At 61.5% G+C, this 111,170-nt stretch carries 114 protein-coding genes and 3 pseudogenes (2 of these 117 cut by a window edge); 78 read left to right on the forward strand and 39 right to left on the reverse strand.

From position 1 onward, the window contains the following. Positions 1–1,303: the 5' portion of a C4-dicarboxylate transporter DctA gene (gene dctA / locus P6U23_RS08380; protein ID WP_407179072.1), read on the reverse strand. 17 nt of this gene lie to the left of the window's left edge; 1,303 of the gene's 1,320 nt are visible here — the first part of the coding sequence; its start codon is at positions 1,301–1,303; its stop codon lies off the left edge, out of view. 305 nt (positions 1,304–1,608) lie between these two features. Between dctA and P6U23_RS08385 the strand changes: the two genes are divergently transcribed. After that, on the forward strand, positions 1,609–2,772 hold the full coding sequence (locus P6U23_RS08385) for a mechanosensitive ion channel family protein (protein ID WP_407179073.1): 1,164 nt from the start codon (positions 1,609–1,611) through the stop codon (positions 2,770–2,772). 8 nt (positions 2,773–2,780) lie between these two features. Here P6U23_RS08385 and P6U23_RS08390 read toward each other — a convergent pair whose 3' ends face one another. From P6U23_RS08390 to P6U23_RS08400, 3 genes are read right to left on the reverse strand one after another with little or no spacing between them, the layout of a single operon-like run. Beyond that, positions 2,781–3,482 (reverse strand): DUF1045 domain-containing protein, encoded by a 702-nt coding sequence (locus P6U23_RS08390; RefSeq protein ID WP_407179074.1) that lies wholly within the window; start codon positions 3,480–3,482, stop codon positions 2,781–2,783. A gap of 21 nt (positions 3,483–3,503) precedes the next feature. After that, positions 3,504–4,697, reverse strand: a complete 1,194-nt coding sequence (locus P6U23_RS08395) for an alpha-D-ribose 1-methylphosphonate 5-triphosphate diphosphatase (RefSeq protein ID WP_407179075.1) — start codon at positions 4,695–4,697, stop codon at positions 3,504–3,506. Further along, the gene (locus P6U23_RS08400; protein ID WP_407179076.1) at positions 4,694–5,359 is read right to left on the reverse strand and encodes a chloramphenicol acetyltransferase; all 666 of its coding nucleotides are present in this window, start codon (positions 5,357–5,359) and stop codon (positions 4,694–4,696) included. The genes P6U23_RS08395 and P6U23_RS08400 overlap by 4 nt, the downstream gene beginning before the upstream one ends. Before the next feature lie 216 nt (positions 5,360–5,575). Here P6U23_RS08400 and phnC point away from each other — a divergent pair, with 216 nt between their 5' ends. The 4 genes from phnC (at position 5,576) to phnE (P6U23_RS08420) (ending at position 9,189) form a co-directional block, all read left to right on the forward strand. Beyond that, a complete protein-coding gene (phnC, locus tag P6U23_RS08405) occupies positions 5,576–6,388 on the forward strand; it encodes a phosphonate ABC transporter ATP-binding protein (RefSeq protein ID WP_407179077.1) in 813 nt (270 codons plus the stop codon). A gap of 66 nt (positions 6,389–6,454) precedes the next feature. Next, positions 6,455–7,384, forward strand: a complete 930-nt coding sequence (gene phnD, locus P6U23_RS08410) for a phosphonate ABC transporter substrate-binding protein (protein WP_407179078.1) — start codon at positions 6,455–6,457, stop codon at positions 7,382–7,384. A 75-nt stretch (positions 7,385–7,459) separates the two neighbouring features. Then, positions 7,460–8,344, forward strand: a complete 885-nt coding sequence (gene phnE, locus P6U23_RS08415) for a phosphonate ABC transporter, permease protein PhnE (RefSeq protein ID WP_407179079.1) — start codon at positions 7,460–7,462, stop codon at positions 8,342–8,344. Next, positions 8,341–9,189 carry a phosphonate ABC transporter, permease protein PhnE gene (gene phnE / locus P6U23_RS08420; protein ID WP_407179080.1) on the forward strand — a complete coding sequence of 283 codons (849 nt, stop codon included), beginning with the start codon at positions 8,341–8,343 and terminating at the stop codon, positions 9,187–9,189. The genes phnE (P6U23_RS08415) and phnE (P6U23_RS08420) overlap by 4 nt, the downstream gene beginning before the upstream one ends. 9 nt (positions 9,190–9,198) lie before the next feature. Here phnE (P6U23_RS08420) and phnF read toward each other — a convergent pair whose 3' ends face one another. Next, a complete protein-coding gene (phnF, locus tag P6U23_RS08425; protein ID WP_407179081.1) occupies positions 9,199–9,927 on the reverse strand; it encodes a phosphonate metabolism transcriptional regulator PhnF in 729 nt (242 codons plus the stop codon). A 181-nt stretch (positions 9,928–10,108) separates the two neighbouring features. On the opposite strand from phnF, the gene phnG reads away from it, so the two are divergent. Genes phnG through P6U23_RS08470 form a run of 9 tightly spaced genes read left to right on the forward strand, consistent with a single transcriptional unit; the run spans position 10,109 to position 17,034 of the window. Continuing rightward, entirely contained in the window at positions 10,109–10,546 is a 438-nt protein-coding gene (gene phnG, locus P6U23_RS08430; protein ID WP_407179082.1) for a phosphonate C-P lyase system protein PhnG, read from the forward strand. A gap of 3 nt (positions 10,547–10,549) precedes the next feature. Beyond that, complete coding sequence (phnH, locus tag P6U23_RS08435) at positions 10,550–11,158, forward strand: phosphonate C-P lyase system protein PhnH (RefSeq protein ID WP_407179083.1); 609 nt, start codon at positions 10,550–10,552, stop codon at positions 11,156–11,158. Positions 11,159–11,161: 3 nt separating this feature from the next. Then, positions 11,162–12,265, forward strand: coding sequence for a carbon-phosphorus lyase complex subunit PhnI (locus P6U23_RS08440; RefSeq protein ID WP_407179084.1), 1,104 nt, complete (start codon positions 11,162–11,164; stop codon positions 12,263–12,265). Continuing rightward, on the forward strand, positions 12,262–13,146 hold the full coding sequence (locus P6U23_RS08445) for an alpha-D-ribose 1-methylphosphonate 5-phosphate C-P-lyase PhnJ (RefSeq protein WP_407179085.1): 885 nt from the start codon (positions 12,262–12,264) through the stop codon (positions 13,144–13,146). Before P6U23_RS08440 ends, P6U23_RS08445 begins: the two co-directional genes overlap by 4 nt. Then, positions 13,139–13,939 (forward strand): phosphonate C-P lyase system protein PhnK, encoded by an 801-nt coding sequence (gene phnK, locus P6U23_RS08450; RefSeq protein WP_407179086.1) that lies wholly within the window; start codon positions 13,139–13,141, stop codon positions 13,937–13,939. Before P6U23_RS08445 ends, phnK begins: the two co-directional genes overlap by 8 nt. Before the next feature lie 8 nt (positions 13,940–13,947). Next, entirely contained in the window at positions 13,948–14,646 is a 699-nt protein-coding gene (phnL, locus tag P6U23_RS08455) for a phosphonate C-P lyase system protein PhnL (RefSeq protein ID WP_407179087.1), read from the forward strand. Between the two features lie 8 nt (positions 14,647–14,654). After that, complete coding sequence (locus tag P6U23_RS08460; RefSeq protein WP_407179088.1) at positions 14,655–15,809, forward strand: alpha-D-ribose 1-methylphosphonate 5-triphosphate diphosphatase; 1,155 nt, start codon at positions 14,655–14,657, stop codon at positions 15,807–15,809. Continuing rightward, the gene (gene phnN / locus P6U23_RS08465) at positions 15,806–16,399 is read left to right on the forward strand and encodes a phosphonate metabolism protein/1,5-bisphosphokinase (PRPP-forming) PhnN (protein WP_407179089.1); all 594 of its coding nucleotides are present in this window, start codon (positions 15,806–15,808) and stop codon (positions 16,397–16,399) included. Before P6U23_RS08460 ends, phnN begins: the two co-directional genes overlap by 4 nt. Before the next feature lie 23 nt (positions 16,400–16,422). Next, positions 16,423–17,034, forward strand: a complete 612-nt coding sequence (locus P6U23_RS08470) for a pyridoxamine 5'-phosphate oxidase family protein (RefSeq protein WP_407179090.1) — start codon at positions 16,423–16,425, stop codon at positions 17,032–17,034. Positions 17,035–17,125: 91 nt separating this feature from the next. On the opposite strand, the gene P6U23_RS08475 is transcribed toward P6U23_RS08470, so the two are convergent. Together P6U23_RS08475 and P6U23_RS08480 are read right to left on the reverse strand one after the other, a co-directional pair. After that, positions 17,126–17,347, reverse strand: a complete 222-nt coding sequence (locus P6U23_RS08475) for a hypothetical protein (RefSeq protein ID WP_407179091.1) — start codon at positions 17,345–17,347, stop codon at positions 17,126–17,128. Positions 17,348–18,576: 1,229 nt separating this feature from the next. After that, positions 18,577–18,900, reverse strand: coding sequence for a DMT family transporter (locus tag P6U23_RS08480; protein WP_407179092.1), 324 nt, complete (start codon positions 18,898–18,900; stop codon positions 18,577–18,579). A 206-nt stretch (positions 18,901–19,106) separates the two neighbouring features. On the opposite strand from P6U23_RS08480, the gene P6U23_RS08485 reads away from it, so the two are divergent. Both P6U23_RS08485 and P6U23_RS08490 read left to right on the forward strand, forming a co-directional pair. Beyond that, entirely contained in the window at positions 19,107–20,312 is a 1,206-nt protein-coding gene (locus P6U23_RS08485) for a DUF3419 family protein (RefSeq protein ID WP_407179093.1), read from the forward strand. A 172-nt stretch (positions 20,313–20,484) separates the two neighbouring features. Beyond that, on the forward strand, positions 20,485–20,673 hold the full coding sequence (locus P6U23_RS08490; protein WP_407179094.1) for a hypothetical protein: 189 nt from the start codon (positions 20,485–20,487) through the stop codon (positions 20,671–20,673). Positions 20,674–20,788: 115 nt separating this feature from the next. Here P6U23_RS08490 and P6U23_RS08495 read toward each other — a convergent pair whose 3' ends face one another. The 3 genes from P6U23_RS08495 to P6U23_RS08505 all read right to left on the reverse strand — a co-directional run bounded on the left by P6U23_RS08495 (position 20,789) and on the right by P6U23_RS08505 (position 21,715). Continuing rightward, positions 20,789–20,983: a hypothetical protein gene (locus P6U23_RS08495; protein WP_407179095.1), complete on the reverse strand. Its 195-nt coding sequence runs from the start codon at positions 20,981–20,983 to the stop codon at positions 20,789–20,791. A gap of 267 nt (positions 20,984–21,250) precedes the next feature. Further along, positions 21,251–21,502, reverse strand: coding sequence for a hypothetical protein (locus P6U23_RS08500; protein WP_407179096.1), 252 nt, complete (start codon positions 21,500–21,502; stop codon positions 21,251–21,253). A gap of 39 nt (positions 21,503–21,541) precedes the next feature. After that, positions 21,542–21,715: a peptide ABC transporter permease gene (locus tag P6U23_RS08505; protein WP_407179097.1), complete on the reverse strand. Its 174-nt coding sequence runs from the start codon at positions 21,713–21,715 to the stop codon at positions 21,542–21,544. Between the two features lie 174 nt (positions 21,716–21,889). Between P6U23_RS08505 and P6U23_RS08510 the strand changes: the two genes are divergently transcribed. From P6U23_RS08510 to P6U23_RS08525, 4 genes are all read left to right on the forward strand, one after another. Further along, the gene (locus P6U23_RS08510; protein ID WP_407179098.1) at positions 21,890–23,245 is read left to right on the forward strand and encodes a c-type cytochrome; all 1,356 of its coding nucleotides are present in this window, start codon (positions 21,890–21,892) and stop codon (positions 23,243–23,245) included. Further along, positions 23,242–23,739, forward strand: a complete 498-nt coding sequence (locus tag P6U23_RS08515; protein ID WP_407179099.1) for a (2Fe-2S)-binding protein — start codon at positions 23,242–23,244, stop codon at positions 23,737–23,739. The genes P6U23_RS08510 and P6U23_RS08515 overlap by 4 nt, the downstream gene beginning before the upstream one ends. Continuing rightward, a complete protein-coding gene (locus P6U23_RS08520) occupies positions 23,736–25,970 on the forward strand; it encodes a molybdopterin cofactor-binding domain-containing protein (protein WP_407179100.1) in 2,235 nt (744 codons plus the stop codon). Before P6U23_RS08515 ends, P6U23_RS08520 begins: the two co-directional genes overlap by 4 nt. Before the next feature lie 65 nt (positions 25,971–26,035). Next, positions 26,036–27,010, forward strand: coding sequence for a quinone oxidoreductase family protein (locus P6U23_RS08525; RefSeq protein ID WP_407179101.1), 975 nt, complete (start codon positions 26,036–26,038; stop codon positions 27,008–27,010). Between the two features lie 5 nt (positions 27,011–27,015). Here the strand turns inward: P6U23_RS08525 and P6U23_RS08530 are convergent, their stop codons facing one another. From P6U23_RS08530 to P6U23_RS08540, 3 genes are all read right to left on the reverse strand, one after another. Next, positions 27,016–28,353, reverse strand: coding sequence for an MFS transporter (locus P6U23_RS08530; protein ID WP_407179102.1), 1,338 nt, complete (start codon positions 28,351–28,353; stop codon positions 27,016–27,018). A gap of 131 nt (positions 28,354–28,484) precedes the next feature. Further along, complete coding sequence (locus P6U23_RS08535; protein WP_407179103.1) at positions 28,485–28,760, reverse strand: hypothetical protein; 276 nt, start codon at positions 28,758–28,760, stop codon at positions 28,485–28,487. A gap of 164 nt (positions 28,761–28,924) precedes the next feature. Further along, positions 28,925–29,563 carry a S24 family peptidase gene (locus P6U23_RS08540; RefSeq protein ID WP_407179104.1) on the reverse strand — a complete coding sequence of 213 codons (639 nt, stop codon included), beginning with the start codon at positions 29,561–29,563 and terminating at the stop codon, positions 28,925–28,927. 145 nt (positions 29,564–29,708) lie between these two features. Between P6U23_RS08540 and P6U23_RS08545 the strand changes: the two genes are divergently transcribed. Beyond that, positions 29,709–30,239, forward strand: a complete 531-nt coding sequence (locus P6U23_RS08545; protein ID WP_407179105.1) for a GcrA family cell cycle regulator — start codon at positions 29,709–29,711, stop codon at positions 30,237–30,239. A 50-nt stretch (positions 30,240–30,289) separates the two neighbouring features. After that, on the forward strand, positions 30,290–30,895 hold the full coding sequence (locus P6U23_RS08550; RefSeq protein ID WP_407179106.1) for a hypothetical protein: 606 nt from the start codon (positions 30,290–30,292) through the stop codon (positions 30,893–30,895). A gap of 63 nt (positions 30,896–30,958) precedes the next feature. Here P6U23_RS08550 and P6U23_RS08555 read toward each other — a convergent pair whose 3' ends face one another. Together P6U23_RS08555 and bamA are read right to left on the reverse strand one after the other, a co-directional pair. Beyond that, the gene (locus P6U23_RS08555; protein WP_407179107.1) at positions 30,959–31,339 is read right to left on the reverse strand and encodes an SPW repeat protein; all 381 of its coding nucleotides are present in this window, start codon (positions 31,337–31,339) and stop codon (positions 30,959–30,961) included. A gap of 117 nt (positions 31,340–31,456) precedes the next feature. Then, positions 31,457–33,766, reverse strand: coding sequence for an outer membrane protein assembly factor BamA (gene bamA, locus P6U23_RS08560; RefSeq protein WP_407179108.1), 2,310 nt, complete (start codon positions 33,764–33,766; stop codon positions 31,457–31,459). 295 nt (positions 33,767–34,061) lie between these two features. On the opposite strand from bamA, the gene P6U23_RS08565 reads away from it, so the two are divergent. The 4 genes from P6U23_RS08565 to P6U23_RS08580 all read left to right on the forward strand — a co-directional run bounded on the left by P6U23_RS08565 (position 34,062) and on the right by P6U23_RS08580 (position 36,927). Further along, positions 34,062–35,114 carry a hypothetical protein gene (locus P6U23_RS08565; RefSeq protein ID WP_407179109.1) on the forward strand — a complete coding sequence of 351 codons (1,053 nt, stop codon included), beginning with the start codon at positions 34,062–34,064 and terminating at the stop codon, positions 35,112–35,114. A gap of 56 nt (positions 35,115–35,170) precedes the next feature. After that, positions 35,171–35,848, forward strand: coding sequence for a methyltransferase family protein (locus P6U23_RS08570; protein ID WP_407179110.1), 678 nt, complete (start codon positions 35,171–35,173; stop codon positions 35,846–35,848). A 220-nt stretch (positions 35,849–36,068) separates the two neighbouring features. Further along, complete coding sequence (locus tag P6U23_RS08575) at positions 36,069–36,494, forward strand: hypothetical protein (protein ID WP_407179111.1); 426 nt, start codon at positions 36,069–36,071, stop codon at positions 36,492–36,494. 91 nt (positions 36,495–36,585) lie between these two features. Continuing rightward, positions 36,586–36,927, forward strand: coding sequence for a phasin (locus tag P6U23_RS08580; protein ID WP_407181385.1), 342 nt, complete (start codon positions 36,586–36,588; stop codon positions 36,925–36,927). A 157-nt stretch (positions 36,928–37,084) separates the two neighbouring features. On the opposite strand, the gene P6U23_RS08585 is transcribed toward P6U23_RS08580, so the two are convergent. Beyond that, entirely contained in the window at positions 37,085–37,234 is a 150-nt protein-coding gene (locus tag P6U23_RS08585; RefSeq protein ID WP_407179112.1) for a hypothetical protein, read from the reverse strand. A 158-nt stretch (positions 37,235–37,392) separates the two neighbouring features. Continuing rightward, on the reverse strand, positions 37,393–38,223 hold the full coding sequence (locus tag P6U23_RS08590; RefSeq protein ID WP_407179113.1) for an alpha/beta hydrolase: 831 nt from the start codon (positions 38,221–38,223) through the stop codon (positions 37,393–37,395). A 203-nt stretch (positions 38,224–38,426) separates the two neighbouring features. Between P6U23_RS08590 and P6U23_RS08595 the strand changes: the two genes are divergently transcribed. Continuing rightward, positions 38,427–38,534, forward strand: a complete 108-nt coding sequence (locus P6U23_RS08595) for a hypothetical protein (protein WP_407179114.1) — start codon at positions 38,427–38,429, stop codon at positions 38,532–38,534. 65 nt (positions 38,535–38,599) lie between these two features. Here P6U23_RS08595 and P6U23_RS08600 read toward each other — a convergent pair whose 3' ends face one another. Beyond that, positions 38,600–39,184: a hypothetical protein gene (locus P6U23_RS08600; RefSeq protein ID WP_407179115.1), complete on the reverse strand. Its 585-nt coding sequence runs from the start codon at positions 39,182–39,184 to the stop codon at positions 38,600–38,602. Between P6U23_RS08600 and rocF the strand changes: the two genes are divergently transcribed. Further along, a complete protein-coding gene (rocF, locus tag P6U23_RS08605) occupies positions 39,183–40,097 on the forward strand; it encodes an arginase (protein ID WP_407179116.1) in 915 nt (304 codons plus the stop codon). The genes P6U23_RS08600 and rocF overlap by 2 nt on opposite strands. A gap of 4 nt (positions 40,098–40,101) precedes the next feature. Here the strand turns inward: rocF and P6U23_RS08610 are convergent, their stop codons facing one another. Continuing rightward, positions 40,102–41,646: an FAD-dependent monooxygenase gene (locus tag P6U23_RS08610; protein WP_407179117.1), complete on the reverse strand. Its 1,545-nt coding sequence runs from the start codon at positions 41,644–41,646 to the stop codon at positions 40,102–40,104. 10 nt (positions 41,647–41,656) lie between these two features. On the opposite strand from P6U23_RS08610, the gene P6U23_RS08615 reads away from it, so the two are divergent. The 3 genes from P6U23_RS08615 to P6U23_RS08625 all read left to right on the forward strand — a co-directional run bounded on the left by P6U23_RS08615 (position 41,657) and on the right by P6U23_RS08625 (position 43,832). After that, positions 41,657–41,917 (forward strand): hypothetical protein, encoded by a 261-nt coding sequence (locus tag P6U23_RS08615; RefSeq protein ID WP_407179118.1) that lies wholly within the window; start codon positions 41,657–41,659, stop codon positions 41,915–41,917. 72 nt (positions 41,918–41,989) lie between these two features. Continuing rightward, positions 41,990–43,276 (forward strand): sulfite dehydrogenase, encoded by a 1,287-nt coding sequence (gene soxC, locus P6U23_RS08620; RefSeq protein ID WP_407179119.1) that lies wholly within the window; start codon positions 41,990–41,992, stop codon positions 43,274–43,276. A gap of 28 nt (positions 43,277–43,304) precedes the next feature. Beyond that, positions 43,305–43,832: a c-type cytochrome gene (locus P6U23_RS08625; protein WP_407181386.1), complete on the forward strand. Its 528-nt coding sequence runs from the start codon at positions 43,305–43,307 to the stop codon at positions 43,830–43,832. An 840-nt stretch (positions 43,833–44,672) separates the two neighbouring features. On the opposite strand, the gene P6U23_RS08630 is transcribed toward P6U23_RS08625, so the two are convergent. Next, complete coding sequence (locus P6U23_RS08630) at positions 44,673–45,887, reverse strand: mandelate racemase/muconate lactonizing enzyme family protein (protein WP_407179120.1); 1,215 nt, start codon at positions 45,885–45,887, stop codon at positions 44,673–44,675. A gap of 262 nt (positions 45,888–46,149) precedes the next feature. Between P6U23_RS08630 and P6U23_RS08635 the strand changes: the two genes are divergently transcribed. The 4 genes from P6U23_RS08635 to P6U23_RS08650 all read left to right on the forward strand — a co-directional run bounded on the left by P6U23_RS08635 (position 46,150) and on the right by P6U23_RS08650 (position 52,488). Then, positions 46,150–47,703 (forward strand): DUF1800 domain-containing protein, encoded by a 1,554-nt coding sequence (locus P6U23_RS08635; RefSeq protein WP_407179121.1) that lies wholly within the window; start codon positions 46,150–46,152, stop codon positions 47,701–47,703. A 20-nt stretch (positions 47,704–47,723) separates the two neighbouring features. Further along, positions 47,724–48,917: a DUF1501 domain-containing protein gene (locus P6U23_RS08640; RefSeq protein WP_407179122.1), complete on the forward strand. Its 1,194-nt coding sequence runs from the start codon at positions 47,724–47,726 to the stop codon at positions 48,915–48,917. Between the two features lie 66 nt (positions 48,918–48,983). Continuing rightward, a complete protein-coding gene (locus P6U23_RS08645) occupies positions 48,984–50,882 on the forward strand; it encodes a potassium transporter Kup (RefSeq protein WP_407179123.1) in 1,899 nt (632 codons plus the stop codon). A 133-nt stretch (positions 50,883–51,015) separates the two neighbouring features. Further along, positions 51,016–52,488 (forward strand): MmgE/PrpD family protein, encoded by a 1,473-nt coding sequence (locus P6U23_RS08650; protein ID WP_407179124.1) that lies wholly within the window; start codon positions 51,016–51,018, stop codon positions 52,486–52,488. A gap of 22 nt (positions 52,489–52,510) precedes the next feature. On the opposite strand, the gene P6U23_RS08655 is transcribed toward P6U23_RS08650, so the two are convergent. The 5 genes from P6U23_RS08655 to P6U23_RS08675 all read right to left on the reverse strand — a co-directional run bounded on the left by P6U23_RS08655 (position 52,511) and on the right by P6U23_RS08675 (position 58,847). Further along, positions 52,511–54,127: an NAD-dependent malic enzyme gene (locus tag P6U23_RS08655; RefSeq protein ID WP_407179125.1), complete on the reverse strand. Its 1,617-nt coding sequence runs from the start codon at positions 54,125–54,127 to the stop codon at positions 52,511–52,513. A gap of 227 nt (positions 54,128–54,354) precedes the next feature. Beyond that, the gene (locus P6U23_RS08660) at positions 54,355–55,641 is read right to left on the reverse strand and encodes an NRAMP family divalent metal transporter (RefSeq protein ID WP_407179126.1); all 1,287 of its coding nucleotides are present in this window, start codon (positions 55,639–55,641) and stop codon (positions 54,355–54,357) included. 128 nt (positions 55,642–55,769) lie between these two features. Next, positions 55,770–57,746 (reverse strand): KUP/HAK/KT family potassium transporter, encoded by a 1,977-nt coding sequence (locus P6U23_RS08665; RefSeq protein ID WP_407179127.1) that lies wholly within the window; start codon positions 57,744–57,746, stop codon positions 55,770–55,772. A 225-nt stretch (positions 57,747–57,971) separates the two neighbouring features. Then, on the reverse strand, positions 57,972–58,157 hold the full coding sequence (locus P6U23_RS08670) for a hypothetical protein (protein ID WP_407179128.1): 186 nt from the start codon (positions 58,155–58,157) through the stop codon (positions 57,972–57,974). 339 nt (positions 58,158–58,496) lie between these two features. Further along, positions 58,497–58,847 (reverse strand): DUF3551 domain-containing protein, encoded by a 351-nt coding sequence (locus P6U23_RS08675; protein ID WP_407179129.1) that lies wholly within the window; start codon positions 58,845–58,847, stop codon positions 58,497–58,499. 231 nt (positions 58,848–59,078) lie between these two features. Between P6U23_RS08675 and P6U23_RS08680 the strand changes: the two genes are divergently transcribed. The 3 genes from P6U23_RS08680 (at position 59,079) to P6U23_RS08690 (ending at position 61,562) form a co-directional block, all read left to right on the forward strand. Further along, entirely contained in the window at positions 59,079–59,669 is a 591-nt protein-coding gene (locus P6U23_RS08680) for a hypothetical protein (RefSeq protein WP_407179130.1), read from the forward strand. A gap of 222 nt (positions 59,670–59,891) precedes the next feature. Continuing rightward, positions 59,892–61,166, forward strand: a complete 1,275-nt coding sequence (locus tag P6U23_RS08685) for a CaiB/BaiF CoA transferase family protein (protein ID WP_407179131.1) — start codon at positions 59,892–59,894, stop codon at positions 61,164–61,166. Positions 61,167–61,169: 3 nt separating this feature from the next. Beyond that, the gene (locus P6U23_RS08690) at positions 61,170–61,562 is read left to right on the forward strand and encodes a hypothetical protein (protein ID WP_407179132.1); all 393 of its coding nucleotides are present in this window, start codon (positions 61,170–61,172) and stop codon (positions 61,560–61,562) included. 339 nt (positions 61,563–61,901) lie between these two features. Here the strand turns inward: P6U23_RS08690 and P6U23_RS08695 are convergent, their stop codons facing one another. After that, positions 61,902–63,005 (reverse strand): LacI family DNA-binding transcriptional regulator, encoded by a 1,104-nt coding sequence (locus P6U23_RS08695; protein ID WP_407179133.1) that lies wholly within the window; start codon positions 63,003–63,005, stop codon positions 61,902–61,904. A gap of 276 nt (positions 63,006–63,281) precedes the next feature. On the opposite strand from P6U23_RS08695, the gene P6U23_RS08700 reads away from it, so the two are divergent. The 10 genes and pseudogenes from P6U23_RS08700 (at position 63,282) to P6U23_RS08745 (ending at position 73,886) form a co-directional block, all read left to right on the forward strand. Beyond that, entirely contained in the window at positions 63,282–64,355 is a 1,074-nt protein-coding gene (locus tag P6U23_RS08700; protein WP_407179134.1) for a maleylacetate reductase, read from the forward strand. A gap of 10 nt (positions 64,356–64,365) precedes the next feature. After that, on the forward strand, positions 64,366–65,727 hold the full coding sequence (locus tag P6U23_RS08705; RefSeq protein ID WP_407181387.1) for an amidohydrolase family protein: 1,362 nt from the start codon (positions 64,366–64,368) through the stop codon (positions 65,725–65,727). Beyond that, a complete protein-coding gene (locus P6U23_RS08710; protein ID WP_407179135.1) occupies positions 65,724–66,632 on the forward strand; it encodes an NAD(P)-dependent oxidoreductase in 909 nt (302 codons plus the stop codon). Before P6U23_RS08705 ends, P6U23_RS08710 begins: the two co-directional genes overlap by 4 nt. A 15-nt stretch (positions 66,633–66,647) precedes the next feature. After that, positions 66,648–67,520 carry an intradiol ring-cleavage dioxygenase gene (locus tag P6U23_RS08715; protein WP_407179136.1) on the forward strand — a complete coding sequence of 291 codons (873 nt, stop codon included), beginning with the start codon at positions 66,648–66,650 and terminating at the stop codon, positions 67,518–67,520. 74 nt (positions 67,521–67,594) lie between these two features. Further along, a complete protein-coding gene (locus P6U23_RS08720) occupies positions 67,595–68,986 on the forward strand; it encodes an FAD-linked oxidase C-terminal domain-containing protein (protein WP_407179137.1) in 1,392 nt (463 codons plus the stop codon). Then, the gene (locus P6U23_RS08725) at positions 68,983–70,521 is read left to right on the forward strand and encodes a sugar ABC transporter ATP-binding protein (RefSeq protein WP_407179138.1); all 1,539 of its coding nucleotides are present in this window, start codon (positions 68,983–68,985) and stop codon (positions 70,519–70,521) included. Before P6U23_RS08720 ends, P6U23_RS08725 begins: the two co-directional genes overlap by 4 nt. Then, a pseudogene (locus P6U23_RS08730) lies at positions 70,514–71,464 on the forward strand (ABC transporter permease). The gene P6U23_RS08725 and the pseudogene P6U23_RS08730 overlap by 8 nt, the downstream one beginning before the upstream one ends. Next, positions 71,461–72,438 carry an ABC transporter permease gene (locus P6U23_RS08735; protein ID WP_407179139.1) on the forward strand — a complete coding sequence of 326 codons (978 nt, stop codon included), beginning with the start codon at positions 71,461–71,463 and terminating at the stop codon, positions 72,436–72,438. The pseudogene P6U23_RS08730 and the gene P6U23_RS08735 overlap by 4 nt, the downstream one beginning before the upstream one ends. A gap of 37 nt (positions 72,439–72,475) precedes the next feature. Continuing rightward, the gene (locus P6U23_RS08740; protein ID WP_407179140.1) at positions 72,476–73,453 is read left to right on the forward strand and encodes a sugar ABC transporter substrate-binding protein; all 978 of its coding nucleotides are present in this window, start codon (positions 72,476–72,478) and stop codon (positions 73,451–73,453) included. A 145-nt stretch (positions 73,454–73,598) separates the two neighbouring features. Next, positions 73,599–73,886, forward strand: a complete 288-nt coding sequence (locus tag P6U23_RS08745; protein ID WP_407179141.1) for a YciI family protein — start codon at positions 73,599–73,601, stop codon at positions 73,884–73,886. A 187-nt stretch (positions 73,887–74,073) separates the two neighbouring features. Here P6U23_RS08745 and P6U23_RS08750 read toward each other — a convergent pair. Beyond that, positions 74,074–74,160 (reverse strand): annotated as a pseudogene (locus P6U23_RS08750) (hypothetical protein); the annotation flags it as partial. Between the two features lie 272 nt (positions 74,161–74,432). Here P6U23_RS08750 and P6U23_RS08755 point away from each other — a divergent pair. Together P6U23_RS08755 and P6U23_RS08760 are read left to right on the forward strand one after the other, a co-directional pair. Next, positions 74,433–74,621: a hypothetical protein gene (locus P6U23_RS08755; protein ID WP_407181792.1), complete on the forward strand. Its 189-nt coding sequence runs from the start codon at positions 74,433–74,435 to the stop codon at positions 74,619–74,621. Next, a complete protein-coding gene (locus P6U23_RS08760; protein WP_407179142.1) occupies positions 74,618–75,049 on the forward strand; it encodes a PIN domain-containing protein in 432 nt (143 codons plus the stop codon). The genes P6U23_RS08755 and P6U23_RS08760 overlap by 4 nt, the downstream gene beginning before the upstream one ends. A gap of 586 nt (positions 75,050–75,635) precedes the next feature. Here P6U23_RS08760 and P6U23_RS08765 read toward each other — a convergent pair. Then, the gene (locus P6U23_RS08765; protein WP_407179143.1) at positions 75,636–75,992 is read right to left on the reverse strand and encodes a helix-turn-helix domain-containing protein; all 357 of its coding nucleotides are present in this window, start codon (positions 75,990–75,992) and stop codon (positions 75,636–75,638) included. Positions 75,993–76,490: 498 nt separating this feature from the next. On the opposite strand from P6U23_RS08765, the gene P6U23_RS08770 reads away from it, so the two are divergent. Then, complete coding sequence (locus P6U23_RS08770; RefSeq protein WP_407179144.1) at positions 76,491–77,723, forward strand: acyl-CoA dehydrogenase family protein; 1,233 nt, start codon at positions 76,491–76,493, stop codon at positions 77,721–77,723. Positions 77,724–77,731: 8 nt separating this feature from the next. Next, positions 77,732–78,301: a flavin reductase family protein gene (locus tag P6U23_RS08775; protein WP_407179145.1), complete on the forward strand. Its 570-nt coding sequence runs from the start codon at positions 77,732–77,734 to the stop codon at positions 78,299–78,301. A gap of 93 nt (positions 78,302–78,394) precedes the next feature. Here P6U23_RS08775 and P6U23_RS08780 read toward each other — a convergent pair whose 3' ends face one another. After that, entirely contained in the window at positions 78,395–79,288 is an 894-nt protein-coding gene (locus tag P6U23_RS08780) for a polysaccharide deacetylase family protein (RefSeq protein ID WP_407179146.1), read from the reverse strand. A 27-nt stretch (positions 79,289–79,315) separates the two neighbouring features. Continuing rightward, entirely contained in the window at positions 79,316–80,422 is a 1,107-nt protein-coding gene (locus tag P6U23_RS08785; protein ID WP_407179147.1) for an LLM class flavin-dependent oxidoreductase, read from the reverse strand. A 182-nt stretch (positions 80,423–80,604) separates the two neighbouring features. On the opposite strand from P6U23_RS08785, the gene P6U23_RS08790 reads away from it, so the two are divergent. Genes P6U23_RS08790 through P6U23_RS08825 form a run of 8 tightly spaced genes read left to right on the forward strand, consistent with a single transcriptional unit; the run spans position 80,605 to position 89,061 of the window. Then, positions 80,605–81,483, forward strand: coding sequence for an FAD binding domain-containing protein (locus P6U23_RS08790; protein ID WP_407179148.1), 879 nt, complete (start codon positions 80,605–80,607; stop codon positions 81,481–81,483). Then, complete coding sequence (locus P6U23_RS08795) at positions 81,480–81,965, forward strand: (2Fe-2S)-binding protein (RefSeq protein ID WP_407179149.1); 486 nt, start codon at positions 81,480–81,482, stop codon at positions 81,963–81,965. The genes P6U23_RS08790 and P6U23_RS08795 overlap by 4 nt, the downstream gene beginning before the upstream one ends. Beyond that, the gene (locus tag P6U23_RS08800) at positions 81,962–84,355 is read left to right on the forward strand and encodes a xanthine dehydrogenase family protein molybdopterin-binding subunit (RefSeq protein ID WP_407179150.1); all 2,394 of its coding nucleotides are present in this window, start codon (positions 81,962–81,964) and stop codon (positions 84,353–84,355) included. The genes P6U23_RS08795 and P6U23_RS08800 overlap by 4 nt, the downstream gene beginning before the upstream one ends. A 46-nt stretch (positions 84,356–84,401) precedes the next feature. After that, complete coding sequence (locus tag P6U23_RS08805) at positions 84,402–85,655, forward strand: ABC transporter substrate-binding protein (protein WP_407179151.1); 1,254 nt, start codon at positions 84,402–84,404, stop codon at positions 85,653–85,655. A 47-nt stretch (positions 85,656–85,702) separates the two neighbouring features. After that, the gene (locus P6U23_RS08810) at positions 85,703–86,587 is read left to right on the forward strand and encodes a branched-chain amino acid ABC transporter permease (protein ID WP_407179153.1); all 885 of its coding nucleotides are present in this window, start codon (positions 85,703–85,705) and stop codon (positions 86,585–86,587) included. 15 nt (positions 86,588–86,602) lie between these two features. Then, positions 86,603–87,589 carry a branched-chain amino acid ABC transporter permease gene (locus tag P6U23_RS08815; protein WP_407179154.1) on the forward strand — a complete coding sequence of 329 codons (987 nt, stop codon included), beginning with the start codon at positions 86,603–86,605 and terminating at the stop codon, positions 87,587–87,589. Beyond that, a complete protein-coding gene (locus tag P6U23_RS08820) occupies positions 87,586–88,350 on the forward strand; it encodes an ABC transporter ATP-binding protein (protein ID WP_407181388.1) in 765 nt (254 codons plus the stop codon). Before P6U23_RS08815 ends, P6U23_RS08820 begins: the two co-directional genes overlap by 4 nt. A gap of 6 nt (positions 88,351–88,356) precedes the next feature. Continuing rightward, positions 88,357–89,061 (forward strand): ABC transporter ATP-binding protein, encoded by a 705-nt coding sequence (locus tag P6U23_RS08825; protein WP_407181389.1) that lies wholly within the window; start codon positions 88,357–88,359, stop codon positions 89,059–89,061. Positions 89,062–89,064: 3 nt separating this feature from the next. Here the strand turns inward: P6U23_RS08825 and P6U23_RS08830 are convergent, their stop codons facing one another. Next, a complete protein-coding gene (locus tag P6U23_RS08830) occupies positions 89,065–90,303 on the reverse strand; it encodes a zinc-binding dehydrogenase (RefSeq protein WP_407179155.1) in 1,239 nt (412 codons plus the stop codon). Then, on the reverse strand, positions 90,257–91,087 hold the full coding sequence (locus P6U23_RS08835) for an NAD(P)-dependent oxidoreductase (RefSeq protein ID WP_407179156.1): 831 nt from the start codon (positions 91,085–91,087) through the stop codon (positions 90,257–90,259). The genes P6U23_RS08830 and P6U23_RS08835 overlap by 47 nt, the downstream gene beginning before the upstream one ends. A gap of 230 nt (positions 91,088–91,317) precedes the next feature. On the opposite strand from P6U23_RS08835, the gene P6U23_RS08840 reads away from it, so the two are divergent. The 7 genes from P6U23_RS08840 to P6U23_RS08870 are packed head-to-tail and all read left to right on the forward strand — an operon-like array spanning position 91,318 to position 97,602. After that, positions 91,318–92,301 (forward strand): ABC transporter substrate-binding protein, encoded by a 984-nt coding sequence (locus tag P6U23_RS08840; protein ID WP_407179158.1) that lies wholly within the window; start codon positions 91,318–91,320, stop codon positions 92,299–92,301. Between the two features lie 50 nt (positions 92,302–92,351). Beyond that, positions 92,352–94,046, forward strand: coding sequence for a dihydroxy-acid dehydratase (ilvD, locus tag P6U23_RS08845; protein ID WP_407179160.1), 1,695 nt, complete (start codon positions 92,352–92,354; stop codon positions 94,044–94,046). Further along, a complete protein-coding gene (locus P6U23_RS08850) occupies positions 94,028–94,219 on the forward strand; it encodes a hypothetical protein (RefSeq protein WP_407181793.1) in 192 nt (63 codons plus the stop codon). The genes ilvD and P6U23_RS08850 overlap by 19 nt, the downstream gene beginning before the upstream one ends. Then, complete coding sequence (locus tag P6U23_RS08855) at positions 94,137–94,982, forward strand: ABC transporter ATP-binding protein (RefSeq protein ID WP_407179162.1); 846 nt, start codon at positions 94,137–94,139, stop codon at positions 94,980–94,982. The genes P6U23_RS08850 and P6U23_RS08855 overlap by 83 nt, the downstream gene beginning before the upstream one ends. Further along, positions 94,979–95,761 carry an ABC transporter permease gene (locus P6U23_RS08860; protein ID WP_407179163.1) on the forward strand — a complete coding sequence of 261 codons (783 nt, stop codon included), beginning with the start codon at positions 94,979–94,981 and terminating at the stop codon, positions 95,759–95,761. The genes P6U23_RS08855 and P6U23_RS08860 overlap by 4 nt, the downstream gene beginning before the upstream one ends. Next, positions 95,758–96,525 (forward strand): ABC transporter permease, encoded by a 768-nt coding sequence (locus tag P6U23_RS08865; protein ID WP_407179165.1) that lies wholly within the window; start codon positions 95,758–95,760, stop codon positions 96,523–96,525. The genes P6U23_RS08860 and P6U23_RS08865 overlap by 4 nt, the downstream gene beginning before the upstream one ends. Before the next feature lie 30 nt (positions 96,526–96,555). After that, complete coding sequence (locus P6U23_RS08870; protein ID WP_407179166.1) at positions 96,556–97,602, forward strand: peptidase M29; 1,047 nt, start codon at positions 96,556–96,558, stop codon at positions 97,600–97,602. A 393-nt stretch (positions 97,603–97,995) separates the two neighbouring features. Here P6U23_RS08870 and P6U23_RS08875 read toward each other — a convergent pair whose 3' ends face one another. The 5 genes from P6U23_RS08875 to P6U23_RS08895 all read right to left on the reverse strand — a co-directional run bounded on the left by P6U23_RS08875 (position 97,996) and on the right by P6U23_RS08895 (position 101,007). Continuing rightward, positions 97,996–98,610, reverse strand: coding sequence for a YncE family protein (locus P6U23_RS08875; protein ID WP_407179167.1), 615 nt, complete (start codon positions 98,608–98,610; stop codon positions 97,996–97,998). 206 nt (positions 98,611–98,816) lie between these two features. Next, a complete protein-coding gene (locus P6U23_RS08880; protein ID WP_407179169.1) occupies positions 98,817–99,011 on the reverse strand; it encodes a hypothetical protein in 195 nt (64 codons plus the stop codon). Then, positions 99,012–99,431 (reverse strand): glutathione S-transferase family protein, encoded by a 420-nt coding sequence (locus P6U23_RS08885; RefSeq protein WP_407179171.1) that lies wholly within the window; start codon positions 99,429–99,431, stop codon positions 99,012–99,014. 123 nt (positions 99,432–99,554) lie between these two features. Continuing rightward, on the reverse strand, positions 99,555–99,761 hold the full coding sequence (locus tag P6U23_RS08890; protein ID WP_407179172.1) for a hypothetical protein: 207 nt from the start codon (positions 99,759–99,761) through the stop codon (positions 99,555–99,557). Positions 99,762–99,966: 205 nt separating this feature from the next. Beyond that, a complete protein-coding gene (locus P6U23_RS08895) occupies positions 99,967–101,007 on the reverse strand; it encodes an IS110 family transposase (RefSeq protein ID WP_407179173.1) in 1,041 nt (346 codons plus the stop codon). Positions 101,008–101,163: 156 nt separating this feature from the next. Here P6U23_RS08895 and P6U23_RS08900 point away from each other — a divergent pair. The 3 genes and pseudogenes from P6U23_RS08900 to P6U23_RS08910 all read left to right on the forward strand — a co-directional run. Continuing rightward, a pseudogene (locus tag P6U23_RS08900) lies at positions 101,164–102,509 on the forward strand (IS1182 family transposase); the annotation flags it as partial. Positions 102,510–102,604: 95 nt separating this feature from the next. Next, the gene (locus tag P6U23_RS08905; protein ID WP_407179175.1) at positions 102,605–103,192 is read left to right on the forward strand and encodes a LysR family transcriptional regulator; all 588 of its coding nucleotides are present in this window, start codon (positions 102,605–102,607) and stop codon (positions 103,190–103,192) included. Beyond that, a complete protein-coding gene (locus P6U23_RS08910) occupies positions 103,077–103,565 on the forward strand; it encodes a LysR substrate-binding domain-containing protein (RefSeq protein WP_407179176.1) in 489 nt (162 codons plus the stop codon). Before P6U23_RS08905 ends, P6U23_RS08910 begins: the two co-directional genes overlap by 116 nt. Positions 103,566–103,661: 96 nt before the next feature. Here the strand turns inward: P6U23_RS08910 and P6U23_RS08915 are convergent, their stop codons facing one another. Beyond that, on the reverse strand, positions 103,662–104,015 hold the full coding sequence (locus P6U23_RS08915) for a DUF3147 family protein (RefSeq protein ID WP_407179178.1): 354 nt from the start codon (positions 104,013–104,015) through the stop codon (positions 103,662–103,664). Between the two features lie 136 nt (positions 104,016–104,151). Between P6U23_RS08915 and P6U23_RS08920 the strand changes: the two genes are divergently transcribed. Further along, a complete protein-coding gene (locus P6U23_RS08920) occupies positions 104,152–105,093 on the forward strand; it encodes a hypothetical protein (protein ID WP_407179179.1) in 942 nt (313 codons plus the stop codon). 373 nt (positions 105,094–105,466) lie between these two features. Further along, positions 105,467–105,808, forward strand: a complete 342-nt coding sequence (locus P6U23_RS08925) for a TSUP family transporter (RefSeq protein ID WP_407181390.1) — start codon at positions 105,467–105,469, stop codon at positions 105,806–105,808. A gap of 362 nt (positions 105,809–106,170) precedes the next feature. On the opposite strand, the gene P6U23_RS08930 is transcribed toward P6U23_RS08925, so the two are convergent. Then, the gene (locus P6U23_RS08930) at positions 106,171–106,593 is read right to left on the reverse strand and encodes a hypothetical protein (protein WP_407179180.1); all 423 of its coding nucleotides are present in this window, start codon (positions 106,591–106,593) and stop codon (positions 106,171–106,173) included. A gap of 363 nt (positions 106,594–106,956) precedes the next feature. On the opposite strand from P6U23_RS08930, the gene P6U23_RS08935 reads away from it, so the two are divergent. The 6 genes from P6U23_RS08935 to chrA all read left to right on the forward strand — a co-directional run. Further along, positions 106,957–107,547, forward strand: a complete 591-nt coding sequence (locus tag P6U23_RS08935) for a superoxide dismutase (protein ID WP_407179182.1) — start codon at positions 106,957–106,959, stop codon at positions 107,545–107,547. 81 nt (positions 107,548–107,628) lie between these two features. Next, entirely contained in the window at positions 107,629–108,570 is a 942-nt protein-coding gene (locus tag P6U23_RS08940) for a DUF1259 domain-containing protein (protein ID WP_407179183.1), read from the forward strand. Between the two features lie 67 nt (positions 108,571–108,637). Beyond that, a complete protein-coding gene (locus P6U23_RS08945) occupies positions 108,638–108,814 on the forward strand; it encodes a hypothetical protein (RefSeq protein WP_407179185.1) in 177 nt (58 codons plus the stop codon). After that, positions 108,790–109,215 (forward strand): hypothetical protein, encoded by a 426-nt coding sequence (locus P6U23_RS08950; RefSeq protein ID WP_407179186.1) that lies wholly within the window; start codon positions 108,790–108,792, stop codon positions 109,213–109,215. The genes P6U23_RS08945 and P6U23_RS08950 overlap by 25 nt, the downstream gene beginning before the upstream one ends. 8 nt (positions 109,216–109,223) lie before the next feature. After that, on the forward strand, positions 109,224–110,483 hold the full coding sequence (locus tag P6U23_RS08955) for a cytochrome bc complex cytochrome b subunit (protein ID WP_407179188.1): 1,260 nt from the start codon (positions 109,224–109,226) through the stop codon (positions 110,481–110,483). A gap of 11 nt (positions 110,484–110,494) precedes the next feature. After that, on the forward strand, positions 110,495–111,170 hold the 5' portion of the coding sequence (gene chrA / locus P6U23_RS08960) for a chromate efflux transporter (protein ID WP_407179190.1). 506 nt of this gene lie beyond the right edge of the window; the window shows 676 of its 1,182 coding nt (coding positions 1–676); the start codon lies at positions 110,495–110,497; its stop codon lies beyond the right edge, outside the window.

A 111,170-nucleotide genomic window follows, 5' to 3' on the forward strand; every position in this document is an offset into this window, starting at 1 on the left:
CGACCAGCTCCGCACCGTCGAGCACTTGCGCGGCCTTGCTGCTGTCGAGATCGCCTTCCCACGCCGCGACCACGACGGTGGCGACGCAATTGCCGATGAGATTACCGAGCGCGCGGGCCATGCCGATGAACCAGTCGACCGAGAGCACCAGCACGAGGCCAATTGCAGGAATGCTCGGTACTGCGTTCAAGGTCGCGGCCAGGATCACGATGGCGGAGCCGGGCACGCCGTGCGCGCCCTTCGAGGTGATCAGGGAGACGCCGAGGACCAGCAGCAGGTCCCCCAGCGACAGCGGCGTGTTGGTCGCCTGCGCGATAAATACGACCGCCAGCGTCAGATAGATCGAGAACGCGTCGAGATTGAAGGAATAGCCCGTCGGGATCACGAGACCGACCACGGAATCCTTCACCCCCATGCGCTCGAGCTTGCGCATGACCTGCGGCAGCACGGCATCAGAGGACGCGGTCGCCAGGACGATCATCAATTCCTCGCGCAAATAGGCGAGGAACTTGAGAATATTCAATCCAGCCAGCGCCATCACGGAGCCGAGCACGCCCAGCACGAAGATCGCGACCGAGACGTAGAACAGCACGACCAGCGAGACCAATTGCTTGAGCGAGCCGACACCATATTTGCCGACAGTATAGGCCACCGCGCCGAGCACGCCGAGCGGCGCTACGCGGACAATCAGGCCCATCGCCCGGAACAGCACCGTCGAGACGGCCTCGATCATTGAGGAGACCTTCTCGCCTTTCTCGCCGCCGACCAGCGACAGGCTGACGCCGAACAGGATGGCGAAAAACAGCACTTGCAGCACGTCGTTGCGGGCCAGCGCGTCGAATGAGGTGCTGGGGATGATGTTCAACAGGAACGCGCCGATGCCCTCGCCCTTCAGCTTCTGCGCATTGCCGGCATAGGTCGAGAGCGCCTTGGCATCGAGCGTCGACGGATCGACGTTCATGCCGTGGCCGGGGCCAAACAGGAAGGCGAGCAGGATGCCAACCACTAGTGCGATCGTCGTCATCACCTCAAAATAGATCAACGCCTTGACGCCGACCCTGCCGACCTTCTTGAGATCGCCGGCACCGGCGATGCCGTGGACCACCACGCAGAACACGATCGGCGCCACGATCATCGAGATCAGCTTGAGGAAGGCGTCGCTGAGAATTTTCATGCTGACGGCAAACTCGGGAGCGGCGACGCCGAGCGCGATGCCCAAGAGAAGTGCCGCAAGCACCTGAACGAATAGGGAGGTGTAGAGCGGCTTTCGCGCAGCCGGCGCGGTGGCGGTAATGGTCGACATGGCGTTGCCCCTCGGTTGGCGCGTATTTCCCACCTTGACGAGGCAACTAGCGTGCCAGCTTATGGCCGTTTACACCACCATAAGGAAGCGGACCATTCGGCCTTTGCCGTCCTCCGGAATATCGCGCGTCGAAGCAGAAAGACCATCCGCGCCCTTGATCTGGCCCACCAGGGCGGGGGCTACGGCATCCGAGGGGGTATTGCATCTGAGAAACATCTGCACTGCGTCCTCCGCTGAATAAGCGAGCCCGAACAAGCCGGACGCTTCGACGTTATAGGCCGAGTCGGCTGAAGCGGGAACGGAGCATGGGCAAGGCGGAAGCGCTGTTACAGCAAACGCTCGGATATGTGCCGCCGTGGTTTCCACAGTGGTTCGTCGGATTGGCGCTGGTCGTCCTTGCGATCGTCTGCGCACTGTTCATGCACAGGATTGCCCTGACGTTGGCCAAGCGGGCCATAGGCGCCCGGCGCTCGGTCGCCATCTTGATTCTCGACGCCACGGCGGGGCCGACGCGGCTCGCGCTCTGCCTTGCCGCGGTGGCCTTCGTGATGCCGCTCGCTCCGCTGAGTGGCGAGCTGCGCGATGCACTGGTTCACGTGTTCGCGATCGCGACGATCGCTCTGATCGGCTGGATCTCGATCCGCGCGGTCGATTTGGGAGCAACCCGGTATTTGCAGCGCTTTCGCGTCCAGATCGAGGAGAACTTTCTTGCCCGCAAACACGTGACGCAGGTCCGGGTGTTCAAGCGCGTCATCGACACGCTCATCATCGTCGTCGCGGTCTCGACGGCCTTGATGACGTTCAACTCGGTGAGGCAATACGGGGTGAGCCTGTTCGCATCGGCCGGCGCGGCCGGCGTTATCGTCGGCCTTGCGGCGCGGCCGCTGCTGAGCAACCTCGTCGCAGGTGTGCAGATCGCGGTGACGCAACCGATCCGTATCGAGGATGCCGTCATCATCGAGAATGAATGGGGATGGATCGAGGATATCGGCTCCACCTATGTGGTGATTCGCCTATGGGATTGGCGCCGCATGGTCGTGCCGCTGTCGTACTTCATCGAGCGCCCTTTTCAGAATTGGACGCGTGATGCCGCCTCGCTGATCGGCTCGGTCATATTTTATGTCGACTATGCGGCCGACGTGGCGCGGATTCGCGAGCGCCTCGAGGAGGTGGTGCGCGGATCCGAGCTTTGGGATCGCGCGGTGGTCAATTTGCAGGTGGTGGATACCGATGCGAGGACCATGCAGCTCAGGGCGCTGGTCAGTGCGAGAAATGCGTCCCAGACCTGGGACCTTCGCTGCGAGGTCAGGGAAAAGCTGATCGCATTTTTGCGCGAGGAGATGCCCGAAGCCTTGCCGCGACAACGGGCCGAGATTTCGCCGCCGCTCGCCCCCGGCGATGAGCGGCCACGCTCTGGCTCTGCGAGGTTCGCTGGGGGCCATTGGGCCCCAGCGCCCAGCGGGCACTGATCGGTTTGTCAGGCCGCGGCGAGTTGCCACGCCTGCATGATGCGGAACCGGGAATTCGGCTCATCTTGTCGGAACAGCGCAATCCGATCGATCGCGAGCGCCTCGATCCGCAGAGTTGAAAAACAGTTGCGCAGCATGTCCAACACGGCATCGCGGCGTGGCGCTTCCAGCCGCCCTGTCAACGTCATGTGGAAGCGAAACTCGTCCATCACGTAAGGATAGCCCCAACGATCGAGATAGTCGCACTGCCGGGGTGTCAACGTCTCCGGATTGCGTCGCGCGCGATCTTGCGCTGTCAGGGGCGCGCGGAAGCCGTCAAAGGCGGTGACGCAATCCTGGGCCAGTCGCTGCAGTTCGCTCGCGTGCCCCGCCGGAATGACGGCGATGAAGCCGCTGATGGAATCGACCACCGGGCGGATCGTCGGGACCGGCCGCGGCGTTTCGGCAAATGCGGCACAAGCTGAGACAAGTTCGTTCTCGGTCTTTCCCTCTGCCAGCGCGAACGGCGCCTTCAACGTGGCGTGAAAACCATATTTGCGGGGATCTGTCGTGAGTTCGCGCCAATCCGGCGTGATCTGCGTGACGTGCTCCGGAAAGCGCAGGTCTGCGCCGGTAAAGGCATCGTAACCCAGCAGCTGGGCGCCGAAACGCTCGAGCGGGCTTTTCTGCTCGGGCGCATAGTAGATCGCGTAGCGGGAAAATGGACTCATTGCGGGAACAATAGAGTGGTCTTATTCGGCCGCAACCGCCTCGCGCGCCGCGACTGGCGATGTGCTGAGGCGGGCGGCGTCGGCCAGGTAAGCCAGGCGGCCGCCGGCGATCACGGCAACGATCTGTGGACGGAGCGGTTGCGCGTTGTCTACAAGCAGAATATCGGCGCGATGTTGTTCTGCGATCACGCCGCGATCGGTGAGACCTGCGGCGCGAGCGGGGCCGGCGGAAATCAAGTCCCAAGCGCGCGGCAGCGGCAGCACGCGATCGGCTGCAAGACGGAAGGCTGCGAGCAGCGGCGCCGGATAATAATAGTCGGAGGCTAGTACCGAGCACAGGCTCTTCTCGATCATATCAGAAGCCTTGGTCCATCCGGTGTGGCTGCCGCCGCGCACAACGTTGGGCGCACCGAACACGATGGCGTCGCCGCCGGCGGCGGCCTCGCGGGCCGTCTCCTCATTGACCGGGAACTCGGCGATCCTGACGCCTTGGGCCCGAAACGCTCTTCGCATTGCCGGACTGTCGTCGTCATGGGAAAGCATCCGGACGGCGCTGTTTTCCGCGATTTCGGCAAGCCGTGCGATCGAGCCGGGCACGGCGTCGGCGCGGGAGAGCACACGCTCGACCAAGCGATCGAAGGCCTCACTCGACAGGCCAGTGCGTTCGACCATGCGGTTGCGCTTTCGCGGGTTCTCGAGGCTTGCGACCGTGAAGGCCATGTGGTCGTTGAACGCGAACAGATCGATGCGCCCGGCGGCCAGCCAGCGGCCGATTTCGTCCTCGGCGTCGAGATTGTAGGTCTCATGACGCAGATGGAAGCGGGTATCCGCCTTCAGTTGCGGCCGCAAGCTTTCGATGGCTTCGAGCAGTAGGCGCGCGTTATCACCGCTGCGCAGGCCCGGCTCCCAGGACCAGGTGATGGCGTGAAACACGGTGGTGATGCCGTTGCTGACGGCCTGCCGGTCGCTGTCGAGCAGCGCCACGTCGATCGGGAAATCGACGCCCGGGCGCGGCATCATCTGTCGCTCGAAGGCATCGCCATGCAGATCGACAATGCCGGGCAGCACCAGCAGGCCGCGGCCATCAACGTTCAACGCCGCGCGTCCATGGCCCGCGTCTACATCGCGGATTTTGCCGTCGGCGATTCGGAGCGAGGTCTCGATGATTGCATCGCCGAGCAGGGCACGGCCACCTTGGATGAGGATGTCAGTCACGATGCGGCACTTCGTCGCGAGAGGGGTGAGCCGGTCGCAGACTGCCCCTCGTATTTATCGAGGAAGTCTTCGACCGAGAGTTTTCTGAAATCGGGCAGCGCTGCGCGCAAGGCATCGTGATCCCAGTCCCACCACGACAGTCGCGCGAGCCGGTCGGCGATACTTTCCGAGAAACGTCGCCGTATCGGCCGCGCCGGATTGCCGGCGACGATCGTATAGGCCGGGACGTCCTTGGTGACGATCGCGCCTGCCGCGACGACTGCGCCGGTGCCGATACTGCGGCCCGGCAGCACGACTGCGCCATGGCCGATCCAGACGTCATGGCCGATCTGCACGCGATGACTCTTCCGCCAGTCGAAGAACTCGGCTTCATCGGCTTCGCCGGGAAAATAGGCGCTGGCGCGGTAGGTGAAGTGGGCCTGAGTCGCCCGGTGCATGGGGTGATTGCCTGGATTGATCCGCGTCATTGCCGCGATCGAGCAGAATTTTCCGATCGTGGTGTAGGTCATTTGGGCATCGTTGACGACATAGGAGTAGTCACCCATCACCACGTCGAGCAGGATCGTGCGCGCCCCGACCTCGCAATAGGCCCCAAGCCTGGTCTCCTGCACCTTTGCCGTGGGATCGATGGTAGGTTCAATTGAGAGCGCTTTGCCGGCCATTCGAAGTTCCACGAGCAACAAGTCGAGGGCCCGTCTTTAACATGCTTCGTGACAAGGCGATGACATTTAAGTGACGCATGTAAGCGATGCATGTGGATGCATGAGTAAAGTGATGCATGAGCAGCTGTGCACGATTGCCGCAGCGCGGCGCGCTTGTCACATAACTGTAGAATCCCGGCGCTAGCGATGGCCCTGAGCTAGCCGCTGGAGCCTTGAATGCTGGTTGTGGAAGGGTTGACGTGCCGTTTCGGCAAAAAAGCGGCGGTCGACAACGCCTCCTTCGCTGTCGCTCCTGGCGCATTCGTCGGCGTGATCGGCCGCTCCGGCGCCGGCAAGTCGACGCTGCTGCGGACCATTAACCGCCTCGCGCCGGCGACCGAGGGCCGCGTCCTCTTTAAAGGCGTCGACGTCACCGCCCTTCGCGGCAAGCAACTGCGGCAGTGGCGCGCCCGCTCGGCGATGATCTTCCAGCAGTTCAATCTGGTTGGCCGTCTCGATGTCTTGACCAACGTGCTGATGGGCCGGCTTTCCGAGATCTCATCGTGGCGCTCGCTTGCCCAGCTTTGGCCAGAGCAGGACGTGGCGGTCGCAATGTCGGCCCTCGAGCAGTTCGATATGGCTTCACTGGCGGCCCAACGTGCCGACCAGCTTTCAGGCGGTCAGCAGCAGCGCGTGGCGATCGCGCGTGCGCTGGTGCAGGAGCCGGAGATCATTCTGGCCGACGAGCCGATCGCATCGCTCGATCCCCGCAACACCAAGATCGTGATGGACGCGCTGCTGCGCATCAATAAGCATTTCGGCATCACGGTCCTTTGCAATTTGCATTCCCTCGATCTGGCGCGCAGCTATTGCGACCGCCTCATCGGCATGGCCTCGGGTAGGGTCGTCTTCGACGGGGTACCCGCTGCATTGACCGAGACGATCGCGCGCGCGCTCTACGATCTCGAGGCGAACGAAGTCATGGGCGTCGCCTCCGTCGACGTGCCGGCTTCAACCGTTCCGGCCGTCGGCGAAGCCGCCGCGGCTTGATCATCCTGCGTCGCTGCAAGGCGCGCGTCTTTACGAAGTTAGGACCACCAACAACGAAGGTGCATCATGATCAACCGTAGACTGGTTCTGGCCGGCGTCGCCGCGTTTGCATTTGCAACGTCTGCCTCCGCCGAGGACTGGAAGCAGAAATATCCCGAGATCACGTTCGCCGTGATCCCGGCTGAGAACGGCTCCGGCGTTGTCGAGCGCTTCACGCCTTTCGTGAACTATCTTTCCAAAGAACTCGGCATCAAGGTGAATCTGCGCGTCGCCAACGACTACGCCGCCGTCATCGAAGGCCAGCGCGCGGGCAACATCCACATCGGCTATTACGGTCCGGCTTCGTTCGCCCGCGCCCGTCTGACCGGTGTGAAGACCGACGCCTTCGTGATCGACGTCAACTCCGATGGTTCCAAGGGCTATTATTCGGTGTTCTATGTGCTCGCCAAGAGCCCGTACCAGAAGCTCGATGACCTGAAGGGCAAGAATCTGGGTCTGGTCGATCCGAACTCGACCTCCGGCAACAACATGCCGCGCTTCAAGATGAACCAGATGGGCATCGATCCCGACCATTTCTTCTCCCAGGTCATCTTCACGGGCAGCCACGAAAATGCCGTGCTGGCCCTGGCGCAGGGCACCGTGGATGTCGCCGCCAATTGGTGGAACGCCGAGGACGATTCCAATCTGACCCGCATGCTCGCCAAGAACATGCTGAAGAATGCCGACGGCACGCCGATGAAGAAGGAGGACTTCCGTGTCATCGTGAAGTCGGACCTGATCATCAACTCGCCTTACGCCTATCTCAGCGACCTGCCGGACGATATGAAGGCCGCGATCAAGCAAGCCTTCCTCGCTGCGCCGGAGAAGGATCCCGAAGCCTTCAAGAAGCTCTCGGACGGTAAGAACCGTCCGTGGCAAACGATCACCAATGAGGACTACAACAAGACGATCGATCTGATCAAATTCGTCGACGGCCTGCGCAAGAAGGCGTCCTGATCGTCGCCGATCAATGAGGCCGGGTCCTGCGCGACCCGGCCTTTTTTCGTCTTGCTCCCGCACCGACAGTCCGCGATGACGACAGCGGTTTCCACTCTCCCGACCCAGCAACTCGCCGAGCTCAATCGCGCCTATCGCAGTGCGGTGGCCCGCAGGCGCCTGCGTCTTGCGTTCGCGGCGGCGCTGTTCCTTGCGGCGCTCGTCATTGCCGCGATCGGCGCGGAAGTGAACTTGAGGACGCTCTTCACCTATTTTGGCAATTTCGTCAGCTATTTCGATCGGATCCTGAAGCTCGACAGCGGCGCCAGGGTATGGACTGATTTCGGCGAATGGTTCTGGGGCTGGCGCAAATGGCTGCGCCTGCTCGGTGAAACCTTGCTGATCAGCTATGTCGGAACGCTGATCGGGGCGGTGTTCGCTTTTGTGCTCAACTTCCTTGCCGCCGAAAACACCTCGCCGAACCCGTGGCTGCGCTTTGCGATTCGGCGGCTCCTGGAATTTGCCCGTACCGTTCCGGCCATCGTGTTCGCGCTGATCTTCGTCATCGCCTTCGGCCTCGGACCAATGGCGGGCGTGCTGGCGATCGCCATCCATTCGAGCGGCGCGTTGGCCAAACTGTTTTCTGAAATCGTCGAGAATGCCGACATGAAGCCGGTCGAAGGCATCCGTTCGACCGGCGCGAGCTGGATCTCCTGCATGCGCTTTGCGGTGCTGCCGCAGGTGATCGGCGGTTATGCGAGCTATGCTCTGCTGCGCTTCGAGATCAATGTCCGCGAGGCGTCCGTGATGGGATTCGTCGGCGCGGGCGGCATCGGACAGGAACTCGTCGTTGCCATCAGAAAATTCTATTATTCCGACGTCAGCGCGATCCTGGTGATGATCATCCTGACGGTTTTCGTGATCGATATCGCAACCGGCTGGCTGCGGGTGCGCTTGTTCGGCAAGGAGGCGCGGACATGACCCCGACGGGCGCACCGGATCCGGAACAATTGCGGGCGCGCTATCCCGGCATCTTCCGTCGTCCGGCCTCGGCGCGCCTAGCGACCCCGGCGATGCTGCTGCTGGCCATCGCGGTCCTTGCGTTCGGGCTGGTGGACCTCGATTTTTCGCCGACACGGCTCCTCGGCGGGCTGCATCAGCTTGGCTGGATCACCCTGATGATGTTGCCGCCTGATCCCGGCTCGTCGCTGCCGCTCTATCTGAAGGCGCTAGGCGAGACGTTGTCGATCGCGCTGCTCGGCACGTCGTTGGCGGCGGTGATCGCCTTGCCCGTCAGCCTGCTTGCCGCGCGCAACGTCGTGCCGTCGAACATCGTGCGCTTTCCGGTGCGCCGCTTCCTGGATTCCATCCGCGGCATCGATACCCTGATCTGGGCGCTGGTCTGGATCAATGTCGTCGGCCTTGGCCCGTTTGCGGGCGTGCTCGCCATCGCCATCTCGGATTTTGGCGCGCTGGGTAAGTTATTTTCGGAAGCGATCGAGGCAGCCGACCGCAAGCAGGTCGAGGGCATCCGCGCTTCCGGCGGCAGCAGCTTACACGAAATCCGCTTTGGCCTGTTGCCGCAGGTGATACCCGTAATCGCGGGCCAGGTGCTCTATTTCATCGAGTCCAACACCCGTTCGGCCACCATCATCGGCATCGTGGGCGCGGGCGGCATCGGCCTACAATTGGCGGAGCAGATCAGGGTGCTGGAATGGCAGCACGTGTCGTTCCTGATCCTGATGATCCTGGTGGCGGTGGCCGCGATCGACTGGATCTCGGGCAAACTGCGCTTTGCGATTATTGGGCGCCGCGCGGTGGCGTGAACTAGGCGATCAACCGCCTTCCACGACGAATTCCACCCGCTCGGCAGCAAAACGCGATCGCTTGGTCACCAGCGGCTTGCCCTCCGCATCGACGTCGGTGCTGTCGACGACAAGCACGGGTCGGCCAAGCGCGAGATCAAGCCGCGCGGCATCGGTAGCCTCGGCAATCGCCGCAGTGATCCGGCTCGATCCGCGGCGATAGTCGCGCACGCCATAGTGGGCGAGCAACGCAGTCATCGAGCGCACGGTCGCGAACACCGTGCCCGCATCGGGAAAGCGCGCGGCTGAAAGCCAGGTCGTGCTGACGCAGATCGGTGCACGGTCGGCCGATCGCAACGCCTCGATCCGGACCAGCGGAGCGCCGGTCTTCAAGCCCAGCAGCCGGGCCAATTCACGTGTGGCCGGCTCCTCGCTCGCCGCGATCAACTGTCCGCGCGGCTCGCGGCCTTCTCCGCCGACGATTTCGGAAAACCGCGTCCGTGAGCGCAAGGGGTAAGCAAGGCGTGGGGCTTCCACATAGGTGCCGCTGCCGCGTTCGGCGCGCACCAGGCCGCGCTCGGCGAGCACGGCCAGCGCGCGCCGCACGGTATGGCGATTGACGCGATAGATCTCGGCAATCTCGGTCTCGCTGGGCAGGCGCTCGCCCCGGGCATAGCGGCCCTCGGCGATGCCGCGCTCGATGCCGTCGGCGACCTGCCGCCACAGCGCAACGCCCGAGGCGAGATCCTGCATGCTCATTCTGTGACACCCTGAAGCCGACTGGCGAAAATCACCTGTCTGTCATGAAACGGTCATGGCGTTTCATTATCAAGTTGTCTAGTATCATAGACAACTTAATAGCGGCAAGACGAGAGTGGGACCGAGCATGGACGCCCGGGACAAAACCAAAGAAGGCGGGGCCCAAAGGGCTGCCAGCGAAATGATCGTGAGGCGAAAGGCGGCGATGGCCGTGCTTGCGCATGCCAAGACTGCGGAGATCTCGGCGCATCTCGAGGCGGTCGCCTTGCCTCCTTACGAACAGCTTCGTGAGGCGGAAAACGGGCTTGTCATGTTGCGCGGCCGCATCGGCGGTGACGGCGCGCCGTTCAATCTCGGTGAAGCGACGGTGTCGCGTGCGGCGGTGCGGCTTGGCAGCGGCGAGATCGGTTTCGGTTATACGCTCGGCCGCGACCGGGAAAAGGCGCGGATGATCGCATTGTGCGATGCGCTGGTGCAGTCGGATGAATTTGCAGGGAGCGTCGAGATGAAGGTGATCGCGCCGTTGCGCGCCGGCTTGCTTGCACGCCGCCAGCAAAGGGCCGCGGAGATGGCGGCCACCAAAGTCGATTTCTATACCATGGTCCGCGGTGAGGGGTGAGTGATGACGACGATCGCCGAACTGCCGGCAGGTTTCTCGGACAAAGTGCTGTCGGCGCAGATGACTTTCCGCTCGGTGATGGACGCGATGGCGCGGCCCGGCACCGTGCAGCGCGTCACCGCATCCGTCGGCACGCCGCGGCATCTCATGCCCGGCACGGCCGCCATTGCACTCACATTGTTCGATCATGACACGCCGATCTGGCTCGATCCGCTGCTGTCGGAAACCGCCGAGGTCAAGAATTGGCTGAAATTCCACAGCGGGGCGCCGGTGACTATCGATCCGCAGGTCGCGAGCTTTGCGTTCGTCAGCGAGCCGGGCGCGCTTCCAGCCCTCGATCGCTTCTGCTTCGGCAGCAATGAATATCCCGACCGTTCGACGACGCTGATCTTGCAGGTCGAGAGCCTGGCGCGCGGCGTGCAGTACGAATTGCGCGGGCCCGGTATCGACGGCGGCACGATCCTGCACGCCAATATCAGGCCTGTGAATCTGTTCGAACGGCTCGCCATCAATGCCGCGTTGTTTCCACGCGGCATCGATGTCGTGCTGGTCGCGGACGACGCAGTCGTCGCGATCCCGCGCACGACACGCTGTGTCGGTTACGGAGGTTAGAGAATGTATGTCGCCGTCAAAGGAGGCGAACGCGCGATCGAAAACGCTCATCGTCTGCTGGCGCGTGAGCGGCGGGGCGAAGCCGATGTGCCGGAAGTCACGCTGGCGCAGATCTCCGGGCAACTCGCGCTTGCGGTGGATCGGGTGATGAGCGAGGGCTCGCTCTATGACCGCGAGCTTGCGGCGCTCGCGATCAAGCAGGCGCGCGGTGATATGATCGAGGCGATCTTCCTGGTGCGCGCGTTCCGCGCCACGCTGCCGCGTTTCGGCGCGACCGAGCCCGTCGATACCGGTAAGATGCAGGTGCGGCGGCGGATTTCGGCCACCTTCAAGGATATCCCCGGCGGCCAGATCCTCGGGCCGACCTTCGACTACACCCATCGTCTGTTGGACCCGCAGCTTACCGAAGGATTTGTTCCGGACGAGCCGGCGGTGGCGGAAGCCAGCAGCGCTCCGACCCCGCGCGTCACCGACATTCTTGGCCGTGATGGGCTAATCGAGTCGTCTCCGGCCGCGGGTGCAGACCAGGCGGTCGGCGATCTGACGCGCGAGCCGCTCAGCTTTCCGGCCGATCGCGATCTGCGCCTGCAAAATCTCGCACGCGGCGATGAAGGGTTTTTGCTCGCGCTCGGTTATTCCTCACAGCGCGGCTATGGCCGCAACCATCCGTTCGCGGGCGAGATCCGCTTCGGCGAGGTCGAGGTCGAATTCTCAGCCGAAGAGGTCGGTTTTGCCGTGCCTTTGGGCTCGATCGAGCTGACGGAGTGCCAGATGATCAATCAGTTCAAGGGCTCGGCGACCGAAGCGCCGTGCTTCACCCGCGGATATGGCCTCGCATTCGGCCAGAGCGAACGAAAGACCATGTCGATGGCACTGGTCGACCGCGCGCTTCGGGCCCGCGAGTTAGGTGAAGAGGTGCTCGCGCCGGCGCAGGACGAAGAGTTCGTGATGTCGCATTCCGACAATGTGCAGGCGACCGGCTTTGTCGAGCATTTGAAGCTGCCGCATTATGTGGATTTCCAGTCCGAGCTGGGGTTGCTGCGCAAGTTGCGGGACGAGTTCTTCCAGTTCGGGGCGCGGCCGGAGTTGAAGGAGGCTGCGGAATGAATGCGCCTACCTACAACTTCGCCTATCTCGACGAGCAGACCAAGCGGATGATCCGTCGCGCCATCCTGAAGGCGATTGCCATTCCAGGCTATCAGGTGCCGTTTGCCAGCCGCGAGATGCCGATGCCCTATGGCTGGGGCACCGGCGGCGTGCAGGTGACCGCGGCCATCCTCGGGCCCGACGATGTGCTGAAGGTGATCGATCAAGGTTCTGATGACACCACCAACGCCATCTCGATCCGAAAATTCTTCGCCAAGACCGCCGGCGTGAAAACCACGACGTCGACAGCGGAAGCCACCGTCATCCAGACCCGCCACCGGATTCCGGAAATGCCGCTGCGTGCCGGGCAGGTCCTGGTCTATCAGGTGCCGATCCCGGAGCCGCTGCGCTTCCTCGAGCCGCGCGAAACCGAAACGCGCCGCATGCATGCGCTCGCCGAATACGGGCTGATGCACGTGAAGCTCTACGAGGACATCGCCCGCTTCGGGCACATCGCGACGTCCTATGCCTATCCGGTGAGGGTGAACGCGCGCTATGTCATGGATCCCTCGCCAACGCCGAAATTCGACAATCCGAAGATGGACAATTGCGCCGCGCTGCAGCTCTTCGGGGCAGGGCGCGAGAAACGGATCTACGCGGTGCCACCGCATACGTCGGTGGTCTCGCTCGATTTCGAGGACCATCCGTTCAGCCGCTACCGCTTCGATGCACCCTGCGCGTTGTGCGGAGCGGAGGATACCTATCTCGACGAAATCGTAACCGACGATCAGGGCGGGCGAATGTTCGTCTGCTCCGACACCGATTATTGCGAGGATCGTCAAAAGAAGGGGCATCGCGGCACCCAAAGCGCCGCTCCGCACAAGGAGGCGACGCATGGTTGATGCAAACGGGGCGCGGGTGGATGATCAGCCTCTCCTGGTCGCCGACAGCCTCTGCAAGAATTACGGGCGGCTCGCTGCCTGCCGCGATATCTCCTTTACGCTGTATCCCGGGGAGGTGCTGGCGATCGTCGGCGAGTCCGGCTCCGGCAAATCGACGCTGCTGCAGCTCCTCTCGGCCCAGATGGCGCCGACGTCGGGGCGGGTGTGCTACCGTATGCGGGACGGAGTGACGCGCGATCTGGCCTCGCTCGGCGAAGCGGAGCGGCGCTTCCTGTTTCGCACCGACTGGGGCTTTGTGCACCAGGACCCGGCGCAGGGTCTGCGCATGGCGGTTTCGGCCGGCGCCAATGTCGGCGAGCGGCTGATGGCGGTCGGCTGGAACCACTATGGCCGCATCCGCCAGACCGCAACGTCCTGGCTGGAGCGCGTCGAGATCGATACCGCGCGCATCGACGACACGCCGCGGACGTATTCAGGGGGCATGCGTCAGCGCCTGCAGATCGCACGCAACCTGGTCACCGAGCCGCGCCTGGTGTTCATGGACGAGCCGACCGGCGGGCTCGACGTCTCCGTGCAGGCGCGCCTGCTTGATCTCCTGCGCACGCTGGTCACCGAGCTTGGACTGGCCGTGATCGTGGTGACCCATGATCTTGCCGTGGCACGGCTGCTTTCGCATCGGGTGATGGTGATGAAGGCTGGGCGCGTCATCGAGACCGGGCTCACCGATCAAGTGCTCGATGATCCGCGCGAGCCCTATACGCAACTGCTTGTTTCCTCGATTCTGCCTCCATGAGCATGCCGATGACTGCGATGATCGAGATCACGAACGCGGAAAAGACCTTCATCATGCATCTGCAGGGTGGGGTGAGGTTGCCCGTGGTGCGTGGCGTGTCCTTTGACGTCAATGCAGGCGAATGCGTCGTGCTGGCGGGACCCTCAGGCGCGGGCAAGTCCTCGATCCTGAAAATGATCTTTGGCAACTACCGCTGCGACGACGGACGGATCGGAATCCGGCATGAAGGTGCGTGGCTCGATCTCGCCAAGGCGGAGCCGCGCGAAGTCCTGAGTGTACGCCGCTCGACCATCGGCTATGTCAGCCAGTTCCTGCGTGCGGTGCCGCGAGTGCCAACCATCGACGTCGTTGCCGAGCCGCTGATCGCGACCGGCCTGCAGCGCGAAGAGGCGCACGCGCAGGCCGCGCGGCTCCTGCGCCGCCTGAACATCTCCGAACGGCTTTGGTCGTTGCCGCCGTCGACTTTCTCCGGGGGCGAGCAGCAGCGCGTCAATATTGCGCGAGGCTTCATCTCGGACCACCCGATCCTGCTGCTCGATGAGCCCACGGCATCGCTCGACGCGGCCAATCGGCAGATCGTCGTCAACCTGATCGACGAGAAAAAGCGGGCTGGTGTCGCGATAGTCGCGATCGTGCACGACGATGAGGTGCGTGGTGCCATTGCCGATCGTATCGTTGACGTCACCAGCTTCGCCGCCGCCGCATGAGGAAGGGAATGATGGCGAGTTCCGATACCGTCATTGGCAATGCCAGGATTGTCCTGGCGGAAGATGTGATCGAGCAGGGCTGGATCGCCGTCGCGGACGGCCGCATCGCCGAAGTCGGTGAAGGCCGGGCTCCCGACGGCGGCCAGGACGCCGGCGGCGATCTGATCATGCCCGGCTTGATCGAGCTGCACACCGATCATCTTGAAGCGCACTACGTACCGAGGCCGAAAGTGTTTTGGGATCCGACGGCGGCCGTGGTGTCCTATGACGGTCAGTTGGCGACGTCGGGCATCACGACGGTGCTGGATTCCTTGCGGGTGTGGCGCGAGGAAGGGGCTGAGGAGGTCGATGGCCGCGCCGGCGTTCTCGCGGAAGCGATCGCCGCGGCGCGCGATGCCAATCTGCTGCGCGCAGATCACTTCCTGCATCTGCGCTGCGAGATTCCGATGCCGAGCGTGGTGGAGGAGGCCAAGGAACTGGTTGGCCGTCCTGACGTCCGCTTGATGTCGCTGATGGACCATACGCCGGGCCAGCGGCAGTTTCGCGACGAAGGCAAGCTGCGCGACTATTATCGCGGCAAGGGCGGCGGCAGGACCGATGCCGAGCTCAATGTGCTGTTCGAGAAGCGCTTCGCCTATCAGAAGGCCTATGCGGCGGACAACCTGCGAGCGATCGTGGCGTTGGCGCAGCAATATGGGGTTCCGCTCGCCAGCCACGACGACACCACGGAAGAGAACGTCGCAGACGCCGTGCACCACCGGGTGTCTGTCGCGGAGTTTCCGACCACCATGGAGGCCGCGCGCGGCCTGCACCAGGTCGGCATCGCCATTCTGATGGGGGCACCGAACGTGGTGCGTGGTGGCTCGCATTCCGGCAATATCGCCGCGGTTGATCTCGCGCGAGAGGGGTTACTGAACATTCTCTCGTCCGACTACATTCCTTCCAGCCTGCTGATGGGAGCTTTGCAATTGCCGCAGCATGTGCCGGCGATCGATCTCCCATCCGCCGTCCGCACGGTGACCAAGGCCCCGGCGGAAGCGGTCGGTTTATCCGATCGCGGCGAGATCGCGGTCGGGAAACGGGCCGATCTCATTCGCGTCCACATGGCGCGCGATCTTCCGGTGGTGCGCAGCGTTTGGCGCGAGGGGCAGCGGGTCGCATGAGCGAGGCTCCGACGATATCGGCCGCCGCTGCCGGAGCAATCGGCCCGGGCCGGCTCGTTCTGGTCGTCGGTCCGAGCGGGGCAGGCAAGGATACTTTGCTGGGTCTTGCCCGCATGGCGTGCGCAGACGAGCCCGGCATCGTGTTTGCGCGCCGCGTGGTGACGCGAGAGGCCTCGGCATTCGAGGATAACGAGCAGTTGTCCGCCGACGCGTTCCGAGAGGCCTTGGCGCGCGGCGAGTTTGCGATGCATTGGGAGGCGCACGGTCACAATTATGGCCTGCCGCGTGCCATTGACGACGATATCCGCGCCGGCCGCACCGTGGTGGCCAACGTGTCCCGCACCGTGATCGAGCCGATGCGACGCGCCTATTCCAATGTCGTTGTTGTTGCGATTACCGCGCCTTCGGACGTTCTCGCCGAGCGCCTGGCGATGCGGGCGCGAACGAGCGACGGTGTGCTCGAGCACCGCCTTCACCGCGCGCTGGCTCAGAGTGCCGAACCGGACAAAACCATCGTGAATATCGGCAGCGCGGAATTCCACGCGCGTCAGTTGGTGCAGATCATCAGAGGAGCGCGGCTTGACGAATAGCCGCAGCGCAGAAGGGAATGGCAATGGCGGTGATTACGTCGGTCGAGCAGCTCGAGGTGATCTATGGTCATCCCGGCGAAACCTCGACCGTGAAGGTCGCCGATCGGGTGACGCCGTCCTATCGCGTGCTGATCGAGACATCGCCATTCGCCGCGCTCGCGACCTCAGGACCCGAGGGGTTGGACTGTTCGCCACGCGGCGATGTGCCCGGCTTCGTGCGGGTACATGATGAGAAGACCCTGATGATGCCGGATCGCCGCGGCAACAACCGCATCGATTCGCTGCGCAATATCGTCCGCGATCCCAGGGTCGCGCTGCTGTTCCTGATCCCGGGCTGCGGCAACACGCTACGCGTCAATGGACGTGCATATGTGTCCGACGATCCGGAACTGCTGACGTCCTTCAGGATGGAGGGCAAGGCGCCGCGCACAGTCATCGTGCTCACGGTTGAAGAGATCTACTTTCAGTGCGCCCGCGCGATCGTTCGTTCCGATCTCTGGAACCCCGACAGGCGAGTGGATCCCAAGAGTCTGCCCACGCCAGGACAGATCCTCGCCGAAATGAGCGAGAACCGGATCGGCGGCGAAGAGTACGACCGCGCCTGGCCGGAACGGGCGCGGCAGTCGATGTGGTGAATACGATCGGAGGAGTCGATGCCGGCTCTCTGAAGGTGATGCTTAACGATTGGTTAAGCATCGTCGCAATCGAAGAGGATCCTGCTCCGGTTCAGGCTGCAAGGTCCAGCAACTTCGATGACCCTCTGACCAGCACCTTGCGCCCTCTCGGGGTGATCACGGGCGATTCGCCTTGCAGCGTCGCGAGATCCAGCGCCGCTAGCTGCGCCAAAATGGAGCGGGTGATGACACGCCGCTCATGTGGTGGCAACCGCAGTGCCTTCAGCGTTTCCCACTGATCCGGGGTAAGATCATAGTCGAATTCTGCGTCCATGCCTGCCTCGGGGCGTCGTTGGTCTCGCGCGCCTCTTACAAACCCTGCGTGAAAAGCATGCGACTACAATGCGTCCTGATTCCGACCCCTGAACAAGCTTTGTTGAAAATCGTAAACGGCACGAAATGATGGGACAGGTTACGCGACTGTCACATCGGCGTGGCAAATGGGCTTATTGATCATTTCGAATCGGCGGCCGCGTCAATTTGACGCTCTGCTCACATGGACGCACCGCCCTGAATCCCGATTGGCTGCAAAAGAGGTTCACGCGTGCTCGCAGGTTTAAGCGCCTGGGCGGCACGATCCTCAGCATTGCGATCGGCGGCCTCGCGGTGTTTGCGCTGACCCATGCGCTTCGAAACATTCGATACGAAGAAGTATTCGCCATCATTCGCGGTACTGACGTCAGTGTGATTGCCCTCTCATTGATTTTGGTAACGGCTTCCTACGGCAGCATCACGCTTTACGACTTGTTGGCGCTGCACACGATGGGACGCAAGGACGTGCCTTACCGTATCGCGGCACTGGCCAGCTTCACCAGCTATCCGATCGCCCACGGGCTTGGAGCCGTGGCGCTGATCTCTCCGGTGATTCGCTATCGGATCTATTCCGCCAAGGGCCTTTCCGCCTTTGGGGTCGCCAATATCTGCTTTCTCACCGGGCTCACATTCTGGCTTGGCAATATGACGGCGCTGGGGTTCAGCCTGCTGTACGAGCCTGTGGCAATTGGCGTCATCGATCATCTTTCGCCGACGGCCAATCGCGTGCTGGCGCTGCTGTTGTTGGGCGCCGTGGGCGGCTTTGTGATCTGGAGCTGGCTGAATCCGCGCCATCTCGGAAAGAGCCGCTGGCTAGTGCGGCTTCCCTCCGGCCCGCTGGTGTTGCTGCAGATCGTGGTCGGATTGCTGGATCTCACGACGGCAGCCGTGGCGATGTATGTGCTGATACCCGAGGGCCTCGATATCAGGCTGTTTCGGCTGCTCGCGGTGTTCATTGCGGCAACCTTGCTCGGCTTCGTCAGCCATGCGCCTGCCGGATTGGGCGTGTTCGACGCGACCATCCTGATCGGACTTGGCGGTGAAAGTCGCGAGCCCTTGCTCGCTGCGCTTTTGATGTTCCGCTTTCTTTATCACTTTATACCGCTCGTGATCGCGGTGGTGCTATTCGGCGGCGCCGAGACATGGCGAAGCCTCCGCACGAAGAGGAAAGCTGTGGAACAGCAGTGGATATCAGACGGGCGAATTGAGCTTGAGCCCGACCATGCCGGCGACGATCAGCGTCAGGCAGATGAGACGAACCGGATCGGTCGGCTCGCTGTAGAGGATCATGCCAACGAGAATGCTGCCGACCGCACCGATCCCGGTCCACACCGCATACGCCGTGCCGAACGGTAGGGAACGGAGCGCCAGGGCCATCAAGGCGAAGCTGAGCACGATCGCAACCGCTGTTGCAGCGGTCGGCCAGAACCTGGTCAAGCCATCGGAATATTTGAGACCCAGCGCCCAAGCGATCTCGAGGAGCCCAGCGCCAAGCAGGGCGAGCCATGCGCTCATGGCGTTCTCCGCCCGGCGGAAAGTGTGAACACGGCATCCTTCATGGGCAGCATGGTCTCGATCGGAAGGCGTCCATCTCCTCATTGCGTGGTTCGCGCAACAGGGATGTGACAGCGCCGTTCACAACGGCGCCTTGCCCCTCTGCCTTGTCGCAAAACTGCAGCGCAGACGCTGTAGCGTGAGCGAATCGCTGACTTGAGGTTCGGATGAACACGCGGCTGATCGCGGACGCAGCGCGGAACAGCAGCGCGCATGACGGAACGACCGTTTGGGACAGAGCTTTTGCGTTCTGGCTCCGCCGTCTGGTGTACACTCAGAGTTGGGAGGATCCCGAGGCCGACCTCGCAGCCCTGCAGTTGCCGTTGGGATCGACCATTGTCACCATCTCATCAGGTGGCTGCAACGCGCTGTCCTATCTGACCGCGCAGCCGGCCCAGGTTTACGCCGTCGACCTCAACGAAGCCCATCTCGCGCTGCTCAAGCTCAAGCTTGCGGGCATCCGCGCCTTCTCCAGCTATTCGGAATTCTGGCAGTTCTTTGGTGAAGCGGCATCGCCGGCTAACGCGCAACTCTATCGGAAGCGCCTGCGGCCGGTGCTCGATGATGCGGCGCGCGCCTATTGGGACAAGCGCAACGTCATCGGCCGGCCGCGTTATGCCTATTTCACGAATGGATTTTACCGGCACGGCATGCTCGGCCGCTTCATCGGGCTCGCCCATTTTGTGGCGAAGCTCGCGCGGATCGATCTCGAGGCCTTGTTGACTAAAGACATCAATTCATCGGAGCGGATCGAGGCGCTCGCGCGGCTCGATCGTCTTTTCCATTCCCAAGCAGCGCGCCTGTTGACGAGAACGCCGGCGCTTTTGTTCGGCCTCGGCATTCCGCCGCAGCAGCGGGCCTGGCTCGGAGGCGGCGCGCCGCTCAACGAGGTGCTGTATCATCGGCTGTTGCGCCTGATTACCGGGCAGCCCAGCGATGACAATTATTTTGCCTGGCAGGCGCTGCGTCGCCGCTATCCGGGCCCCGGCGATCGTTGCCTGCCACCTTACCTGCAGAGGCGGCAGTTTGCGCGGATGCGCAATGGTGCAGGTGTCATCATTCCGGTGCATGCCGGTCTTCGGCAGTTCCTGGAAAGTCTTCCCGCGCGGGAAGTCGATGCGGTGGTGCTGCTCGATTCGCAAGATTGGATGAGCGCGGACGAGATCCGAGCCCTGTGGGACACTATCGATCGCGCCGGCAGTGACGACGTCCGCGTTATCTTCCGCACGGCAAGCACGAAGTCGCCGCTCGAAGGCGAAACCTTCGCGTCCTTGCGCGAACTCTGGCGACGTAACGAAGAGCGCAGCGAGATCGGCTATGAATTGGATCGGTCGGGGATCTACGGCGCGTTCCATTGTTACGTGCGGCGCTGATTACGGGCGCTCCGCAGGCGCGGCTGGTCTTAGACTTCTCGTCAACTTGCTGCGCTGCGAGTGGTGCGGTGCTGGCCTGCCATGAGATTCCGCATTGCACGCAGGGGACAGTGCTATCCCGCTCTGCTACAGTTGTCTCTGCGGACGAGCTTCACACGACGGAGTGGGAGGCATGAACAGGCTCGCGGAGATGCGCAGTCAGGAATATATCTGCCGAGAGCGCGCGGCGCTGGATTCCGCGCGCCGATCCTTCTGGCTGGCCCAGGCGGAAGAATGGGAGCAGCGTGCGCTTGCCGAGATCGCGTATCATTTCCGAGAATGCAATCTTGGCGCGGTGGAAGAGCCGTCGCCCACGCGCTAGGGCATGAACACGAGGAGGCTTCTCCGGTTTACAGGCCTCGTCGGGCGAACCTCACCGACAGACGTCTGACTCGATGCGAGCTCCCGCGCAGCTATGGCTATAACGCGCAACGCGCTCAATGCGCCAGTTGAAGGCGTCTGACGGTCTGGCGCACTTCGGCGCCGCAATCAGCGCATTCGTAGACGAGATCGATCTTCTCTTTGCTCCAATGTGGCTCGACCTCACGGACGTACATGGGCAACGGCCCGACGCAGCCGGGGCAAAGGACGGGAGCCATCTCGATGTCATGATAATGAATGTAGGCTGGCATTTCGGCTCTCCCTCGCAAGCGAAAGCGTGGCGAACCCCAGCCCGGGCGAAATCTAGCTGCGGTGGTCGGATAGGGCTCATCAACTCTTTCGAACAGAGCCGGAACAGAGCGACATTGTCGCTAGCTGTGATATTCTTGTAACATCGGCGAGATGTTCTAACGTCGCCACAACTCGCTAGAATCGAAGGCGAAATCGAGGCATCGCGTAGCGCGACACGAATGCGGCTGAAGGCCTTCGCCGACGCGGCGCGCTTTGAGGGCGGGAATTTATTGATCCGCAGAGCCCTCGTGCTTGTCCATCTGGGTCAGCACAAAGCCGGTCAAGGTTGCACCAACGGCGAACACCAGCGTGAATATGCCGGCAAAGACGACGGCGGTCCATTGCGGATCGACGCTGTGGGCGATGAGCGGCTTGAGGCCGAACCTGTCGAAGAACATCAAAGTCAACGCAAAGGTGAGGCCGAGCGCAGCGCCCATCGCGGCATGGCCACCTATTTCCAGCAGAGCGGAGACATTCATCAATGCTGATCGTTTGCGGCTGCGCATCTGCGTCGTTCCTCAGCGAAGGAAGCTGAGCACGAGGACCAGCACCACCGCGCCGGCGAGCCCGGCGATAAAGATCCAACGCCGGGCCGGCGTATTCAGGATGATCTCGCCGCCACGCGCCTTCTCGGCCGGATAGACGTCCTGTTTTGGCGGCGGTGCGGATTCGGCCGGGCTCTCTCTGACCATTGTGTGGTCTCTCGGCTGTGTACTCGAAGGAACGCCAGAGGCTAATGCGGGTTCCTCTGACGCGAGGAAGGATCAGCGAGCCGGCAAAAATCAACAGGCGGTGAGCGGGGCAGGCGCTCGTCGGCAAGCGGCGGGCGGTTGTGCTAGGAACCTTGAAAAAGCCCGCTGGGACAAATGAGAACATCAGGCATCATTGGGGGCGTTATCGCGGCGCTGGTTATTGGCGGTGCAGCATTCGCTTTTGCGATCGCGTGGCGACCGGCGATTGCTGCGATCGACCCGGCCGCACGCCAATCCTTCGATCCGGAGATCGTCAAGCGCGGCCGCGAGCTCGCGGCGCTCGGCAATTGCAATGATTGTCACACCATCCGCGGGGCTAAGGATTTTGCCGGCGGCCTTGCGGTGCCGACGCCGTTCGGCACGATCTTTTCGACCAACATCACTCCCGATCCGGAGACTGGCATTGGCCGCTGGTCGGAGGAGGCATTCCGTCGTGCGATGCGCACAGGCGTCGACCGCGAGGGGCATCATCTTTATCCGACCTTTCCCTATGATCACTTCACCAACGTTACGGACGACGACGACCGCGCGCTCTACGCTTTTCTGATGACGCGCGAGCCGGTGGTCGCGCCGGCGCGGGCCAATGAGCTGCCATTTCCGCTCAATCAGCGTGTGGTCGTGGCGGGGTGGAAGCTTCTGTTCCTGCGCCAGGAGACCTATCAGCCGGACAGCACCAAGAGCGCGGAGTGGAATCGCGGCACCTATCTGGTCGAGGGGCTCGCGCATTGCGGCGCCTGTCATACGCCGCGCAACGCCCTCGGCGCCGAACGCGCCAGCGCGTCCTTTGCCGGGGGCGAGTCGGACTATTGGAGCGCGTATGCCATCAACGCGCAATCTCCGGCGCCGGTGCCGTGGGATGCCGAGGCGCTCTATTTCTATTTGCGCAACGGCTGGCACCCTGACCATGGCACTGCGCGTGGGCCGATGGCGCAGGTCGTGAGCAATCTGTCATCCGTACCGGCCAGCGACGTCCACGCGATCGCGACCTACATGGCCGGCGTGTTTGGCCCGCCGGCGCCGGAGCGCAGTCGCGAAGCCGTGGTTGCCCGTGCCAAGCCGGATGAAGGCAAGATCTCGCAGGCCAATCCCGAAGGCGCGGCGATCTACGCGGCGGCTTGCGCATCGTGTCACGAAAGCAGAAGGCAACCGCCCTATGGCGGGGTCAATCTCGCGCTCAGCACGGCCGTCAACGCTCCCGATCCGCGCAATCTCGCCAATATCGTGCTGGCGGGGGTGCGGCCTGTCGAAGGCGAACGCAGCCCGATCATGCCCGGCTTTGCCGCGAGCATGAATGACAGGCAGGCGGCAGCACTGCTGAAGTATCTGCGGTCGCGCTTCACCAGTCAGCCGCCCTGGCACGACCTCGAGAAGACCATTGAAGAAGCCAGGCGGACACAGACTGCTTTTCTGCAGACATCTGCCGGTGCCCACAGCGCGCCTGCAGATCCAACGCAGCGAGACGAGCCATGATGACATTGAAGGTCAATGGTCAGGATCACCAGATCGACGCCGATCCCGATACACCACTGCTCTATGTGCTTCGGGACGATTTGAAGCTGAATGCTGCCAAATTCGGCTGCGGTCTCGGGCAGTGTGGAGCCTGCACCGTGATCGTCGATGGCAAGGCGGTGTTTTCCTGCGTCACGCCGCTGGTGCTGCTGGAAGGAAAGCAGGTGACCACCCTGGAAGGGCTCGGCAGCGTTGCGGCGCCGGCGCCGATCCAGCGCGCGTTCATGGAAGAGCAGGCGGCGCAATGCGGCTATTGCATCGCCGGCATGATGATGCGGGCCCAAGCGCTGTTGCAGCGGAATTCCAAGCCAACGGATAACGAGATCCGGGCCGAACTCGCACCGCATCTGTGCCGCTGCGGCACGCATATGCGAATCCTGCGCGCGGTGCATCGCGCCGCCCGTCTGATGGATACGGCCGAATTGACCCCTGAGAAAAAAGGGAGCGCGCAATGAACAGCCCGGTCATGCTCGATCGTCGCAGCGTGCTCGTCGGTGGCGGCGCCTTGATCGTCAGTTTCTCGCTGACCCCAAGCTTTGCTCAGCATCAGGACGTTCCGTCCCCGACGCCCCCCGCGGGTCCGCCCGGCAGTCTGAAGATCTCGCCCTATCTGGATTCCTGGATTCGGATCGACGCCGACGGTTCGATCACCGTCTTCACCGGCAAGGCCGAACTGGGACAAGGCTTCAAGACAGCGTTCCAGCAGATCGCCGCCGAAGAGCTTGACGTTGCCTTCGCTTCGCTGAAGGTCGTTACGGCCGACACCGGCCGGACCGCCAATGAAGGCTACACCGCCGGCAGCCATTCCATGCAGGACAGCGGCACGGCGATTCAAAATGCCGCCGCGCAGGCGCGCGCGCTCCTGCTCGGCGAAGCAGCGAAGCGGTTCGATCTGCCGGCGGAAAGTCTGCGCACCGAAAAAGGCGCGGTGATCGCGCCGGACGGACGGCAGGTCGGCTATGGCGAACTCGTTGCCGGTGATCTGCTGCATGTACAGGCGCAGCCGAAATCGCAGCTTAAGGACCCCGCAACCTTCAAGGTGATGGACCGATCGATCCCGCGCGTCGATATCCCCGGCAAGGTGACCGGCGGGGAGGCTTATGTGCAGGACATGCGGCTACCCGGCATGGTGCATGCGCGGGTGGTGCGACCGCCAAGCTACGGCGCGCAGCTTATCGATTGCGACACCTCCGACGTCGAAAAAATGCCGGGCGTGGTCAAAGTCGTGCGCGACGGCAATTTCCTCGCGGTGGTCGCGGCCAAGGAGTTTCAGTCGATCAAGGCCATGAATGCACTTTCGGCGGCGGCGAAATGGCAGGAGAACGCGCGCCTTCCGAAACAAGATGATCTTGCCTCCGTTCTGACTTCATTGCCGTCGCAGGACTCCGTCATTTTTCAGCGCAGCGATCCGTCGGCCGTGGCCCAGAAGACGCTGCAAGCCACTTATACGCGTCCCTATCAATCGCACGGTTCGATCGGTCCCTCCTGCGCGGTCGCGCATCTGGTCGACGGCAAGATGACGGTGTGGACGCATACGCAAGGCGTCTATCCCGATCGCCAGGCGATTGCCCAAATGCTGCGGATGCCGCCGGACACCGTACGCCTCATTCACACTGAGGGCTCCGGGTGTTACGGCCACAATGGCGCAGACGACGCCGCGGCGGATGCCGCGCTGATCGCGCGTGCAATGCCCGGCACGCCGGTCCGGGTGCAATGGATGCGCGAGCAGGAGCACGCGTGGGAGCCGTATGGGCCGGCCATGGTGACCAAGCTGAAGGCCTCGCTCGACGCTGCCGGCAAGATCGCCGACTGGAATTTCGAAGTGTGGAGCAACACGCATTCGATGCGCCCAGGCGGCGCCGGCTGCCTTTTGGCCGCGCAGCATATGGCGCAAGCCTTTGCGGTGCCGCCGGCCAAGCCGCTTCCGCTGCCGGAGGGAGGCGGCGATCGCAACGCGATTCCCCTCTACACCTTCCCCAATGCGCATGTCGTGCACCACTTCATCCCGGACATGCCGTTGCGGATTTCCGCGATGCGCTCGCTCGGCGCCTATCACAACGTGTTCTCGATCGAGAGTTTCATGGACGAGCTTGCGGATCTTGCCGGCGCCGATCCGGTCGAGTTCAGGCTGAAACATCTCGATGATCAGCGCGGCCGCGACGTCATCGCGAAAGCCGCGGAAGGCTTCGGCTGGCGCGCCGGCAAGAGGCCGCCGCCGGGGCGCGGCTTCGGCTTTGCCTTCGCCCGCTACAAGAACCTTGCGGCCTATTGCGCGGTTGCCAGCGAAGTCGAGATCAACCGCGAAACCGGCCGTGCCCGCCTGGTGCGCGCGGTCGCCGCCGTCGACAGTGGTCAGGTGGTGAATCCCGACGGGCTGACCAATCAGGTCGAGGGCGCGATCGTGCAATCGATGAGCTGGACGCTTTACGAGAGCGTGAGCTTCGACGATAAGCGGATCACCAGCATCGACTGGCAGACTTATCCGATCCTGCGCTTTGATGCGGTGCCCGATCGTATCGACGTGCATATCATCAACCGGCCGAGCCAGCCATTCCTCGGCAGCGGGGAGACGGGGCAGGGGCCCGCGGCCGCTTCGCTCGCCAATGCGATTGCGCATGCGACGGGCAGGCGGCTGCGCGACTTGCCTCTGACGCGAAAGCGGATCAAGGATGCCATCGATGCGTGATGCCGCGGCGCTTGCGAGCACCAGCGGCGAATAGTTCTGTCAACGCGATTTAAGGGAGTAACGTCATGGTTCATGCCATCCGCTTTCACAAGACCGGCGGGCCGGAGGTTCTGGTCTGGGAGGAGGTCAATCTTGCCAAGCCTGGCCCCGGGGAAGCCCGGATTCGTCACACGGCGGTCGGACTGAACTTCATCGACATCTATCACCGTTCCGGCGTTTATCCCCTGCAATTGCCGAGCGGCCTTGGCGGCGAGGGGGCGGGCGTGGTCGAGGAAGTGGGCCCGGGCGTCACCGATCTGAAGCCCGGCGACCGCATCGCCTACGGCGCGGCCCCGCTCGGTGCCTATGCCGAAGCGCGGCTGATCCCCGCCGATCGCCTGCTCAAATTGCCTGATGGCATCGACGATAGGACCGCGGCGGCCATGATGCTGAAGGGCCTGACAACGCAATATCTGATCCGCCAGACCTATCGCGTCAAAGCGGGCGATACCATCCTGCTGCACGCCGCGGCCGGCGGTGTCGGGCTCATCCTGTCGCAATGGGCGAAGCACCTCGGCGCGACCGTGATCGGCACCGTGGGCAGCGAGGAGAAGGCAAAGCTTGCCAAGGAGCACGGCTGCGCCCACACCATCATCTATACGCGCGAGGATTTCGTGAAGCGTGTCGACGAGATCACGGGCGGCAAGAAGGTGCCGGTGGTCTATGACTCCGTCGGCAAGGACACGTTTCTGAAGTCGCTCGATTGCCTCGCGCCGCTTGGTTTTGCGGTGTTGTTCGGCCAATCCTCCGGCAGCGTCGAGCCGCTCAACCTTGGTCTCTTGGCGCAGAAGGGATCGCTCTACGTGACCCGGCCGACGCTCAATACCTATGGCGCAAAACGTGAAAACCTGGTGGCCATGGCCAAGGAACTGTTCGACGTGGTTCAGTCCGGCGCCGTCAAGATCGAGGTGAACCAGACCTATCCGCTGAAGGATGCCGCGAAGGCGCATGCTGATCTTGCCGCGCGCAAGACCACGGGATCCACGGTTTTCCTGGTCTGAGCCGCCTATTCGGGCAGGGGCTTAGGCACGCGTTCCACGGTTTCGTCGTGGCTCAATGTCAGCACGATTCCCGTGGCGATGATGCCGAGCCCCGCCAGCAGCAGTAAGCCGCCGGTGTAGCTGCCGGTGTGATCTCTGATCCAGCCCATCGCGAAGGGGCCGGCAAAGCCCGCGAGGTTGCCGATCGAATTGACCACGGCAATCCCCGCGGCCGCGGCTGCGCCGGACAGAAAAGCGGTGGGCAGGGTCCAGAACACCGGCAGGCACGCGAAAATGCCGAAGCCGGCGATGCAAAACGCGACCATCTTGAGCGTCGGATCATCGAGCACGGTGGAGATCGCAATCCCGGCTGCGGCAATGAACAGGGGAATGGCGGTATGGAAGCGCCGCTCTCCTACGTGATCGGAGCGGCGGCCCCACCAGACCATGCCGAGGACGCCGACAAGATAGGGCGCGGCCGAGACCAGGGTCGTCAGGAATGTGTTGAGGCCGAACGCCTTCACGATCTGCGGCAGGAAAAAGCTCAAGCCGTAATTGGTCGCGACCGCGCCGAAATAAACCAGGCTCAAGCCGATGACTTTCGGATTGAACAGCGCCTCCACCACCGTGTATTGGCGCACCGCGTCGCGCTGACGCCGCTCCGCGAGCAGTTTCTCGGCGAGCCAGCTTCGCTCATCGCTGGTGAGCCAGGTGGCGTCGGTCGGCCGGTCGGTGAGATAGAAAAAGACGACGCCGGCAAGGATGATTGCAGGGACGGCTTCGATGATGAACAGCCATTGCCAGCCGGCCAAGCCCAGCCCGCCGTGCAGATAGAGCAGCAGGCCCGAAATGGGCGCGCCGATCACGGTGGAGAGCGGGATGGCGGCCATGAAGTAACCGACGATGCGCGCGCGATATTCGGTCGGGAACCAAAGCGTCAGATAGAAGATGATGCCGGGGAAGAAGCCGGCTTCCGCCGCACCCAGCAGGACGCGCAGCAGATAGAAGGTGGTTTCGTTGCCGAGCCCGGTGGCGCGGGCAATGTTCGGAATGAACGCCATCAGGCCCGAGAGAATGCCCCAACTCAGCATGATGCGCGCGATCCATTTGCGCGCGCCGAAGCGCTCGAGCAGCAGGTTGGAGGGCACTTCGAAAATGAAATAGGCGATAAAGAAGATTCCGGCGCCAAATCCGAACGCGGTCTGCGACAGGCCGAGGTCCTGGTTCATCGTGAGGGCGGCAAAGCCCACATTGACGCGGTCGAGATAGGCGACGAAATAACAGACGATCAGGAACGGAACGAGCCGTTTCGTAACCTTGGCGAGCGCAGTGGCTGCGAATGTGGTGGTTTCTTCGGCGTGCATTTCCTTGCAAAACACGCCTGCACAACCGGAGTTCCAATGTGGTGAGTGTTTAATGCTGATGTGCGCAATGCCGCCCGCGGCCTGACCTTGCGGCGCAACAACATTTTTGCCCCTTCACGGTGCAGAACTCGTCAGACCGCCTCGTGCTTGCGCAGATCGCGCGCGTGGTCAAAGCAGCCGGCCTGCAGGTCGGCTTCCGCGCTCGCCACCTCCGGGAGCGCGGCCTCGGCGAGAATTTCCTCGGTGACGTCCTCGACCGCGCGATCCGCGATCTCGTGAATGAAGCTGATATTCTCGTATTCGCCGGAGGCGATGCGCGCGATGACCTCGTGCCCTGTGATCTCGGGGTCGACAACGGCCTCAGGGCCACGACGGCCATAGTCGATCATCACGACGAAATATTGCATGCGGGCTATTAGTGCCTTCTGCGGAATCAAGCTTGCGGCCATTATTTCTGAAAATCAGAAATTATCAAGCAGAAAATTCTGAAAGCCGTAATCCGGTCATTGCGGGCTCGGTTTCGGTCGAGCCTGCCGGGCGAATCAGCCTGTCTTTTCCCCCTGGCGCAGGCTTACCTCTCCGCCGCGCGCACGCTTTGCGCCCTCGTCGCCTTGCGGGTACGGGCGGCGGCGCGCGAACGCATTCGCTCGATCTGCGCCCGCGGCAGGGTCACGCAGATCTCGCCGATCCATTCGAGCTTGACGCCGTTGATCGGCTTGGCATTGAAGCTCGTCAGATTGACGAGAGTGGGGGATTTGCCGCGCTCGATCGTCTTCAAATATCGCTCGCCGGTCTTCAGGCGTACCGCGGCCTCTTGGCCATAGAAGCTCGTCAGCGGATGACACTGCTCGCGATAGACCACGATGACGTCGCCGCTTTCGTATTTCGGCAGCATGGAGTCGCCGGCGACTTCGAAGGCGATGGTTTCCTCCGAGATCGGGAAGGGCAGTTCGACCTCGCCCAGCCCCTCCGGCGGAACCTGCTCGTTTTCCGGCTCGATCACGGCCCCGGCGCCGATCCGGCCCATGATGGGCACCGAATTCAGCTCCAGATATTCCATAATCGGGCCGATCTCGGAGGCCTTGATCAGGCGCTGACCGCCCAGGATTTCCGATACGGCGCCGGGGCGGACGCCCATGGCGCGCGCAAGCCCGCCCTTGGTCTTGCCCGGCTTCTGCAGTCCCCGCTCAATCATTGCAACGTCCAGCATGGCACGACTCCTTCCCGAATTTCCGAAAATATAGCAATTACGATTATCAGAAATCAAGCTTGACTTATAATTCGGAATATCAGAAATTTACCTGCCTGGGCGCGATTCCACCCGGGCGGGTCGGAGCGCCAAGAAAGGCAAGAAAATGCAAGCAGACAATTGGGCGCCGGAACATTGCAAGGCGCTGCGTGACTACCTGGCTCTCGGCATGTCCTTTGCGGAGATCGCCCGAGAGCTCAATGCGAAATTCGGAACCGCCTATACCCGCAACGCGACGATCGGCCGTAGCAAGCGCATGGGACTGGCCGCTCCCAAGCGGCCCAAACGGGCGGCAAACCCCGATCTCCACAAAGCCCGCAAGCCGCGCCGGCCCAAGATGACGGAGCCGCCGCAGGGAGTGACGACGACTGCAACGGTGCAGGGGCGGGCGGCGCCCGCGAAGCTTCGCTGTGTGGGCATCAGCCCGCGGCTTATATCGCTGGTCGATCTCGATGCGTCCGAGTGCCGTTACCCCTATGGTGGCGACAAGGACAACGAGCCGATCACCTTCTGCGGCCATCCTACGCTTGCCGGATCATGCTATTGCGCGCCGCATTTTCACCTGACGCGCGCGACCGAGGCGCAGCCCGAGCGGGTCATCGGACCGGTCGTGCTGCGGCTCGTGCAGGCGGCGTAACGGCTTTCGTCGGTCCCATCATCCATTCTCGGAACAAACAGGAGGCAGTGGTGGCGAGAGCCAAGCGTAGCAGATCCTATCGGCTCGCGAAAATGTACGATCGACGGGCTCGCGACCTGCCGCTCAACGCGGAGGTCGCAAGTGTCGAAGTGGATGATCCCTTTGCGCTGCGTCCGGGCGAGAAGATCGTCGCCTTGCGCTCGATCCGCAACGATCCGCTGGGCCGGCTGCAGTCGCATCGCCAGATCGACGAGGCGCAGTATCAGGGCGGCCGCGCATTCCAGAATGATTGGGAACGAGCGGAGCGCGGGCCGCAGGCGGTCGATCCGAGTCGCGAATATGTCGATGGCGCCCAGATGCGCGAGCCGATCACGGAAAGCCAGCGCAAGGCCGTGCTGCGGCTCAACCGTTGCGAACGCGAGCTCGGCGCCGACGGCTCAGCGCTGGTCCATGATGTCCTGATCCAGGGCATGACCATGGAGCAGGTCGGACAGCGCCGCGGTGTGAAGAGCCAGCGCTGGAACGACTATTTCGCGCGGCGCTTCAAGGAATGCCTCGATAGGCTGGCGCTGATCTACGGTTTTGCGACGGAAAAGAGCAGTCGCGGTCGGCGCGTCCTGGAAAAAATCCAAGGGACGTCGCCGACCGACTCCTGATCTCCTAAGCCTCGTTATCCACAGCGTTCGCCGTGCCGCGACGGCACGGCGGACGTTGCCCCGTCAATGCTGGCTCGAAGTCTGGTCCGGATGCGATGGGCTGAAGTGCGCGGCATCATAGTGCAGCCAAAGATCGAGTATTGCCAGAAAGGCCACAATGACGCCGATGCCGATGCTGAAGTGCATCGCACGGGTATGCGCAAATCCCAATAGCCACGGCGACACGATCAGCCAAAGGCCGAGCAGGAAGTTGGCCCATTCTTCCCAATCTTTATAGGCGATGATGGCCGCCAGCGAAACCACTGCGATAACCGCGCCGCTCGCCCACAAGTCGAACTTCCCCGGCGCATTGGTCATTTTGAAAAGCCAGGGCGAAACGATCAACACTGCCGCGAGCAGCAGATTGTACATATCCAAGACGGATTCGCGCTGCCATTTCCTCATGACATGATCTCCTCCGTGTGGGTGGAGTGAAGAAAACGGACCGGTGTCCGGCGAGTTCCCGTGAGCAACCTGCGTTCAGATAGACTTTCGTTGAGATCGGATTTGGATGCGTTGCACCTAAAAGGAGGGTCCGGCGGTAAAGTTGAACGGTTGCACCACGTCATAAGCGGCCTTGCTGAGCGGCGCCGCGTAACTCGCCGTCAGTGCGCCGAAGGGCGAGGCCCAGGTCAGGCCGACACCAACCGACGAGCGGATGGTATTGGCATTGGCGATCTGCGCGGTCTGGCCGGAGAAGGTGGTCGGCCCCTTGTAGCCGAAGACGCTGCCGGCATCGACAAAGGCCGAAGCTCTCAAACCGTATTCATCGGGCACGCCGGGAATGCCGCTCTGCAATTCGGCGGTGGTGGCCCAGTACATGCTGCCCCCGACATTGTCCATGGTCGAGCCGGGCGTCAGGTCGCGGGGACCGAAGCCATTGGGGGCAAAGCCGCGCACCATGCTGGGGCCTCCGAAGAAGCTGTTCATCAGCGGCACCTGCTGCCCGCCCCAGCCCGTGATGTAGCCGCCTTGGCCGCGCACCATCGCCACGAGGTCGCTGCCAAGCGACTGGTAGTAGCGAACGTCCTCCGAGGTTCGCAGGAACTTGACGTCCCCGCCCAGTCCCGCGAGATCCTGGCGTAGCTGCGAGTTGAAGCCGCTGGTCGGCATCTTGTTATTGTCGAGCGAGTTGTAGGTCACGGTATCGCCGACCGCCGAGACGAGCTGCGGCCCGGCTGCCGCAGCCTGCCGGATCGGCAGGGACACGGTCGCGGCCGAGGTGCCCGGCGCGAGCGTGACGTTCTGGTCGTAAAGCGAATAGCGCCACAGCGCGCTGGTCTGTTCGGTGATCGGCGTGCCCAGCGAAAGGTTCATGCCGTAAGTATTGCTGCCGTAGGACTGATAGGGGCTGGAAAAGGCCTGACGGTAGAATAGCTCGCCTCCTCCGGAGACATGATTGCCGAAGAGGTCCGGATCGGTGGCCGAGAGGTTGGCGCCTTGCGCATATTGGCCGTAGCTCACCGAGGCCTGAACGATGTCGCCCATGCCATAGAAATTGCGATCGCCGATTTTGACCTCGCCCAGCCAGCCATCGGTCGTGGAGTAGCCGCCCGAAACGGAAAAGTCGCCGGTCGCCTGATCGTCGGCTTCGACGTCGAGCACCACACGGTCGGACGTCGAGCCAGGCCTCGTCGTGATCTTGACCGTCTTAAAGTAGTTCAGGTTCTTCAGCCGCCGCTCGGCGCGGTCGATCAGGGCCTTGTTGTAGGCGTCGCCCTCGGCGATGTCGAACTCGCGCCGGATGACATAGTCGCGGGTGCGCGTATTGCCGTGAATTTCGATGCGCTCGAGATAGGCTCGCTCTCCCTCATCGATGACGAACGCCACATCGATTTTGCGTGCTTCCGCATTCCGCATCATGCGAGGCGCCGCATGCGCGAAGGGGTAGCCGAGCTTTGCCATTTCGACGGAGAGCGCCTCGCTGGTCTTATCCAGAGCGCTGCCGTCGAAGACCACCCCGCTGCGCGCTACCAAGAGACGCTTGAGCTTGTCGCTGTTCAGCCCCGCTACGTTCGAGGCGATGCTGATGTCGCCGAAACGGTAGAGCTGTCCTTCATCGATGGCAAAGGTGACGATGAAACCCTTTATCGTCGGATCGTATTCCGCGTGCGCATCCGTCACGCTCGCATCCGCGTATCCGTGATTGCGGTAGTAGTTTCGTAGCTTCTCGCGGTCGTCATTGATGCGGTCAGGATCATACACGTCGGCGCCGGTCAGAAGCGTAATCAGAGACGAGGCCGACGTGTTGATGACGGCCTTGAGCTGCCGGTCGCCGAAGGCGTGATTGCCGACGAAGATGATCCGCTTCACCGGGGTCTTCTTGCCTTCATTGATCGTGTAGACGAGATCGACCCGGTCGTTGCCGCGGTCGATGACCTCCGGTACGACCGTGACATCATCGCGTCCTTTGTGCCGGTAGGCATCGAGGATCCGTCCGACATCCGCCTGCACCGTCGCCCGCTGCAGTGAGCCGCGTGCCTTGGACTGGACGAGCCCGGAGAGCTCCTCGTCCTTGATCTTCTTATTGCCCTCGAAGGCGACACGTTCGAGCACCTTCGCTTCGACGAGATGAACGACGAGCCGGTTGCCCGCCCGTTCGATCTTGACATCGTCGAACAGGCCGGTGGCGATCAGCGCCTTCAGCGCCGCGTCGCGCGCCATCTCGTCGTACCGCCCTTCGGCGTTGGGATGGAAATAAGAGCGGACGGTATCCGCGTCGATCCGGCGATTGCCTTCGACGGTAATGGCCTCTGGCGCAGCCGTGCCGTTCTCGGCCGCGGTGGCCGTGACCGGCAAAAGGCTCGCGGCCAGCGCTACGCCGATAACCACTGCCGCGGCCAGCGAAGATCGATATCGCCGGCCGGCAGCTTTACCTCTACCCGTCACGTCCCGCCTGTCCCATAACTGACGAGCCGGATCGAATTGCGCGCACCGGGCGAAAGAATGTCGGAGGCGGGGAGAGTTGCGGGCAATGTAGCCGCCGCCACAATTTCGACGCAACGCCGGACCGTCCGCTCCCCAAAACATTCGCATAGCTGCTCCAAATGCCCCTTAGCCAAACCACAGGCGGGTTCGCGGTTTTCGACCCTCTTTTCACGGCCGCGAATGCGTCGTGGAGCGTCACATGCGTATCGTAGCCCTCGCAGCCATCCTGTTAACCCTGAGCCAGTCGGTCTCTGCCGCCGTCGCGCCGAACATCGATCCGCGCGCTTCGCTCGGCGTGGTCCAGCAATGGATCTACAACTATCGCGCCAAGCCGGATTACGCCCATGTGCCGGCGGCGGTACGCGTGCTGTTCCATTCGCAGACCTTCAGGGAGCCGGAGAACGCCGGCATCTATCTTGGCTTCATCGCAGGCGCGATCGGATCGAATCCGGCCAAAGCCGAACAGCTCGTCAACAGCTTCTTCCCTGTGCCGCCCGAGGACGAATGGGTGATCGTCCGCGCCATCGCTTATTCGGGATTGCCGGACTGGCGCAATCTCTTGCGCAAGGTCGAGCCGAAAATGCCGGGGCGGCGCGTGATGGTCGACGCTTATCTTTCGGCCAAGTTGCCCACGCTGTCCGAGATACCGCTCGAAGAGAAGAAGCCCGGCGCGCTCGACAAGCTGCGCGCCGTCTTCACGAAAAATCCCTTCAAGAAGGAAGAAAAGAAGATAGACATGACGCTCAGCTATGCCGGCAACCAGGATTTGCTGGACACGCTGTGGGGCTACTACTTTGCGACCGGCTCGCATCAGCCGATCCTGCGCATCATGCAGATGCTGCCCTGGTCCAAGAGCCGCGACACCGTCGACAAGCTGACGGTCGGCAGCATGGCGCGGTATACATTGGCAAGCTATGCGGTTCGCGACGCAGATCTGCGCGATTTTCTGCGCAGCGAATTGCCCAACCAGCCGGCGCCGATCAAGGAGCCGCTCGCCGAAGTCATCGAAGCGGCCGATACCGTGCAACTCGCCGCCGTGCGCAAGGACGCGCTCGCAGCCGTGGAAGAGCTCAAGACCAAGGGATCGGACGCGCGGCGCAACGTCAATTTCTGGGGCCAGGTCGGCGTCGGCGCGGTGGCGCTCGGCTGTGTGTCGGCGGCGGCCTTGGGTGCAGTGGCGGTCGGCATTCCCTGCGTGATTGGCGGTTCCGCTTCGCAGGGGCTGTTGTCATTCTGGGAAAAGCAGCAGTGATGCCGGCACAGATCTACTAGGAGCAGCAGCCGCCCTTCACATGTTATTGTGGTGGTATGGCTTCACTGCACAAGAGAGCGTCCGCCGGCCTTGCGATCCTCTTCGTGGTATTGGCCTTCCTGCTCTTCGGCGCTGCGGGCACGCCGCGTTACTGGCAGGGATGGGCCTTCCTGGCCTGCTATTTCGCGGCGTCAATCGCGATCACGTTCTATCTGGTGAGGAAGGATCCGGCGCTCTTGGCGCGGCGGATGCGTGGAGGGCCCTTTGCGGAAGAGGAGCCGGCACAGAGGGTCATCATGTCTCTTGCCTCGCTCGGATTCATTGCTCTGATCGTTTTGCCAGGGCTCGATCATCGTTTGGGGTGGTCCCACGTGCCGCCTGCCGCGGTCGTTGCCGGCGACTTGCTCGTTCTGCTCGGCTGGCTCGGCATTTTCGTCGTATTCAGGGAAAACAGCTTTACCTCTGCAAGAATCGAACTTGCCGCCGACCAGCGGGTGATATCGACGGGTCCATACGCGTGGGTTCGGCATCCGATGTATGCGACGGCCTTGCTCATGCTGCTCGGCATACCGATCGCGCTCGGTTCGTGGTGGGGCGTTCTCGTCGTCGTTGCGATTGTGCCGGCGCTGGTGTGGCGGCTCATCGACGAGGAGCGATTTCTGGCCCGAAATCTGCCCGGCTATTCAGAATATCGGGACAGAGTTCGTTGCCGCCTGCTGCCCGGGATCTGGTAGGCCCCCAAAAAGTGCAGCGGCAAAGCCTCGCGCGGATCATTCGCAATAGCCGGGCGCGTGCCGGTGAGGCGTGTAGTGCAGGCCTTGCAACCTCCAGCCCGCCGCGGACATCGTTTCCTGCCCCTATTCCGATGATCAGCGAAGGTTTGGGGGCAAGCGCCGGCCTGAACCGCTATAACTTGGGTATTGCGCGAAGCTGTAAGGGTCGATGAAATGGGGCATGGGTGGCCGTAGCCGACTTCGCATCTTTGGCAATCGTATCCGGGGCGCGCGGATCGGCTTGCAACGTGCGCGTGAGCGAGCCACGGAGGCGGCGCGCGAGGCGGATGCCGCCGAATGCCAGCTCTGGTCGGCGCAGATGGAAGGGTTTGGCGGACCGGCGCAGCCTTCTCCGACCATCGGGCAATGCCTTAACGCCGGCTACGGCTGGCTGGAGGTCATGTGCCATCGCTGCGAAACCCGCGCCAGTCTGCCGCTGGACACCATCCGCCGCCCGCCGGATACACCGATCTGGAAATTGGAAGCCGCGCTCAAGTGCCGATCCTGCCGGACGGCCCATTATGCCCCGCGGGTCCACATGATCAGGCTGACGAAAGAACAGAAGATCGCCCCTTACCCCTGGGTTCACCCCGATGATGACCGCTAGCTCGAGCTGACCGCCCAGGTGTGGGCTCGATGTGGAGATGAATTCCTGGGCCAACGTGATACGGATTACTCGAAGATTGGAGGAGGCGACCATGGCTGAATCAAAATTGGAAGTACCTGCCGAATTGCGTGAATTGGCCGAGAAGACGATCGACCAGGCGGAAAGAGCCTTCGAGCTGTTTTTCGACGCGGCGAGCAAATCGATATCCTCGATTCCCGGCGCGGGCACCGAGGTTTCCAAGCAGGCCCTGTCCTTCACCGAACAGAACATGAAATCCGCGTTCGACCACGCAAGAAAGCTCGTCTACGCGACCGACCTTCAGGAGGCTATGCGCATTCAGTCGGAATTCTTGCGGACCCAGTTCACCAATGCGGGCGAGCACATGCGCGAGATCACGGGCAAGGTCATGTCCGCAGGCAAAGGAAAATCATAGGCCGCTGCTCCCCCTCGCTGCGCAGACCCTAAGACTTCGTTGGCCGAACCGATTGATCCGCATCAGCACGCCAAACGGCTGGGGCGCACGAGATCTTCGACTGGCGTGGCGAAGGAGTGACCGTGGAACGCCGACCGCGACCGGGCCGGCTGCTGGATCATCCGCAGCATGAACCCGGAAAATGCGTGAGATCGACCATGGCCGCGATCGATTTCAGCAGCTTCAGGGAGCGGCGCCAGATCCGACGCATGACCAATCGATAAGTCAATATTGGATCAACCGGCAGGTTCTCGACGGCGAGCGCCATGTATGTCTCCTTGTCGCCTGGCATCTTGCCGTGTCGGGCAGGCGACGCCTGGACGCCGATCCCCGCCTGCTTGCATCGAAAGACCGGACTTTGCGCACCCTCGCGCAGAGCCAGTCCACTCGCCTTGATCTGTCTCAAGTGAATGAAGGCGCGTCAGCTCAATAGTCGCCGGGATTGGCGATCATCGGCTCGGCGACGTTGGTGGCGGTCAACTCGCTGGACGCAGTTTCGCTGAGAAACTTGTCGAGCGAAGCCTGGATTTTTCCCTTCACCGAATCTGGCCCGCGATCGCTCAAGTCCGTGTGCAGCGCACCGGTGTTGATGATGTCGATCTTGTCGGCCTCGGCTTGCGCCCGCGTCGGCAGCACGCCCGGGTCGGTCTTGAAGTGCGGGTCCTTGGAGCGGAACGAAAGGATCTTCAGCCTGTTGCTGAGCACAAAAGGCACTCGCAAATTGTCGAGCGTGATCACCTTGGAGACCAGCTCGGGATGCTGCTTGGCCACGTACATTGAGACGTCACCGCCATTGGAGTGCCCCACCAATGTCAGGTGGCCATAGTCGGCGTTCGGCTGCAGCTTCTGCAGTTCGCCAAGCACGAACAGGATGTTGGCCTCGCAGCGCAGGTAAACTCCGCGGCGGCCGACATAGGGCAGGCCGACCTTGGTCATCAGCGGCGGATCGCTCGGGAGGTCTTGCTGGATGCTGGCGACCAGATAGCCTCGGGCTGCAAAGACGTTGGCCAGGAAGGAGTACTCGGTGTTCTTGACGGTGTTGCCGTTGCTGATGACCGCGACCGGCAGCTTCCACAAGCCGTTGTCCGCCTTCATCTCGTAATCACGGCGCACCGCGAGGTCGACCGAAACGGGTCGCTGCCGCGTCGGATCGAACAGGTTCAACGTCTCATGCTTGATCGCCCACTTGCTGACAGCCACATACTCGCCGCCGGCGAGCAGGCAAAGGCAAGCCAGAATGGCAATCGCCCTCTTCATCGTTTCCACCCCGATCACATTCGATTCAAGAGATAGTGAGGGAACGCATGTGGAGCCGCGATCGGCAAGGATGTCGAATATTAAATTTACGCAACCGTTGAGAGGTTTGGAAGGACTGACGGAACCGCGCCCGCCAGGGAAGGGACCCCTGAGCGAGCAGTTCAAGTCGCTGGAATGGTTTCATCCCCGAGCAAGTCGCGAAGATGATCTACCCGATCGACAAGAGCCATTTGGCGCCGTTCCGGCTTTTGCATTTCTTGTCGATTGGTCTTGTCTCGCGCCTGACGCCGCCGCGATGCAGCTTGTCGTGAGCCTCGATCAACCCGCGCGGCCCAAGCTATTTTGAGGTCTTCCTCAGCACCGAATTGCAGGGCATTCAATGCCGGCGCGCTAGCATGGCGCCAAGCAGAAACGCGGCGAACAGGCTGGTCAACGGAGCCTTGCGGGTGGCCAGGCGAAGCGCCGGAAGCACTCGCCCCGATTGCGCCTCCGAAAGCGCCATGCGCAGCCGCTCGAGCGCAGCTTTCAACCCGGTGGTGGCCTCACCGATCGAGCGGGACACGTCGGTAGCGGCATCCATGGCGCATTCGGCCATACCGGGTTGTTGCGCTGGATGCGACGTCTCGATATCCACTTGCTTGCATCCTCGCAATTGTAGTCGAGAGGCAGCCAACTTTTGGCTATCCGCGCGAGCGCTTACTTTGAACAGCGGGTCCAACGACCTTTGGCTATCCGCGATGGGCGCCGTGGTGAACGGCGGGTCGGCGGCCTCCCTGTAGAAAATGCGGATCGTCCAGATTTGTTCCCGCAATGACGGGAGGGCGAACAGACCAATGGAATCTCTGTTACCGTGGGCCACTACCAATATCCCGCCGACCGATTGCAAAGGATGATCCGTGACCGACGCGACCAAATCGGAACCGACGCAACGCATCGCGTTGTTAGGGGCGCCTATCGACATGGGCGCCTCGCAACGCGGCACATTGATGGGCCCGGCTGCGCTCCGCACGGCCGGCTTGTCGACCCTCCTGGAGGCCCTCGGATTCGATGTAACCGATTACGGTGATCTGTCCGTCTCCGGCATGGCCGATTTGGCCGACCCGCCCCCGGAAAAGGCCAGGCACTACCGCGACATTCAGCGCTGGACGCGACTGCTCAGCGTGCGCGGCTACGAGGTCGCCCAAACGGGGGCAATCCCCATCTTTCTCGGCGGCGATCATTCGCTGTCGATGGGCTCGGCCAACGCGATGTCGCGTTACTGGCAGGACGCGGGTCGGCCCATGTTCGTGCTCTGGCTGGATGCCCATGCGGATTACAACACGCCTGCCACGACGATCACGGCCAACATGCACGGAATGGCGGCTGCTTTCCTGTGTGGCGAAGAGGGCCTCAACGGGCTCCTTGGCGACGAGGTGCGCGCCTCGATCGATCCGGATCGCCTGGAGCTGTTCGGTACGCGCTCGATCGACAAGCTGGAAAGGGATTTGCTGCGCGATCGCCGCGTCTCCATCGCCGATATGCGCCAGATCGACGAATTTGGGGTCGGGGTGCTCATCCGCCGCGTCATCGAGAAGGTGCATGCTGCGAATGGCGTGCTGCATGTCAGCTTCGATGTCGATTTTCTCGATCCGGCCGTCGCACCCGGCGTCGGCACCACGGTGCCCGGAGGGGCGACCTACCGTGAGGCACACCTGATCATGGAAATGCTGCACGATTGCGGACTGGTCCGATCGGTCGATATCGTTGAGCTCAATCCGTTCCTCGACGAGCGTGGCCGCACCGCACGTACGGCGGTCGAACTGATCGGCAGCCTGTTCGGCCAGCAGATCACCGATCGGCCGACACCCAGCAACGCGATCGCGCCGGATAGTTAGGCGATCACGCCGCCCGGTTCGACAACGATCCGGGTTGGATGCGCTGATCGACAAAGTAGCGGTCGAGCACGGCCGCGCTCGCCTGCGGATCAGCCAGCGCCACGTAGCTGTCGGGCCTGACGAGATACAAGCCGTCGCGGGCAAGGCCGGCCGCCTGATATTCCTCCCGCCAGTTGAATACGTGAAGTGGCAGGCCTTGCGTACCGCACCAAGCGGAGAGCTGGTTGCCGACCGAGCCATAGACGTGAACCTGCCACTCCATCCGTGCAAGTGGCTTGAAGTTGTCGAGGCCATCGTACGCCACCCAAGGCAAGCGATCGCCGCCATGCACGTGACCGGCGACGCCGCGGCTCAACGGTCCCTCTCGGTAGTTCAGCATGACTTGGGATACGGTGCGGAACAGAAATTCGCGCACGACTTCAAAATTGACCGCGAGCGGAAACACCACGGGGGCGATGCGCGTACGCAAGATGTCCGCGACGCGGCCCTCAGCGGTGGCAAAGCTGAACACGCGATCGGTGGTCGCAACCAGCCGCCGCGCAAAGCCGATGCGTTCCAGCTCATAGCTGTCGAGCAGCGCCTCCGGTGCGCGGCCCGCAATCACGGCCGCCAGCTTCCAGGCCAGATTGATGGCATCACCGATGCCGGTATTCATGCCTTGGCCGCCGGCCGGGCTGTGGATGTGCGCGGCATCGCCGACCAGGAAGGCGCGTCCCTTTCTGAAATGCTCCGTGACCCGGTGATGCACATGGTAGGTCGAGAACCAGTTGACCTTGTCTACATGCACCTTGAGATGCTTGATCGCGCGGTCGCTGACGTCTTCGAATTTGAGGCTCTCGGCGCGCTCGGCGCGTTCGTCGCGCACGGTGCCGATCAGCCGCGCACGGCCCTGTCCAGCTAGCGGAAAGACTGCGAGAAAATCAGCCTCGTCCAGATCGACATGTAATTCGCCGTTCACTGCGGGACCTGAGGCTTCGACATCGGCGACATAGAAGACTTGCCGATAGGTGCCGCCCGGGAAGCCGGTGCCCAGACTCTCGCGCACCAGGGAGCGCGCGCCATCGCATCCGGCGATATAGCTCGCCTCGCAGTCCTGCTCTTGGCCGTCGCTCCCGCGCAATCGGGCGGCGACGCCCCTGCCATCGTCGGTGAAACGCAGCAATTCGGTGCGCCGCTCGACTGTGACGCCGAAGGCCTCCAGTCGTTCGATCAGCAGCCGCTCGTGCTGGTCCTGCGGAAAGATGTGCAGGAACGGGTAGGGCGTGAGCCCCGCGCCGACATTCTCGAACGGCAGCCGAGTTGCCGCTTCGCCCCTCACCCACAAATTGACCGCGGGCACCTTGTGGCCGCGCGCAATCACCGCATCGGCGAGGTCGAGTTGCTGATATAGTTCGAGCGTGCGCGCCTGGACCGCGAGCGCGCGGGAGGTCGTCCCCGGTTCGGCAGTCTTGTCGATGATGCGGAGCTTGACGCCGAGCTTGGCGAGCCACAGGGCTAGCACCAGGCCTGTGGGGCCGGCACCGACGATCAGAACTTCGGTTTGCGCCATCTGCGCCTCCTTGGAATCGCCTGACGATGTGGAAGGAAACGCGGCAGTTTCCGTTCCGGTCCGCCGGGCCATCGCGGAAAGCATGGAATTGCCTCGGCTGGCCGTCAAATCGATGGATGGGCTTGCGTTCCGGACGCTCGCGCCTCCTCGGAATCGGCGTTCTGCTCGCATCTGCGGTGGTGGCGTTGCCGTTAAGGGTGGCGGTGGCGGAGGGAACTTCCACAACTCGATCGCTATTGAAATGGACTTCCTCAAAATCATGCTGTTTTGAGAAGTTTATGCGTGATTTGCCAATTGCCGATTTCATATGTTTGATCCAGCCATTTCGCATGGAGAGCGCCGCATGAGCGAACCGACCGATGCCGACAACGATCTCGCCCAGACATCGCGCCGCCGTTTTCTGCGTGGGGGCGCTGCGATCGGAGGGGCGGCGCTCGCAGGCGGGCTTCTCGGCAGCGGTGATGCATTGGCTGCCGAAGGCGACAATCTACCGCCCAATGTGCCGGAATGGATGAAGGTGCCTGGCGATCCCATGGGAAGCCAGCCCTATGGGACGCCATCGCCGTTCGAAAAGAACGTGGTGAAGAACATCTCGAAAAACCTGCCGCAATATCTGTCGGCTTCGGGCCGCACGCCGCTGCAGGATCTTGAAGGCATCATCACCCCGAATGGGCTGTTCTACGAGCGCCACCACGGCGGCGTTCCCACTATCGATCCCGCGCAGCATCGCTTGATGCTGCACGGCCTCGTCGATCGTCCCGTGGTTTTCACTATGGAGGACATCAGGCGCTTCCCGTCGCAGTCGCGCATCCATTTCCTCGAATGCTCCGGCAATCCCGTGTACAAGAAGCCCTATGGCAAGACCGCGTCCGACCTTGTCGGCTTGTTGAGCTGCGCGGAATGGACCGGCGTCAGCTTAAAGCTCGTGCTGCAGGAAGCGGGATTGCAGCCGGGCGCAAAATGGGTCGTTGCGGAAGGCGCCGATGCGGCCGCGCTGACGCGCAGCATTCCGATCGAAAAATGCCTCGACGATGCCATGCTGGTCTACAGTCAGAATGGCGAGCGGTTGCGCCCGCAGCAAGGCTATCCACTGCGGCTGCTGCTGCCCGGTTTCGAAGGCAATATGAATGTGAAGTGGTTGCGGCGCCTGCACGTCACGACGGAGCCGGCCTATTCGCGCGAGGAGACGTCGAAATATACCGACCTGATGCCGGACGGCTCGGCGCGTGAATTCACCTTCTACATGGAGGCGAAATCCATCATCACGCGTCCGTCCGGCGGCCAGCGGCTTGCGGCCAAGGGCTTCCACGAGATCACCGGCATCGCGTGGAGCGGACATGGCAAGATCAGGCAGGTCGATGTCTCCGTCGATGGCGGTGAGAACTGGCAGCAAGCCCAACTGCAGAAACCGATCCTGACGCGGGCGCTCACGCGCTTTCGCCTGCCCTGGCGCTGGGACGGCTCGCCTGCCGTGATTCAGAGCCGCGCCATCGACGAAACGGGTTATGTGCAGCCGACATTGGCCGAGCTGCTTGCTGTCCGGGGCGACAACTCTTTCTACCATAACAACGCGATCTGGCCCTGGCATGTCGCTGCGGATGGCGAGGTGACCAATGCTGCCAACGCTTAGGTTTCGTGTCGCGTCGCTCCTGGCGCTCATGCTTGCGTGCGTGGCGCGCGCGGAGGCGCAGGATCACTACGGGATCGGCCGCACGGCGACGCCCGCGGAAATTGCCGGTTGGAGCATCGACATCGGAGCGCGCGATGGCAGCGGGCTGCCGCCGGGCAGTGGCAGCGTGAGCCATGGACGCGAGGTGTTCGAGCAGCAATGCGCGGCTTGCCACGGCGACAAGGGCCAGGGCGGTGTCGGCGACAAGTTGGTTGGCGGGCAGGGGACGCTCGGCACGTCCAATCCGGTCCGCACGGTCGGCAGCTATTGGCCCTACGCGCCGACCCTGTTCGACTATATCCGCCGCGCCATGCCCCAGAACGCGCCGCAATCGCTGAGCAATGACGAGGTCTATGCGGTTTCCGCCTATATCCTCAATCTCAACGGTCTGCTCCCGGCCGATGCGACGCTCGACGCCAAAACGTTGGCCGCGATCAAAATGCCGAACCACGACCATTTCGTTGCGGATCCCAGGCCTGACGTGAAAAAACCCGACTGCATGAGCAATTGCAAATGATGAGCGCCACTCGTCTGAAATTTTAAGTTCCGCCAGAGCATCTCGCGCAGGTCTTTAACGCCGACCTGCTTAGGAAGCCGTGCTCCCCTTTGCCGAATCCTTGAGCAGCAGGAAGCGGCCCGCTCTCATTTTTTCTTGCCGGATGTGACGAATTTCACACCTCGTCCGTGGGACCAAGGAGTATTCTGTCGGAGGGTGAGACATCCGGTGTATTGGTGTATGCGGGCCGACGCCAAGATCATTTCGATGGAGATTTGAGATGGAGCTTGCTCGGCACGTCCGATTGAATAGTGCCTAACGTGACGCTCGCAGCCACGATCTGCCGATTTTGCTCGGCTATTCGGCCGCAGCCATTCTGTTTTGACTGCAATTTATCTCGTCGCAGGCTCGTCCGGAGCGATGCCGGTCGATTTCGCCCCCATGGTCGCATTTCCATAAGACGCGTCGTTCTCGAACGAGCCGAACAAAGCCGAACCGAATACGGTTGCGGGGCCGATCGCCGCAAGTGGTGAGACCTCGAAAGCAGCCTTTCTCTCGAAGAAGAGGATGGACAGCCATGCTTCGTGAAGGTGATGACGCCGGTCACTGTTCCAGTGTATTCAACGTGAAGAAAATTGGCGAGGCGACCAGCGAGGAGCGGGCGACATATCGAAAATGGCGCCGCGGTGTGGTCGCCTTCTATTGCGTGCTGCTGCTTGCGGTTTGTGCCATAGCATTTGCGACTTCGGATACAGGTCGGACGACGCAACGCGGTGATGCGATGGAGCACCACGCAAGCGTCAAGAGCGGACCAGAACGCCTCGTCGCCATCCCATCGGCCCAGCCGCCGCCAATGAGCGGCTATGCCTTCCGGCCATAATTCAATAACCCGCCGCCGATCTTCGGCGGATGCGCGCGCAGCGCCTCTTCGTTCGGCTCGGTGCCCCAGCCGGGCCGGTTCGGGATGACAAGGTGACCATCGAGGATCTCGGGAACGTGCGTGAAAAGCTCGTCATCCCAAGTTAATCGATCGATGTCGATTTCCATGATGCGAAGGTTCGGCACCGCCGCGCAGAAATGCGCGTTCATCATGGAGCAGAGATGGCCGTAGAAATTATGCGGAGCGACATTGACCTCATGCGCCTCGGCGCTGGCGGCAATCTTCATCGATTGCCACACGCCGTTCCATGGCGTGTCGATGATCGCGACATCCATCGCCTGTTCGCGGAAATAGGGCAGGAATTCGCGCAGGCCCAACAGCGTCTCGCAGGATGAGATCGGGTGTGGGCTTTGTCGCCGGATGTATGCGAGCGCCTCGGGGCTGAAACTATCGATTTCGATCCAGAACATGTCGAGATCGGCGATCTCGCGCAGGATTTTTAAGTAGCCTTCGGTCTTGGCGTTGAAATTGAGGTCGAGCAGGATATCGACATCAGGCCCGGCGCCGTCGCGGATGGCTTCCAGATGCGTGCGCAAATCCCGCAGCACGTTGCGCTCGACATTGATTGCGGGCTGAAATGGCGTGCCGAAACCGGGACGCCAGCCGGTGGGCTTGCCGCCGTCGTAGGTGAAGATGTTGGTCTTCAGCGCGGTGAACTTGTTCTCGCGGACCTCGCGCCCGATCGCCTTGACGCCGTCGAGAGTTTCGATCGCGGGCTTGTACCAGGCCGGATGATTGATCCGCCAGGTCGCGCAGTGTGACCAGTAGACACGAATGCGATCGCGGATCTTGCCGCCGAGCAATTCGTAGCAGGGCACGCCTAACAGCTTTGCCTTGGCGTCGAGCATTGCGTTTTCGAGCGCGCCGAGCGCCTGGGCGACCACGCCGCCCGCGGCGGGACGCGTCGCCGCAAACAGTTCGGAGTAAATCCGCTCATGCTGAAAGGCATTCTGGCCCACCACTCGCCCTGAGAGCCGCTGGACCGCCGCGCTCACGCCGGGGGAGCCAAAACCCTCATCATATTCGCTCCAGCCGACCACGCCATCCTCAGTTGTGAGCTTGACGAAATGGTAGTTCCGCCAGCCTGCATCGCAGGCCAGAAGCTCGATATTTGTGATTTTGGAAGTCTTAGTCATGGCGTTTCCTTTGGAGTTTTTTTCATTATGCCGAGGCTTGCGTCCGTAATCGATACTCGCGCCTGCAAACCAGACCACCGAGCTTGGGATCGGGAGTCCCGCCGCAGCGGTCCCGATACCACGCCGTCAATGAACGGGTAACCCGGGCTCGCCATCATTTGTAGATTTTTCGTTCAGAAGTTGTTCAGGCCTGTCCCGCCAAACTCGTCGAACTTAGGTAGCGATTGTCGCAACGCAGCCGTAATCGCCGATTGGCCGCTCCATGAGTATCAAAGCTGCTTCGAAAGCCTGTCGCGGACGACGGCGCCGGTGGACAAGTCTGGCCGGCATTGTATCGGTGTTTGGCACTGTGCCCGCCAATGCCGGCGGCCTCAACGCGCACGATCTGGCGCTGCTCGATCGGCTGACCTGGGGCGTCAACGTTTCGAGCGCTGCGCATTTGGACGCGATCGGCACGGAGCGCTGGCTACAGGAGCAGTTGCATCCGACTGCGAACGTGGCGTTGCCCGCCGCCGCGAAGGCGCAGATCGAGGCCATGCCGGATGTCCACAAGTTTCCGTTCGATGTGATGGTCGCATTCGACCAGCAAGCCAAGAGCGCCAACCAGGTCATCGATCCCGATCAGAAGAACGCGGCGCAGCAGGTTTTCCAACAGGCCATGAGCGATCGCGCCAAGCAGGCCGCGGCGCGCACCATCCTGCGCGCACTTTATGCGCCGGACCAGTTGCGCGAACGCATGACCTGGTTCTGGTTCAACCATTTCAACGTGCATCAATACAAGGGCAACATCCGTATCCTCGTCGGCGATTATGTCGACAACGCCATCAGGCCCCATGCGCTCGGCAGGTTCCGCAATCTGTTGTCTGCGACGCTGCGCCATCCGGCGATGCTGCGTTATCTCGACAATGCCGATAATGCCGTCGGTCATCTGAACGAGAACTATGCGCGCGAGGTCATGGAACTGCACACAATGGGCGTAGGCCCGGGCTATACGCAAGCAGACGTCGAAGCGCTGGCGCGAATTTTGACAGGTCTCGGCATCGACGCGAAGCCCGAAGATCCCAAGCTCAAACCGGAGCTGCAGTCGCAATTGGTGCGCGAAGGAGCCTTCGAATTCAATCCGGCGCGGCACGATTATGGCGACAAGACGCTGCTGGGTCATTTGATCAAGGGACGAGGGCTCGCCGAGGTCGACGAAGCGCTCGACATTCTCGTCCATCATCCGGCGACCGCGGTGCATCTGTCGAGGCAGATCGCAACCTATTTCGTCTCGGACAATCCGCCCGATTCGCTGGTTCAGAAGATGGCGCAAGCTTTCAGAGCCAGCGACGGGGATATTGCCACTGTGCTCAGCACCATGATCGAGGCGCCAGAATTTGCGGTCTCGTTGAAGCCCGGCGCCAGATTCAAGGACCCGATCCACTATGTGCTGTCGGCAGTTCGCCTGGCCTATGACGATAAGGTCATCCTGAACACCTCGCCCATCCAGGGCTGGCTCAATCGGCTGGGGGAGGGTCTGTTCAACCACGAGACGCCAGACGGTTATGCCATGACATCGGCGTCCTGGAATGGGCCCGGGCAGATGATGGTGCGGTTCGAGATCGCGCGGCAGATCGGCTCAGGCTCCGCCGGCCTGTTCAAGCCCGAGGTGCCGAATGCAGTCGATCAGCCGGCATTTCCGCTCATTCAGAATGCGCTCTACTTCAATGGACTGCGGCAGACCCTGGGGCCCGCGACGCTGGCCGCGCTGGACAAGGCGGTCTCGCCGCAGGACTGGAATACGCTGTTTTTGTCGTCACCGGAATTCATGCAGTGAGTAGAGGCGAGGGCCGGCCCATGGACCGTCGTGAACTGATCAAGGCTTTCACTGCACTCGTTCCCCTCACCGTAGCAGGCCGCGTATGGGCGGCGCCCGCAACAAACGCGCGCCTGCTCGTGGTGTTCTTGCGCGGCGCTTACGATGCCGCCAATGTGGTCATCCCCGTTTCCAGTGAATTCTATCACGCTTCGCGCCCGACGCTCGGCATCGCGCGCCCTGACGTCAGCAACCCGAACTCGGCGCTGTCGCTGACCACAGATTGGGGCCTCCACCCGGCATTGCGAGAGACCATCTTTCCGCTTTGGGGCAAACGGGAGATTGCGTTCGTCCCCTTCGCCGGCACCAGCGACGACCTGACGCGCAGTCATTTCGAAACACAGGACACGATCGAGCTGGGACAGTCGGCGCAGGGCACGCGCGACTATCGTTCAGGCTTCATGAGCCGGCTTGCCGCCGAGCTCACGCGCGTGCGGCCGATCTCGTTCACCGAGCAACTGCCACTGATCTTCCGCGGCAAGAGCCAGATCCCCAACTCCGGAATCACTTATGTAGGCAAGCCGAGCGTCGATGATCGCCAGGTCGACCTGATCAAGCAGATGTATGCGCAGAGCAGCCTTGGCGCCTCGGTCTCCGAAGGCTTTCGCGTTCGTGACGATGTCTATCGTTCCATCTCGCAGGAGATGAACGCGGCCAATCGCGGCGCCGTATCGCCGCGCGGCTTCGAGCTTTCGGCGCGCCGGATCGGGCGCTTGATGCGCGAGCAGTTCAACCTCGGATTTGTCGATGTCGGCGGCTGGGACACCCACGTCAACCAGGGGGCGGCGAACGGGTACCTTGCCGACCGCCTCGGCGAGCTCGGCCGCGCGCTGGCCGGTTTCTCAGAGGAGATCGGGCCCGAGGCGTGGCGCGATACGGTGGTCGTCGTGATCTCCGAATTCGGGCGCACATTTCGGGAGAACGGTGACCATGGCACCGATCATGGCCACGGCAGCGTCTATTGGATCATGGGCGGCGGCATCAATGGCGGCCTCATCCATGGCGAACAGGTTAAGGTCGAGCAGGCAACCCTGTTCCAGAATCGCGATTACCCGGTCCTGACCGACTATCGCGCGCTGTTCGCGGGCCTGTTTCAGCGCATGTATGGTCTGAATACCGCGAGCCTCCAGCGCGTCTTTGCCGGGGTCAAGCCGGCGGAACTAGGTTTGGTTTAAACCCAGTCGCTTGGCTGTCGCAATCCGAACCCATAGTTTATAGGGCGAGTGAAGGGGATGCGGGCCTTGAGCGAGCAGCAAGCATTGGCAGGTAACGAGAGCGTACGGCGGGGGCCGCAAGGCAAGGCGAGCCTGCTCGCGCTTTCCGCGCTCGGCGTCGTCTTCGGCGACATCGGCACGAGCCCGCTCTACACTTTCAAAACCATCCTGGGCACGGCTGAGAAGTCGCCGGATGCCGTTGCCGTGCTCGGAGCCCTCTCGCTGGTGCTCTGGACACTCTTCATCATCACCACGGTGAAATACGTGCTGTTTGCCATGCGCGTCGACAACGACGGCGAAGGCGGCATCCTCGCGCTTATGGCGTTGTTGGGCGTCAAGAAGCAGCGCCGGCCGACCATCGTCGCGGTCGGCTTGTTCGGGGCGGCGCTGATCTATGGTGACGGCGCGATCACGCCGGCGATCTCAGTGCTCTCGGCGCTGGAAGGGTTGAACATGGCAACCCCCGTGCTGCAGCCCTATGTCGTCCCGACCGCGGTCGTCATCCTGTTCGCGCTGTTTGCGATCCAATCTCAGGGCACATCGACGATCGGGCATTTGTTCGGTCCGGTGATGCTCGCCTGGTTTGCGATCATGGCCGTGATGGGAATCTTCGGCGTCGCCAAGCATCCGTCTGTGTTTGCCGCGCTCAATCCGATCTATGGCCTGTCCTATCTGTTCTCGAACGGACTCACCGGCTTTCTGGTGCTGGGCGCCGTATTTCTCTGCGTGACCGGTGCCGAAGCACTTTATGCCGATATGGGTCATTTCGGCGCTGGGCCGATCAAGCTCGCGTGGTTTGCCATCGTCTTTCCAAGCCTAATCCTGAACTATGCCGGGCAGGCGGCGCTGGTGATCGACGGCGCACCGACGGACGGGAATATCTTCTTCAGGCTCTGCCCAGATGCGCTGCTGCTGCCGCTGATCGTGCTGGCGACCGTCGCCACCATCATCGCCAGCCAGTCCATCATCACCGGTGCCTTTTCGATGACGCGCCAGGCAATTCAGCTAGGCTGGCTGCCGAGGCTGCAGATCAAACAGACCTCGTCGGAGGGGTACGGCCAGATCTATGTCGGCGTCGTCAACTGGCTGTTGATGGTGGTGACGCTCGGGCTGACGATCGGATTCGGGAAATCCGATAATCTGGCATCTGCCTATGGCATCGCGGTTTCGCTGACCATGCTGATGACCTCGGCGCTGCTCTTCATTGCCATGCGCGAGATCTGGCGCTGGAGCGTATTGGCGGCCGCGGTCGTCGCCGCGTGCTTCCTGATCGTCGACGGCGCGTTCTTCCTCGCCAATCTCACCAAGGTCGCCGAGGGCGGCTATGTGCCGTTGATCCTGGCCGTCTCCGTCTATGGCACCATGTGGATCTGGCACCGCGGGAGGGCTGCAGTTTCACAGCGCTTGCGCGAGACGCTCATTCCAGTCCCCGACTTCCTGGCGCGCATCGCGGAGAAGAAGCTGCCCCGTGTGCCGGGCACGGCCGTGTTTTTCACCCGGACCGAAAAGGGTACGCCGCCGGTGATGGTCTGGCATGTCAAACACAATCGCGCCCTGCATGAACACGTGGTCGCGCTGCGCGTCGAAACCATGTCAGTGCCGTGGGTCTCATCCGCCGAGCGCATCAAGCTCGAACAGGTCGCGCCGAATTTCTGGCGCATCGACGCGCATTACGGCTTCATGGAGCGTCCGCACATTCCCGAGCTGCTTGCCAGAAGCAAGGCACTGGGCTGCGGCATCGAGCTCTCGGACGTAACCTACTATGTCGGGCATGAGACGGTGATCTCCCGCGAGGACGGCAAAGGCTTGCCGGCCTGGCAGGAGCGGTTGTTCGCGCTGATGGAGCGAAACGCGCAGCATGTCAGCGATTTCTTCAGCCTGCCCAACGATCAGGTGGTCGAGATCGGCCGACAAGTCGCGATCTAGGACCGCGCTGGAGCTTCGCTAGCTCGTAACAAGTGCGTCACCTGCCGTTTCCAGCAGCGGTGACGATTGACCGAAATTGGGCAAAATGTCACTGCAGGTGCACGAACAACAGCACACGCGTGATAGAGGGAGGGTGAGCAACAGGATGCGATCGCGGCGCTGGTTTCTGAAGGGCTCGGCGCGCGCGGCAACGGCCGCGGGCCTATTGCCGGTCGTCGCCTCGGCGCAAAATTCACCCTCCACTCCCGGGCGCGTTATGACTTCGCTCAGCGATTACATGAGTGCGGCGCCAAGCAAAGCCTTGCCTGGCGAGGTCGCCGAGCAGGCAAAATTTCATTTGCTCGATACGATTTCCGCGATGATCTCGGGCTCGGAACTGCCGCCTGGGCAGGCCGCGCAGCGCTATATCCGGGAGCGTGGTGGCAATGGCACCGTCAGCGTGGTCGGCTCAGCGCTGACCGCCGCGCCGATCGATGCCGCGCTTGCCAACGGCGTTATGGCGCATGCGGACGAGACCGACGACTCGCACAATGAATCCCGCTCCCACCCCGGCTGTGCCGTGGTGCCCGCGGCGCTTGCGGCGGGCGAGACATACGGGGTCGACGGTGCGGGGCTGCTCAGAGCCGTAACGCTCGGCTATGACATCGGCACCCGCGTGGTGATGGCGATGGGAGGCGCCGGTTTCAGCTATGAAAGCAGCCTCTCGACACACAGCATCGCCGGGACCTTCGGCGCTGCTGCTGCGGCCGCCTGCGCTGCGCGCCTCGATGCGCGCCAGATGCGCTGGGTACTGGACTATGCCGCGCAACAATCTTCTGGCTTTATCGCCTGGCGGCGAGATACCGATCATATCGAGAAGGCCTTCGTGTTCGCCGGCATGCCGGCCCGTAATGGAGTCACGGCGGCGCTCCTCGTCCAGTCGGGCTGGAACGGCGTCGACGACGTATTTTCAGGTCCGGACAATTTCTTTGCGGCCTACGCCCCGAAAGCGGAACCGGACCGGCTGATCGAGAAACTCGGCGAGCGTTTTGAGATTACGCAAACCGACATCAAGAAATGGAGTGTTGGTTCGCCCATCCAGGGCCCGCTGGATGGGCTCGAGGCGATCCGCGCCAAGAAGCCCTTCGAGCTCGATCAGGTGAGGCAGGTGAGCGTGCGGCTCGCGCCTTCCGTTGCCGCGGTCGTGGATAATCGCGACATTCCCGACATCTGCCTGCAGCACATGATCGCGGTCATGCTGGTCGACAAGACCGTCTCTTTCCATGCGGCCCACGATAAGCCGCGCATGCAGGATCCCGTGGTGCTGAAGCAGCGTGCCAAGGTCAATCTGGCGCGTGACGAGGAACTCGCCACATCGTTGCCGGCACGCGAGACCATCGTTGAGGTGGAGTTTGCGGACGGCAGCCGGCTTTCGGAGCGGGTAGTGGCCGTACGCGGCACGCCCCGCAACCCGATGACGCGAGCCGAGGTGATCGAGAAGGCACGCGATCTGATGACTCCGGTGCTGAGGCGTGAGATGTCGGTGCGCCTGATTGATTCGATGCTCGATATCGAGACAATAGCCGACGTCCGCAACCTGCGGCGGCACCTGCAACGCGGCGGCTGAGGAGGGGCAAGCTCCTGTCGCCTCAATAATGCGGATCGTACATCTGCGCCTGAACGAAGCTGATGAGGTCGTTGGGTGTCGGGCCATGGGCAAGGCCCCGCTGATAGGCGACGCCAGCGACGGCTGCCGCGATTTGGGCGGAGACTTCACGGATGCGCGGCAGAGCCGGATAAAGGCTGCCCTGCTTGAGATCGGCCTCGCTCACCGAATTGGCGAGTGAATGCGCCGCCGCCATGAACATCTCATCCGTTACCAGCCGGCTGCCGCTTGCGATAACGCCCAGGCCGACACCGGGGAAGATGTAGGAGTTGTTGCCTTGACGCGGGACGAAGGTCTGACCGTTGAATTTCACCGGATCGTAGGGGCTGCCACAGGCAAATAGCGCGCGGCCGCCGGTGTGGCGGTAAGCATCTTCGGCCGAACACTCGGCTTTCGAGGTCGGGTTGGAGAGCGCAAACACGATCGGCCGCTCATTGAGCTCTGCCATGGTTTGCAGGACCTCCGGCGTGAACGCGCCTCCAACTGCAGCGACGCCGATGATCGCGGTTGGCTTCAGCGTCTTGATGGCGGTCAGGAAGTCATTGATGGGCGCCTGGTCCTGCGCATAGCGCAGCTTATGCCCGCTGAGATTGGCGCGACCTTTGACGACAAGACCACGGGAGTCCACCAGCCAGTTGCGCCGCAGCGCTTCGGCTTCGGACAGGCCTTCCGCCATCATGGCGGACACCACGAGATCGGCAATGCCGGTCGCGGCTTCACCGGCGCCAAGAAACAGGATGCGCTGCTCGGTGAGCTTACAGCGCGTCGCGCGCAAGGCCGAGAACAGTCCGGCCAGCGCGACGGCTGCCGTGCCCTGAATGTCGTCGTTGAAGACGCAGGCGTCGTCGCGATATTTGTGCAGCAGACGGAAGGCCGAATGATTGGCGAAATCCTCGAACTGAATCAGAACGCCGGGGAAGGCTTCGCGCGCGGCGTTTATGAACTCCTCGACGAGTTCGTCATAGGCCGCGCCGGTCGTGCGCTTCTGGCGGAGCCCGATGTAATAGGGGTCGTTGAGAAACTCCTCGTTGTTGGTCCCTACATCCAACATAACTGGCAAGCAAAGCTCCGGGTGAATGCCGGCGCAGGCGGAATAGAGGGATAACTTGCCAACCGGAATGCCCATGCCGTTGGCGCCGAGATCGCCGAGGCCCAGAATGCGCTCGCCATCAGTGACGACGATCAGCTTGGTGCGATAGGGCCAGTTGGAGAGGATTTCGGCGATCCGCCCGCGGTCGTTGGCCGAGATGAAAAGCCCGCGCGGCCGCTGGAAGATCAGTCCGTAGCGCTGGCACGCCAGGCCGACCGTGGGCGTATAGATCAGCGGCTGGATTTCATCGATGTGGTCGCAGACCACCCGGAAAAATAGTGCTTCGTTTCGATCATGCAGCGAGTTCAGCGCAACGTATTTTTCGAGATCGCTCGGAAGAGAACGCAGATTCGTCAGCACACGTTCGACCTGCGCCTGCATTGAAAGGACGCCGGCCGGAAGGAAGCCGCGCAAGCCGAGCGCATCGCGCTCCTGTTCGGTAAAAGCCGTGCCCTTGTTGAGCAGCGGATCGCGCAGCAAGGCGAGGCCGTGCGGCGAATAAGAGGGCATTGAGCGTGCGCTCATCCGGTTCGGTTTGGTCAAGGCATTTCCCCTGGTCGGCTTCTGCTGTATTCCGCGCCCGTGAGCAGGTCGGTCAGCATTAAGAACTCCGCGCGATGTGCCTCACGTTACGCGTACGTGCAAGTAGCGGCCCTCGCGACCGCGCGACTAATAGCACAAATCTCATATTGCAACGCACCAATGCTGATGCCGTCTCGACACGGCTGCAGCCGCAGCTATGCGAAGAATGACCAGAACAGGGCGATGACGGCGATCGCCATCAATCCGGTCCCGAGCCAGCCCAGGATCACCAGCCATGATCTCGCCTTGAACCGCCCCATTAACCTCTTATTCGAGACGATCGCCATCATCATGGCCATGATCGGGACAGCGACGATGCCGTTGAGCACCGCACTCCAGACCAGCATGTGGATGGCGTCGATCCCTGTGAAGCCGAGACCGAAGCCGATGACGGTCGCTGCGGCGATGATGGTGTAAAAGCCGATCGCGTCTGGCGCCTTGGCTTCCAGCGTGGCTTGCCAGCCGAAGGCTTCGGCCACGCCGTAGGCGGCAGACCCGGCGAGCACCGGAATAGCCAATAACCCGGTGCCGATGATGCCGAGCGCAAACAGCAGGAAGGTGAAGTTGCCCGCCAGCGGCCTCAACGCTTCCGCCGCCTGGGTTGCGGAGTTGATATTGGTGACGCCATTGGCGTTGAGCACCGCCGCGGTGGTGAGAATGATGAAGAAGGCGATTGCGTTGGAGAAGATCATCCCCACGGTGGTATCGATCCTAATGCGGTAAAGCTCGAGTTTGCCGCCTTTGGCAATCTCGCGAAGGGGGCGGCGAGCCGGGCTGCGCCTCATTTCCTCCACTTCCTGCGAAGCCTGCCAGAAAAACAAATACGGGCTGATGGTCGTGCCAAGCACGGCGACGACCATCAGGAAGTAATTCGCGCCGATGGTCGGTCTTGGCCAGACTGCCGCCCAGAGAGCCGTGCTCCAGGGGATTTTCACGGTCAGCGCCGTTATCACATAGGCGAACAGCGTCAGGGTCAGCACCTTGAGCACCGGTGCGTAGCGGTGATAGGGCACGAAAACCTGGAGCAGGATTGAAACGGATGCGAAGATCAGCGCATGTTCGTGCGTGAGACCGCCTATGACAAGCGCGAGCGATTCGCCCATCGCCGCGATATCGGCAGCGATGTTGAAAGTATTGGCTGCGACCACGAGAAAAATCAGCGCAAGCACCAGCCAGCGCGGCGCCAATTCGACGACGTTGGCGGCAAGGCCCTTGCCGGTGACGCGGCCGATCCGCGCGCTGACGAGCTGGATCGCGATCATGAACGGTGTCGTCAAGAAGACCGTCCAGAGCAGATCATATCCAAACTGTGCGCCGGCTTGCGAATAGGTCGCAATGCCAGATGGGTCGTCATCGGCCGCGCCGGTCACCAGCCCCGGACCGAGCAACCGCTGCGCCATCTTGCTGGAGGGCTTTGGCGTTGAGCGGCTGGTCTGAAGCATGGAGGGCTGCTTGACTATCGACGCAGCGCAGAATTTGAGCTGCTCTACTGGAAGATCAACGTCGTCTTGCGAGAAAAAGTTCCGTCGTCGTCTACTTGGCTGCACTGCGGCTCGCCAACTTCGCGGCATTATCGCACCCTGACCGGCATGATCTCGGCGGAGAGCTGCACCTCGTTGCCCAGATGATAAGTGTAGTAGGTCGGGCGCGACACTCGGCGCAAGAACAGAAACAGCCGGAAGCGCAGCCGTCCTAGAATGTTCATATGCCGTGCGGGCAGCAGGTTCTCGTGCGCGACGTGGACAATCCATTGCTTGGGATGGGCTGGAAGATCGATTTCGCGATGCTGCGCCAGGCTTTCGAGATAGCGCTCGACATTCGGCTCTTCCATGAAACCGAAACGGAGTTCGACCCCGATAACGCTGCCGCGGTGCTTGTCCCGTTTGAATACCGTGATGTGGTAGCGGTCGTTGTGCACATAGGGGATCTTGGGATGGGTCACCTGGACCAGGATGAGGTTGCGCGGGAGGATGCCGTAGCGTTCCAGAAGCAGGCTCACAAGCGCGGGCGCGGGGTCATCGGGATGGCGCAGCGGGTTCGCTGCCATGATCAGCGCGTTGCGCTCGATGAAGGTCGTGCTCGCGCGATGAAGCTGGACCAGTTCCGCCATGGTCAGGCTTGACCGGGCGGCATAGGCTGCGAAGGTCGCCTTACGGCCCCAGCGCCATGTCGCCATCACCAGGAAGGTCGTGGCGGCGACGGACAGGGGCACGATGCCGCCCTCCAGAAGCTTGACGATGCCGCCCAGAAGGAAGGTGCCGCTGAGAGCAGTGAGCGGTCCCCATACCAGTGCCGTCCGTGCCGAACTCCACTTCCAGTAGTATCGTGCGATCGCGAACATGGTGAGCGAGGTGATCAGCATGACGCCTGCGACCGCAAGCGCCAACGCCGAGGCCAGCGCCGAGGAGGAGCCGAACGTCACCACCAGGGCGATGCAGCCGGCATAGAGGCCCCAATTGATGACGGGAATGTAGATCTGCCCGGCGTGGGCCCGATGAGTGTGCAGGATGTCGAGACGAGGAACCAGCCCCAGCCCGATGGCCTGGGACACCAGCGAGAAGGCGCCCGATATCAGCGCTTGCGATGCGACTATGGTTGCGAGCGTCGCCAGCGCCACCATGGGCAGCAGCAGGGGCGATGGCACGAGGCTGTAGAAGAGCTTGCCGCCGGCTATCTCCACACCGGAGAGAAGCTGGGCGCCTTGGCCGAGATAGTTCAGCACCAGAGCCGGAAATGTCACCGCGAACCAGCCGATCCGGATTGGGCGGGCGCCGAAATGTCCGAGATCGGCGTACATGGCTTCGCTGCCGGTCACGACCAGGACCAGGATGCCGACGATCACCATCGTCTCGCGCAACCCCGCCTGCGCCAGGAAGCGGATGCCATAGCCCGGATTGAACGCCGCGAGGATCGCGGGCTGCTTTGCGATCGCAACGGCGCCGAGTGCGGCGATGACCGCGAACCACACCAGCATCAGCGGTCCAAAAATGACGGCTATGCCGGAAGCCCCCTTGAACTGAATTGCGAACAGTCCCGTCAGCAGCACGGCCGTGATCGGGATGATGTAGAGCGAAAGCGCCGGCGTTGCGATCTCCAATCCCTCGACGGCAGATAATACGCTGATCGCAGGCGTGATCATCGCGTCAGCCAATAGCAGACCGGCCCCGAGCATCAGCGACCACAGCAACACGCCCGTGCCCTGCCGCTTGTACTTGTGGAGCAGGCCGTAAAGCGCGAACAGGCCGCCTTCACCATCGTTCTCGGCGCGCAGTACCAGCAGCGCGTATTTGAACGCTACGATCAGGATGATCGTCCAGAGTGCGAGCGAGATCGCACCAAGCACGTTGTCCTGAGTTGGCGCCACGGCGGCGGCACCGAAGAAAATCTGGTCGATCGCATAAAGTGGCGAGGTCCCGATGTCGCCATAGACAACCCCGATGGCGCCGATGGTGAGCGCAGCAAGATCTCTGCGCGGAATACGCGCAGCCGACTCTCTCTCGGGTGCAACCGCGGAGCGAACTCCTTGCCTGATTCCGGGACTGTTCATCGCTCCGTATTCGATTGAATCTCGCCACCGATCGTATGATGCCATTGGAGGAGTACAATGTTGAGCTAGATCAAGTCGGACTGAAGGATTTTGGCCGCTTGCTTGCAATTTGACACGTCGGGCAAATCACTCGCATAGTGTCAGCATCGGCAACGATCTAAGCCCGCGGCCAAGGTTGATCGCGGGCATTTTTCACCCCGGGCTTTCGCAATGAAAGCTGCTTGATCAGCGGACGCTGACGAACCTGCCCCAGGCTGCCGCCAAGCCTCCAGCGACCAGCATGTAATGCGGGTTGTCGCAGAACGAGCCGCCATAACGGCACACGTCTGCGCCAAGCGAGCCGATCTCGTGATTGCCCGCGGCATAAAACAGTCCAGACAAGACGACCAACGCGGCGGCGACGAAATACATCGACGGTCTCCTCAGGTTGCTCCTTCCTCGATGCGCTTCGGCTGTTGATCGCGCCGTTGACACGTCAGGCAAATCAGGCGCACTTTGACAGCATTGCAGAGATCATCTGGCCCGCGCCGCAAACACCGGCCGCGGGCCTTTCCATTGGATGCTATGGGCCGACCGATTTCAAAGTGGCGAATGGCATTGCTCTATTTTCATTAAAGTTTGACATGTCGGGCAAATCAGCGCGACATTGGCATCATCGAGATGGAAAGAGGCCCGTAGCGGAGCTCCCGCTGCGGGCCTCAGTAAGGCAAGAGCGTTCTACGCACGTCGCATCTGGCGTCCCAGATTGCGTTAATTGTTCGAACTCGCTGGCGCTCCCTGTCCCCAACGCCCGGCGCCGTGCTTCACACGGGATGATTTCGGTTGATAGGCATAGGAATTGCGATGGCCCTTGGTGGTGGCGTTACTCGCAGTCTTGGCGGGCAGCCACGGATCCCGGAAACAATCACCACCGATGCCGGCTGATGTGGCCTTACACTGTTCCATTGTGTCGAAGCCGCAACTCGTCATGTGGCCGGTGACGTCCTGGCGGCAATACTCGCCAGCACTTGCCTCAGTCGGTGCAAGCAGCGCCCCAAACGCAATCGCCGCGACGAGAGCCGCGGCAGGCGCGGCGGTTGCTCTCAAAAACTCTTTCATCATTTAGCCCGTTTTCTTGTTGTGCCTCCAGCCTCGCACGCGCAGATGGGATGGACGCCATAACCGCGCCAGATCGATCAATCGTTTTTGAAGCATGACAATCATATGAAGAGCCTTGACGCGTACGGTTCGGCGACAGGTGCCAATGCATTCACGCATGAGCGGTTTGCAATCAATGCTGTGTGATCACCCGCCGCGCTTGCTCGCCATTCAATCGATGCTCGATGCTCGAATGTGCTGACGCCCGTCGAGCGAGAGATGCCCCGCAGTGAGCGCGGCATAGAAGAAAAAGGTTTGACGCATCGGCCAAATCACCGGGACACTGGGATCATCGAGAGAATTTGCAACAAGGCCCGCAGCGAAGGCATCCACTGCGGGGTTTTGTGCGTAGACTTCCCGTTTCGACAAGGTTCTTGGGCTCGGGACGACCGAACCCCCCTCGCAGGCTTTGCATCGGCCACATCGAAGCTCGTTGTCTCGTTCTACTGCGCCAAGCGTGGTTTTGAAAATGCAGACGGGGATCGTCCAGCGATGACTGAAGTGCGCGACGAGGATATCAGGGCCATTGTCGCCGCGACACTCGCAGAGCAGCAGCGGTTGCAGCGCAAGGAGATTGACCCGCTGGTGCTGAAGGCAATCACCACGACCTTGAGCTCCTTCGGAATCGAGGAAGACCGCAGCGCGATGAGGGCTGATTTTCAGCACCTGCGTCGCTGGCGCAAGGGCGTCGAGCAGGCTCTTGGCTCGCCAAAGGCGGCTATCCTACATGCCGCGCGCTCCCCGGGGCTGGCTGGACACGTTGTATCGGCGAAAACTCGCCAATGAGGAGCGCTAGAGCTAGAGCGCGATGCAGCGATTTGGCATCGCCAGGAGCCCGGTGGCCAAGCGCCACCGGGCTCTTTTGTTTTGGGCGCCGCTTCCGAGCGTTGCGGCAACAGATGGGCCCTCACCGGGAGGGACAGATCTCCTATGGGCCACGGGCCTTGCCGCCCAGCGGACATAAACCTTAAAGTTCATCCCATAACGACAAATCGGGAAACGCCAAGAATGACAAAACCGCAGCTACCCGACCGTCCAGCGCGGCCTATGGGCGCGCCCACAGCGCTGGCAGATCATCTTGTCGTCGATTTCACCCGGGTCGTGGCGGGGCCAGCGTGTACGCAGATCCTGGCCGACTTTGGGGCTGAGGTCATCAAGATCGAAAATCCGGATGGCGGTGATGATACACGGGCCTATGAGCATGCGGAAATCGGAGGCGAGAGTGCCGCCTATCTCAGCTTGAACCGCAACAAGCGCGGCATCGCTCTTGATCTTGCAGTCTCGGAAGCGCGCGAGATTGCCAGAGACCTGATGTCCCGCGCGGATGTGGTCGTGGAGAACTTCTCCGCAAGTGTAATGGAGAAGTTTGGTCTCGACTATGCGTCGGTTGCGCCGATCAATCCGCGTCTTGTGTATTGTTCGATCTCAGCCTATGGCCGCAAGGGACCGTTTGCCTCGCGCCCCGGGTTCGATCCGATCACACAGGCGGAGAGTGGATTCATGTCGCTGAACGGCTTCCCGGATGGACCGCCGGTTCGCACCGGTCCACCAATCATCGACATGGCGACGGGCATATCGGCATGCAACGCCATTCTGCTTGCGCTGATCGCCCGTGACCGCCTCGGCCGCGGCCAGCAGGTGGAGGTCGCGCTGTACGACATTGCAATGTCCATGACCGGCTTTTACGGAATGGCCTACCTCATCAGCGGAGCCAATCCGGGCCGCTTTGGCAACTCGCCGAATGGTTCTCCGACGGTCGGAGTCTACGAGGCGGCGGACGGTCCGCTCTATATGGCGTGCGCCAACGATCGGCTATATCGCCGCCTCGTTACCGAGGTACTCGAGCGCCCGGATCTGCTCACCAATCCGGAGTTCGCGACGCGAAAGGCGCGAAGCGCAAACAAGGAGAAGCTGCGTTCGGTCATCTCAGGAATTTTCGCCGCCGACCGGCTGGAGAACTGGATGGCGAAGTTGAAGAAAGCCAACATCCCCGTTGGCTACCTTCGCACGGTCGAGCAAGGATTCAACGCGGCTGAAACACGTGAACGTCATCGTCTCAGTCGGATCCCTCATCCGACCGCGGGCTTCATCCCAAACATCGAGACCCCCCTCAACCTGGAACTGACACCCGCCTGCAATCCCGTCGCCGCGCCCTTACTTGGCGAACATACAGATGAGGTGCTGCGAACAATACTCGGCTATAACGATGCTCGCATCAGTGCGCTCGCTGCCGCGGGCGCGTTTGGAAAGCTGCAAAGAGCAGCGAAGGCGGGCGTTTCGTAAGGCATGTCGCTCGCAACAAAGAGGCGGATTGTGCCGACTGCTTTGCATGCGGGCGCAATCTCAATTCGTGTCGAAGTAGCGGCGGAACTCAGCGCATCCAGCATCTGGCATGTGCGCCTTCTGACCTGGACGGTCTTCAAGATGGTCCACGCCCAAGACGCGAGCGCCTGGCGAGGTCATGCAGCTTCCGCCGTTCGAGGAAATCGGATGGTCGCAGGTGTTCCACGAATTCGAGCCAAGAAGGTGCGCTATTGCGACCGTCGGCGCTTCGCCGAGCGTATTGCCGTCGCGCCTGATCGGGCCAGCTGCGAGCGCTCCCGAAATCACAGCTGGTCAAGTCTCAAGCCGATCGCGTCCAACAGCGCTCTTTCCACCGAAGCGCCGCGAGCAGATTAGATAGCACCAAGAAGGGGTTACTTCCGGGAGCCCGGAGCTGCCCCGATCACGCGGCATCGTTAAGCAGACGACGGATGGAGGCCTGGCGGAGGAGTTCGCGGCGACGATGCGGTTCTGCCCGGCAGTCCCGGATACTGAGCCCCCGAAGGCGCGGCATCGCGCGTCAGGTTGCGCTCGAGCCGAACGACGGAATGGATTTGCGAGGTCATCATGCGCGATCGCATGAACGCGTAGTTTCCTTCGAAGATGGAGCTGTTCGGAGCAAGTGATCCCGATCCTGCCCCGAGCTGAGATCATATGATCGATCTGCTTACGCACAGACGTGCCGAGACCGCGCTCTTACTGCGGCGCTTCCGCAAGGTGGTCGTACCGCCGTTGTGTGGCCTCGCGCAATCTTGCGACCGAGCCTCTGACAACCAGCTCGGGCTGCAGGACCACCCGTCGGCTCTCGATCGGCGTTCCGTTGATCATGGCGATCAGGATCGCTGCGGCCCGGTCCCCGAGATCGGCGGTGGGCGTGCGGATCGTTGTGAGAGCCGGTGCGATCGAATCCATGAACGGCATGTCGTTCATGCCGACAATCGAAATGTCGTTGGGACAATGGATGTCGCAGGATTTGAGATACCGCAGTGCCCCTACCGCGAGCATGTCGTTAGCTGCCGCGATTGCCGTGATGTCGGGGTGGTCCCGCAACAGCATCCGGCAGGCGATTTCACCGTCCTCGACGGTGAATTGGGTGCCGTACACAACCGACGGCACCACGCCGAGCTTTACCAGCGCCCGGCAGGCTCGACGGAAGCCGCGGTGGCGATAATAGCCGGTTGAGACGTTCTGGGGACCGGCGATGTGAGCGATGCGGCGGTGACCGTGCGCGGCGAGGTGCTGGACTGCGAGCTCCACCGCCTTTGCATCGTCCACTCGCACGCTCGGTACGTCATCGCATTCCGGATCGCGGAACACGGCAACCGTCGGAATATTCGCCTCGACACAGCTGCCGATGATTGGGTCGTTCCTAGCAAAGGTTGCAACGATGAGGCCATCGACACCCTGGGCGATGAAGCGGTCGATCAGCGCAGCCTGACGCTCGGGATAATTGTCGGTGTTGCCGACGAGCGTGACATAGCCGATCTCGGCGAAGCGGTCCTCGATCGCGCGCACGATCGGCGGATGCGCCGGGTCGCCCAAATTGGAGACGATGACACCGATCGTGCGCGAGCGCTGCGTGCGCAGTCCGGACGCGAGCGCGTTGGGCCGGTAGCCGAGCTCGCGGACGCATGCTTCCACGCGCTCAATCATGTCAGGCGAGATCAGGTGTCGCTTTTGCGGATTGAGCGCGCGCGATACCGTCGACCAGTGCACGCCGGCGCGCTTCGCAACGTCGACGATCGTCACGCGCGCGCTACGGTCGGCCGTGGACGCTTTCGGGGTTTTCCTGCGTGGCATCCAACCATCCACTTGAATCGTGCGCGTAAGCTTAGCCGAACCTTCATGCAATGACACGAGGTGATCGAATTGGCCAGTCGAAAAGGGCAAACGACGATTGCCGTTCGGTCTTGGGAATTGATGATTCCAGCAAACGTGTGCAGCTCGTTGACAAACGTGTGCATAAAAGCTAACGCTCTATGCCGGAGGAAACGCTGGCCGTATTCGCCGAATCCGTTCGGCGAGCACGGATAAGACGGCCTGTGCCCGCGCTGCCGCGCGACCAAGGAGCTGTCCATGGATGCCTTTGTCTACCAGTCGGCCCCCGTCCGCGTGGTGTTCGGCGCGGGAACGATTGCGCAATTGCCCGCCGAACTTGAGCGGCTGTCGATCTCACGCGCCCTGGTCCTGACCACGCCTCCGCAGGAGCGGCAGGGACGGGAGATGTTGGACCTGCTCGGCGCGCGCGGGGCGGGGTTATTTCCCGGTGCGGTGATGCATACGCCTGTCGAGGTCACCGAAGGCGCGATGAAACAGGTGATCGCGCTCGGTGCAGACGGGCTCGTTGCCGTCGGCGGCGGCTCGACCACGGGGCTCGCAAAGGCGCTCGCGCTGCGCACCGATCTGCCGCAAGTCGTGGTGCCGACAACCTATGCAGGCTCGGAGATGACGCCGATTCTCGGCGAGACCCGCGATGGCTTAAAGACCACGCAATCCAGCCCCGGGATCCGGCCCGAGACGGTGGTCTATGATGTTGATCTTACCATGACGCTGCCGCTGGCGCTCGCGGCAACATCCGGAATGAATGCAATCGCGCATGCGGTCGAGGCGCTTTACGCGCGTGACAAGAATCCGATCATTTCGCTGATGGCTGAAGAGGGCATTCGCGTCCTCGCGCGCGGATTGCCGGCCATGCAGCGTCGGGGAAACGACCGCGACGCGCGCGCTGATGCGCTCTATGGCGCCTGGCTGTGCGGGACTTGCCTCGGCGCAGTCGGGATGGCCTTGCATCACAAGCTCTGTCACACGCTCGGCGGCACCTTCGACCTGCCGCATGCGGAGACTCACAGCATCATACTGCCGCATGTGATGGCCTACAACGCTCCCGCGGTGCCCGATGCAGCGGCACGCGTTGCGCGGGCGCTGGGTGCAGCAGACGCGGCCGATGGGCTCTATCAACTCGCCCGCAGCCTCGGCGCCAAGCTTGGGCTCAAGGACATCGGCATGCCGCGCGAGGGGATCGAGAAGGCAGCCTATATCGCCCTGACCACCCCCTATTGGAATCCGCGCCAACTCGATCGCAGCGCAATCCGCGAGCTGATCGCGCGCGCCTGGGCCGGCGAGCCCCCGCAAGAAACGCCTGGTGCGTGAGAACGTGACCATGGCCCGTATCCTGATCCGCGCGGCGACGATCCTCACCATGGACGATGGTCTCGGCGATCTTGCTGGCGCCGACCTGCTGGTCGATGGCTATCGTATTGCCGCGATCGGCCGCGACATCACCGCAAACGACGCCGAGATCGTCGATGGCCGTGGCCGCATCGTCATCCCGGGCCTGATCAACGCCCACATGCACACCTGGCAGACGGCGTTGCGCGGCTTTGCCGCAAACTGGACGTTGCTCGAATATTTCCGTCGCATGCATGCCGGGCTTGCCACACTGTTCCGGCCGGACGACATCCATATCGCGACGCTGCTCGGCGCGCTCAATCAAATCAACCACGGTGTCACGACACTGGTGGATTGGTGTCACAACAATCCGACTCCTGCGCACACCGATGCCGCGGTGCGTGCGCTGTTCGAGAGCGGTATTCGCGCCGCCTTCCTTCATGGCTCCCCGAAGCCGAACTCGAAACCGGGTCAGCCGCATTTTTCGGAAGTGCCGCATCCGCGCAGCGAGGTTGAGCGGCTGCTCGCAGGTCCGTTGGCGAATCGGGATGGTCTGGTGACTCTCGGCCTAGCCATCCTGGGTCCGCATTACTCGACGCTCGAGGTCGCCCTGCACGATTTTCGTCTCGCCCGCGAATTTGGGCTGATTGCCTCGATGCACCAGGGCGGCGGCCCCGCCAAAACGCCCGGCGGCTGGGAGCTGTTGATCAAGGCAGGCCTGGTTGGGCGCGGCATCAATGTGGTGCACGGCAACGACCTGTCCGACGACCTGCTCAAACGCCTGGTCGATCTTGGCGTGTCGTTCTCGGTCACCCCTGAGAACGAAATGATCCAGGGCCACGGTTTTCCGATCACCGGGCGTCTGTTGAACCTCGACGCGCGGCCTTCGATCGGCGTCGACCTGGAATCGGTGCTCGCAGGCGATCTCCTCGGCGCGGCGCGCACGGCACTTTCGGCCCAGCGCGCGCTGGACAATGCAGAATCGCGCCGCGCGACCGGCGCCATCCCCGAAACGACCACGATTCCGGTCCGGGAGGCGCTCCGCTGGATCACTCTTGAAGGCGCGCGCATGCTTGGGCGCGAGGACCAAATCGGCTCGCTCGCGCCGGGCAAGTTTGCCGATCTCGTCGTTATCGACGCGCAAGCGCTTAACCTCTCGCCCGTACATGATCCGGTCGCAAGCGTCCTCATGCAGGTGAGCCTTGCCAACATCGAGGCTGTGATGATCGGCGGCGTCTGGAGGAAGCGGGATGGGCGGCTGCTGTTCGATAGCCTCGCGCAGCGGCAGCGCGAGCTGGCGCAATCGGGCGAGCGGCTGGTCCGCGAGATCGAACGGCAGGGAAGGGCACCATGAGCACGGCAGCGCAGACGGACAGCATTGCCTGGATCGGCATCGGGAAGATGGGATTGCCGATCGCAGGCCGCCTCGCAGAGGCGGGAAAGCGGGTGGCGGCATTTGACACGAGCGCTGAGCGGCTTGCGATGGCGCGCCAGAGCGGTCTGTGCCCGGCCGCTTCGGCGGCGGAAGCCGTCGCCGGACAAGCTGTCGTGTTCACCTCGTTGCCCGACGATGTCGTCTTGCGCAGTGCGGTGTTGGGACCGCAGGGACTGCTCCGCGGGATGGCGGCGGGCTCAGTCCTGATCGAGACCTCGACGGTTAGCCCGGAGATCTCCGCTGAGCTCGCCGAGGCCGCGCGTGCGCGACAAGTTGATTACCTGCGCGCGCCGGTCTCAGGCAATGCCGCCATCGCTCACACCGGCGCACTGACCTGTTTTGTATCGGGGCCCAAGTCCGCCTTCGAGCGCGTGAGCCCGCTGCTTGCAACCTTCACCCGCGCGCAGACCTATCTCGGCGAGGCTGAGCAGGCGCGTTACGCCAAGCTTGCGGTCAACCTGATGATCGCGGTCACCGCTGGAATGATGGCCGAGAGCCTGGCGCTCGGGCGCAAAGGGGGCATCTCCTGGCGCGACATGCTGCAGGTGCTCGAGGAGAGCGCGGTTGCCTCGCCGATGGTGAAATACAAGACGCCGCCGCTTGCCACGCGCAATTTCGAATCGACGTTCTCCTGCCGCCAGATGGCCAAGGACTTGGACCTCATTCTCGGCGCTGGCCACGCGGTCGGCGTGCCGCTTCAGCTCGCGGCACAGTTGCGCGAGAGCTACGGCTCGCTTATCGCGCAGGGCGAGGGGGAGACCGATTTCATCGCGACGGTGGCTCAGCTTGAACGCTTATCCGGTCTCGGCGAGCCTGAACTCTGATCGTCGGAGGTTTTCATGCGCAATTTCGATGAAACCAACATCACGGAAGCCGTGCTCGACCGCGTCAAGAATGCGCCAAACCCGCGCGTGCGAGAGATCAGCGAGGCTCTGGTCCGGCATCTGCATGCCTTCGTGCGCGAGGTCAGGCCGACCCAGACGGAGTGGGAGTGGGGAATCGATTTTCTTACCCGCACCGGTCACATGTGCGACGACAAGCGCCAGGAGTTCATCCTTCTGTCTGACACGCTTGGCGTCTCGATGCTGGTCGATGCCATCAACCATCCAGTGCCGGAAGGCGCCACGGAAACCACCGTGCTTGGACCATTCTACGTGACGGCCGCTCCCGAGAAGGCGATCGGCGACGACATCTCCGGTGGCATGGAAGGTGATCCGCTGCTGGTCACCGGCACGGTCTCCTCATCCGATGGCAAGCCGATTGCCGGCGCCACCATCGAGGTCTGGCATTCGGATAATGAGGGCTATTACGACGTGCAGCAGCTCGGTGAGATCGGACATCTGGCGATGCGCGCCCGCTTTCATGCCGATGCCGACGGAGGCTTTCGCTTCTGGTCGATCAAGCCGGCGGCCTATCCGGTCCCGCATGATGGGCCCGTCGGCCAGATGCTGAACGCCCAGGGGCGGCATCCGTGGCGTCCCGCACATGTGCACTTCATGATCTCGGCGCCGGGCTACGAACAGCTCGTGACTCACGTTTTCGTAGCCGGCGACCAGTACCTCGATTCCGACGTCGTGTTCGGAGTTAAAGACAGCCTGATCCGCGACTATGTCCGGCGTTCGCCAGGCCGTGCACCGGACGGGCGGATGCTGGACCTGCCTTATTATCATCTGAACTATGATTTCGGCCTGAAGCCGGCCGCAAAGCGATAGCCGGCTGGAACAACAACGCGGCAAACCGACCGTTAGAGTGCGGACCGCAAAAGAACTTTCCGGGGAGGACATTGATGGGACCGCCGGTCAGCGCATCGACGCTCGTCGAGCGGCTTGCGGGCATGATGGGATCACGCGTCACGCTGGCGCGCGCCGTGCTGAACCAGCATGGCCAGAGCGAAGCCTATCACGCGTGCCTACCGCCTGATGTGGTGGTGTTTCCGGAGAGCACGCAGGAGGTAGTCGAAACCGTCAAGCTCTGTGCGAGCCTGCATATCCCGATCATCCCGTTCGGCGCTGGCACCTCGCTGGAAGGCAATACTTCAGCCGTCGCGGGTGGCGTCTCGATCGATTTCGCGCGGATGAACAGGGTGCTGGCCGTCGATGCGAGCGACATGGATGTGGTGGTGCAGCCCGGCATCACCCGAAAGCAGCTCAATGCGCAATTACGCGGTACCGGCCTGTTCTTTCCGATTGATCCCGGGGCCGACGCGTCGATCGGCGGCATGACCTCGACCCGCGCCTCGGGGACCATGGCGGTGCGCTACGGCACCATGAAGGACAATGTGATGGCGCTCGAGGTCGTCCTCGCGGATGGCCGCCTGATCCGCACCGGCAAGCGCGCGCGTAAATCGGCCGCGGGCTATGACCTCACGCGGCTCTTCGTCGGTGCGGAGGGCACGCTCGGCGTCATTACCGAAGTCACGCTGAAGCTGCATCCCGTGCCGCAGGCGATCTCCGCTGCGGTTTGCAGCTTCGACCACCTGCACGATGCGGTCGATACTGCGATCGCCGTGATCCAGTCGGCGATTCCGGTCGCGCGCGTGGAGCTCCTCGACGACGTCATGATGCGCGGTATCAACGCCTACGCCAAGCTCGCCTATCGCGAGGCGCCGACCTTGTTCTTCGAGTTTCACGGCTCGGACGCAGGCGTTGTCGAACAGGCGGAAGCCGCGCAGGCAATCGCCGCCGATCATGGCGGAGGCGGTTTCGAATGGGCGCGGGCGCCTGAAGACCGCAGCCGGCTCTGGCGGGCGCGCGACGATACGCTCTATGCCGGCCTCGGCCTGCGGCCCGGTTCGCGCGCGCTCATTACGGATGTGTGCGTCCCGATTTCACGGCTTGCCGAATGCTTGACCGCCACGCGCCGCGATGCCGATGAGAGCGGGATGATCGCGCCCATTGTCGGCCATGTCGGCGACGGCAATTTCCACATGTTGATCCTCATCGACCCGTCGCAGCCCGCGGAGATCGCGCGTGCCAAGGCGCTGCATGGCCGCATGGTGGCTCGGGCGATCGCCATGGACGGCACATCGACCGGCGAGCACGGCATCGGGCTCGGCAAGATCGGCTATCTCGTCGACGAGCTCGGCGAGGCGGTCGAGGTGATGCGCGGCATCAAATCCGTGCTCGATCCACACGGCCTGATGAATCCCGGCAAGATTTTCGGTGGAGGGCAGGTATGAGTTTCGCCTCCTTGATCGACGAGCCACCACCCCGGGGAGAGGCAATCCCGCCGCTGCTGGAGCTCAAGGGCATCTCCAAGGCGTTTCCCGGCGTGAAGGCGCTGGAGGACGTGTCCTTCGAAGTCTGGCCGGGCGAGGTTCACATGCTTCTTGGCGAGAATGGTGCAGGCAAGTCGACGCTCATGAAGGTGCTGTGTGGCGCCTATCGTTCGGATGCAGGCGAGTTCTTTTACCGCGGCGAGAGGGTCTCGATCAATTCCAGCGCGGATGCGCAGCGCCTCGGCATCGCCGTCATCTTCCAGGAATTCTCGCTCGTTCCCTATCTTGATATCGCGCAGAACATTTTTCTCGGTCGCGAGCCGAAGAGGGCCGTGCCCGGCACAATCGATCGCCACAGGCTGCTTCGCGATGCCGAGCGCGTGCTTAGGAGCATTGGCTTCGACATCGATCCGACCACGATCGTCGCCAAGCTTGGGGTGGCGCAGCAGCAGATGGTCGAGATAGCCAAGGCGGTGAGCCAGAACGCCCGCATCCTGGTGATGGATGAGCCCACTGCGGCGCTGTCCGATCGCGAAACCGAACTCTTGTTCGCGCTGATCCGCCGCCTCAAGGCCGATGGCGTAGCCATAATTTACATCTCCCATCGCATGGCGGAAGTGTTTGCGCTCGGCGATCGCATCACCGTGCTGCGCGATGGCAGACGCATCGGTGAGGTCAATCCCGCCGCCACCACGCCAGACGCGCTCGTGCGCATGATGGTTGGTCGGCCGATCGACATGTCCTACGTCAGGCATTTTGCCGAACGGCCCGGCAAAGTGCTGCTGGAGGTCAGTGGGCTGTCGGCGCCGAGCGGCATCTGCGATATCGATCTCGTGGTGCGCCAAGGCGAGATCGTCGGCCTCTGCGGCCTGGTTGGCTCGGGCCGGAGCGAGGTGGTGCGCGCGATCTTCGGCGCCGATCCGGCAAGTGCGGGGCGGATCGTGGTTGACGGCCGCGAGAAAGCCGGAGGGCCGGACGAGGCGGCGCGGCTCGGTCTTGCGCTGATCCCCGAGAGCCGTAAGAGCGAAGGGCTGGCGTTGCTGCGCTCGGTAGCCGATAATCTCGTGGTGTCCGCGCTGCGCAAATTATTCCCGAGCGGCCTGTTCGAGCCGCGTCGGGCCTTGCGCGTATCCGACGAACTCATCCTAAAGCTCCGCATCGCGACGCCGAGCGCGCGTCAATGCGTAGCGCTGCTCTCCGGCGGCAATCAGCAGAAGGTCGTGATCGGCAAATGGCTTGCGGCCGGCGCGAGGCTATTCATCTTCGACGAGCCGACGCGGGGCGTCGATGTGGGTGCCAAGGCCGAGATCTTCGCCTTGATCGACCGTCTGGTCGCGGATGGCGCGGCCGCGCTGATGATCTCCTCGGAGCAGGCGGAAATCTGCCATGTCTGCGACCGCGCCTATGTGATGCGCGGGGGGCGCATCGCCGGCGAGCTGTCTCGCGCCGAGCTCACGGAAGAGAACATCGTGCGATTGGGGATGCACCATGAGTGAGGCCGTTCTCGCCATCTCGGCCAACGCGCTTCAACGCATCCCCGGCGTCGCGATCATGCTGGTGCTGCTGCTCGCCTTGTTCGGGGTCGCTGCTCCGGGCTTCCTGTCGGGCGGGAACATCGCAAACGTCTTGGTGCAGTCGACCCTGCTGTTGATGTTGTCACTGCCGATGACGCTTATCATCATGACCGAAGGGCTCGACCTCTCGATGGGCGCCGTGCTGACTCTGACCTCGCTGGCGGTTGCCATCGTCTCGGTCGCCACCGGCTCGATGCTGCTCGGCCTCGCAGCTGCGGTTGCGGTGGGGCTCGCCTTTGGGATCGCCAATGGCTGGCTTGTCGCCGTCCTCGGCATTCCACCTTTCGTGGCCACGCTCGGGACGCTCGGCATGGCGCAGGGTCTTGCGCTTATTGTCAGCGATGGCCAGAGTGTGGTCGGTGTTCCTCGCGCCGTGAGCGAGATCTATTCGGCAGCGGTCTTGGGCCTTCCAGTACCGGTTCTGCTGGGCCTATTCGCCTATCTCGCCTTTCACGGCCTGCTCTACCACACGCGTTTCGGCACCTACATCTTCGCGCTGGGTGGCAACCGCGAGGCGTTAAGCTAAGCCGGACTCTCACCGACAAAACTCTTGATCGCGGTTTACGCGGTCGGCGGGGCAATGGCGGGCGTTGCCGGGCTTCTGATGACCGCGCGCATGAACGCCGGCCACCCGACCGCGGGGCTCGGCCTCGAATTCGATGCCATTGCAGCAGTTGCCGTCGGCGGCACCTCATTCGAGCGCGGCGATGGCTGGCTGCTTGGTACCGCATTTGGCGTTCTAGCCGTTGGCGTGCTGCGCAACGGCCTCAATCTGCTGGCGCTGCCATCCTCGATTCAGGTTGCAAGCGTTGGTGTGCTGGTGATCCTGGCGCTGTTCCTCGACGGATTGCGGAGCCGCCCATGACGGAGCTGTCCAAGCCGGGCTTCGCCCCGCCACGCCCATTCATCTCGGCGGACCTGCTGCAAGTCTTCTATCGCCTGCTCGCCGTCTTCCTGATCTGCCTTGCGCTCGCGCTGCTAAGCGAGTCGTTCCTCACTCTCGGCAACATCCTCAATGTGCTGCGGCAGGCTAGCTTGCTGTTCTTCATTGCCTCAGGCCTGACGCTGGTGGTGCTGACGGCAGGTCTTGATCTTTCAGTCGGGGCCAATGTCGCATTGTCCGCGTGTCTCGCCGGCACGGTCATCCAAGGGACCGGCTCGGCGGCGCTCGGCGTGCTGGCGGCACTCGCAACCGGCGGCGTCATCGGTCTCCTCAATGGTCTCATGGTGACGGCGCTCCGGATTCCTTCCTTCATCGCGACCTACGGCATGCTCTGGGTCCTCAACGGTGTGACCTATTGGTACATGGCGGGGGAGATCATTCACGGATTTCCGCCCGGTTTTCGACAGGTCGGCAGCGGCTACCTGTTCGGACTGCCGACGCCCATCTATTTGCTGCTGATCTTTCTCGCCATAGGTACGGCTTTTGCGCAGCGCACGATCTGGGGCCAGGAGATTTACGCCATCGGCGCCAATCCCGCCGCGGCAAGGCTGTCGGGCATTCCGCTCACCCGACGCCTGCTCTTGGTTTATACGGTGTCGGGCACGATGGCCGGACTTGCCTCGATCATCTTTCTGGCGCGGCTCAATTCGGCGGAAGCGGACATCGGCGAAAGCCTGACGCTGCCCGCAATTGCCGCGGTGCTGATCGGCGGCACGTCGCTGTTCGGCGGCGTCGGCACCATGTTCGGCACCTTCGTCGGCGCATTGATCCTGACGCTGGTTCTCAACGGCATGAACCTGTTGTCGGTGAATGCGAGCTGGCAGCCGCTGGTGACCGGCGTCATCGTCATCCTCGCGGTGTGGCTCGATATGAAGACGCGTCGCCGCAAGCAATGATCTCTCAAAAGTACACGAACAGAAAGGGGACGGAAGCATGAGCGTGAGAAACAGGATCTGTACGGGTCTGACGGTGCTGGCTGCGACTGCAATGAGCACGGCGGCATATGCCGACGGCGAGACCATCGCGGTCTTCACCAAGAACCAAACCAACCCGTATTTTCAAGCCGTGCGGGTCGGCGCCGATGCTGCGGCAAAGGCGCTGAATGCAAAGACGCTGCATTACATCCCAACCAAATCTGACAGCATCCCCGAACAGCTCAGCCAGATCGAGGATGTCGTGGTGAAGAAGCCGGACGCGATCGTCTTTATCCCTGTCGATTACAAGGCGATGGTGCCGGGGGTCGAGAAGATCAACGCGGCCAATATCCCTGTTGTCAACATCACCGATCGCTCCGCCGCGGGCAAGTTCATCTCCTTCGTCGGCGCGGACGATTATAGCCTTGGACTCGAGACCGCGCGCTATCTTCTCAAGGCGCTTGGCGGCAAGGGCAACATCGTCATCATCGAGGGCGTCAAGGGCTCGCTGACCAATGTCGACCGCGTGCGCGGTTTCAACGATGCGCTCAAGGAAGCACCCGGCGCCAAGCTGCTCGCCTCCCAGCCGGGCAACTATCAGCGCCTGCAGGCGCTGCAGGTGATGGAGAACCTGATCGAGTCGCACCCGCAAATCGATGGCGTACTCGCGGCCAACGACGCCATGGCCATGGGCGTGATCGAAGCGCTTGAGGGCGCGAATCGCACCGCCCAGGTGATCGGAATCAACGGCACCAAGGAGGCGGTCGACGCAATCAAGGCGGGCAAGCTGCTGGCGAGCGGCGACTATAATGGCTTTCTGCAGGGCTGCATCGGCACGACGATTGCGATCCGCTCGCTGCGCAAGCAGCCCGTGGTGTCGGAAATCGTGCTGAAACCGACGGTCGTGACCAAAGCGAATTATCGGCCCTATGAGACGCCGGTCGAGGCCCGCACCTGTCCGAGCTGGGATGAGGCGGCGAAGCTGGCCGGAAAATGAGCGAGGCCGTATACGGTTGCACGCGGGGGCGCTGATTGCGAATGTGCAGCGTCCACACGTTCGCTCATTGCCCGATATCCGGCGGGATCGGCGTCCAAAGCCGTCGGAAGGCGGTCCGACCGGAGGAATATCTGCGGAGACGAAGATGCTGTTTGCGATCCATGCTGTCGACCGTGCTGGCGCGCTGCCAACGCGGCTTGCCAACTATGATGCCCACAAGGCCTTCCTGTTCGATACCAGCCGTTTCGGCGTCAGAATCGTGATGTCCGGGCCGCTCACTGCCGATGACGGTCAGACCATGATCGGAAGCCTGTTTCTGATCGAGGCGCCAGGACGGCGCGAGGTCGAGAACTTCCACCACGCCGATCCGTTTTTCGCTGCAGGTATCTGGGAGAGGGTGACGATCAGCGGGTTTCTACGGCGACAGGGTTAGAGAAATAGGGGAGCGTCTCACGAGCCGGGCTGGCCATCGTATGAGGGCGGCGGCAAATTTGCGCTGCTCTTTAAGTTTCTGCGACATCGCTGGTTTTGCCCTGATTCGGGATCCGCCCGATCAAGCCGCCCCGCCGCTGCTCATCGGGATCGAGCTGCCCCGCCATGCGCAGACCGAACCGCACGTTCGAGATCGCCCGGTCCGTGTAACTGTCGACGACAGTCCAACCTTGCTTCTCGGCGTGCAGGCGGCAAAGCCGCAACTGGTCCTCGATCGAAGCGTCACGCTGGTTTTCGGAAGAATAGCGGGCCTAGAGCGCAACCTTCATGACGCCTCCTTAGTCCGGGAGACAGTCACGCTTTCGGCTATCCGTCTCGGCTTGGACGAAATCCCGCGCGGCTTGCCGAGCCAGTAGCCGTACCAGATTGATAAGGCGCGGATCAGGCCCCGACGTGACGGATGCAACCAAGGCTCCCGGTGCGGCAATCAGCGACCAAGCGAAGCTTTTCTGCCGTTGTTGCTCTCGCTCGCGCCACCGCGGCTTCCTTGCTGCTGCGGATCGTTCCGCGTCGTGACAAAGATGGCGAGTTGGGGCCGCGGCGCAAGAAAAATATCCAGTCTGGCGAGCCACCGAAGCCTGGTGGGATCCTAACCGCGTTGCGTCGCTCGCCGCTCGTTGGCGCTGATCTCGACCTGACCCGCTCGCGTGAAGAAGGGCGCAAGGTCGACCTGTGACACGCTATCTTCTCGACACCAACATCATCAGCCATGTCGTCAAGCCGCAGCCATCGGAATCGCTCCTCGCTTGGATGGCGGCACAGCGCGACGAGCATTTGTTCATCACGTCGCTTACCCTCGCAGAAATCCGTCGCGGTATCCTAGAGAAGCCAAATGGTAAAAGACGGGCAGCGCTTGATGCCTGGTTCTCAGGTCCGGAGGGCCCTCAGGCCTTGTTTGCGGGCCGCATCCTGCCGTTCGACGACAAGGCGGGCCTTGTCTGGGCGGAGTTGATGGCGAAAGGGAGAGCCGCCGGTCGGCCACGTAGCGGGCTCGACATGATCATTGCTGCCGTCGCGAGTGCGAACGAGTGTGTCGTGGTGACGGACAACCAGAGAGATTTAGTCGGCGTCCAGATCATCAACCCGATCCGCGGATCGATGTAATGGCGGGGTAGACTGGAGAGTAGGCCGGCGCGGCTCTTTTCTTCAACCTCAATCGCTGCACCGCGAAGCTTGGACGTTTTGACGAACCGGTCGGGAGGCTCAGCAAGGTCTCTTGGATATCCGTCGCTGGAGCGCAGCCTCCGGGTGCCAATTGGTCCATGATAATCGTTCAGGGGCGATAGTCGGAGTCAAAGCTCTCCCACCTCGGTGCGTTCAACGTCGCCGTCGCCCGGCACGACGCCTGCCCAAGACGGGGTGAGGCCTCCTTTCGATGGAATGCTTCCGAATTGAAAGGACAGTTCGTCGGCGCGCGATGCGGGAAGATCGCGATCCTGTCATTCTATAGTCCCCCGACACCCGCGGCGCGCGGCACCGAACGGGCTCACGCGCGCGAAAAAATTGCTCGCGTTGGAGAAGTTGGAGGCTGTGAAGACATGTAATTGTCGCCCCCACGCACAGAATGGCGATCCAAGGCACGGCTTTCATGTGGCCGTCGTCCTTTCCGCAGTCTTTCTCGCGGCAGCGGCTGCTGCCACGCTCCGATCGAGTAGATCTCAGAAGCGAATCTCAAGCGGATGACATCCAGTCAAGCTGGTGAGAATCGTGGACGAGGCGGAGACGGTGGACGCCGCGGCGAGTTCGACTGTGGAGGGCCGGACGTCTGAAAGATTGCGCGATAGCGCACCAGCCTCGTGCCCAGCCTCTTTCTGAAATGATGCCTGAGTGCATCAGCCGATCCAAAGCCGGTCGCGCTCGCGACGTCTTCGGTTGCCATCTTTGTTGCCTCCAATAATTGCCAGGCGCGCAACACGCGCGCCTGCACCACCATTCGCCGGGCGCCAGGCCGGTTGCCTGTTCGAAACCATCGGATGAAGGTGCGCCGGGTCATCTTGGCTCTCGAGGCGAGACCGGCGATCGTCAGTTGCATTGCGGGCCATGTCATAGCTGCGCAGTTTCGCAAGCTGGAGCTGACCGCTTGTCCGGCCGTCGCGCGCCTCGCGGAACGCTGCTTCGCGTTGCCGGCATTCGCGACCTCCCACCCTTTCGAGCAGCCGGGATACAAGACGCATGCGCTCCGTTAAGCCCGCTAGACGTGTGGCTCAATTTGCCTCGGCACTGGCGGCCACTCGGAGCTCGATCTTGAGAAATGCCGCGGATTGAACCGCTCTGGTGAGCTCCGGCGGCGTCGGTGCCGAACGCGGTTCTCCCAATCGTGGGCCAGCCAACAATTTGGCAATACAGCGCCGCATCCCTGAATTTGATTGACGCACAACTCGGACCGCGCCTTAATTGGGGAGCAGCGCGATCAACAATCACCAGAGGACCTCGAAGGGTCAGCGGCTCACGGTTTCCGCCGAGGAAAGTGATCCCACCTGGTGATTCTGGAGGACCATCCATAGCTTACGATCGCATACAGCTGTGGATGTAGCGAGGACGCCAGATGGCGGATGTTGGTCGAAAATCGACGTTGGATTACTCAGTGGGACAGGAGGTGGACGATCGCGCCTACGCAGCCATGCTGGCGCGGACGAGAGCTCTGATCCCCCAGTTGCGTGACCGTGCGGCGCGGACCGAAGAAATTCGGCGTCTGCCGCCAGAGACGGAGCGCGATCTGCATGAGGCGGGGCTCTTCAGGGTTGTCCAGCCCAAGCGGGTCGGGGGCTCGGAATTCGACTATGTCGCTCTGGTTGATTGCGCCGAGCTGCTCGGTAAAGGGGACGCGTCGGTAGCCTGGAATTTCGCCAATCTTGCCAGCCACCACTGGATGCTGGCGATGTTCGACAAACGCGCCCAGGATCTGGTTTGGGACAAAGATCCCAACACCCTGGTTGCGTCCTCCTTCATTTTTCCCGCGGGGCGTGCCCGGAAGGTCGAGGGCGGTTTTAGATTGCACGGCAGTTGGCCGTTCTCTTCTGGGGTGGCGTCGAGCGAATGGAATATGCTTGGAAGCGTGGTCGATTCCGATGATGAAGCTGACGGGATCGAGTATCGAATCTTTCTGGTCCCCAAGAAGGATTATCGGATTTTGGATACATGGAATGCCGCCGGACTGCGCGGAACTGGTTCCAACGATGTCGAGGTGAGGGATGCCTTCGTCGCAGAATCGCTGACGGTTTCGGTCAGTGATCTCGCTGGCGGTCCGACACCCGGCAGCGCGATCAACCCGAATCCGCTCTATACGCTTCCCGTGTTCTCACTATTCCCCTACGTGCTTTCCGGGGTCGCCCTTGGCAATGCGCAGGCCTGCCTCGATGACTATGTTGAAATTGCCCACCATCGAGCGTCGACCTACAATCGCGCCAAGCTGGGTGATCTGCAGAGCACGCAAATCAAGATTGCGGAGGCCTCTGCCAAGATCGACGCGGCGCGCCTGATCATGCGCTCGAACTGTATCGAGGCGATGGCTGCTGCAAGGCGCGGGCAAATTCCGGATATGGCGGTCAAGACCAGATTGCGGCGCGACGGGGCGTATTCGGTCAACCTCTGCACCGAGGCGGTGTCTCTGCTGTTTGCGGCGAGTGGGGCACGTGGGCTGTTTACATCGGGCGCTTTGCAGCGCCAATTCCGCGATGCCCATGCGATCAATTCGCACATCGCGTTCAATTTCGATGCGGCTGGTACCAACTATGGCCGGGTGGCGCTCGGCCTTCCGTCCGAAAACGTCACACTTTGAGGCCGCGGATGAACGACGCGCCTAAGCATCCGATCGGTCTGGATCCGGCAAACGAGTTAGCCAGCGATCATTCGCCGATCGACCCGCGGGATTTTCGCAATGCGCTTGGGACCTATGCGACGGGCGTAACGATCATCACGGCGGCCGGGGCCGACAAAAAGCCGTATGGGCTGACCTGCAATTCCTTCACGTCGGTGTCGCTGAACCCGCCGCTGGTGCTTTGGAGTCTTGTGCTTTACTCCTCGAGCCTGAGCATTTTCCAGAATGCCAGCCATTTCGCCGTCAACGTTCTGGGCGCATCGCAGCAGGCGCTGGCCAACAAGTTTGCGAAATCCTCTGATGATAAGTTTGCCGGGGTCGAATGGACTCCGGGGCTTGGCGATGCACCTGTGCTTACCGAGAGCGTCGCCAATTTCCAGTGCCGTTCCGTCAATCGGTATTACGGTGGCGATCATGTCATCTTCCTCGGTGCGGTTGAAGCCTATTCCTACAACCATAAGGAGCCTCTGCTGTTCGCGCGGGGTAGCTATGGACGGTTTCTTGCAGAGGATGATCGCCCGACCAATAAAGCCCGTTGAGCAGCAAAGGCGGCAAGAGCGACACCCGAGAGGGGCTAGGGCGAGGAGCCAAGGCTCAGGAAAGCCCCGAACGGGGCGGCGAGACGGCCGTGCTCAGCGAAGTGCCGGTGTGCTTAGCTTCGCCATTTCTGCCCGATACCAGTCGCCGATTTCGGTTGCTGTCATCAGTGCAACGCCTTCGTGCCCGATGACGTAATCGAGTAGCGCCTCGACATATTTGATGCGATGGGGAACGCCCGTGATATAGGGGTGGATCGAGATCGCCATAACGCGCGCGTTGTCGGCGCCCTCCAGGTACAGGCGATCGAATTGATCAGTGCAGCGCCTCAAGAACTGGTCGGACGGAAGATGCTGCAGCGCATGGATCACGATGTCGTTGGTTTCGACAGAGTAGGGAATCGTCGTGATCGTGCCGTGCGGCGTCGTGACATCCTGCGGCAGGTCGTCAATGACCCAATCCGCCACATACTGGATGCCATTGAGGCGTAGCAGGTCGAGCGTCTGTTCGGTCTCTGTCAGGCCCGGGCTCTCCCAGGACCGGGGCGGCTTTCCCGTGAACTTCGCGATCGTTTCGACGGAGCGCTTGATGGCTTCAGCTTGGTCGTCAAGCTTGTGCATCGGCCCTTGCACGAAACCGTGCCCCATGAACTCGAAGCCGGCCTCGAGCGCGGCGGAAGCGACGCGCGGATAAGAGCTGCAGACGTTCGCGTTCAGCGCGAGCGTGACCGGTATCCTGCGGTCTGTGAGTGCTCTGAACTGACGCCAGAAGCCGACGCGCATGCCGTATTCGTGCCAGGACCAATTTGGCACATCAGGCAGCAACGGCTGTCCCATTGGCGGGCTCAACACAGTTCGAGGCATGGCGTTCTCTATCCGCCATTCCTCGACATTGAGGATGACCCATACGGCGAGCCGCTTGCCGTCCGGCAGCGTCAGTTTGGGGCGATCGACTTGGGCCTGATAGGGAATACGATCGGTAAAGGCCACAGCACTTCCTCGTCGAGTTGATGGATATTATTCGGCGGCAGTCGATCGTCTTGCAGTGCCGGCGCTGACACGCGGCATGACCTTTTCCGCCATCAGGATCATCGATCGTCGCGCAAGCTCGCGGTCTCTCCAGTCCTTACCCGCATAGAGCAGCGTACCAAACCTGCCAACCCCGTCCTGAAAGGACAGGAGCTGATCCGCGACGCTTTCGGGTGTGCCCCAGATGATCAGGTTGTTGCAGATTGTCTCCAAGGTCACCTCCTCATCTGGCTGATCGCGCCTCGTCTTGAAGAGCTCGACACGGCCATTCTTCTTCAGCTTGGTGAACAGCGAGCGATAGTAGTAGACGTAAGGACCGTCTGGATCGGTGGCATACGCTTTCGCCGTGGCGGCGTCGTTAGCGACAAAGATGCTCTTTGCCACTCGCCAGTTCGCTGGATCCGCCGCGCGGCCGGCGCGCTCGCAACCCTCGACATATCTGGGCCAGTGGCTCTTAACCCAAGCCGGCATCAGAAAGTTGGCCGATATCGGGTCCCAACCCCGCGCCGCCGCCTCGGTGACTCCCTTCGAAAAAGGCGCGACTGCGGTCACGACGATTGGCGGATGTGGCTGCTGCAGGGGCCGTCCAATGAACCCCTGACCGACCTCCTTCATCAGGGTCTTTTGCGTCGAAATCGTCCAGAACCGTCCCTTAATGTTATAAGGCGGCTCGCTCGCCCAGATCGCCAACACCTGATTGATGGCCTCAACAAACATTGCACTGCGATCGGCTTCAAGATTGCCGAACAGCTCGGCATCGGAAAGCAATCCTCCCGGGCTGATGCCGAAGATCAGACGCCCCTCCAACATATGGTCGAGCATCGCGATCGAAGCTGCGACCGCCGCGGGATGTGTGTTCGGCATATTGATCGTGCCGGTGCCGAGCCTGATCTGCCTGGTCGCGGCGGCAATCCAGGCGAGGAACGCGATGCAAGATGTAATATTCTCGGCTTTGTCCGTGATATGTTCGCCCACATAGGCTTCGCTGAAACCGAGTTCATCGGCCAATAGAAAAGCCTCACGGTCTTCCTTCAACGAAAGCCGCCAGTCCTTCTCGAGGGGGTGGATCGGCATCGTGAAGAAACCCAATTTCATGGCGTGCTCCTCGGAAGGGCTATTCACCTGGCGAACGGACCGTGCGTCCTCCGCGAGCTCAAGACAAGTCCAAAACTCGAGTCCGTCCGGAGATAGCTCGCTAAACAAACTTGACCTTTGGCGGCCAGCACCTTCTAATCAGGCAAAAAATACGCCAGCTCTGGCGGGGGAAGGTCGCGCCCATGAAAGCCTCGGCTTTCGATTACGCACGCGTAACCAGCATTCATCATGCGCTGGAGATGCTTTCCCTGCATGGGGAACAGGCAAAAGTATTGTCTGGCGGCCAGAGCCTGCTTCCGGCGATGAACCTTCGTCTGGTCTCGCCCCAAATGCTCATCGATATCGGCGAGCTCGCTGAGCTACGAGGAATTGCCGTTGACGGCAATGTTCTCCGCATCGGCGCATTGACCCGCCATGTTGAACTTCTAACCTCGCCCTCGGTTGCCGCTCACGCACCGCTTTTAAGCGACGCGGTCAAGCATATCGCCCACCCTGCGATCCGCAACCGGGGTACCCTCGGCGGGAGCCTTGCTCATGCCGATCCGGCCGCCGAGCTGCCTGCATGCATGCTGGCGCTCGACGCGACCATTATCGCCTGCGGGCGATACGGTGAACGGCGCATCGCAGCCGCTGAGTTTTTTCAAGGCCTTTATGCGACCGCGCTACGTCCGGATGAGCTGCTGGCCGCTGTCGAATTGCCGATCGCGCGGCAGAATTCGGTCGATTTCTTCCAGGAGTTCGCCCGGCGCCACGGCGATTACGCGCTGGCCGGCGTGGCCGCGAGGGCCAGTGTCGTCAATCGCGGGTTTTCCAATCTTCGCATGGCATTCTTTGCCATAGCTGATCGACCGGTGTTGGCCAATGCCGCGGCCAAGTTGCTGAACGTCGCGATCACACCGGAGTTGATTGCCGATGCGGCAGTCGCATTTGGCAACGAACTCGACCCTCCCGAGGATCAGCAGGTCTCTTCGTCCATGCGCCGGCATCTGGCAAGGGTGCTGTTTAGGCGCTGCGTCGAGGCGCTCCTTACTCGCGGTGCACTATGTGGAGCAGCTGGGTGACGGCTCCGATGCCAATCTCGCTTGAGGTCAACGGTGAGCGCGTGGACATGCATGTGCTCCCGCGCGTCAATCTGGCGGACTTCCTTCGTGAACATCTGCATCTGACGGGCACACATGTCGGCTGCGAGCATGGCGTGTGCGGTGCATGCACCGTTCGGGTAAATGGCGAAATCGTGCGCGCCTGCCTGATGCTCGCTGTTCAGGTGCATGGCAAAACGGTACAAACGATCGAGGGTTTGTCCGACAGCGGTGAAGTCGCCGATCTACAATCGGCGTTTCGAGAGCGCAATGCGCTGCAATGCGGCTATTGCACGCCGGGAATGCTGATGGCCGCTCAGGATCTCCTAAAACAGCAAAGTGAACCATCGCGGGAGCTCATCCGGGAGCATCTTTCCGGCAATTACTGCCGCTGCACCGGTTATCAGGCCATCGTCGACGCGATCGAAGCCACGGCCCACAGCCGAAGGGGGCGACCGCGATGATCGTGGCAAGAGGACAAGCTGAGCGGCTTTCGGTGCTCGACCGGCCAAACTCCTATATCGGAAAGACCGTGCCGCGGCCCAATCTCGATCGGCTCATGCAGGGGCGAGGGCTCTATGTCAGCGATATGGAGCTGCCGCGGATAGCGCATGTCGTGTTCCTGCGCTCACCTCATGCCCACGCAAAAATCATGGCGATTGATGCGAGCGCCGCAAAGCGGATGCCGGGTGTCATAGCCGTCATCACCGGCCGGGAGCTCGCGGCCGTCATCACGCCCTGGGTAGGCGTTCTCTCGCACCTGAAGGGGCTGAAGTCCGCTCCCCAGTACGCCATCGCCATCGACCGCGTGTGCTGGCAGGGTGAAGCGGTGGCAGCGGTTGTGGCGACAAGTCGCGCGCTTGCGGAGGATGCCGCCGAGCAGGTCTCGGTCGACTATGAAGAGCTTGAGGCGGTAACCGACATGCGGGTCGCGCTCGATCCAAAGACGCCGGTCATTCATCCCGCCCTTGGCGATAATCTTGCGTTCGAACGCGTACACGACACAGGCAATGTGGACCAAGCCTTTGCGGCGGCGGACGAGGTCGTTGAAGCTGAATTCGTCTTCGGCCGCCACACTGGTGTGACGTTGGAGCCGCGTGCCGTCGTTGCTGATTGGAACAGCGCGGAAGGCAGGCTTACGATCTATCAAGGCACCCAGGCGCCGCACATGGTGCAGAACATCGCGGCGCTTCACCTCGGGCTGCGGGAGCAGCAGGTCCGCGTCGTCTGCAAGGACGTCGGAGGCTCCTTCGGCATAAAGGTGCACATCTATGCCGATGAGATGGCGACCTATGCCCTCTCTAAGCTGCTCAGACGGCCGATAAAATTCGTCGCGGATCGGGTCGAAAGCTTCAATACCGACATTCATGCGCGCGATCATCGCTGCAAGGGTCGGATCGGTGTGAGACGTGACGGTGCAATCACCGCGTTTGAAATCGACGACCTCACCGGAATCGGTCCCTATTCGATGTATCCGCGCACCAGCGCGATCGAGGCGAACCAGGTCGTCAATCTGGTCGGCGGACCCTACACGACCAAGAGCTATCGCGCACGAGCGCGTGTCGTGTTCCAGAACAAGAACGTGATGTGCCAGTATCGTGCGGTCGGGCATCCCATCGCGTGTGCGGTTACAGAGGGGCTGGTGGACCTGGCGGCGATACGGATCGGGTTGGATGCGGTCGAAATTCGAAGGCGTAATCTTATTGCCGACGACGCGTATCCCTGCGCGTCCCCGACCGGACTGAGATTCGAGCAGTTGTCTCACCAGGCTTGCCTTACCAAGCTGGCGGAGATGATGGACTATGCGGGTTTGCGCGCCGAGCAGGCGAGCCTGCGCAGAAAAAACATCTATCGAGGCATTGGTCTTGCCAGCTTCATCGAGGTGACAAACCCGAGCGCGGCATTTTATGGGGTTGGCGGAGCCCGCATCTCGTCCCAGGATGGCGTGGCTGCGAGGCTGGACGCTCAGGGTTCGGTGATCTGCCACACCAGCATCACCGAGCAGGGGCAGGGCTCAGAAGCCGCGGCCGCGCAAATCGTAGCGACTGTGCTCGGGGTCTCTATGGAGCGCGTTCGAGTCATTTTGGGCGATACCGAGAATACACCCTATGGCGGGGGAACCTGGGCGTCGCGCGGCGCCGGAATCGGCGGGGAGGCCGCGCTCCAGGCCGCCAAAGTCCTACGCAAGAACATCCTGGATGTCGCGGCGGCCATCCTGCAATCGAACCCCGCGGAGCTCGACATCGCCGACAACGCCGTTGTGAACGCCGGTGATCGCGAGCCGCGCATCGAGCTGAGCGAACTGGCGCGAATTGTTTATTTCCGCCCCGATACGTTGCCGCCCGGCATTCAGCCCGAACTCATGGCGACGCGCCATTTCGTGCCGCGGGAGTTTCCTTTTGCCTTTACCAACGGCGTTCAAGCCTCCTGGCTCGAGGTTGACCCCGAGACAGGCTTTATCCGCTTGCTTAAACATTGGGTGGTCGAGGATTGCGGCACCATCATCAATCCGCAGCTCGTTGATGAGCAGATTCGGGGTGGGGTGGTTCAGGGGCTTGGCGCCGCACTCTTCGAAAAGTGCGTTTATGATGAGCGCGGTCAGCTCACGAACGCCAATATGGCTGATTACCTGGTGCCGATGGCCGGGGAAATGCCGGATATCGATGTCGGCCATGCGGTTTCGCCAACGCGAGAGAGCGAACTGGGCGCCAAGGGCGCGGGCGAGGCAGGGACGGCGGGCGCCGCAGCGGCCGTCATTAACGCGGTAAATGACGCGCTCAGGCCGTTCGGTACTTTAGTTACAGAGATTCCGCTCACGCCGCAGGTTATCCTGGCGGCCCTAGGGCGCCTATAAGAACGATAAGCCTTGTAGCAAAAAAAGACATCAGGGGAGGAAAGTCATGAGGAGCGAGGTCTCCAAATCGAGATCGATATCCCGTCGCCGGGTGTTGGCGACGGCCGGTGCCGGCGCGGTGATCGCCGCCTCGCCCTTCCGCATCAATCTGGTCAAGGCGGAGGAGGCGAGCATCAAAATCGGCTTTCCGGTCCCATTGACGGGCCCCTACGGCACGGAAGCGCAGGACCAGGTTCGTGCGGCCCAGCTCGCTATAGCTCAATTTAATGAGGCCGGCGGCCTCAACGGGCGAAAAGCGGAATTGTTGGTTCGCGACGACAAGCTCAATCCGGGCGAGGCTGCGACGCGAACGCTTGAACTGGTCGAGAAGGAAAAGGTGAATTTCGTCGTCGGCAGCCTTTCCGCTGCGGTGCAGCTCGCGATCAACAATGTGACCAAGGAACGGGGCATCATCTTCAACTCAATCAGCCAGTCCGATGCCATCAATGAAGCCTCTGACTTCAGCCGCTTTACTTTTCACGAGGCACTGAACCCGCATATGACATCGGGCGCAGTCGGCCGGTACGCATTCTCGAAATTCGGCAAAAGGGTTGCTTTCCTGACTGCGGACTATGCCTATGGCCATGAAATGGTCCGAGGATTCCTCGAGGTCGGCAAGGCCTTCAATATTGAAAATCTCGGTGACATCAGGCACCCGCTTGGTACCACCGACTTTTCGACCCTGTTGCCTCGCATCCAGGCGCTAAAGCCGGACATCCTCTGCATCAGCAATTTCGGCCGCGATCAGCAAATCGCGCTGCGGCAGGCGACCGATTTCGGGATCAAGAAAACCACCCAGATCATCTCTCCATTGCTCTCGCATGCAAGTCGCGTCGCGGCAGGACCCCAGGCCTTCGAGGGCGTGATCGGCGGGTGTTCGTTTTATTGGGGCATTGAGGACAAATTCGCCTCGACCAAGGCCTTCAACGATGCTTTCCGCAAAATGTACGACGGCAAGCTGCCAACCGATTACGGCGCGCTCGGTTACGGCGGCGTCCGAACGGTGCTAAGCGCGGTGAAAAATGCCGGAAGTGTCGATACCGACAAGGTCATCGCCGCGCTGGAGGCCTTGAAGTACGACTACTACAAGGGCCCGCAATATTATCGCAAATGCGACCATCAATCGGTGCAATCGGTCTTGGTTATCCGGTCGAAGTCCAAGGATCTACGGAATGACTCTGATGTCTTCGAGGTGATCAGCACCGAAGAGCCCGATGCGGCGCACCTGCGGAGCTGCGCAGAACTCGGTCACAAGGCGTGATAGCGGATTGGGGCGTCCTAGTCGTTGCTCCATCGTAGGTGATGCGGATGGCTGGTCTCAGTCTCGATCTCATTGCATTGCAGCTATTTGCCGGACTGGCGCTCGGCGCAATTTATGTGCTGTTTGCAATCGGCCTTTCTCTGATCTTCGGCATGCTCACTGTGGTGAATTTCGCGCACGGTGCCTTCTACATGGTCGGCGCCTATGCCGGGCTCTACATCCTGATGCTCGGCGGCAATTTTTGGATCTGCCTCGTCGCTGTTCCGCTGGCGGTCGGGCTGTTCGGGATGCTGGTCGAACGTCTTCTCATCCGGCGGCTCTACGGCCGTGGCATCGATTACCCGCTGCTCCTGACGTTCGGATTGAGCTATGTGATGGTCGAGTTGGTTCGCATTGCCTTTGGCAAGACAGGCTACCCCTTCGACACTCCAGATCTGTTGCAAGGCGCCGTCAATATCGGCGTCGGCTATTTTCCGTTGTACCGGCTGTTTGTGATCGGCGCGACCGCCGCGGTGCTTCTGGGCCTTTGGCTCTTCCTGGAAAAGACCAGCTTCGGCCTGATCATTCGCGCAGGCGCACGTGACCCGCAGATTGTTCGCGTGCTTGGCGTCGACATTTCCAAGGTCTGGCTCATCGTATTCGGGATCGGGACCGCTATTGCCGGCTTCGCCGGCCTGCTGGCAGCGCCATTGCAGGGGGTTATCCCGGAAATGGGAAGCACCATCCTCGCCGAAGCGTTCGTGGTGACGGTGGTCGGCGGCATGGGGTCAATTGGCGGCGCGGTCCTTGCGGGACTGTTGGTCGGCATCGTCGTCAGCATGAGCTCACTATTTGCGCCCGAAATGGCGAAGGTCTCGATCTTTGCATTGATGGCAATCGTGCTCATTGTTCGGCCACAGGGGTTCTTTGGTCGCGCCGGACTAATGAGTTGATGGTGAAAGTCGGCCATGAATGAGATGAGCCAGTCCCTGCTGCGGACACAGGCTGCGCGCGTAAGCTGGTTTGATGTTGCAACGCGCCATCGCGTCGCCCTGGCGACCCTTGTGGTTCTTGTATTTCCTCTCGTGATGCCGTTTACCGCGCTCGCGGTGAATATCTTGATCTATGGCCTCTACGCGCTCGGGTTCAATCTAGTCTACGGCTATCTCGGCCTGTTGTCCTTTGGTCACGCGGCTTTGTTCGGAACGGGAGCTTATCTTTGCGGCATAGCGATCGTGCATTTCGGCTTGCCCTGGTACGCAGCGATTGCAATCGGCGTCGTTGCGGGCCTGGCAATGGCTGCTTTGATCGGCGTGTTGGCGATCCGAACCCGCGGCATCTATTTCGCCATGGTCACGATGGCACTGTCGCAGTGCGTCTATTACCTTTTCTATCAGGCGGTCGACTGGACCGGCGGGGAAAACGGCCTTCGCGGAATCAATGTACGCAGCATCGATCTGTTCGGCATGCGGCTTGATTTCCTCGATCCGATGACCCGCTATTACGTGATTGCCGCCTTCGTAATCGCGGCCTTCTTCGTACTATCACGGATTCTCGCCTCGCCCTTCGGTGCGGTCATTGAGGCGGTACGCGAAAATGCGACGCGCGCCCGCGCGTCCGGTTACGATGTGACGCTGACGCGCCTGATCACGTTCGTACTTTCCGGCGGCTTTTGCGGCCTTGCCGGCGCCCTTCAGGCGCTGCATCTGTCCATCGTACCGATCGAGATCCTGCACTATGACACCTCCGGCATCGTGGTCATGATTGCCCTGCTCGGCGGAATGGGGACATTTTTCGGGCCGATGATCGGCGCGGCGGTCTTTCTGCTGCTTGAGAATCTGGTCTCGCTTTGGACCGTGCATTGGCAGCTCATCGTCGGCGCTATCTTCGTGAGTTGCGTGCTGTTCTTCCCGGCCGGAATCTGGGGCACGCTGACATCCCGCGGCAAACCATGACCTCGCTAGATTCAAATCAGCTTATTTTGCGCACCCAACGCTTAGGCAAGGTGTTTGGAAAATTTGTCGCGCTGAAGGACATATCGGCCGAGTTCAGGCGCGGCGCGATCACCTCGATCATCGGCCCTAACGGTGCCGGCAAGAGCACATACTTCAATCTGTTGTCGGGGGTCCTCGCGCCATCCAGCGGCAGCATCGAGTTCGAGGGCAGGGATGTTACCTGCCTGCCGCAGCATCGATTTGCTCATCTCGGGATCGCAAAGTCTTTCCAGATCACCAGCGTGTTTCCGCAATTGTCTACGCGCGAGAACATTCGGATCGGGCTCCAGGCGCTGGTGTCACGCTATGATTTATGGCGTCCGCGCAGTCGGCTTCGCGAATTGGCCGAGCAGGCCGATGAACTGCTTGCACTGGTCGGATTGTGGCAAGCGCGCGAGCGCCCGGCAAGATCGCTCGCGCACGGCGAGCAGCGGGCGCTAGAGGTCGGAATGGCCCTGGCGAGCCGTCCCCGTCTGCTACTTCTGGACGAGCCGACCGCAGGGATGAGCCCCGAAGAAACCCGCGTCATGATGGATCTCATCGTCAAGTTGGCCAGCGAGCGAACGGTCATCCTTGTCGAGCACAAGATGAAACTGGTGCTTGGCATCAGTGATCGGATCCTGGTGTTACATCATGGGGAGCTGTTGGCGGAAGGAACCCCGCAGGAGGTTCGCCAAAACGAAGCGGTCAAGCGGGTCTACTTGGGCCAGCGGGAGCATTAACGCGTGATGTTGCAGGTCGCCAATCTGAATGCCTGGTACGGCGCAAGCCACGTCCTGCAGGACGTCAGTATTGAGGTGGCCAAGGGCGAAATCGTGTGCCTGATCGGACGCAATGGTGCCGGCAAGACCACAACACTGAAGTCTATCATGGGAATGATGGACCGAACCCGCGGCTCAGTCACATTCAAGGGCAAAGAGCTGCTGAACTTGCCTGCCCACCTACGATTTGCGCTCGGGCTCGCCTATGTGCCGGAGGAGCGCCGCATCGTGCAGGGGCTTTCGGTACGGGAAAATCTCAGGCTTGGCCTAGTGGCGTCGCCGGAAAAGAGGCATGAGCTGCAACTGATCGAGGACATCGCCAAAATTTTCCCACGCCTTGCCGAACGGCTGGACCAGGAGGCAGTAACCATGTCGGGCGGCGAGCAGCAGATGCTGGCAATTGCCCGCGCCGTGATTGCCAAGCCTGATCTGATCATGCTGGACGAGCCCTCCGAAGGGATCATGCCTGTGCTCGTCGATGAAATGTTCGAATTGTTTCTTGCCATGAAGGCCCAGGGCACGACGGTGCTGCTGGTCGAGCAGAACGTCGAACTGGCGCTTGAGATCGCAGACCGCGCCTACGTCATGGACCAGGGCGCGGTCGTGCACCAGTCCTCGGCCCGAGAATTGCTCGCCGATGATGAGGTCAAGGAGCGCTACTGCTCGGTTTGAAACCTATTCCGCGGCGCTGGCTATGGCATTTGCGGGCCGGTTGGCTACCACGACCTTGATGGCGTCCTCGACCCGCTCCCGGGCATAGCGCAGTGCTGTCGGGAGCTCGGCGAGCGAAAAGGTGTGGGTGTGGATCTTGGTGGCATCAAACCGCTTTTCGGCCATCAGCTCCATCGCACGATGCGTGGCGCTACGGCCTTCGCCGCGAATGCCGAACACGTAGATGTTGTTCCGGACCAAATGGGCGATATCCGTCATGACAGCTTGATGGGGGAATGCTGCCAGGCAGATTCGCCCGCCGCGATTGGTCATGTGAATGGCCTGATTGACTGTCGCCTCCGTGCCGGCGCATTCGAGGACATAGTCGGCGCCAATTCCACCGGTAAGCCGTCTCACGATCTCAACCGGGTCCTCCTCAGTGATGTTGATGACGCGATCGGCGCCTAGCTCTTTGCCGATCGCAAGCCGTCGCTCTCGCGTTCCGGTCAGGATAACAGGATTTGCGCCGAGCGCCTTGGCCACCGCCACCCCAAGTAATCCGATCGGCCCGGGGCCGATTATGACGACGCTTTCACCAGCAACCAGACCGCCGAGTTCGGTCAAGCCGTACATCGATGTGCCTGCGGTGACGACCAGCGTCGCCTCGGCGTCGCTCATGTTATCGGGTACGTGCACCAGCGTATTGATGTGATTGACCGCGTATTCGGCAAAGCCGCCATCGGTGGTAAAACCGTTGGCGCGATGGCCCTTCTCCGGCCTCCCATAGTTAAGGCATGAGGTGTACATGCCCTGGCGGCATCGCTTGCACTGACCGCAACCAGCGTGGATCTCCACGGTGACACGCTGGCCGATCTCAAATTCGTCGACATCGGGACCCAGCGCTGCAACGGTGCCCATATATTCATGGCCTGGAGTAAAGTTCTTGTTGAAGGGCAGCCCGCCCTGGATGCGCGCTGGTGATCCCGAGTGGATGATTTCAAGGTCGGTGGCGCAGATCGCGACAGCGTCGATGCGGACCAATACTTCGGCTCTATTCGGAACTGGCGTCGCCTTCTCGCGCAGGAAAAGCTCGTCGGGGCCGCCGAGAGTCCAGGCGCGCATTTGCGCCGGAATGGGAGAGTCGGACGAGGTTTTGACGTCGGCGGGTTTATACATTTGACGTTTCCTAGTTTTATTTTGGCTTAAGCAGAGAGGCTCAATCAGGAGATGCAGACAATTTGTAGATTTCGAGGGCATCGGCATCTGCGCCGCGCGAAAGTTTGACCAGTCTGAAGAGCTGCGCGGCGAGCGAGGCCATTGGAACCGGGGTCGACGTGTCGCGGGCGACATCGATGATCGTATCGAGATCCTTCAACATAGTGGCAATGTGGCCAAGCGGTGGTGAATGGATGCCCTGGACCATGCGTGGTACGAACAATTGAAGAGGAATTGAGTCTGCAAAGCCGCCGGCGAGCGCCTCCGGCAGGCGCGCCGCGTCGATACCGGCATTTGCGGCGAGCCGTGTTGCTTCCGCAAGCACCGCCATTGCGCAGCCGACGATGACCTGATTGCACAGCTTCGTTGACTGGCCGGCGCCGGTCGGGCCCATATGCGTGAACCGTCGTGCCATCGCCAACACATAGGGCCGTACTCGCTCAATATCAGCGGAGTCGCCACCTGCCATGACCGCCAGCGTGCCTTCCTCCGCTCCCTTCGTGCCGCCTGAGACCGGCGCATCGATCCATCCCATGCCATTGGCCTGGCGCAGACGCGCTGCGATATCGCGCGCGGCGTCGGGATGGATGGAGGAGAAGTCGACGACCAACTTGCCTTGGCCGGCCATCTTACTAAGGCCGCTGGTGCCCAATGCCACCTCTTCCACAGCCGCCGCATCGGTCACGCAGGTGAAGATAATGCTGGCGCTGGCGGCGACGTCACGCGGATGGCTCGCGAGCTTTGCTCCGGCCTCTGCCAGCGCCGCGGCCTTCCCAGCGGACCGGTTCCAGACGAAAACTTCGTGGCCGGCGCTGAGCAGGCGTCGCGCCATGGGTGTCCCCATCAATCCCAGCCCTATATAGCCGAGCTTTTCGGCGCTCGCGCCCGCCTTTCCAATCCCGCTCATTCTGATCTCCGGCTGCGATGAAGCATAGCACAATCCAGGGGCCAGCGAATATGACCGACGCTCCAATGGCTTGCCTGATTGTTTGAACCATGAAAGATTTGGGGTCCAAGTCGGGCTTGCTTGCCTTTCGGGGCCGAGAGAGTGGAGCGGGGCGTATGCGAACTTTTTCGACGTGGATCCTGGCCGCCGGGGCGGCGCTGTCAATCTTCGCCGGCGTGAGTGCGTCGCGGGCGCAACAGACCATTCGCGTCGGTTGGACCATTCCGGCAGAGGAATCGAAATATTGGATGATGCGTCGGCCGGCCGAATTTCCCGACATCGGCAAGACTTACAAAATCGAATGGACCCAATTCCAAGGCACCGCGCCGATGACGCAAGCACTGGCGGCCGGTGCCCTCGACTGCGCAACCCAGGCGCCGCTCTCGCTCGCCAATGGCGTCCTCGGCGGCAATCTGAAGGCTTACATCGTCGCCCAGCACGTGTTTGAGAAACCCGGCGGCTTCTCTGTGTATTGGGCCGTCATGGATAACTCCCCCATCAGGACCATTGCGGATTTGAAGGGCAAGACCGTCGGGATTTCGGTGATCGGCGGTGGCACCCAAGGTCCTTTCAACATGCTGCTCAAGCAGAACGGGGTTGACCCGGCCAAGGACATCAAATTGGTCGAAGTCGGCTTCGCGGTGTCCGAGGATGCGTTGCGTCAGGGCCGGGTCGATGCCGTCAACATGAACCAGCCTTTCGCCGCACGCGCGGAGGCCAAAGGCGGTACCCGCAAACTGTTCTCGCTGTCTCAGGCGATGCCCAACATCGTGCACATTCTTGAAGCCTGTCGCGCCGATTTCGTGGACAAGAATCCCGATCTGGTAAAAGCCTATGTGCGCGACATCACCCTTGGCATGAAGAAGGCACTCGCCAATCGCGAAGAGACCTTGAAGGTCGTCTCCGAGGTGCTGAAGGCGCCGATCCCGGTGCTCGACACCTATCTCCTGAAGGACAACGATTTCGGCAGGGATCCGGGCGCCGCGCCGAACTTTCCGGCGATCCAGAAGATGCTCGATATCTATGCGGAAACGGGAATGTTGCCCAAGATGGATGTCGCGCAATTCAAGCACCCGAGCATCGTAGCGCCATTGGAGTGACGATCGCGGCGTCAGTGAGCCTGCTGGGCCGTGTTGCGGAGAATGTTGAAATGAAGAAGTGGCGATCACGGGTGACGACCGATGGTCTGGACCGTGCACCGCATCGCGCCTTCATGCGTGCCATGGGCTTGGACGACGCAACGATTGCAAAGCCGATGGTCGGGGTCGTCAGCATGAAGGGCGAACAGACGCCCTGCAACATGACCCACGATTTCCAGGTCGCGGCCGCCAAAGAAGGCATCGCGCAGGCTGGCGGCTGCCCCCGCGAGTTCACGACCGTCTCCGTCTCGGACGGTATCAGCATGAACCATGAGGGCATGAAGTTCTCGTTGTTCTCCCGGGAATTGATTGCTGACTCGATCGAGGCTGTCGTTCATGGGCTCGCTTACGACGCCCTGATCGGATTTGGCGGCTGCGATAAGACGCTACCCGGCGTGATCATGGGAATGATCCGCTGCAACGTGCCATCGATCTTTATCTATGGCGGCAGCGCATTGCCGGGCCGGTTCAACGGCAAGACACTCACGGTCCTCGATTCCTACGAGGCAGTCGGCGGCTTCATGACCGGCGAGATCGATCAAACGACGCTTGCGGGCATCGAACGGAACTGTCTGCCGACGATCGGAGCCTGCGCCGGACAGTTCACCGCAAATACAATGGCGATGGTTTCCGAGGCGCTGGGACTGACCATGCCCAACGTTTCCATGATCCCCGGCGTGTATCCCGAGCGCGCGCAGGTCGCGCGTCAGGCCGGGCGGCTGGTGATGCAGATGTTGGACCGGGGCGGGCCGTTGCCGCGCGATGTCGTGAGTCGGAAATCCCTGGAGAACGCCGCAGCCATAGTGGCGGCAACAGGGGGATCGACCAACGCCGCACTGCATCTGCCGGCGATCGCCAACGAGGCGGGTATCCGTTTTACGATCGACGATGTCGGCGAGGTGTTCGCGCGGACCCCGCTGATCGGCAATTTACGCCCAGGCGGGAAGTACACTGCGAAAGACGTCTACGATGTCGGCGGTACGGCCGTGGTGATCCGCGCTCTCGTCGAGAGCGGCCATGTCGACGGTAGCTGTTTGAGCATTACCGGCAGAACGATTGCGGAAGAATATGGCGGGGCGAACGCGCCGGACGGAGATATCATACACTTCACGCAGACACCGATCATGCCGGATGGCGGTGTGGCCGTACTAAAGGGCAATCTTTGTCCCGATGGAGCCGTGATCAAGGTAGCGGGCCTGAAGAGCCTGGTTTTCGAAGGCGCGGCGCGGGTGTTCGAGGACGAAGAGTCCTGCGTCGATGCCGTCCGGAATCGCCGATACGCGGCAGGCGAGGTTCTGATCATCCGGAATGAAGGCCCAGTCGGGGGCCCCGGCATGCGCGAGATGCTGGGCGTGACCGCACTGATCTACGGGCAAGGGATGGGCGAGAAGGTGGCCTTGATTACCGACGGGCGTTTCTCAGGCGCGACACGCGGGATGTGCATCGGCTATGTCTCACCGGAAGCCTTCGTCGGTGGACCCTTGGCGCTGGTGCGCGATGGCGACCGCATCCGGATCGATGCGGGTGCGCGTCGAATGGATCTGCTGGTTGAGGAACGTGAACTGGCGGTACGGCGCCAGGCCTGGAAACCTCGGCCGCCGCGCCATCGCGCCGGTGCGTTGGCAAAGTATGCACGGCTGGTCGGACAGGCGCCGGGCGGCGCGGTGACGCATGCGGGGCCTGCGGAATGGCCGTGGTTCAGCTAGCAAAATCCGACGCTTTTGGCATGAAACCCGCATCGCCGGCGGACGCGGTTTTCCGCTATGCTGATAGCCAACATCAAGAGAGCGGCGAGAATGAACCTTATGCCATCGCGATCGGACCTTCAGGTCGAGTCCGCGCCCGCAGCAAGGCCTTTACAGCCGATGATCGAGATTGATCATGTCTCGCAGTTGTTTCAGACTTCGGCGCGTCAAGATCATCTGGCGTTGTCGGACGTTTCGCTCGCAATCGAGGATGGCGCCTTCGTCTCCATTCTTGGTCCTTCGGGCTGTGGCAAGTCGACCCTGCTCTACATCGTTGGCGGCTTCGTAAGTCCGACACGGGGTACCGCGAAAATGCGGGGGCAGGACATCAGGGGCCCCGGACCTGATCGTGGCCCGGTGTTTCAGGAATTTGCATTGTTCCCGTGGAAGACCGTGCTTGGCAACGTCATGTACGGCCTGCGTCAGCAGGGGATCAAGGCCGCGGAAGCCGAGGCGCAAAGCCGCGCGTTGATCGAGATGGTCGGGCTAAAAGGCTTTGAGGATTTCTATCCGAAAGAGCTTTCCGGTGGCATGAAGCAACGCGTGGCGCTGGCCCGGACGCTGGCCTATCATCCGGCGGTGCTGTTGATGGACGAGCCGTTCGGCGCGCTCGACGCGCATACGCGCACGCGGCTGCAAAACGATCTGCTCAACATCTGGGAGCGCGATCGCAAGACGGTGTTGTTCGTCACCCATTCGGTGGATGAAGCGGTGTTTCTTTCGGACAAGGTCGTAATGATGACCCGCTCGCCGGGACGCATCAAACAGGTCATCGATATCGATCTGCCGCGCCCACGCCGCCGTACCGAGCTGCTGCTCGATCCACGCTATCAAAAATATGTGGTCGACATCGAACGCATGTTCGACGAATCTGGCGAAGGTGGATTACGGCCATGAGCGGTCGTGCTCTTCTAGCACGTTTGGCGCCCGTGCTCGCATGCGTGGGATTGCTAGCCGTATGGCAGATCGCTGCACTCGGCCTGAACAGCGATAGCTTTCCGACGGCAACCGATGCGATCCGAGCGATACCGTCGATCCTCGGCGACGAGGAAGCTTTGATCAACATCCTGGCCTCATTGCGCCGAATGACGATCGGCTTCGGGGCGGCCGTCCTCGTTTCCATTCCGGTTGGATTGTCGATGGGCCGCAGCCGAACCGTTGCGTCGTTTTTCAATCCGCTGCTGATGGTGACCTATCCGGTGCCGAAAGCCGCCCTGATGCCGATCATCATGCTCTGGATCGGCGTAGGCGACCTCGCCAAGATCCTGGTGATCTTTCTCGGCGTGAGCCTGCCCGTGATCTATCACAGTTTTGAGGGCGCCAAAGCAGTCGAAGAAAAGATGTTGTGGTCTGGTGCCGCTATGGGCCTGTCGGGGACAGAGCGCATGATCCGCATTGTGCTACCCGCGGCATTGCCCGAAATCCTCACCGGTTGCCGCACAGGGCTCGTGCTGGCATTGATCACGATGGTCATGAGCGAGATGATCGCGCGGCAGTCCGGCGCCGGAAACATCCTGTTTAACGCGTTGGATATGGGACAATACGACACAGTCTTTGCGATGATCATCATCATCGGTGCAATGGGCATTGGTCTTGATGCCGCCTTTGAAAGGATACGGGCGCGCCTGATCCGATGGTCCGAGCCGCAATTCGACATTCCCTTGAGCTTCACATGAAGAGCCGGGTCCTGGCGACGGAACTCTTGCTCGGCGTGATCCCGATCGCGCTATTGCTCGCAATCTGGCAGGCCTTGGTCTCATTCGGCTTGGCGCCGCTGGCGCTGCTGCCCTCGCCCGGCCAAGTATTTACGCATTTGATGCAGCAGCTCGGGAGCGCGAGCTTCGAGCAAGAGATCCTGACCACGCTGTTTCGGCTTTTCGCCGGATTCTCCATCGCCGTGATCCTCGGCGTATCGCTCGGGCTCGCGGCCGCCGCGAGCCCGTCAATCAATGCCGTGGTGCGGCCGATGGTGCGCGTCTTGGCCCCGCTGCCGAAGGTCGCGCTCTATCCCGCGCTCCTGCTGCTGCTCGGCTTCGGTCATGAATCGAAGATCACGCTTGTCGCCGCCGATGCGGTGTTTCCGATCCTGCTCTCGACCTATCACGGCGCCTCGACGGTCGAGCAGAAATTGCTCTGGTCGGCGATGGCGGCGGGAACGCCGCCGCGCGAGATTCTTTTCAAGGTGGTGCTGCCGGCGGCCGCACCGTCGATCCTGACAGGTTGCCGCATCGGCCTTGTCATTTCCTGCATCGTGGTATTTCTGGCCGAGATGATAACTTCGACGGATGGCCTCGGACACGTTCTCGTCACGGCTGCGCGGACCTTTCAGGCCGTAGACATGTTCGTGCCGCTGATCACGATCTCGCTGCTTGGATTGATCCTCAATGGCTTGCTGCAGGCAGCGCGATCGTATTTGTTGCGAGGATTCCCTGAAGTCTGACGTGATACTCTAGGAAGTGGAGGAGAGAGCATGCTGGCAGATCGCATCGAAGCGAAGTGGATCGACGCGTTCTGCGAGATTTTTGAACGCTGCGCCGTCAAATCGGGCGATATCGCCGCCATCCTATCCGAAACCCAATCCCGAGCCCTTAATGTGCACCTGGCCGAGCTTGCGCTGCTGCGAATGGGAGCAAGGCCGTTCCACCTCATTGTGCCGATGCCGCGCAACAGGCATGCGGTTCCAGTTCGTTCGACGGGCGCGAGCGAGGCGATCCAGCGACTTGGTCCAGTCGTAACGGCCTTGCAGCAGGCAGGCTTCGTGGTGGATTGCACCATCGAAGGCTTGATGCACGCGCCAGAGACCCCGGAAATCCTCAAAGCAGGCTCCCGCATCCTGGTGATTTCCAACGAACACCCCGAAGCACTTGAACGCATGGTTCCGGATCCAGCATTGGAAAAGCGAGTACGTGCGGCGGCGAAGATGCTGCGTGCGACGAAGCGCATGCGTGTCAGCTCCAAGGCGGGGACCGAGCTCGACGTCGATATGACCGGCGCCTCAACGGTCGGCGTGTGGGGGTGGACCGACAAGCCGGGTACGTTGGCACACTGGCCGGGCGGTATTGTCGTGAGTTTCCCAAAGAGCGGGACTGTCAACGGCACGCTGGTGATGGCGGCTGGCGACATCAATCTGACCTTCAAGCGCTATCTGACCTCGCCGGTCAAAATGACGCTAGAAAATGACTATGTCACCGATCTCGAAGGCGAGGGGGCTGATGCGGCGATGATGCGGGCCTATCTGGCGGCTTGGGGAGACCGCGAAGCTTACGCAGTGTCGCATGTCGGCTTTGGCATGAATCCCGGTGCGCGCTACGAGGCACTATCGATGTATGATCAGCGTGACACCAACGGCACGGAGCTGCGCGCCGTTTCCGGTAATTTCCTGTTCTCCACGGGCGCCAACGAATTCGCCGGTCGATACACGGCAGGACATTTCGACCTGCCCATGATGGGTACCACGATCGAACTCGACGGTGTGGCCGTGGTCCGCGAAGGTGTGCTGCAGGACGTGTTTGGCTGATCCTGGCCATTTGGTTCTGAGCCCTTGGGATCACTGATCGTGGCAAGAAGTTTCAATGACGGAGCCCAGATTGTTTATTCAGCTCTGGGATGTGCCTGAAAAATGCCTGTGGCCGGGAAACGCACCCAGTCTCTTCGCCCATTTCGCAGCTTGTTGAGATTGCGGAACTCTTCTCCGCTCTCCGAGCGCACCACGCTCAAGCGTCTGCAGCCCAACGGCTTGCTTGGCGGATTTAAGCAGAAGCTTCCTCTGTGCCAGAACGAGCTCTCCTGCACGCCGGTGCAGACCTACTGGGTACGCCGCTCGGCAAGGACGATTGCCGGAAGGAGCGATCGGCCAAACATTTGTGATCTCGCCTGACGCGCTGTCGATTTCGACGAGCGCACCGTCGTCTCAGGCAGCATAAAGCCGCCTAGGCGAATGATCGATGTCGAGGCCATGGGCGCCACCCGAGGGAAGTTTCCACTGGGCGATCGGTCTTAGTTCAGGGAGACTTGCGACCAGCACCATCGAGGGCTCTCGGATGCAAAGAAATATCCGATCGGCAGCCATATCGGTGACACACCAGCGCGGGCGGCCCGGCAGTTCGAGTTTGGCCAACCTGCCATTTTTCAGATGAAAGCTTTGAAGCGTCGGTATCTCGACCTCATTCCCGATGCAAGCGGCGATCCCAAGCGCCAAACGCCTGACGATGACCGCGCCGTTTGGTCGGGAGGCAGTCTCGAAAACGGCGGCGGTCTTGTAGGTCACAGCATCAATCCAGGCGACAGAAGCGGAGCCGCGGTTGGTAAGCAGGACTTCGCCATCGTCAACCACTGCTCCGGCTACGCCTGGGAATCCGGGCAACGTTGCGACGTGCCGCTGCTTGTCCTGATCAATGACCTCGACGCAATCGCGTTGCGTATGCGCAATAAAGACACGTCGTGTTTTCGGATCGAAAGCCCCATGATCGAAAGAGCTGCCTTCGGCGTTCGGAATTTTGATAGTCCCAATCGGCTTTAACGGCATGGTGACCTCATGCGTCCGCACTTGGCAACGGAATAACTGGCATCGAAATGTGGGTGAGAGGACGGTCCATGTGCAATGTCCTCGAAACATCGAGCGTTGCAAGATCTCGGACGGTTCCATCTAGAGGGGAGCCTGCGTTTCCCTGCATCGTAGGCTAGACGCGCCAGATATGCAGGGCAAGATCCGGCCTTCCGATCACCCCAATGTCAATATTTCGGGCGGCGCGAATTTGCCCACTCCCGCGCGTGCGGGATCGGTTCGCGTGGCGGCAGGCTTGCGCGCAGTTTGCGTGTCGTCGGCAGGTCCTCCATCCGCGCGCGCCAGCGGCCGAACGCTGGTAATTTCCGGTACATAGACTGACCTTCGTCGGTCAAACCGAATGCGAACGTGCTGGGCAGCATTTAGAAGTCGGCGAGCGAGAGCTCCGACCCGAGCAGATAGGGCTCGCCATGGGCGAGCTCCCGCTCAATTACGGCGAGCCCGAGCTCCACCTTAGGCACCGCGTGAGCCACGACCATTTCGTCGGAGGCGATCCCGAGCTCCGGGAAGACTAGGCGCTCGTGGGTAACGTGGTCGATCATGTACGGATGGAAGTAGGAGTTGATAGCGCTGATCCACTGGTTCATGCGCGCGCAGCCTCTCGGATCCCGCGGGGTCAGGCCTTCTCCCCCAAATGCCTCGTCGATGTGGGCGACGATGACGCTTGTTTCATAAAGGATGAAGTCGCCATGCCGCAGGATAGGGAGGAGATTGAACGGGTACAGCGCGAGATGCTCGGGCTTGCCCATCGCGGGCTCGGGGTCCTGGAACGTGTAGGGCACGTCCCTTGTGCGTCAGGACGAGGCGCACGATGTTGACAAATGTGCTGCGTGGGAAGCCGTAAACAGTGGTCTCAGACATCTCGTTGTCCTCGGCATTGCTTGATCAGAGGCGATCGTGTCGGGTCACGGCCAGAATGGCGCATTACCCTGCTCCAGGGCCTCGTCCCTGGTGATCCCGAGGTCCGCGAGCAGATGCGGGTCGTCGGCGATGGCGCGCAGGTCGGCGCGCTGGTGCATTCGCTCGCTGCAGGAGAGCCACTTGGCGAGCCGCAGCCGCCATGAATTCCGTTGATGACCCTGGCTGTTCTCTAATTCCGGGCCTGCGGTCAAGACTCTCCAAAGACGTCCTTGCCGGGTTCATGGTTCTCTCCGCGGTAGGGGCATGCCCTCCGCATGATGGCGTAGGATGACGCTGGCGGATCAATGTGTGAAGCGCGCTTGCCTTTTGAGCATCGCAAAGCCAGGGGCGATCGCACCAACGCCAGCGTCCCGGCAGGGACATTCCGCCGGTGGTCGGCGGGAATTCGCTGGTTTGCTATATTGTTTGCATGGCGGTCTCCTTTGACGACCATCTAAATTCGGTACCATCGATCCACATCCGATGCAGAATGACCGCGAGCTTTCGCGCGACCGCAACCTTGGCTTTGCGCAGCCCGCTTCGCTTTGCCAGCCGAATGCCCCAGGCTTTGAGCGCTGACCATTTTGCCACGCGTGTGAGCAGCACATTGGCTGCCTCGAAGAGATAACTTCGCAACATTTTGTCGCCGCACTTCGAGATTCGACCCGTCCAGTCGATCTCGCCGGAGGAGTATCGTCGGGTCGTTAGTCCGACATAGGCCCCGACGCTTCTTGACTTTTTGAAGCGCATAGGGTCGTCGATCGTTGCAAGAAAGCAAAGAGCCGTGACAGGTCCGATGCCAGGTGCCGTCATAAACTGTCGCACTTGAGCATTGCTGCGTGCGAGCTTCATAACCTTACGGTCGAGATCCGCAATCTGCTGCTCGATGGCAACTCGCGCGGTGAGTAGCGGCGTTACCGCCACGGCGAGTTCCGGCCTATCTTTGGTGAGCTCCGCAGCACGCAATGCGAACACGTTCATCTTTGCTTGGCCAATAACCAGCCCGAGGTTCTTTAGAAGCCCGCGGATTTCGTTCTCGAGATCCCGCTTGATCTTGACGAGCAGAGCCCGGCTGACCAACAGAGCCTTCACCGCATGACTGTCGAGGTCTTTGACGCGCACCTCTTTATACCATCCGCATTGCATGATGCGGGCGATGCCTGCGGCATCGTTGCGGTCGCTCTTGTTGACCTGCATTTTCAACACCGCCTTGGCGTGCCTGGCATCGATGCAGATGACGGGCAGCCCCAGCTTATTCAACTCGGTCCACAGCCATGTCGACGTTGCCCCTGTTTCGAGCCCGATCCGCGCGACATACGGCGCGTTTGACTGGATGAATGCCGCGATCACCTCCGGGTCGGAATCAACAACTCCCTCACGTTGAATCTTCCCCGCCCGATCAACGATGCAGATCGTTGTTAGCTTCAGCGAAACGTCCAGTCCAACATAATGCTCCATTGCAGTTCTCCTTCATTGCAGGCCCGAGGGGTGAGCCTCATCGATTGGCTTGGAGAGCTGATTCGCAGAGCCTCAGTATGGCTCTGACCGGAATTACCCCATGTGTGAAAACGCTGGGCTGCTGTTATGATTCTCCTGTGATTCTGGGGGGAATTGATGAGGCGCTTCGTTGAGGAGGCTGATCGTGGGCAATGGACGCTATTGCCCGAATGCCTCGATGATTTCATTGACGAGAGCAATCCTGTTCGCGCGATCGATGCGTTTGGCGATGCGCTTAATTTGGCCGAGATGAGCTTCGAAGGCGTTGAACCGGCCGCGACCGGCCGGCCATCTTACCATCCCTCGGCGCTCCTGAAGCTTTACATCTACGGTTACCTGAACCGAGTGCAGTCGAGTCGGCGGCTCGAACGAGAAGCCGGACGCAATGTCGAGGTCATGTGGCTGCTGGGTCGGCTTGCTCCCGATCACAAAACGATTGCGGACTTCAGCAAGGACAACGGTCTGGCGCTTCGCAAGGTCTGTGCGCGCTTTGTCGAACTCTGCCGCGAGATGGGCCTCCTTGTGACAGCGAGCGTCGCCATCGATGGGAGCAAGTTCAAGGCCGTGAACAACCGGGACAAGAACTTCACACGCGAAGATGGAACGGCGGCGTGCTCAGCTGGAGGAGAGCGTCGCCCGCTATCTGAGCCAGCTGGACACGGCCGACCGGCAAGAGCCGACTGAAGCGCTGGCCTCGAAGGTAACGAGGCTCACCGAGAAGCTGACGAAGCTGAAGGAGGAAATGGGCAAGCTTGCCGTGTACGAGAAGCAGATGCTGGCGTCGCCCGATCAGCAAATCTCTTTGACCGATCCCGACAGCCGTTCGATGGCCACGAGCGGGCGCGGGTCCGGCGTCGTCGGCTACAACGTGCAGGTCGCCGTCGATACCGAGCACCATCTGATCGTGACGCATGAGGTGACGAACAGCGGCTCGGATCGGGCACAACTCGCTAATATGGCCAAGCAGGCGAAGGCCGTCCTCAAGACCGAGACGCTCGAGGCTGTAGCCGATCGCGGCTACTTCAACAGCCCGGAGATCCTCGCGTGCCACGAGGCCGGCATCACAGTGACGCTGCCCAAGCCGCAGACGTCGAATGCCAAGTCGGAGGGACGCTTCGGCAAACAGGACTTCGTCTATTTGCCGGAGGAGGACGCCTATCGCTGTCCAGGCTGGGGAGCGATTACCGTATCGCTATACAAACGAGGAAGACGGCAAGGTGCTGCGGCGCTACTGGACCACGGCCTGTCAAACCTGCTCGCTCAAATCCCAATGCACGCCAGGGCCGGAGCGGCGGATTACGCGGTGGGAGCACGAGCATCTGCTCGAAGCTGTGCAGCAGCGCCTTGACGCAAACCCGGAGGCGATGCGCCAGCGTCGCGAGACAGTCGAGCATCCCTTCGGTACGATGAAGGCCCGCATGGGCGCGACGCACTTCCTGACCAAAACGCTGCCAAAAGTAGCCGCCGTCCCCTGAATAGGACCGGCGCGTGAAGCCCGCAAAGCATGGTTTCTCGGGCTTGACCTAATTTTTCTCAGGACCTGTCCGGGAAGCTTGCGATGCGACCGCGACTGCCGGCATTGAACGCGTTGAAGGCTTTCGAGGCCGCCGGCCGGCATGAAAGCTTTACGCGCGCGGCACAGGAGCTCTGCGTCACGCAGGGAGCCGTGAGCCATCAGGTCAAAGCACTGGAAACCGAGCTCGCAATCAAACTGTTCAATCGTGAACGGCAGCGCTTGATCATGGCCGAGGCAGGTCGGGACTACCTTGCGGTCGTGCGCGATGCGCTCGATCGGATTGCGGCGGGACGGAGCGCCTGCTGCAGCGGCAGAATGCAGGCGTTCTCACTGTCAGCACCTTGCCTGATTTTGCTGCAAAATGGCTGGTGCACCGGCTCGATCATTTCGCCGAAGCGCATTCCGGCATCGATCTTCGGGTTTTCCGCAGCGATGCATCACGTCGATTTTGCCCGGGAGGAGGTCGACCTTGCCGTTCGTCATGGCGACGACAACTGGCCGGGGGCTAGACGGAGTGCGGCTCTGCGCGGAGCGCCTCTTTGCCGTTTGCAGTCCAAAGCTGGTGTTTGGCCGCCGCCGCATCGCAGGGGTAGCGGACGTGCTCAAGTTTCCCCTGATCCACCTCGATAGCCGGTCTGATTGGGCCAACTGGCTTCGCGGCGTCGGCATCGACGATGCCGGTGTTATTCATGGCCCGGTGCTGAACCGCGCGAGCATGGTGATAGATGCGGCGATCAACGGACAGGGGATCGCGCTTGCGCGCACAACGCTTGCAGCATGGGATCTGATCAATGGCCGGCTGGTGCTTCCATTTCCAGAATCCCTGCCGGTATCAAAGACCTATTGGATTGTTTGCCCGAAGGCGACTGCGGCTCTGCCGAAGATCGCGACTTTCCGCGATTGGCTTCTGGCGGAGGCGGCGAGGGACCAGCGGCAGCTCAAAAGGCTGGCGCCTCAGCCAAATGGTAGGAGGACGGGCGCGCCGATCGCTCAGACGCTCTGAAACGTCGCCGGCGCAGGTCGGAAACCGTCGCCAATGGCTGACGAAAACGCCGAATACCTGCAATGCCGCTGGTGTTCTCAGAGCCTCACCTCGAGCTCACAGCTGGATGCCCCCGAAACGCGCCAAAATCCCGGCCGTGATTAGGTACAAGAGAAAGGTGAGGACGCAGCCAGCGCTCAAGGCAAGCCAAAAGCCGAACCCGCGGCGCAGCAGAGCCGGTACGAGCATAAACATCGGGAGGGACGGCAGGACGTACCAGAAGGTCGTTTCCAACTGAAAGGCAATACGTGCCTCATCCCCTGTGTCCTGCCACAACCAAATCACGGCCATGATCGAGATTAGAGGAAGCGATGCCACCAAGGCCCCGAACGCGGGGCTGCGTTTGGCGATGTCGGACACCAGGGCTGCAATCAATCCAGATAATGCCGCTTTCATCACGAAATAGAACATCGGTGCCTCTCCGACAGTTTAAGCCCGTAATGGATGGTAGCTCGCGCGTTGCGGGCGCCTTCCGTTCCATATTAGATGAGCAAAGGCTAGATCGTGATCTGGACGCAACGTGCAGTCACTGCGACATACATTCTTCATGTTAGCGCTGTCCATCGGCGCCACATCCGCACATGCCCATGGCATCGCAGGCAATCGCTTCTTCGTCGGCACGGTCACGTTTGACGACCCTGCCGTCGCGGATGAGGCCATTTTGCCGTCCATCTCGACGCTGGAGCGCCCAGTCGAAGGAAGCGACGGTCTCGAAAGCAGGATCAACTGGTCCTTCGTTCGCCTACTGACACCAACGATCGCTGTTTCGATCGACCAGGGCTGGATCCATCGAAGCTTTAGTGCCGGCGCGCTGTCGGGCTTTGACACCACCAACATCGGGATTAAGGGCGAAATCTTTCGGGATAATCGACATGAGGCGCTGATTTCGGCAGGTCTCGCCTGGGGCATCGGGCAATCCGGTGCAAGAAGCATCGGCGCCAGCGCGCCCGATACGCTTCAACCTGGTCTGTTCTTCGGCAAGGGCTTTGGCGACCTTCCTGACAACCTGTCCTGGCTGCGGCCGCTTGCCGTGACAGGTGCGATTGTCGATGAAATTCCGCTTGGTAATGTCGGCGCGACGGTTGTCCCCGATACCTCGGCTGACCGATTCGCCGTGCTTCCGTCGATCAAGCCCGAGACCCTACACTGGGGCTTTACCATTCAGTACAGCACTCATTACCTGACCGGCCGGTTCACAGGCGGGGAGCCCAGGGAAGAGCCGCTGAACCAACTCGTCCCGCTGGTCGAGTTAAATTTCGATTCTCCGCGCGGTCAGAAGACGGCGGCGGCAATAAATCCAGGCTTTGCCTATGTGGCGGTGACCTGGCAAATCGCCGCGGAGGCTATCGTGCCGCTCAACCGTGACGCCGGAAGCAGACCCGGATTCCGGGCTCAGCTTCTCTTCTTCCTTGATGACTTGATCCCGTCGGTTTTCGGCAAGCCGTTGTTGACCGATCAGCCCGACCGAAGCCTGATCAAATGGAATTAGCGGCTCGTCCGCGGTTGCGCGTCGTCGGCCCGCGCAGCCCGCTTTCCGATTGACAGTGCCAATCCCTTTGGCAGTATTCCTCGCATGGGGACCTGCGATCTCCCCACGAGGCGACATGCCAAAGCATCGCGTCCGGTTTTTCACCAAGGACGTTGGATGTCTGCCATTAGCTTCACACCGACCGCTGGCGGCTTGACCGGTACGCGCCGGCCAAGATGCTGCGTAGGCGCTCCAACGTACTTTCACTGCAGGAGCGAGCAATGGACGGGATGACTCTGGAGATCCCACTCTTCCTTTTCGCGACGTTTGCCGGTTTGTTGCCGGTCTTTTAGGATTTGCTTTTGGTCTGGTTACGGCCTCGCTATGGCTCTACATCTTAACGCCATTGCAGAGTGCCAGCGTGATCGTTGCTTTCGGGCTTCTGGTGCAAGGCTACTCGGTCTGGAAGTTGCGTGCAGCACTCGACTGGTACAGGCTTTGGCCTTTCGTGATTGGTGCCGCAGTCGGCGTTCCAGCCGGGGTTATGCTCCTGACCTGGTGGCAGCCACGCAGCGTGCGCATTGCGGTTGGCGTCTTTCTCGTTCTCTATGCTTTCTGTGCAGACTTTCATCCGAATCTGAAGCCGATCAGCGCCGCCGGGCGCGTCTTCGACACCATGGTCGGTTCGTCAACGGAGCTCTTGGCGGGCTCACCGGTCTCGCCGGTATCATCGTGACAGTTTGGTGCGGATGCGCGGCTGGCCAAAAGACGTTCAGCGGGCGGTCTTCCAGCCTGCCGCCGTCACCATTTTTTTGATGAGCGCACTTTGGCCAGGAGTGACGGGAGCTTGGACGACAGAGAGGCTGAAATTCTTCGTGATGGGTTTGCCTTGCGTTCTCGCAGGAACCTGGCTCGGACTTGAATCGTTCGGGCGCATCGACGAGGCGGCCTTTCGAAAGGTCGTCCTTGCACTTCTGTTCATTTCCGGAGCAACGCTGATTTCTGACAGAGCCCGGACAAGGTACAAAATCCAGCGGCAACCGTCGTGACTTCTGCCTGCCATTCATGGTCGATCTGCAGACTGTGCACCCTTACCCTTCAAGGCAAGAGTCGCAGTCGGATCAAGATTGCAATGCTGACTTGGTAGTGTTTTGTCTCAAGGCCCTCGCGGCTTTCATCCTCAAAGATCGGAATACGCACGGTGTGCTCCTGTTCGAGAGTTCCTCCGGCATTTAGATGCTGTTCGTTGCGACAGCAGCTTCCTGACAGGATTTTCAGAAACTCTTCAGTAGTGGAGCGCTGAGAAACGCGCAAAATTAACATGTCTAGCCGCGCCGCGTGGCCGGGAGCGCCGCGAAGATATCTCGAAGCGATCGGTTCGAAGAATGGCCAAACGACGAAGGTTGCAGTCGACTCGCAGACCGGCCGGTTGCGAGCGACCGATGACGACGACGATGATTGAGTAGACAAGGCTCCTTGGGCATTGTCTAGCGCGATCGCCAAGACAGCCGGCGAGGTCATGGGCGTAACACTGCCTGCACCGGCGAATGTTCAGCGCCAGCGATCATGTTTGGGCTGGCCAAGCATCCGCGGCATTGCAAGCTTTGGAACCATTGACAAGTCCGCCCGGCGCGCTTTATTTGCGCGCACGGGGAAGCGATCTCCCCGCGAGGCGACATGCCCAAGAATCGCGTCCGGTTTTTCGAGAAGGACGCCGCATGTCTGTCGTTTACTCCCTCTTCTCCCAAAAATTCAGCCGTTCCTTGATGACGCCACACGCATGTGGCCCGCGTTCTTCGTGGCTCACCAAGGCGAGCTTCGGCAGGCAGCGCGGCACCATGCGGCTTTATCCGGTACTCTCCAGCGATCTGAGGGAGGATGGTCATGAACTATGCCGTGAAGCCATTGTCGTGTGACCCCGACCGCATCCGCGGCATGTCAGAGCGGATGATCATCAGCCACTACGAGAACAATTACGGCGGTGCGGTGAAGCGGTTGAACCTCATCGAGGAGAAGCTTGCCGAGCTCGACTATGCAAGCGCGCCGGGTTTCCTGGTCAACGGGTTGAAGCGCGAACAACTCATCGCGACAAATTCGATGATCCTTCATGAAGTGTTCTTCGACAGTCTCGGCGACGAGAGCGAGCCGGGCGCAGCTCTGAGGGAGGTGTTAGCACGCGACTTCCGCTCATACGACCGTTGGCAGGATGAGTTTATCGCAATGGGGAAGGCACTCGCAGGCGGCTCCGGGTGGGTGCTGCTGACCTGGTCACCGCGGGATCGCAAGCTCACCAACCAATGGGCGTCCGATCACTGCCACACCATGGCTGGCGCCACACCAATTCTGGCGCTCGATATGTACGAGCATTCCTATCATATCGATTATGGCGCCAAGGCTGCGAACTACGTCGGCGCCTTCATGGCGGTAATCAACTGGCATGCGGTGCAACGGGCGTATGATCAGCTGCAGAAATGAGACGGCGAGGTCATCGTGAGGCAAACGAAAATGAGACAAAATGCGAGCGGGGCCAAACCCGAGTTGAGCAAGGAGGTTACCATGCGGTTTAGACTCACACTGCCCGTTTCGATTTTCGCCGCATTGTTGGCGACGGCTGCCGGCGCCGATTATGCGGATCGGACGATCTTCAGCGAGCGGTTCATCTCCAGCGCGCACGCGCAATCAATCGACTGGCAAAAGGTGGATGATACTCTTGGTCGCAAGCCGGCGGTGGCAGGCGATGTCCGCCGGTACGGATTTCCGCGGAGCGATCTGACCGTCACGGTGGATGGCGTCACGATTAAGCCGGCGCTGGCGCTGGGCGGTTGGATCGCGTTCAAGCCGATGCATGGCGGCGCCATGGCGATGGGCGACCTCGTACTGCTGGATACCGAGATTCGTCCAGTAATGGAGAAGTTGACTGAGGGCGGCCTGGAAATCACGGCCGTACACAACCACCTGCTGCGCGCAAACCCCGCAACCTTCTACTTGCATGTGGGCGGGCAGGGCGACCCACTCAAGATCGCGACCGTCCTTCATGACGCGCTCGCCGTCAGCAAGACGCCGCTGACCGCAAGTCCCGCCTCCCAGCCGCCGGCGATCGATCTCGATACCGCGCAGCTCGATCAGATCATCGGGGTCAAGGGAAAGGACAACGCTGGTGTCTACGCCTTTGCCGTGCCGCGCCGCGATCCCGTCAACGAAGGCGGAATGGAGCTCGGCCCGGCTGGCCCGATGGGCGTCGCGCAGGGCATCAATTTCCAGCCCACCGGCGGCGGCAAGGCGGCGATCACAGGTGACTTTGCGCTGACGGGTGACGAGGTCAATCCCGTGATCAAAGCGCTGCTGTCGAACGGAATCGAGGTGACGGCGGTGCACAGCCACATGCTCGACGAGCAGCCACGGCTGTTCTTCCTGCACTTCTGGGCCAACGACGATGCGGCGAAGCTCGCAAAAGGCATTCGCGCCGCGCTCGACAAGACGGCCAGCGGCAAGAGCTGAGCTATCATATTGATCGTGCTCCGGACACCCGCCCGGGGCCCGATCAGGCTTCAGGAGAAAAATCAGGATGAAGAAGATCGTTCTCACCTTATCAGTGCTGGCGGGTCTCTCTGCTGTCGATCGCGTGGCCTGGGCGCAGACGTGCAAGGTCTGCGCCGAGCAGCGGGCTGCGTGTATGAAGAACTACGCTGGGCCAACCTGCAAGAGCGAGTATCAGATGTGTCTGAAGTCCTGCAAAAAGTAAGGGCGACAGCATTGAGAGAACTCCCTGTGAGGTGCCTGATCGCGGCACTCACTTCCGGCATCGCGGGCTTGGTTGCCTTCGATGCCGGCTTTGTCGCCGCGGAAACTCTGCGCAAATTGTCGGGCGCGCAAATCCGGGCAAAATTCACGGGGATGCAACTCACTGACGAGGTCCATTATCGCTTTGCCTACGAGCGTGATGGGACGCTGAGAAGTTTTGCGATGGGAGTGAAGAAGCGCGGCAAGTGGGTGATCGATAAGGATCAGCTTTGTCTCTACCTCCAGGAGTCAGACGACGGATGCTATGACGTGACGCTGTCTGGCAACACTTTCACCCTGACACCAGCCGGACTGGGATCACCGCTGGACGGCATTCTCCAACCAATCTCCGATCCCCAGTGAGGATGCAGATGTCATCGCAAATCGCGGAAAAGATCTCGCGAGATAAGGCCGATTTTTCGAATCCGCTCATTCGTTGGATCGACTACCGACTTCCCATTTTCACATTCTTAGATCATGAGCTGAACACATATCCGACGCCGCGAAACCTGAACTACCTTTGGAATTTCGGTTCGCTGGCAGGCATCGTGCTGCTGATCATGATCGCCAGCGGAATCGTGCTCGCCATGCACTATGTTCCGACAGGCGATGGCGCATTCAAGTCTGTCGAGCACATCATGCGCGACGTGAATTACGGGTGGCTCATCCGATACATTCACACCACGGGTGCATCGATGTTCTTCGCCGTGGTCTATATCCACATCTTTCGTGGCCTCTATTACGGGTCCTATAAGGCGCCCCGAGAGCTGCTTTGGTGGCTAGGGGTGATCATACTGCTGCTGATGATGGCTACCGCGTTCTTTGGCTACACCTTGCCGTGGGGGCAGATGAGCTTTTGGGGCGCTACCGTTATCACCAACTTGTTTTCCGCCATTCCGGTCGTCGGAAACAGCATCGTGACTTGGCTGTGGGGCGGATTCACGGTGGGAGATCCCACGCTCAATCGCTTCTACGCGTTGCATTATCTTTTGCCGTTCTTAATCGTCGCAGTTGCAGGCCTACATCTGGTCGCACTGCACCGCTTCGGCTCTAACAATCCGACCGGCATCGATACGAAGTATGAGGGCGACACGATCCCATTCCATCCCTACTACACCGTGAAGGATTTGCTCGGTTTCGTCGTCCTCCTTCTTGTCTTCAGCTGGTTCGCTTTTTACGAGCCAGGAACTTTGCTCAATCCTGACAATTACATTCCGGCTAATCCTGGAGCTACGCCGGCTCATATTGTGCCTGAGTGGTATCTCCTCCCCTACTACGCGATCCTCCGATCGATCCCGAACAAGCTTGTCGGCGTCGTCGCCATGCTGACCTCGATCCTTGTTCTGTTCGCATTACCATGGCTGGACACCAGCCCGGTTCGCTCAGGGCGGTTCAGGCCTATGTTCAAGGTGTTCTTTTGGGTCCTGGTCGCGGATTGCGTGTTGCTGACCTATGCCGGCGGACAACCACCTGAAGGCACATGGCTGATCATGAGCCGGATCGGAGCCGCATACTATTTCGCCCACTTTTTCCTGGTTCTGCCTTTTGTGGCGAGGGTCGAACGCCCACTTCCGCTCCCCAGCAGCATCAGTCAAGCCGTTCTGCCAGTGGCCGGTTCAGCTAAGCCTTGAAGGAGCTCGACATGGCCACGACGACAGAGCCCAAGCACAACAGCATGACAGAGCTTGCGCTCTATTTCCTGCGCCTCGGCTTTCTCGGCTTCGGCGGCCCGGTCGCGCTCGTAGGGCAGATGGAGCGGGAGCTGGTCAACGAGAAAAAGTGGCTCAGCAAGGAGCAGATGCGCGAATCCATCGCCATCTGCCAATCCCTTCCCGGGCCGCTCGCGATCCAGGTCGGCGTCTACGTCGCCTGGCTGCGCTGCGGGTTTTGGGGCGCGTGGCTTGGCGGCTGGTGCTTCATCCTGCCCAACTTCGTCATCGTGGCAGCGCTTGGTGCACTCTACGTCTATCTCGGCGATCTTCAACCGGTGACGGCGATCTTCTACGGCGTCAGCCCAGCCGTGATCGCACTCATCCTGCACTCCTGCTATCGCTTGGCGAAGCTCGGCATGGAAGACTGGCTGCAATGGGCGATTGCGGCGGTCTGCCTTGCGGTCACGGTCATTCTTCAGGCCGAGGTCGCGCTGTTGTTTATCGGCGCCGGGATTGTCGGGATTCTCTACTATGGTAGCATCTTCAAACGGACGCCCGCGACCTTGCCGGGAATAGTGGTCATACCGGCGGCAACGGCGCCGATCGCGCCGGTCGCAACGGCCTCGACGTTAGGTAAGCTTCTACTGTTCTTCCTCAAAGCTGGCT

It is taken from the genome of Bradyrhizobium sp. STM 3562 (assembly GCF_045571435.1).
Taxonomy (GTDB): Bacteria; Pseudomonadota; Alphaproteobacteria; order Rhizobiales; family Xanthobacteraceae; genus Bradyrhizobium.

Excerpts from the sequence above, each read along its gene's own strand:
- P6U23_RS08495 (WP_407179095.1), bottom strand. The coding sequence starts at position 20,983 with ATGCCAGCCTACATTCATTATCATGACATCGAGATGGCTCCCGTCCTT.
- P6U23_RS08660 (WP_407179126.1), bottom strand. The coding sequence starts at position 55,641 with ATGCTTCAGACCAGCCGCTCAACGCCAAAGCCCTCCAGCAAGATGGCG.
- phnF (WP_407179081.1), bottom strand. The coding sequence starts at position 9,927 with ATGAGCATGCAGGATCTCGCCTCGGGCGTTGCGCTGTGGCGGCAGGTC.
- P6U23_RS08765 (WP_407179143.1), bottom strand. The coding sequence starts at position 75,992 with ATGACATGGCCCGCAATGCAACTGACGATCGCCGGTCTCGCCTCGAGA.
- P6U23_RS08840 (WP_407179158.1), top strand. The coding sequence starts at position 91,318 with ATGCGAACTTTTTCGACGTGGATCCTGGCCGCCGGGGCGGCGCTGTCA.
- P6U23_RS08700 (WP_407179134.1), top strand. The coding sequence starts at position 63,282 with ATGGATGCCTTTGTCTACCAGTCGGCCCCCGTCCGCGTGGTGTTCGGC.
- soxC (WP_407179119.1), top strand. The coding sequence starts at position 41,990 with ATGAGCGAACCGACCGATGCCGACAACGATCTCGCCCAGACATCGCGC.
- P6U23_RS08640 (WP_407179122.1), top strand. The coding sequence starts at position 47,724 with ATGGACCGTCGTGAACTGATCAAGGCTTTCACTGCACTCGTTCCCCTC.
- P6U23_RS08850 (WP_407181793.1), top strand. The coding sequence starts at position 94,028 with ATGGCCGTGGTTCAGCTAGCAAAATCCGACGCTTTTGGCATGAAACCC.
- P6U23_RS08895 (WP_407179173.1), bottom strand. The coding sequence starts at position 101,007 with ATGGAGCATTATGTTGGACTGGACGTTTCGCTGAAGCTAACAACGATC.
- P6U23_RS08525 (WP_407179101.1), top strand. The coding sequence starts at position 26,036 with ATGGTTCATGCCATCCGCTTTCACAAGACCGGCGGGCCGGAGGTTCTG.
- phnN (WP_407179089.1), top strand. The coding sequence starts at position 15,806 with ATGAGCGAGGCTCCGACGATATCGGCCGCCGCTGCCGGAGCAATCGGC.
- P6U23_RS08800 (WP_407179150.1), top strand. The coding sequence starts at position 81,962 with ATGATCGTGGCAAGAGGACAAGCTGAGCGGCTTTCGGTGCTCGACCGG.
- P6U23_RS08515 (WP_407179099.1), top strand. The coding sequence starts at position 23,242 with ATGATGACATTGAAGGTCAATGGTCAGGATCACCAGATCGACGCCGAT.
- P6U23_RS08575 (WP_407179111.1), top strand. The coding sequence starts at position 36,069 with ATGGGTGGCCGTAGCCGACTTCGCATCTTTGGCAATCGTATCCGGGGC.
- ilvD (WP_407179160.1), top strand. The coding sequence starts at position 92,352 with ATGAAGAAGTGGCGATCACGGGTGACGACCGATGGTCTGGACCGTGCA.
- P6U23_RS08710 (WP_407179135.1), top strand. The coding sequence starts at position 65,724 with ATGAGCACGGCAGCGCAGACGGACAGCATTGCCTGGATCGGCATCGGG.
- P6U23_RS08385 (WP_407179073.1), top strand. The coding sequence starts at position 1,609 with ATGGGCAAGGCGGAAGCGCTGTTACAGCAAACGCTCGGATATGTGCCG.
- P6U23_RS08460 (WP_407179088.1), top strand. The coding sequence starts at position 14,655 with ATGATGGCGAGTTCCGATACCGTCATTGGCAATGCCAGGATTGTCCTG.
- P6U23_RS08865 (WP_407179165.1), top strand. The coding sequence starts at position 95,758 with ATGAAGAGCCGGGTCCTGGCGACGGAACTCTTGCTCGGCGTGATCCCG.
- P6U23_RS08540 (WP_407179104.1), bottom strand. The coding sequence starts at position 29,563 with ATGCTGGACGTTGCAATGATTGAGCGGGGACTGCAGAAGCCGGGCAAG.
- P6U23_RS08490 (WP_407179094.1), top strand. The coding sequence starts at position 20,485 with ATGAACAGGCTCGCGGAGATGCGCAGTCAGGAATATATCTGCCGAGAG.
- P6U23_RS08545 (WP_407179105.1), top strand. The coding sequence starts at position 29,709 with ATGCAAGCAGACAATTGGGCGCCGGAACATTGCAAGGCGCTGCGTGAC.
- P6U23_RS08485 (WP_407179093.1), top strand. The coding sequence starts at position 19,107 with ATGAACACGCGGCTGATCGCGGACGCAGCGCGGAACAGCAGCGCGCAT.
- P6U23_RS08870 (WP_407179166.1), top strand. The coding sequence starts at position 96,556 with ATGCTGGCAGATCGCATCGAAGCGAAGTGGATCGACGCGTTCTGCGAG.
- P6U23_RS08400 (WP_407179076.1), bottom strand. The coding sequence starts at position 5,359 with ATGGCCGGCAAAGCGCTCTCAATTGAACCTACCATCGATCCCACGGCA.
- P6U23_RS08685 (WP_407179131.1), top strand. The coding sequence starts at position 59,892 with ATGACAAAACCGCAGCTACCCGACCGTCCAGCGCGGCCTATGGGCGCG.
- P6U23_RS08905 (WP_407179175.1), top strand. The coding sequence starts at position 102,605 with ATGCGACCGCGACTGCCGGCATTGAACGCGTTGAAGGCTTTCGAGGCC.
- P6U23_RS08825 (WP_407181389.1), top strand. The coding sequence starts at position 88,357 with ATGTTGCAGGTCGCCAATCTGAATGCCTGGTACGGCGCAAGCCACGTC.
- P6U23_RS08625 (WP_407181386.1), top strand. The coding sequence starts at position 43,305 with ATGCTTGCGTGCGTGGCGCGCGCGGAGGCGCAGGATCACTACGGGATC.
- P6U23_RS08915 (WP_407179178.1), bottom strand. The coding sequence starts at position 104,015 with ATGTTCTATTTCGTGATGAAAGCGGCATTATCTGGATTGATTGCAGCC.
- P6U23_RS08390 (WP_407179074.1), bottom strand. The coding sequence starts at position 3,482 with ATGAGTCCATTTTCCCGCTACGCGATCTACTATGCGCCCGAGCAGAAA.
- P6U23_RS08555 (WP_407179107.1), bottom strand. The coding sequence starts at position 31,339 with ATGAGGAAATGGCAGCGCGAATCCGTCTTGGATATGTACAATCTGCTG.
- rocF (WP_407179116.1), top strand. The coding sequence starts at position 39,183 with ATGGGCGCCTCGCAACGCGGCACATTGATGGGCCCGGCTGCGCTCCGC.
- phnC (WP_407179077.1), top strand. The coding sequence starts at position 5,576 with ATGCTGGTTGTGGAAGGGTTGACGTGCCGTTTCGGCAAAAAAGCGGCG.
- P6U23_RS08860 (WP_407179163.1), top strand. The coding sequence starts at position 94,979 with ATGAGCGGTCGTGCTCTTCTAGCACGTTTGGCGCCCGTGCTCGCATGC.
- P6U23_RS08770 (WP_407179144.1), top strand. The coding sequence starts at position 76,491 with ATGGCGGATGTTGGTCGAAAATCGACGTTGGATTACTCAGTGGGACAG.
- phnH (WP_407179083.1), top strand. The coding sequence starts at position 10,550 with ATGACGACGATCGCCGAACTGCCGGCAGGTTTCTCGGACAAAGTGCTG.
- P6U23_RS08655 (WP_407179125.1), bottom strand. The coding sequence starts at position 54,127 with ATGCCCTCTTATTCGCCGCACGGCCTCGCCTTGCTGCGCGATCCGCTG.
- P6U23_RS08475 (WP_407179091.1), bottom strand. The coding sequence starts at position 17,347 with ATGGACGCAGAATTCGACTATGATCTTACCCCGGATCAGTGGGAAACG.
- P6U23_RS08635 (WP_407179121.1), top strand. The coding sequence starts at position 46,150 with ATGAGTATCAAAGCTGCTTCGAAAGCCTGTCGCGGACGACGGCGCCGG.
- P6U23_RS08570 (WP_407179110.1), top strand. The coding sequence starts at position 35,171 with ATGGCTTCACTGCACAAGAGAGCGTCCGCCGGCCTTGCGATCCTCTTC.
- P6U23_RS08500 (WP_407179096.1), bottom strand. The coding sequence starts at position 21,502 with ATGAATGTCTCCGCTCTGCTGGAAATAGGTGGCCATGCCGCGATGGGC.
- P6U23_RS08725 (WP_407179138.1), top strand. The coding sequence starts at position 68,983 with ATGAGTTTCGCCTCCTTGATCGACGAGCCACCACCCCGGGGAGAGGCA.
- P6U23_RS08715 (WP_407179136.1), top strand. The coding sequence starts at position 66,648 with ATGCGCAATTTCGATGAAACCAACATCACGGAAGCCGTGCTCGACCGC.
- P6U23_RS08790 (WP_407179148.1), top strand. The coding sequence starts at position 80,605 with ATGAAAGCCTCGGCTTTCGATTACGCACGCGTAACCAGCATTCATCAT.
- P6U23_RS08705 (WP_407181387.1), top strand. The coding sequence starts at position 64,366 with ATGGCCCGTATCCTGATCCGCGCGGCGACGATCCTCACCATGGACGAT.
- P6U23_RS08480 (WP_407179092.1), bottom strand. The coding sequence starts at position 18,900 with ATGAGCGCATGGCTCGCCCTGCTTGGCGCTGGGCTCCTCGAGATCGCT.
- P6U23_RS08585 (WP_407179112.1), bottom strand. The coding sequence starts at position 37,234 with ATGGCGCTCGCCGTCGAGAACCTGCCGGTTGATCCAATATTGACTTAT.
- P6U23_RS08510 (WP_407179098.1), top strand. The coding sequence starts at position 21,890 with ATGAGAACATCAGGCATCATTGGGGGCGTTATCGCGGCGCTGGTTATT.
- P6U23_RS08530 (WP_407179102.1), bottom strand. The coding sequence starts at position 28,353 with ATGCACGCCGAAGAAACCACCACATTCGCAGCCACTGCGCTCGCCAAG.
- P6U23_RS08520 (WP_407179100.1), top strand. The coding sequence starts at position 23,736 with ATGAACAGCCCGGTCATGCTCGATCGTCGCAGCGTGCTCGTCGGTGGC.
- P6U23_RS08690 (WP_407179132.1), top strand. The coding sequence starts at position 61,170 with ATGTCGCTCGCAACAAAGAGGCGGATTGTGCCGACTGCTTTGCATGCG.
- P6U23_RS08565 (WP_407179109.1), top strand. The coding sequence starts at position 34,062 with ATGCGTATCGTAGCCCTCGCAGCCATCCTGTTAACCCTGAGCCAGTCG.
- P6U23_RS08665 (WP_407179127.1), bottom strand. The coding sequence starts at position 57,746 with ATGAACAGTCCCGGAATCAGGCAAGGAGTTCGCTCCGCGGTTGCACCC.
- P6U23_RS08595 (WP_407179114.1), top strand. The coding sequence starts at position 38,427 with ATGATCTACCCGATCGACAAGAGCCATTTGGCGCCGTTCCGGCTTTTG.
- P6U23_RS08590 (WP_407179113.1), bottom strand. The coding sequence starts at position 38,223 with ATGAAGAGGGCGATTGCCATTCTGGCTTGCCTTTGCCTGCTCGCCGGC.
- P6U23_RS08445 (WP_407179085.1), top strand. The coding sequence starts at position 12,262 with ATGAATGCGCCTACCTACAACTTCGCCTATCTCGACGAGCAGACCAAG.
- P6U23_RS08940 (WP_407179183.1), top strand. The coding sequence starts at position 107,629 with ATGCGGTTTAGACTCACACTGCCCGTTTCGATTTTCGCCGCATTGTTG.
- P6U23_RS08505 (WP_407179097.1), bottom strand. The coding sequence starts at position 21,715 with ATGGTCAGAGAGAGCCCGGCCGAATCCGCACCGCCGCCAAAACAGGAC.
- P6U23_RS08740 (WP_407179140.1), top strand. The coding sequence starts at position 72,476 with ATGAGCGTGAGAAACAGGATCTGTACGGGTCTGACGGTGCTGGCTGCG.
- P6U23_RS08930 (WP_407179180.1), bottom strand. The coding sequence starts at position 106,593 with ATGACCTCGCCGGCTGTCTTGGCGATCGCGCTAGACAATGCCCAAGGA.
- P6U23_RS08610 (WP_407179117.1), bottom strand. The coding sequence starts at position 41,646 with ATGGCGCAAACCGAAGTTCTGATCGTCGGTGCCGGCCCCACAGGCCTG.
- P6U23_RS08440 (WP_407179084.1), top strand. The coding sequence starts at position 11,162 with ATGTATGTCGCCGTCAAAGGAGGCGAACGCGCGATCGAAAACGCTCAT.
- P6U23_RS08810 (WP_407179153.1), top strand. The coding sequence starts at position 85,703 with ATGGCTGGTCTCAGTCTCGATCTCATTGCATTGCAGCTATTTGCCGGA.
- P6U23_RS08745 (WP_407179141.1), top strand. The coding sequence starts at position 73,599 with ATGCTGTTTGCGATCCATGCTGTCGACCGTGCTGGCGCGCTGCCAACG.
- P6U23_RS08820 (WP_407181388.1), top strand. The coding sequence starts at position 87,586 with ATGACCTCGCTAGATTCAAATCAGCTTATTTTGCGCACCCAACGCTTA.
- phnL (WP_407179087.1), top strand. The coding sequence starts at position 13,948 with ATGACTGCGATGATCGAGATCACGAACGCGGAAAAGACCTTCATCATG.
- P6U23_RS08670 (WP_407179128.1), bottom strand. The coding sequence starts at position 58,157 with ATGTATTTCGTCGCCGCCGCGTTGGTCGTCTTGTCTGGACTGTTTTAT.
- P6U23_RS08835 (WP_407179156.1), bottom strand. The coding sequence starts at position 91,087 with ATGGCGCGACGCCTGCTCAGCGCCGGCCACGAAGTTTTCGTCTGGAAC.
- P6U23_RS08735 (WP_407179139.1), top strand. The coding sequence starts at position 71,461 with ATGACGGAGCTGTCCAAGCCGGGCTTCGCCCCGCCACGCCCATTCATC.
- P6U23_RS08720 (WP_407179137.1), top strand. The coding sequence starts at position 67,595 with ATGGGACCGCCGGTCAGCGCATCGACGCTCGTCGAGCGGCTTGCGGGC.
- P6U23_RS08855 (WP_407179162.1), top strand. The coding sequence starts at position 94,137 with ATGAACCTTATGCCATCGCGATCGGACCTTCAGGTCGAGTCCGCGCCC.
- phnE (WP_407179080.1), top strand. The coding sequence starts at position 8,341 with ATGACCCCGACGGGCGCACCGGATCCGGAACAATTGCGGGCGCGCTAT.
- P6U23_RS08955 (WP_407179188.1), top strand. The coding sequence starts at position 109,224 with ATGTCATCGCAAATCGCGGAAAAGATCTCGCGAGATAAGGCCGATTTT.
- phnG (WP_407179082.1), top strand. The coding sequence starts at position 10,109 with ATGATCGTGAGGCGAAAGGCGGCGATGGCCGTGCTTGCGCATGCCAAG.
- P6U23_RS08675 (WP_407179129.1), bottom strand. The coding sequence starts at position 58,847 with ATGATGAAAGAGTTTTTGAGAGCAACCGCCGCGCCTGCCGCGGCTCTC.
- P6U23_RS08945 (WP_407179185.1), top strand. The coding sequence starts at position 108,638 with ATGAAGAAGATCGTTCTCACCTTATCAGTGCTGGCGGGTCTCTCTGCT.
- P6U23_RS08695 (WP_407179133.1), bottom strand. The coding sequence starts at position 63,005 with ATGCCACGCAGGAAAACCCCGAAAGCGTCCACGGCCGACCGTAGCGCG.
- P6U23_RS08830 (WP_407179155.1), bottom strand. The coding sequence starts at position 90,303 with ATGCCGATGCCCTCGAAATCTACAAATTGTCTGCATCTCCTGATTGAG.
- P6U23_RS08785 (WP_407179147.1), bottom strand. The coding sequence starts at position 80,422 with ATGAAATTGGGTTTCTTCACGATGCCGATCCACCCCCTCGAGAAGGAC.
- phnE (WP_407179079.1), top strand. The coding sequence starts at position 7,460 with ATGACGACAGCGGTTTCCACTCTCCCGACCCAGCAACTCGCCGAGCTC.
- P6U23_RS08580 (WP_407181385.1), top strand. The coding sequence starts at position 36,586 with ATGGCTGAATCAAAATTGGAAGTACCTGCCGAATTGCGTGAATTGGCC.
- P6U23_RS08470 (WP_407179090.1), top strand. The coding sequence starts at position 16,423 with ATGGCGGTGATTACGTCGGTCGAGCAGCTCGAGGTGATCTATGGTCAT.
- phnD (WP_407179078.1), top strand. The coding sequence starts at position 6,455 with ATGATCAACCGTAGACTGGTTCTGGCCGGCGTCGCCGCGTTTGCATTT.
- P6U23_RS08880 (WP_407179169.1), bottom strand. The coding sequence starts at position 99,011 with ATGCTGCCCAGCACGTTCGCATTCGGTTTGACCGACGAAGGTCAGTCT.
- P6U23_RS08875 (WP_407179167.1), bottom strand. The coding sequence starts at position 98,610 with ATGCCGTTAAAGCCGATTGGGACTATCAAAATTCCGAACGCCGAAGGC.
- P6U23_RS08935 (WP_407179182.1), top strand. The coding sequence starts at position 106,957 with ATGAACTATGCCGTGAAGCCATTGTCGTGTGACCCCGACCGCATCCGC.
- P6U23_RS08630 (WP_407179120.1), bottom strand. The coding sequence starts at position 45,887 with ATGACTAAGACTTCCAAAATCACAAATATCGAGCTTCTGGCCTGCGAT.
- P6U23_RS08805 (WP_407179151.1), top strand. The coding sequence starts at position 84,402 with ATGAGGAGCGAGGTCTCCAAATCGAGATCGATATCCCGTCGCCGGGTG.
- phnK (WP_407179086.1), top strand. The coding sequence starts at position 13,139 with ATGGTTGATGCAAACGGGGCGCGGGTGGATGATCAGCCTCTCCTGGTC.
- P6U23_RS08775 (WP_407179145.1), top strand. The coding sequence starts at position 77,732 with ATGAACGACGCGCCTAAGCATCCGATCGGTCTGGATCCGGCAAACGAG.
- P6U23_RS08815 (WP_407179154.1), top strand. The coding sequence starts at position 86,603 with ATGAATGAGATGAGCCAGTCCCTGCTGCGGACACAGGCTGCGCGCGTA.
- P6U23_RS08920 (WP_407179179.1), top strand. The coding sequence starts at position 104,152 with ATGTTAGCGCTGTCCATCGGCGCCACATCCGCACATGCCCATGGCATC.
- P6U23_RS08600 (WP_407179115.1), bottom strand. The coding sequence starts at position 39,184 with ATGTCGATAGGCGCCCCTAACAACGCGATGCGTTGCGTCGGTTCCGAT.
- P6U23_RS08535 (WP_407179103.1), bottom strand. The coding sequence starts at position 28,760 with ATGCAATATTTCGTCGTGATGATCGACTATGGCCGTCGTGGCCCTGAG.